Here is a 101,571-nt window from a genome sequence, read left to right as displayed (position 1 = left end):
GGCCGCCTGTTCCGGTTCGGCCTGCTGCTGCTCGGCGGCGGGCTGCTCCTTGGCCTTCCGCTTCTCAGGCTTGGCCGCCTGCTCGGGCTCGGCCTGCTGGGCGGCGGGCTGCTCCTTGGCCTTCGGCTTCTCAGGCTTGGCCGCCTGTTCCGGCTCGGCCTGCTGCTGCTCGGCGGCCGGTTGCTCCTCGGTCGTCGGCTTCTCAGGCTTGGCGGTCTCTTCCGGCTCAACCTGTTCGCCGGTCGCGGGCGCCTGTTCGGTCGTGGCTGCGCCTTCGGTCGGCTTTGATTTCCGGCCAGCCTGAACCTGCTTCACCTCCTCGATGTCTTTGAGCTCAGCTGGTTTGGCATCGGGATCGGCCTTGACTTCACCTTCAAAGACCGTGACCGTATTCTTTTCCAATTTGCCGGCCTGCTCGGGCGTCTCGGTCTCGCTGACCTCGACGACAGTCACCTGCTGGTTCGTCTCCTTCTCGATCACATCAACATCAATGACTTTGTTGATCACCACGTTGTTCTGGATCGTCACGTCGCCGGCCGGCTCGGCCGCCTCGACAATGCGCACAAACTCCGGCTGATCACGGATAACGACGACAGAAATGTCCTCAGCAAGGAATTCGCGGGTGGGGACCACGACCCAGTAAAAATCCGGCGTGGTGTCGAACGTCACCTCGATTGAAATCAAATCGGGATCGCGGCGCGGCGGCAGCGGAGCCCAGATCATGTGCTCCCTGTCACGCCGCCAGCTCACCCATGCTGGCGCCCAACGAGTCCCGGGAACCCAGTACCAGCCGATGTCGTCGGCATAGCCCCACCGGCCGTAATGGTAGGTCGCCCAGCCGAACGGCTCGTCGGACACCCAGAGCCACCCATACTGCTCGGTATAGACCCAGTGTCCAAGGGTATACGGACGCCAATCGTCAGGTACATCGACCGGGACGAAAACGGTCGCTCCGCGGTAGGAAACCCAATCACCATGGGAAGACAGGTCATCGTAGAATGTGCTGATCGAAATGGAAACGTCGGTGGCGGCCCTCGCCTCGGACACAAGCGACAATGGCGCAACCGGGTTGGGAATCTCGACGACGGTGAGCAGGCAGGCGGTTACACCGCCCAGCATCAGCCGTACAGCATTTTGCGCAAGGACGCGTTTCATCCTAGTCTTCCTCCGAAACAGATCGCCCTTCCTCTTGGAAACTCGCCGGCTGTCGGATTGTTCCACTTGCTAGCGATGCCCGCATCTGCTCACACACCGGCTCGTCATCACACGATGGTAGCCACCCCTATCAGCGCAAACAGCACACATGGGCGCATTGCTGCCTGGCAGCCTCGGGCCGAAAGCAGTCAGCCCGCGCTCTGGAATATAGCCACGAAAAACGGGCAAGCTGACATCTGCGCGGACAATACCTAGGTTGCACCGAAGCAGCGGGGTACCTGCACCCCTGCGCCCGCGCGACACGAACAGTATCCGGTTGTTCAAAACCGTTTCTGGGCCCCCGATTGAACCGGTGCGGATCGGCGCCACACCAAGAGGGCATCGACTCCGCCCTCAAGCAGCGATGGAACACCATGGTCCGCGGCTGACCTTCACGACCGAGCTTTTCTCGACGCGCTCCGCGTAGTCGAGATACTGCGCCCGGGAAAGCTTCTGACCGGGCTCCGGATTGACGGGCAGCCTGTAGAGATATTCGCGGCATTTGTTGAGGCCTTTTGCGTCGACGCCGGCGTTACCGCCAGAAGGTCTGCCGCCTGCCGCAGGGTAATCCATGCGCTAGCTCGGGTCCTCCAAGCGGTTTCTTTTGCGCCACTCCTCGTACTCCCCACAGGCGTCGTCATGCAGCGGATAGTAGCGTTGCAGCGGCCCGCCCTCCATGAGCTTCACTCGCGAGAACTCCTCCCAATCGTGATGCTTCTGTGATTCTTCGATTACCGTCGGGGCCATTGCGACAGGGAGCACCACCACCCCGTCGTCGTCGGCGACGATGATGTCACCGGGGATCACCGTGACACCGCCGCAGGCGATCGGAACGTTGACGGCATTGGGATAGATGCTGGTCTGCACATGATAATTTGGCGTCCAGCCGCGCAGCCATAGGGGCAGATCGAGCTTTTCAACATTGGGCCGGTCGCGCATGCATCCATCGATGACGATGCCCGCGCCGCCCCTGCCTTTGAAATACGTCGACATCATATCGCCGAAGACGCCCGAGCTCATGTCGCCGCGCGCGTCGACCACGACTACATCGCCCTCCTGTGCGTGATAAAGCACGTGCCGATGCAGCTGCGTCTCCGGATCGGCGTATTCTCCCTCGGTGAATAGGTCCGGCCGCTGTGGCATGAACTGCAGCGTCAGCGCCGGCCCGACGATCGACTTCCCGTGGTTCTGCGCCACCGGTCCGACCATGTGCGGATTGCGAAAACCCATGTGGCCAAGCGTGCCGGCAACCGTCGCGGCGCCGATCTCCCTTAGCGCGTCGATCAGGTGTTTTGGCGGCCGCGTGATGTCGGGAGCATGTGTCATCGTGGACTCCGGTTGAAAGAGAACTACCAGTTCGTAACAGAACCGTCGCGGCGCTTAAGGTGAGGTGCTTCCCAAAAACGAAAGCTCGCCGCCTGGATCGCCTCCTCGTTGACCTCGACGCCGAGCCCCGGCAGATCGCCGACCGGATAGTTGGTCCCGTCGAGCCGTGGTTGCACGGGGAAGAAGTCGGAATTGTCGAAGCCCAGCTTTGTTTCGGGTTCCCTGGTCTCGAGCCAGGCGAAGTTGGGTACCGCGGCGGCGAGATGCACGGTCGCGGCCGTGCACACCGGACCAAGGGGATTGTGCGGCATCAGATCCACATAGTGCGCCTCGCTCCAGCCAGCGACTTTCATCGCCTCGGTAAGCCCGCCGACATTGCAAACATCGAGCCGGTTGAACTGGTGGATGCCACGCTCGATGTAGGGCAGGAACTGCCACTTGCTGGCAAATTCCTCGCCGATGGCAAAGGGGATGTCGGTCATCGTACGCAGGGATTCGTAGGCCTCCGGTGCCTCGTCTCGTATCGGCTCTTCGACGAAATCAAGCACGCCGCGGCCGAGCTTGTTGCAGAAGCTCGCCGCCTCGGCCACCGACAGCCGATGATGATAATCGATGCCGAGGACGACGTCGTTGCCCAGCGCCTCGCGCGCCTTGTTAAGCATACTCGAGGTAGCGCCGATCGACTCGCGCGGCTCGAAGTTCTCCGTGCTGTTTTGCCCGGCGGGGAAGAAGCGGATCGCCTGCCAACCCTGTGCGTGTAGCTCGCGGGCTCGTTCGATGGCAACGTCGCCTTCGGCCTCGTCTCCGGTCGAAGCGAAGGTGGGGATGCGGTCGCGCTGCTTGCCGCCTAGCAGCTCGTAGACCGGCACTCCCAACGCCTTGCCCTTGATGTCGTGAAGGGCGATGTCGATGGCGGAAATCGCCGCCTGCAGAACTCGTCCGCCTTCGAAGTACTGGCTGCGATAGACCTCCTGCCAGATGCGGCCCATCTGCATCGGGTCGCGGCCGATGAGAAACTCGCGATAGTGCTCGACCGCGCCGGCCACCGCTTTCTCGCGACCACTCAAGCCGCTCTCACCCCAGCCGAAGATGCCTTGGTCGGTCTCGACCTTGACGAGCATCTGGTTGCGCGTTCCTACCCACACTGGATAGGGCTTGATCGCGGTGATCTTAAGCTTCGTAGTCATCCACGCCACGTTTCCAAACGCATCCGCCCTGTCTCAGTTGGCCTTGAGGGCCATTTCGGTTTGGCCGTCGAACAGATGCATCCGCTCCTGGTCGAACTCGAGCCAGATCTGTTCATCGGGCGCGACGGCAATGTTCGGCGGCACGCTGACGTTGACGATGGCGCCGGACAGGAACGCCTGCACGAAGGTGACGTCTCCGGTCGGCTCCACCGTGTAGGCCTTGGCCGGAATGGCACCGGGGACCGCGCTCTTGCGCAGCTTGATCGTCGAGTGACGCGCGCCGAGCACGACTTTCTTGGTCGTTGCCCTTGCGACCTTCTGGGCGTTGCGCGGCGAGAGCTCAAAGCTCCAGCCCTCCGCGCCCGTCAACACAGAGTTGCCGTTTGCCGTCGATGCCTCCAGCGGAATAAGGCTCATCGCCGGGCTGCCGATGAAGCTGGCGACGAACATGTTGACAGGATGGGCAAAGACCCGCGCCGGTGAATCGTATTGCTGCAGGTAGCCGCCGTTCATCACCGCCATCTTGTCGGCCATGGTTACGGCTTCGAGCTGGTCGTGCGTCACATAGATGATTGTCGCCTTGAGGTCTTGGTGGAAGCGCTTGATCTCCGACCGCATCTGCACGCGCAGTTTGGCGTCGAGGTTAGAGAGCGGCTCGTCCATGAGGAACACGGCGGGGTCGCGGACAAGCGCACGGCCCAGGGCCACCCGCTGCTGCTGCCCGCCCGAAAGTTCGCGTGGCTTGCGCTCGAGCAGGTGCGTCATGTCGAGCACTCGCGCCGCTTCCTTGACCTTCTTGTCGATCTCGTCCCTGGGCAGTTTGCGCATCTGCAGCGGGAACGCCAGGTTCTTGTAAACCGATTTCTGCGGATAGAGAGCGTAGTTCTGGAACACCATTGCGATGTCCCGGTCCTTGGGGTCGAGGTCATTGACCACCCGGTCCCCGATGACGATGTCGCCCGAAGTGATCGGGATCAGCCCCGCGACGAGATTGAGTGTGGTTGTCTTGCCGCAGCCTGAAGGGCCGACGAGCGCAACGAACTCGCCGTCATTGACCGTCAGCGAGACGTCGTTGACAGCTTTGAAGCTGCCATAAGTCTTGACGAGATCTTTGAGGACCACGTGGGCCATCGGCAACTCCCTAGTGCTTGACCGCGCCTTCTGTAAGGGCGCGTACGAAGTATCGTTGCAGGACGAGGAACAGCACCACGACGGGCACGCTCATCATTAAGCTGGCCGCCATCAGGCCCGGAAAGTCCGTCGTATTCTCTGAGAAGAAGCGCTGGATGCCGACCGGCAGTGTCAACTGGTCGTTCTTGGTGAGGAAGGTGTAGGCGTAGATGTACTCGTTCCACGCGCCGATGAACGAATAGATCGCGGTGGCGATGATCCCCGGCGCCGAGAGCGGCATCACAATCAAGATGAAGGCCTGGAACCGCGTTGCCCCATCGATGCGCGCCGCCTGCTCGAGCTGCACCGGAATGTTGTCGTAAAAGCCCTTGAGCAACCAGATCGCCAGCGGCAGGCCGAAGGTGAGATAGGTGAGAATCAGCGAGCCATGCGTGTTCATCAACCCGAGCAGGCGCATCAGGATGAACAGCGGCACGAGAAAGATCACCGCCGGGAACATGTTGCGCAGCAGCACGGCGAAGAACAGGAAGTTCCGGCCGGGGAAACTGAAGCGCGAAAACGCGTAGGCCGCAGGGACGGCGACGATCACCGAGAGGATTGTCGTGACGGTCGACACGAAAAGGCTGTTCCAGAAGAAGCGGAGGAAGTCCTGGCCGACGCTGTTCTGGGGATCGAGCAGCTTCTCGTAGCTGGCGAGGGTAGGTTCGTCCGGCCACCATTGCGGCGGGAATTGCATCGCCGCGAACCCGGACTTGATCGAGGTGATCAGCATCCAGATCATCGGCACCGCGGTGTAAAGCAGCATGAACACGAGGAAGATGCGCCCGGCCCACCGCCATCCGTCGACGCGCATGCGGCGACGGCTCAGGCCTCGAGGGGCTGTCTTGGCAGTCGTGCTCATGCGCTCCCCTCTTTCCGCTCGTTGCCGCTTAGCGCACGGACGTAGAAGTAGCCGAGCGTCATCAGGATGAGGAACAGGAGCACCGAATAGGCAGATGCCACGCCCCAGCGCTGTCGCCCGAAGGCAAGCTCATAAATGTGGGTGATCCAGATATGCGATGCGTTGGACGGCCCGCCGCCGGTCATGATCCAGGGGATGATGAAGGAATTGAAGTTGGCCACCGCGAGCAGCAGGATCGTCACCGTCGAGACGTTGCGCAAGTGCGGGAAGGTGACGTGCCAGAAGCGCTGCCAGGCGCTGGCGCCGTCGACCTGCGCGGCGCGCAGCAACTGCTCGGGCACGGTCTGCAGGCCGGCCATCATCATGATCATGGCAAACGGAAACTCGCGCCAGATATTGACGACGATCAGGGAAGGCAGCACCGTGCTGACGCTGTCGATAAAATTCGGCGGTCGGTCGGCCAATCCGAGGCCGACCAGCACCGCACCGATGATCCCGAAGTCCGAATGATAGATCCACTTCCAAATATAGGAGGCGGCGACCGCGCTGATGACCCAGGGAATGATCAGGATTGCGCGCAGGACACCGCGGCCGATAAAGGCGCGGTGGAGTGCCAGCGCGGTGGCAAACCCCAGGACAAAGGAGATCAAAGTGGATCCCAGTGTCCAGATCAGAGTGTTCCAGGTGACTTTCCAGAACACCTCACTGGTGAGGATGGCCGTGTAGTTGTCGAAGCCTATGAAGGTCTTGTCGCGAAGTTGTAGGCCAGGCGGCGTCTTAAAGAACGACAGCTCGATCGTGTAGTAGATCGGATAGGCGATGACGATGAGCATCACGGCGATCGCAGGGAGCACGTACGCGTAGTCAGCGCGATGATCCCATATTTTCCGTAGCACGCCGGACCTACCGGATTGCAATCTTCGGCGAGCCTCGGCCTTGCCGGTCACGATCGTCACTGTGGCGCGCCCTTATTTCTTCTGAACGAACCGGCTGCACTATCGGTGCAGCCGGTCAGGCTTGGACTAGAGTCCGCCCATCAGGTCTCTTACCTTCTTGGCCGCGTCGTCCGCTGCCTGGTCGACGGTCATCGCGCCGGTCAGGGCATTCTGCAGCATGTCCGGGACGATGATGTTCATGATCTCGGGGGCCTGCGGCAGCGCTGGAAACGGGATGCCATATGGTAGCATCGAGGTCGTCACATCGAGGAACTTGATGTTGTCTAGGCGTTCCTTCATCCATTTGGTCTTGAAGCCGTTAAGGTTGCCCGGGTTCGAGCCGGCGTAGGCCATCTTCAGCGACCATTCAGGGCTTGTCCACATGCAGATGATAGCCTTTGCAGCCGGCTCGTCGACCTTGCCGCCCTCGACATATTCAGGCTTCAGAATGTGAATGTTCGAGCCGCCGAACACGACTGCGCGCTTGCCGTCGGGGCCAGTGGGAATCAGGCCGTAGCGCATGTTGTCGATGACGGTCTGCGCCTTATCCTTGTCGGCGCCCGTCGCCTTCTTCTGCAGGTCGAGCATGACGTCGTAGTCGGAAGGATGCGAGATCATCATGCCGAGCTGGCCGGCGAGGAACAGGGGCTGGTTATCGGCCTGCTGGTTGGTGAGTGCCGAAACCGGAACCGACTTGTCGCGAACATACATGTCGTACGAGGCTTGCAGCGCGGCCTTGCTCTGAGGGCTATCGAGCTTGACCTGCTCATAGGTCGGGTTCGCGGTGGCTTCGTCGAAGACGCCGCCGCCATAGGCCCACAGCTGCGGCATGAAACGGTACGGCGTATTGCCGGCATTCTTGCGGGCCACGAGGCCGTAACCGGCAATGCCGAGCTTGTCGTGGATCTGCTTGGAATACTTGACGACGTCGTCCCAGGTTGCCGGAGCCTTGTCCGGATCGAGGCCCGCACGCTTGAAGATGTCGGCGTTCCAGATGAACGCCATCGTCTCGTTGTTGGTTGGAATGCCGTAGGTCACCCCCTCCCAGGTCACGGCCTTCATCGCGCCGGGCCAGAAATCCTCGGTGGAATACCCCACATCCTCGGGTTTGAGCGGCTGCAGATAGCCTTTTGAGGCGAACTCGGTACCACCCAGGATTTGCAGGCGGACCGCCATCGGCGCGGCATTGCCCAGGAGCGCCGTGCGGAACTTGTCAAGAAGGTCGTTATAGGTGAGGGCTTGTTCCTCGAGCTGGATGTTCGGATAGGTCTTGCGGAAGGTCTCGAAGAAATCTTTGTAGTACTGGCGCAAAAGGTCGGGGTCGCCCTCGAACACGCCCTGATACCAGAAAGTCAGTCGCCCCTTGTAGTCGAGGGGGGTGACCTTGGCGCAATCGGCCGCCGCGTCAAAATCCTGTGTGCCCGCAATGGAGCGCACATATTCCGGCGACCACTTGCTGAGGTCGACCGGCGGCGCTCCCAGCGCCGAAGTGGACATCAGCGATGCCATCAAAGCAGTGGCGACAGTGCCGCGCAGGACCGCACTGCCGAGCGTAATCCTCGTCATAGGTATCCTCCCTGTTCTGCATGCCGCCCTGCGCCGAGGCAAAGCGGTCTAGCTCGTTCGACCGCGGGACGCCTTTCTGTTCTATGTATCCCTTCGATCATTTTGTACGTTTTCAGATCGTGGATTGCCTGTCAACGCGTTGAATCGTACATTGTTTGCGGAAACCGTGTGTGATATCGGGCAGGGTATGTATTGATTAGGGGAGCCGGCCTTGGCCGAAATGAGCGATTTCAAAGCGATGCCACCTGTGGGCACTGATCCAATCGGGGCATCCAGCGAGGGCGCCTCGCTTTATGAACTCATCAGGGAAGACATCATTGAGGGACGGCTCGCCGCCAATGAACGGCTTGTGGTTACCGAGCTCGCCCGGCGTCACGGCACCTCGACCAACCCCGTGCGCGAGGCCCTGCAGCTCTTGCGCGGGGAGGGTTTTGTCATCTTTCTTCCCAACCGCGGGGCGCGCGTCCGACCCATAGATCAGGATTTTGTCCGGGATATCTATGAAATCGGTGTTTTGATTGAGCCGGCCCTGACGCGATGGTTTGTGAATATGGCGACCGGCGAGGACATCGCCGAACTCGAACGTCTCCAGGGCCTGATTGAAGAGAACAACTTCGCCGACACCTTCAGGCACAGTGAGCTTGATACCGCTTTCCACACCGTGATGTACCAGCGGCACTATAACCGCCATGCCGCCGAACTTTGGTGGAAGCATCGCGAAGTGCTGCGAGCCGTCAGCCGGCGTTTCAATTTCACGCTCGCGCGGCGTGCCGCGATCATTCGCGAGCACCGCGAACTCATCGCGCACGTAAAAGCGGGAGAAGCCGACAAGGCGGCCGAACTCGTTTCCCGCCATGTCGAGGGTTCCGGCCGGCATATTCTCGAACAGATGCGTGCGCGCAACGCCGCTCGGGCCGGATAGGAACGAAGGTCCAGTCTCGAACATCGTTAGCCTGGCCATTTCAGATAAAGGAATTGAGATGAAAATCACGAGCATTCGGCCGTGGCTGATCAAGTCCGATGCTTCTTATTGGGGAGAGTACCTGTTCGTCGAAGTGACGACCAACGAGGGGGTGAGTGGCTGGGGAGAGATCACCACCACTACAAAGCTCGCCAACCGCGCTCTCTGCACGATCCTGCGGCAGATCGGTGTCGCCGTGACAGGCGAGGATCCAGCGCGTATCGAGCACCTCTGGCACAAGATTTTTCGCAGCTTCACCTACATGGGCAGCCGCGGCGCCGCCGTCGAATGCGTGAGCGCCATCGATATAGCCCTCTGGGATATCCGGGGCAAAGTCCTCGGTAAGCCGATTTACGAGCTGCTGGGCGGACCAGTACGCGATGAAATCGCGCTCTACACCCATCCCAACCAGGCCAAATTCACCAGCAAGGAGGCTGTGGTCCGCGAAATTCTAGACATCGTCGAGTCCGGACACACCGCGCTCAAGTTCGATCCGTACCCCCAGCAGGGCCGCAGCGCCGATGGCCTGCCCCGCGAACAGCGGGACGGCTACCTCGATGGCAGCATGACCCGCAAGGACGAGCGCGAAGCCGCCGAACTCACGGCTCTGATCCGCGAAACGGCGGGGCCCGATGTAGACATTCTCATCGATGCGCATGGCCGCTTCGACGTTCCCACCGCCATTCGCCTCTGTCGGAGCCTCGAGGAAGCCGGCCAGATCGATTGGTTTGAGGAGCCCTGCCCGCCCGAGAGCCTCAACGCCCTCAAGCAGGTGCGTGAAAAGGTCAGTGCCGCCATCTCGTGGGGCGAGCGCGGCCACACGAAGTGGGATTTCGTGCCGGTACTCGAGAACAGGCTCGCTGACTACATCATGCCGGACGTCACCTGGACTGGCGGCATTACCGAACTCAAGAAGATTTCTGCCCTATGCGAAGCCTACTACGTCCCGGTCTCGCCACATGACGCCGCGGGACCGATCAACGTGGTTGCGGGAGCGCAGGTGATGATGACCGTTCCTAACTTCTACAAGCTCGAAACGTCGGGGTGGAACCTGGGCAAATACGATCACCTCATCGACAGACCACTCGACGTCTCGAACGGCAGCCTCAAGCTGACGTCGAAGCCTGGCCTCGGTATTGAGATGGACCGTGACTACCTGCAGGCCCACGAGATTGAGCTGGGCTAGCAACGCCTATGCCGGCCCGGCGTGCGGGCGACAAGCCCCATCCACCAGAACGAGGATAGGTCATGGCAAAGACGGGTGGCGCCGACGAGGCGCTCAATCGGGTGAACGCGAACTCTAAGCCATCCCAGCTTCGCATCACCGACATGCGGGTAGCCGAAATCATCGGCGCGCCGTTCACCTCAACCCTGCTCAAGATTTACACCAACCAGGGCATCGTCGGACTTGGCGAGGTGCGCGACGGCGCCAGCGCCACCTACGCGCTGATGCTGAAGAGCCGGCTGCTTGGCGAGAACCCCTGCAACATCGACCGCCTGTTCCGCCGGATCAAACAGTTCGGCGGACACGGCCGGCAAGGCGGCGGCGTCTCGGCGATCGAAATCGCGTTGTGGGATCTCGCCGGCAAGGCCTATGGCGTGCCCATCTACCAGATGCTCGGCGGCAGGTTTCGGGACAAGGTGCGCCTCTATTGCGATACCGACGCTACCGTGCCGAGCGGCACCGAGACCGGCAAGCGCCTCAAGCAGCGCATGGCGCTCGGCTTCACGTTCCTCAAGATGGATCTGGGCCTGATGCAGATCGCGGATGTACCCGGTGCGGTCGTGTCTCCTGCCGGCTCACTTGAAGGGTACCGCGTCCAGCCCGGCCGCGGCCCGGTCAAGACTCTTGAAGAGCGGCGCGACCGCAACGCCGCCTACGATTTGCACAACGTCCCCCACCCGTTTACCGGCCTCCATTTTTCCGATAAGGGCCTCGACCTGCTTGAGCAGTATATTGCCGAGGTTCGCGACGTTATCGGCATGGATATTCCGCTCGCCATCGACCACGTCGGCCACATCTCGCTGCAGAACGGTATTCGCCTCGCCAGGCGGATTGAAAAATACGTGCCAGCCTGGCTCGAGGATGTGATCCCATGGCAGTACACCGAGCAGTATCGACAACTGCAGGACGCCACCACGGTGCCGATCTGCACCGGCGAGGACATCTACCTCAAGGAGGGCTTCGAACCTTTGCTCAAGAGCGGCGGCCTATCCGTTATCCACCCAGACCTGCTCACCAGCGGGGGCATTCTCGAGACCAAGAAGATCGGCGACATGGCGCAGGACCACGGCGTCGCTATGGCGATCCATATGGCAGAAAGTCCAGTCGCCGCAATGGCCGCGGCACATGTCGCGACCGCGACCGAAAACTTCATGGCGCTCGAATACCACTCTGCCGATGTCGACTGGTGGGACGATATCGTCACCGGCGTTGCCAAGCCGCTCGTGAAAGACGGCTTTATCACTGTTCCCGACAAGCCGGGCCTGGGGATTGACGACGTCGTCGACGAGGTGATTTCGCAGCATCTGCAGCCGGATGTCAGCGGCATCTGGCAGGCCACGGATCACTGGGACAACGAGTATTCCTGGGATCGCACCTGGAGCTGAGGCGAAAGAACCGAAGATGAAGATCACCGATCTCCGCTGTGCCGTCATCGGTAAACATCCCATCGTTCGTGTCGTCACCGACGAGGGCCTCTATGGCCTGGGCGAGGTCGAGTACACCAAGCCCTACCTCAAGCCCTGGGTCCTGCATTTTCGCGAGGCGCTGATCGGCGAGGACCCGACCGACGTCGAGCGCGTGATGCTGAAGATCCGCCAACGCGGCTCTTTCAAGCCATATGGCGCGGCAGTAAGCGCTATCGAGCATGCGCTGTGGGACATTGCCGGCAAGGCCGCAGGCGTGCCGGCCTACAAACTGCTCGGCGGCAAGGTGCGCGACAAGGTGCGCGTCTACAACGGCTCGATCCGCCAGAAGCGCACGGGCGACCGGCCGGAGGATTACGCCGCTGACGTCAAATGGATGATGGAGCAGCCGCAGAACTTCTTCATGATCAAGCAAGGAATCTCGTTCCACTCAAACATGAAGGACACCATTGAGGGCTTCCATTACGGCGTGACGCAGAAGAAGGCCGGCTATCACGGTGCCATGGATCAAGGCGTGATCAGCGAGCGCGGTTTCAATCACATGCTCGACTGCGTGATCGCGATGAAGGAAGTGCTGGGCGACAAGGTCAGCCTGGCGCTCGACTGCGGCCCCGGCTGGATGCTGCCCGATGCAATTAAGTTTGGTCGCGCGGTCGAGAAGTACAATTTGATGTGGCTCGAGGATATGCTGACTGGCGACTATGTGCCGTGGGTCAATCCGCAGGCCTATCGGGAGCTGACCACCTCCACCTCGACGCCAATCCATACCGGCGAGCAGATCTATCTGCGGCACAATTTCAAGGAGCTGATCGAAACGCAGGCGGTCCGTATCATCGGTCCGGACCCGGCCGATGTCGGTGGCATCGCCGAGCTGAAATGGGTAGCCGAGCACGCCCATATGCACTCGATCCTGATGGCGCCGCACGGCACGGCGAACGGCCTGCTCGGTCTCGGCGCGTTGATCAATGTCTGCGCCACCTTGCCCGCCAACTACATCGCCTTCGAATACCCGAGCGCCTCCGATCCCTGGTGGGAGGACCTTGTGATCGGCCTGCCGTCGCAGATCGTGAAGGACAGCATGGTGGACCTGCTGGAAGCGCCGGGGCTGGGCCTCGATATCGACGCCGAAGCAGCCAGGAGGTATCTCAGGGAAGAGGACGCGGGCTTCTTCAATTGAACCATCCTTCTTGCTCCACCCTGCACCACGTGGACCTCTTCACGCAAATTGGCATCCGGAATGACCGTTTCGGGCCGGTAGCGGACTGACAGCTTCGGGTCTCGAATCTTCAAGAGCGGACCTTCAGGTCGGCACGAGCATCGTCGTGATCTGACCCGGAGCTGCCATTTGCCCCTCCTCAACGCGCGCCCTCTCTCACTGGCATCTGACGTTGCTATGGGCATAACGGCAAGGACGACTTAGCCTCCTGTTTGCGGTATGATGCTGACCAAACTTCCACCGCCTAGGGAGAAGGGCGTGGATATCGCGGCATGGCTGGCAAGCCTCGGACTGGGGGAATACGCCCCGGCCTTCCGCGACAATGACATCGATTTCGAGCTGCTGCCTAAGCTCACCACCGAGGACTTGACGGCCCTGGGCATTAGGTCCGTGGGGCATCGGCGCAAGCTGCTCAGCGCCATTTCGGCGCTCGCGGAGAATTCCTCAGCTCAGCCAGGGTCGACCCTGTCCACTCGTGAGGAGTTTGCGCAAGACGCCACCGACGACGACGTTGCAGCGCCACGAGCAGAGCGGCGGCAACTCACCGTCATGTTCGTCGACCTCGTCGGCTCGACCGCGCTGTCGCAGCGACTCGATCCTGAGGACATGCGCGAGGTGATCCTCAGCTACCAGCAGGCCGTGTCGCGCGAGATCGCGCGCTACGAGGGACGGGTCGCCAAGCTCATGGGCGACGGCGTGCTCGCCTATTTCGGCTGGCCGCGGGCGCATGAGGACGACGCCGAGCGCGCCGTGCGCGCGGGTCTCGCGGCCGCGACCGCGACCGGCCGACTGGGCGGCCCCGGCGGAGTGCCGCTCGCCGCGCGTGTCGGCATCGCCACCGGGCTGGTGGTCGTCGGGGACCTGGTCGGCGAAGGCGCGGCGCAAGAGGAAGCCGTAGTCGGGGACACGCCCAATCTTGCAGCCCGGCTGCAAGCCGTCGCCGAGCCGGATTCTATAGTGGTCGCGGAGGCTACGCAAAGGTTGGTCGCCGGACTGTTCACAGCGACCGATCTTGGTGAACGGGATCTCAAAGGCTTCACCGCTCCAGTGCGGTGCTGGCGCATCGTCGGCGAGACGGCGGCCGAGAGCCGCTTCGAAGCCCGGCACGCCGTGCTGACGCCTTTGGTCGGCCGGCACGAAGAGCTCGCCTTCCTAGCCGAACGGTGGCATCGCGCAACATCGGGACAAGGCCAGGTTCTCCTACTCACCGGCGAGGCTGGCATCGGCAAGTCTCGCCTGTTGGCCGCACTTGCCGCGCAGGTCGCCGCAGGGCCGCGTTCGGTACTGCGCTATTTCTGCTCGGCCCACTACACCAACAGCGCACTCCATCCGCTGATCTCGCATTTGGAAAGGGCGGCGGGCTTCGTGGGCGACGACAACGCCGACACGCGGTTCGACAAGCTCGCGACGCTGCTTACCGGGATCGGCGCGGAGGCTGGCGAGGCCCTACCATTGCTGGCAACGCTGCTCTCGATCGATGCAAGCGGGCGTTATCGTCCGCCGAAGTTGCCGGCGCCGGCGCTCAGGGCGCGCACGCTCGCAGCCTTGACGCGGCTGGTCGAGGCGTCGGCGACGAACGCTCCAGTGCTCGTACTCGTCGAGGACGCCCATTGGATCGACCCCACGACGGCCGAATGGCTGGAAGCGCTCGTTGAGCGGCTCTCGGACCTGCCGGTCCTGCTTGTGGTCACGGCGCGGCCGGAATTCGAGCCGCGCTGGAGGGCGCTGTCGTGTGTCGACACGCTGCAGCTGGGGCGGCTCGAACCATGCGATGGCACCGCGATCATGGAGCGGGTGGCGGGCGGCAAGAAGCTGCCGCGCGACATCGCGGACCGCATCCTTGCTAACACGGAGGGGGTGCCGCTGTTCGTCGAGGAGCTGACAAAGACCGTGCTCGATTCCGACCTATTGGTCGAGGCGGGCGATCGCTATTTGGCGATCGGGCCGCTGCCGGCGATCGCGATCCCGTCGACATTGCAGGACTCGCTGATGGCAAGACTCGACCGGCTGTCACCGGTGAAGGAGACGGCGCAGATCGCCGCCTGCATCGGCCGCGTTTTCCGGCACCGGCTGCTCGCCGCAGTGAGTGGCGCCGGCCGAGGCCGGCTCGACGATGCGCTCAGCCAGTTGGAACAGGCGGAGCTGCTGTTCCGCAGCGGCGCGGCGCCGGAGGCGACCTACACATTCAAGCACGCGCTGGTCTGCGACACGGCTTACCAGAGCCTGTTGAGAAGCCGGCGCCAGCAGATCCATGCGAAGATTGCCTCCGCGCTGGAAGCTGAGTTTGCCGACGTCGCCGAGACCGAACCTGAGACCGTGGCGCAGCACTATACGATCGGCGGACTGGTGGCTGAGGCCGCGTCGTGGTGGCTGAAAGCCGGGCAGCGGGCGATGACAAAGTCTGCCAACCGCGAAGCCGCGGCGCACTTCGGCAAAGGACTCGAGCTCGTTGTGACTTTGCCCGCTTCCGAGGCCCGTCTCAGAAAGGAGCTGTCACTCTGGACGGCAATGGGGTCGGCGCTCATCTCCACCAAGGGTTGGGGCGATCCCGAGGTCCTGCACTCTTTCTCGAAGGCACGGGAACTTGCCGAAAGGCTTGGCGATAAGACACAGCTGTTCGCCGCGGTCCGGGGCGAGAGCGCCTGCCGCACCATTTCGGGTCACCTGCGCGCCGCAAATGCGCTCGCCAACCAGTGCCTCACGCTCGGCATGGAACTCGCGCATGCTTCAGGCGATTCCGGCTACATGCTGGAAGCGCACCACCAGCTCTGGGGTGTCAACTTTTATCTCGGCAACTACAAGACCAGCGGGGTGCACGCCAGCCAGGGTATGGCCATCTACGACTACGAGAAGCATCGCCACCTAGCCTGGGGCTATACCGGGCATGATCCAGGCGTTTGCTGCCGGTCGTTCTCCGCACAGATGCTTTGCATTTGCGGCAAGCCGGATAGGGGGGTTCAGCAGTCAAGAGAAGCAGTCGCCCTCGCCGAGCGCGGTTCGCACCCTGTAAGCCTGGCCCAGGCGCAGATGGCGCTCAGCGTCGTCCATCTCATGCGACGGGAGCCGCATGACGGGCGACTCTGGGCCGAAAAGGCGATCGCCGTATGCACCGAGTTCGCCATGCCCCTGCTGCTTGGGCAGGCTCGCGTGTTCTTCGGCTGGGCGCTCGGTGGTTTGGGGCAGTTGGACGAGGGCATTCGCCAGATGCGCGACGGGATCGCGGCGATCGCCGCGACCGGCGCCGACATGGGGCTGGCTTACTACCTTTGCGCGCTCGCCCGCGCTTGCGGCGAGCGGGGCGAGGCAAGCGAAGGGCTTGCGCTGCTGGAGCAAGCGTTCGACACGCTCGCCAAGTCTGGCTCCAGCTACCAGCTGCCCGAACTGTTGAGCGCCAAAGGAGAGCTCCTATCGCGCCTGGACCAAGGCGACGATGCTATCGAAGGCTCGTTCCGGCAGTCGCTGGCCGCCGCCCGCGAACAAGGTGCGAGACTGGCCGAACTGAGGGCCGCGCTTCGGCTTGCCCGACTTTGGTCCGATCGCGGACGCGAGAGCGAGGCGCGAGACCTGCTCGCACCCGCATATGCGGCGTTCAACGAGGGTTTCGGCACTTCCGATCTGGTTGAGGCAAAGAGCCTGCTGCAGAAGTTTTCACATCATCCGGCGGCGCAGCCATAGGCAGCAACAACCAGGGAGGACAACCATGCTCAAACAAACGTGCTTTGGTCTGCTGGCCGGCGTAGTGCTAACGCTGGCCGGCACACCGGCTTCTGCCGCCGAGCTCACGATCTTCTGGGCAGAATGGGATCCTGCCAATTATCTGCAAGAACTCGTTACCGAATATGAGAGGCAGACGGGCGTCAAGGTAACAGTCGAAACAACGGCTTGGCCGGGCTTTCAGACCAAAGCCTTCGCCGAATTCAATGCCAGGGGCGATGCGTATGATATGGTCGTTGGCGACTCGCAGTGGCTCGGCGCCGGCTCGACTGGCGGCCACTATGTCGACCTCACCGACTTCTTCGCGAAGCACGATATCGCCGAGTTAATGGCTCCGGCCACGGTGAAGTTTTACTCCGAGTATCCTGGCGACAGCGGCAGATACTGGGCGGTCCCGCTCGAGGGCGACGCTATCGGTTGGGCCTATCGCAAAGACTGGTTCGAGGATCCGAAGGAAGTGGCCGACTTCCGAGCGAAGTACGGCTACGATCTCGCCGTGCCGAACACGTTCAAAGAGATGCGCGACATCGCTGAGTTCTTCTACCGGCCTGACCAGAAGAGATATGGCATCGCGATTTACACCGACAACTCATACGATGGGTTGGTCGGGGGCTTCGAAAGCGTGCTTTTCTCGTATGGCGGCGAGCTTGGCGACTATGCAACCTACGAGGTCGACGGCTTTATCAATTCCGACAGGGCCGTGGCCGCGCTCGAATTCTATCGGGAGCTGTACAAATTCACGCCTCCGGGCTGGGCCAACGCCAATTTCGGAGAGGAGAATCTGGCGATCACCGAAAGCTTGGCCGCGATGAGCATGAACTATTTCGCGTTCTTCCCATCGCTTACCAACGAGGCTAGCAATCGGAATGCCGCCAACACCGGCTTCTTCGCCAACCCGGCCGGCCCGCAAGGCGATCAGTTCGCCCCCCTAGGGGGGCAGGGCATCTCGATCATCTCTTATTCGCAAAAGCAAGACGAAGCCCTCAAATTCCTCGAGTGGTTCATCAAGGACGAAACCCAGAAGAGGTGGGCGGAGCTCGGCGGCTACACCTGCAGCGCGGCTGTGCTGAAGTCGGATGCATTTCAGAACGCCACGCCGTACAACAGGGCCTTCTATGAGACCATGTTCAAGGTGAAGGACTTCTGGGCGGTCCCGGAGTACGCCGAATTACTGCAGCAGTTTAACCAGCGAGTCTATCCGTACGTGACGGGCGACCAAGGCACGGCCAGGGAGACGCTTGATGCCCTCGCCGCGGACTGGAACGCGACTTTCAAGAAGTACGGGCGCCAGTAGTCGGTGTGGTTATGGATGGGACGCATCGCGTTTCACACCGACATCGTGGAGATGCCGAACGCCTGCTTTGCGAAGCAGAGCGGACTTTCTCGAGACGGCCGCATGACTTCGGCTTCTGGCGCGACGACGACCTCCCGCGTGGTCGCCCGCCATATCTACTTTCAGGAAGCGGCAAAGCTGATCTCAGCGTCCGAGATGCGGCGCATTACGGACCTTGGCGCTAGTTCCTGAGATCGGGTCAGCTATCTTCACTCTCCGCGCGCCATCTGTCACCGTGGCGTATCCGCTTGGCTGGGTGCCGTGGAGCTAGCGCTTCGTTGTCCGGGCGGTAAATGAGGGGCAGCTCTATGAACTATCACGATATCGACCTTAATCTGTTGCGAGTTTTCGATGTAATGATGCGTGAAAGAAGCGTAACGCGCGCAGCTATCGAATTAGGCAGAACACAATCGGCCGTAAGCCACTCCTTATCAAAGCTTCGATATCTTTTGCAGGACGAATTGTTCACGAGAGACGGAGGAGAGATGCGGCCAACGGCTCGGGCAGTGGAGTTGCTGTCAGATATTTCTGCTGCCCTGGCAACGATTCGCGCCTCGATCGACCGGCATCAGGTGTTCAATCCAGCAACGACGCGACGCAACTTCCGCGTTGGACTTACTGATTATCACGCCATGATTTTCATCCCTGGGCTCATTCGAGAGTTTTCGAGGCAAGCACCCGGTGCCACGCTGAATGTCATTCCCGCAAATGGGCCGGAAATCGGTTCATCGGTCTATTTGAGGCAAGTTGACTGTGCACTGACAGGAGCGGCTATACGCGACGATCCGAATCTCTTGAAGGTGGAACTTGGCCAGGATCGGCTATTTTGCGCGGTGTGGAGTGGAAGCAAGATCGCCAGGAACGCCATGACGCTGGAAACTTATTTGGCCAGTTCTCACCTTCAGATTTCCGCAGATGGTCTAGCAGAAGGGCTCGCGGACGCCGCCCTCAAGCAGCTTGGTCTACGGCGCAACGTCGTTGCTACCATCTCGAACTATCTAGTGCTTCCTTGGGCTTTGCGTGGCACTGAACTGATTACCCATTGCGGCGATGCCATTCTACAAATGCTGGATGAGAGAAGTGAGGTGAGCTTGGTCCCGCCGCCCCTTCCGATCTCGAATGTCAATGCGTGGCTCGTTGTTCACCGTCAGATGGCGAATGACCCGGGTACCAAGTGGCTCCGGGAAGTAATCGTCGGCATTTACGACGAGTCGCAGGCCAAGAAGCGCCGAAGACCGATCTTCGACCATCGGAATGCCGGATCAGCCGAAGAATAGCTGGTGAATGCGTTGTCGCCCATGGCGCAAAACGGATTATGAATGGGATTCATTTTACTAATGAGAACAATCGATTTGACGAATAGTTCAGCTTAGGAGCACATTTGGGGCAATAAAAACAGGGGAATGCCGAAATGAGATCAATTCTTAAGTGTTTGATTGCCGTTGCCATGGCGTGTACTGCTTCCTCGGCGTGGTCCGCGACCATCGACAATGTCAAGAAAAATGGAATGCTAACGTGTGGCACAAATTCAGCCACCGCTGGCTTCAGCCTTCCAAACAATGAAGGCAAATGGACCGGATTTGTGGTCGATTATTGCCGCGCTGTGGCGGCGGCCGTGCTTGGCGACGCGCAAAAAGTCAAGTTCATCCCGTTGACGCCAAAAGATCGCTTTACCGCCTTGCAGTCGGGAGAGATCGACATCCTGGCGCACAACGCAACCTGGACATCGTCCCGCGACACGTCACTGGGCATACTGTTTGCTGGCACATACTTCTATGACGGCCAGGGGTTTATGGTGCGCCAGGCGGACAACGTCACGTCAGCGAAGGGACTCGATGGTGCCTCGATTTGCGTCACCCAAGGCACTACAACCGAATTGAACCTTGCCGATTATTTTCGCTCGCAATCGATCAAATACACCACGGTTGGTTTCGCCGACGAGGAAGCTGTCGTGAAGGCATATGAGGAGGGACGTTGCGACGTCTTGTCCGCGGACACTTCCACCTTGAACGCGTCGCGATTGCGCATGGCGAAGCCGGGCGACAGCGTCGTGCTTCCCGAGTTGATCTCTAAGGAGCCGCTTGGCCCGGCGGTTCGGCAGGGTGACGATCAGTGGTTCAATGTGGCGAAGTGGACACTCTACGTCATGGTTGCGGCGGAAGAATTGGGGGTTACCTCGAAGAATATCGATGCAATGAAATCCTCGGACAATCCTAACATCCGTCGTCTGCTTGGAGTGGAAGGCGGCATCGGAAAAGACATCGGGCTGGGCGACAACTGGCCGGTTCAGGTGATCAAGCAGGTCGGCAACTACGGGGAAGTGTTTGATCGGAATGTCGGCAAGGACTCGCCGCTGAAAATGGAGCGTGGCATGAATGCACTCTGGAACAAAGGCGGCATTCAGTACGCTCCGCCGATTCGCTAGATGCAGCATGGTCGCATGGCGCTGGCGCACTGATCGCGAGCGCCGTTGCGCTCATCCCACTAGGAACAAGGCCATGTCCGATTTGTCGCTGCCTGCGCGGTCGCGTAGGAGCCTATCTTTGCACGATAAAAAAGTGCGAGGCATCTTCTACCAGGTCTTGCTCGCTGGTAGCTTGTTGGCCTTGGCCTTAGGCATTGGCATCCAGACCGCATCGAATATGCGGGCGCGGGGGATTCCGCTCTCATTCGATTTTTGGAACGAGTCTGCTGGCTTTGACATCAATCAGACGCTGATACCGTACGATACGCTTTCCACCTACGGTCAGGCCTTCTGGGTGGGCGTGGTCAACACCCTTTACGTGAGCTTTCTCGCAATCCTGTTGGCGACCTTGCTTGGCTTTGTCGTCGGGATTGCCCGGCTGTCACAGAACTGGGTCGTCTCGAAGGTCGCAACCTCGTATGTCGAGGTTGTACGCAACGTCCCGTTATTGCTGCAGTTGCTCTTCTGGTACAACGCCGTCCTCAAGCCGCTGCCCCCGCCGAAATCGTCGATCGCAATCCCCGGCGGCATTTACCTCAACAATCGCGGTCTCATCATTCCGGAGATCCAGTTGCATCCGGGGGCGGGGCTGGTGGGCCTGGCATTCGCGGCGGCTGTGTTCTGCTCTATTGCATTCTGGTTCTATGCGAAGCGTGTCCAGAGAGGTACTGGCAAGCAACTGCCGGTGTTTTTGGTCAGCCTCGCGGCGCTAGCAGGGTTTCCGCTGGTCATGTTTCTGGCGGCCGGCGAGCCGGTGTCGTTCATAACGCCGCACCTGCGAGGTTTCAATTTTCAAGGTGGGCACCAGCTCTATCCAGAGTTCGCCGCGCTTCTGATCGGTCTGTCGGTCTATACCGGATCTTACATCGCCGAGATTGTCCGAAGTGGAATCCAGGCAGTGCCAAAAGGCCAGACCGAGGCTGCGTATGCGCTCGGGCTTTCGCCAGGCAAGACACTTCGCCTGGTCATCGTTCCGCAGGCACTCCGTATCATCATACCGCCTCTAACAAGCCAGTACCTCAATTTGACCAAGAACTCGTCGCTCGCGGTGTTCATCGGATATCCCGACCTCGTTCAAATCTTTGCAGGGACGGTGCTCAACCAGACCGGGGCGGCGGTCCAAGTGATGGCGATCACGCTGTCCGTCTATCTCGCAATTTCCATTGTCACGTCGATGGCCATGAATGCCTTCAACCAACATTCTGCGATCGTCGAGAGGTGATGCATGAGCGATCAGTCTTTGCATACGCCAGTTGCAAACGTCGCGCTTATACCAGCGACGGCACCTCCGGCTGACGTGCGGCCGGGTCCAGTTACCTGGATCAAAGGGAATTTGTTCTCGACGCCTCTTTCAGGTGTGTTGACGATTTGCTTTGTCCTCCTTGCGGGCTGGCTGCTGCATCAGTTTCTGAGCTTTGCAATCTTCTACGCGGTCTGGAGCGGCGGCAGGGAGGCTTGCCGTGCGAACCCCGAAGGGGCTTGCTGGCCCTTCATCGCGGAGAAGTTCGACTATCTGCGATATGGCGCGTACCCGGTTTCCGAGCGATGGCGGGTGAATCTCACGCAGGCCGTTGGCGCCACGCTCATCGTTTGGCTCCTGTGGACGAAGGCTCCGCAGCGCAAAGTGGCGGCAGTTTTGTTTTTCATCGTCTACCCGGTTGCCGCGTTCGTTCTCTTGCGTGGCGCCGCATGGCTTAATTTGCCCGTCATCGATACGACTCTCTGGGGTGGTCTCCTGATCACTCTCCTCATGTCGATCGTTGGCATCGTTTTCTCGCTTCCGATCGGTGTCGTTCTGGCACTCGGACGCAGGTCGGAGCTCCCTATCATCAAGGCGGTTTGCGTCACATTCATCGAGGTCGTTCGGGGGGTGCCGTTTATCACGGTGCTGTTTATGGCTAACTTCATGATGCCGCTGTTCGTGCCGGACTACTTGACGCCTGATCGTCTCCTGCGCCCCCTCATCGCAATAGCGTTGTTCTCGTCAGCTTATATGGCCGAGGTTGTGCGGGCCGGCCTCCAGGCGATCCCGAAGGGTCAATACGAAGCGGCTGAGGCACTTGGGATCAGCTACCTCAACATGATGCGCTTGATCGTCCTCCCCCAGGCGTTGACCATCGTCATACCGAGCATCGTCTCTACCTTCATCGGTCTGTTCAAAGACACGACTCTGGTCGCGATCGTCGGCATCGCAGACTTCTTGAAGGCCGTCGAAACGGCGCGCGTCGATCCGAACTGGGCAGGGCCGACGATCTCCTCAACCGGCTACCTCTTTGCGGGACTGGTCTACTGGGGCTTTTGCTTCGGCATGTCCCGCTACTCGCAGGCGATGGAGCGCCAGCTGGCGCGCGGCCACAAACGTTAGGAACCGACAATGATGCCAGTAATCCCCGATCGGAGAGGGCGCCGCAGTTTCTGACGCAAATCCTGAATAACGACGGCCGCAGAAGCAAAGCGGCCGCAGCCGTTGCAACCATTTTCCAAGGTGTTTTAGCAAATGGCATGTGCAGACACGCCCAAATCGACGACTGCGCAAAGAAATGTCGCGCGAGTGGACTTCGACCAAATCCACGACCGCCAGCAATTCGGATCCGTCAAATGGGCCAATCAGTGGGATGAGTTCTCCCCCCGGGTCGAGGGCGAAGACCTGCTCTCCCTATGGACGGCGGATATGGATTTTCGTGCCCCGGAAGCTGTGATCGCGCGGCTGCGCGAAGCGGCGGACCATGGCATTTATGGTTACACCCGTCGCGACCCGCGCCACTACGAGATCGTGCAATCGTGGTTCGCGCGACGGCACAACTGGTCGCCGGTGTTGGAGACCCTGCTTCCTGCGCCAGCAATCATGCCGTCAGTAGCTGCAATACTCCGGACCTTCACGAAGTCCGGTGACGGCGTCATTGTGCAGTCGCCCGTGTACTCACCCTATTTCGAAGTGATTCAGGGAAATGGGCGAGTCCTGCTTACGAATCGGCTGAGACTTCAAAACAACCAATATGAGCTTGACCTTGAGGATTTCGAGAGACTGGCCGCCAGCGGCGCCAAGGCATTTCTACTCTGCAATCCTCACAATCCTGCCGGAAGGGCCTGGACGCAAGAAGAATTGGGGGCGCTGAACGATATTTGCGAGCGCTATGGGATTTTGGTTATATCCGACGACATTCACTGCGACATAAGGTTGTCAGATCGACCCCACATCGTCTTCTCCTGCATCTCAGACGATGCGGCGGAGAAGTCGTTCATCTGCACGGCTCCGACGAAGACCTTCAACCTAGCCGGGGTTCCTTCGGCAACGATTTCGGTAGCGAACAAAAAGCGTCGCAACGAGCTCCTTGTCGCAATGCAGGCGTCGTTCATGGTGAATGCGAACTTTTTCGGTCGCCTGGCATTGGAGGTCGCTTACAGCACGGGCGCACCATGGCTCGACCAACTCACGAGCTACATCGCCAGCAACATTGATCTCGTTTGCGAATTCGCTACTGAACACCTTCCCGGCATTACCCCTATAAGGCCCGACGCATCGTTTCTGGTGTGGTTGGATGCCCGCGCGCTCGATCTCAAAGTGGGCGGAATCCAGAAGTTCTTTGTCAATCGTGCCGGGGTTAATTTGTACGACGGCCGCGTATATGGGCCCGGTGGCGAAGGGTTCATTCGCCTCAACGTCGGCTGTCCGCGCTCGCTGTTACTTCAGGGGCTGGAACGCATGTCTGCGGCGCTGACAATAAGCTCTTGAACCGGGCGGCAGCCCGTGGGAATAGCAGGTTCTTGCTCGGGATCAGGTGCAACCCGTTTTACCGCGCCTCATGCGCCACCGTAGCGTCCGCTTTTGGCGCCATGACCTCGACCAGCGGTCGCCCGCGATGTCAGCTTTCAGGAACGGCGAAGCTGCTCTATACGACCGAGATTGGTCAATACTTCCGGTTCCTGAACGGGAACATTGCGCCAACAGCTGCCTCACCCGAGAGCTATAAATAGTCGCGGACAAACGTGCCCGCGCTGTGAAGAGCGCGCCAACCGGCACTCAATCCTGCATTCCAAACCGGCCAGGCGTGAATCATATGCGGCCAAATTTCGAGACGTACCTTGACGTCAGCCGCGCCAGCGGCTGCCGCGAGCCGAGTTGCGTCCGACAACAGCGTCTCGGCCGAACCGACTTGTATCAGCATTGGGGGAAATCCGCTCAGATCGGCGAACAACGGCGAGATCCGGGGATCGCGCCGGCCAACGACATGGGAGGCATAGGCGGTCGCCAATTCCTCCAAATACGCCCGGTGGATGATAGGGTCGATCGCGTCCTTAGTTGATAGTGTCGCGCCGGACATCGAAAGGTCCGTCCAGGGCGAAACCAGCCAAAGACATCGCGGCAACCGCTCCCCTGCCGCGCACAATATACTGACCAAGCACAGGGTGAGGTTGCCGCCCGCACTGTCTCCGGCAACCACGATGCGATCCGGCGCGATCCCTTGCCGGCTCAGAAAGCGCCATGCGGTGAGTGCGTCTTCATGTTGCGCAGGGAAAGGATGTTCCGGTGCGCGTCGATAGTCGATCGCGAGGGTGCGCATTCCCATTGCTCGACCTGCCTCGGTCACCATTCGACGATGACTTTTGAGAGAGCCGGAGCAGTAGCCACCACCGTGGAAAAGAGCAGAACCTTATCCCTGTCACTCTCAGGCGCTAGGGACCACTCGCCCTCGAGGCCATCGAAAACCACATCCTCGCATAGGATGTCGTCCGCAATCGGCCACACCGAACCAACCTCATCGAGCCGTGCCCGGCGTTCGTTCCAGCCCACCGGTCGTGGCTTTGACGTCAACAAGCTGCGGACGGCGTTGATCTCCGTCAGATCAAGGTGTTCATCCACATCGCTCATTTTGCATTCCTACCCCATCAAGCATAGAAAACCGCGGACAGCAGCAGCCACATGTCATCCATAAAACGCAATGCCAGCGCTGGGAGTTTTTCGTTACAATTGCGGCATGGCGAATACACGGGACGACAGCTCGCCCACAAACCCGCTCGTCATCTTTTAGCACTGACCCACCCCCCGCACATGGTCGAATATTCCATCTGTTATTTGGCCGCTTCGGGTTCGTTCTACGACCCCTTATCGGACCAAGATCATCCTCGTTACTGGCGCCTGCAGCGGGCTCGGGCGCAACACCGCACTCTCAGCATCGGACGCCGCGGCGGTGACGTGTTCTCACCTACCATAGCCGGAGCGAGGACGCTTGGGTCGTCGTCGCGGGGACTGGCAACGGGTTGCAGGGCGGGAGCGTCTGCTCCTTAGAGCGGACCTGCTGTCTCGGCCAGCGCATCTGCCTGGTAAACATCTGCCTCCGATGATGCATGAGACCAACAGGCGCACGGATCAAGCCGACGAATTCTCATTGAGCGGAACGGATAGGGCGCAAGCTTGCCTTGCATGGCGAGGACCCGCGGAGCGTCTGTCCTTTATGCGAACGACACCGGGTGGAAAGATATCATAGCTCGGGGCCAGCTTGTCGCAGTTCTTCCCGACGGCGGCAGACCAGACGAGGCACACGGTCTCGTCCTTCCGACTTAGCTCGGAAGAGTGCCAGATCGGCGGCATTGACAAAATCGCTGGAGTCTCGTTCTCGTTGGTCACCGTTGTTCCGACGCTGATGGTCACGCGGTCCTTGGCCGTGCTGTTCAAAGTCCCGCACGCCCTGCACGCGCCGCTCTGCGAGGTCCCCGGCCCTTACGGATCGCCGGCATCCCGGACAAACCGCTTGACGCCTCATAGCGGTGACGGAGCCTTAGGTGGCAGCTTCGCGGCGGGCCGAAACCAGCCCATACCGGGCACAGAGCTCGGTCACACTTCCGGGATCCATGTCGAGCTCGTACTTTCGGAGTAGCCCGGGCATCTTGGTTTGATCGGGCCACAGCGCCGCGAGCTCTCGGAAGTAGTTCTCGAATCCCGCAGGAGAGATCAGCTCGATGATCTCGCACGGCTCGTCACCAGCGTTCCAGAAGGTGTGCCACTGGTTGCGCGGCTTGAACACCCAGGTACCTGGTTCAGCGGTGACGACATCATCGCCAAGTAAAGCCGCGAGCCGGCCGGTGAGAACATAGGAATACTCGTCTTCCCGATGATGCCGATGAAGCGGCGCCGCCAGCGCATGAGGGGCAAGAGGGTGGTGAACCACTGAGAAGCGCTTGTCGCTCGCTGCGCCGTCAATTTTCCAGTGGATACCGAAACCGCCAATTGCGAAGGAGTCGCCGGCACTATGCGGGATAGTGATGGGGGCAGCCATGGCTCCCTCCTTGGCTGATGATCGGTGAACGTTTATGTTCACTCATCGATAAACTCGGATTCGGCTCTCGTCAAGATGGGTAATCACGTGCGTTCACCGAAAGTGCCACCTCGGCGCTACACCCTCCAGTCCCGGGCCGACAAACAGGCTGAAACCCACCGGGCACTCGCGCGCGCGGCATCCGAGTTGCACCATACCGTGGGGCCTTCGCGAACTACGATCAGCGCGATAGCCGAAAAGGCCGGGGTGCAGCGCCTCACGGTGTATCGCCACTTTCCCGACGAGGAGGCGATCTTCACCGCCTGCACCGCCTATTCGTTCGAGCTCGACCCCCCGCCGAGGCCAGATACATGGATCGGAATTGAGAACCCGCAGGAGCGCCATCGGACGGCGCTCAAGCAGCTCTACGGTTACTACCGCCGCAAGCGTCAACTCCTCGCCAACCTTTACCGCGACGCCGAGATGCCAGTGGTGGCTGCTGCGCTGGAGCGGAGGCGTACGCTTCTCCAGCGAGCAGCGGAGATACTGCATGCCGGCTGGAAGGTACGTCCAGCCCGGCTCCGATTCTTCAGCGCAACCCTCGCCCACACCCTCGAGTTCTCGACCTGGTTGTCGTTCGCCGAGGGACAAGGCCTGTCCGATGCTGAAGCCGTTGAGCTTGCCGTCAGTCTCGTGACATCATCAGCGCGCTGAATATTACGGTTCGTGCGCGTATCGGGCCGCCCCTGTTCGCGTCGTGATGACGGCGTAGCCGCGCCCGCTTCTGGGCTCATTTCCTATCTTTCGACCACTCAGGGTCGAAAGGCCCCTACCCTCCTTGAAGACGGTGGCTGAATGGGAGACGGGACACCGGAGATGCAGGCGCGTCGGCCAGGACCTTTCCACAAGCCTCATTGCACAGGGACCGCTCGCCATGAAGACCGGATCGGCAAGGTTGCCCGCGATCCCCTGCTTTCGGTCAAAGCTTTTTGGGACATCGGAGTGCGAGACGCGACGGCAATCTGGATCGTCCAGTATGTCGGTCGCGAGATCCGGGCGCTCGACTATTACGAGGCCGTACGTCAGCCGCTGGCAGCGCATTTGGAGTGGCTTCGCACCAAGGGTTACGGCGGCGCCGAATGTTTCCTACCGCAAGATGCTTCCCATGAAGACGCCGTCACCGCGATCCGATTCACCACATCCGCTCCGCCGGCTTCGACGTCACGACGGTGCCAAACCAGGGCAAAGGCGCGGCCCTGAAGCGTGTCGAGGCAGGCCGCCGGCTGTTCCCGGCCTTCTGGTTCAACAAAGCGACGTGTTCGCCGGGTTTGGACGCCTTGGGATGGTATAACGAGAAGTACGACGAGGCGCGCAACATTGGTCTCGGACCGGAGCATGACTGGTCGAGCCACGGCGCCGACGCATTCGGCCTGATCTGCGTGGCTTATGAGAAGCCGAGAAAGCAGCCAGTGTACGTGACGCCGGATCTGCGCTGGGTTGTGTGAGGCTAAACGAAGCGCTCGTGCCGGTGGGCTAGAGCTTCAGCTTTGCCCTTAATGCGTCGATGCGCTTGGAAGCCTCTGCCTTGCTGAGGTTCTCTTCAAAGCTTTCCTCATCCTCCGCCTGCTCACATAGGGTTTTCAGGTACGATGCTTGCGACGGGGTCATCGGATCCTCGCCGCTCACCCATTCATCGGGATCTTTGTCGACATTGGCCGAGGCATCAGTTTTGGCGCGCGGGTCTTCCATGGCAATCTCCTATCGTAGCAGGAGGAAATGCCTTTGATCTCTTTTTGTTCCTTGGCGGACTTGGCTTTTTGACCGTTGTGAGCACACTGCACCCTTCAAGCCAATGAATCACGGTGAGAGCCCGCCAAAGCTTGACCGCGCGTTCGTTCGTGCTGACCACGCAGTTGAACTGCATGGCGCGGAAACCTCGCGCAGCCGCATGCCCCAGAGAGTGCCTACACACCGGGTGGAAAGACATCATAGCTCGGTGTTCCGGGCTAATCCGTAATCCATCCGATGGACGCGTTGGGTCAGAAATCAGTAGACTTGATCGACCGTTTTGGGCAGAGCCTTGCTGCTGCAAAGGCAGGGCAGAGAAGAGTCAAGATAACGCATTGAGGTTCGGGCGCGGCTGGGAATAGCCGAGGCTCCAGTCACCTCAGGACGTCGAGAAGCGCCTTGGCCTCTTGGACGTCTGGTGTCTCAAAGCCCTCGCTGAACCAGGCATGCACGGGCGCGAGCAGATCGCTGGCCTCGGCGTGCTTGCCCTGATGGCGCCAGAGGCGAGCAAGATCGGTGGCAGCACGTAATTTCCAGGACTTCGCGGATTGACGCCGGGCGATTTGGATCGCGCGCTGGAACGCTGCGATCGCCTCGTCTGGTCTGCCGCCGTCGGGAAGAACTGCGACAAGCTGGCCTCGCAATCGATGCAGTTCAGCGTCCGGCCAACACTGCCCCGTCCGTTCGTCCGCCGCCAGAGCCTCGTCCAATGCGCCGAGCCCCCGTCGCACGTCTCCGGAGAGTGCGCAAGCCTCGCCAAGCAGGCCTAGAAAGAAGGGGCGCATCCACTCCGCGCCACTGCTCGTCCACTGCGCGAGCCCACTCTGGCTCGCTGCAACGCCGGCTGCTGCCTGGCCTTGGCGGGCAATGGCCCAGCCTTTGACCACCGTCGCACCTGCGGTCCACAGATCAAATTTCTGCTCCCGGGCCAACTCCAGTAATGCTTCCGAGTGTTCCGCGGCTGATCCCGCGGTGCGGCCATAAGCACTCGCCATCGCGCTGTACATCAGCGCAAATCCCAGCGTGTTCTTGTGGCCAACACGGTGCGCCAAGCTCAGTGCGTCGGCTTGCCGGCCAGCTGCCTGATCGGGATAGCCAAGTAGCCACAGCACCCAATTGAGGTGCGATAGCGCTGCAACTCCGAGATCCTGGCCGAAAGTAAAAGCAGTCGAGCCGTGCCGCTCTCGATCGTAAAGCTCAACGGCTTGCTCGAGGTGCTCGCGGGCGACAAGCAATTCGCCCATCATCTCGTTGGTTGCACCGCAAACCCGGTGCGCGACGCACAATCGCTCGGGATCGCGGTGCTGCTCGGCTAATGCTAGAGTCTGTTCGGCCAGCGCGTTTTGCTCGCGTAAAGCCATCCGGACGTATTGGACAGCCCAGTACCCATACAGCACGGGAAATTGTTGCTGGATGTCGCCAACGGCCTCAACCAAGTCCCGGGCACGGGCGAAAGCCGCGGCGGTCTCCGGCGCAGCGTAGCCGTAGCGGGCGATGCATGCCTGGCCGAGCATCGTCTGGAGATGTAGCTCGCGCTCTGCTTGAGCGCCGCTTTCGGGCAAGCTTCGCACGAGGTCGATGCTCTTGGTGAGATGGCCTATGGCCTCCGCAGCGGCCGAGCGCCGGAACGCGTGCTCGCCTGCCAGCTGCCAATATTTCGCGGCACGCCCTGCCAAACCCGCTTGGGTGAAGTGATGGGCGAGCAGTTTCGGGTTGGGTCTCGACCGCCTCCGACCACCGCTCTTCCAGCACTGTAGCAATGCGGGCATGCAGCTTCCGTTGTGTGCTACGCAAGAGGCTCGCGTAGGCGGCGTCTTGAATAAGCGCATGCTTGAACGAGTAAGTGGCTTCGGGCGGCGTGCCGCGGCGGAACGCGAGACCGCAACTTAAGAGTTCGTCCAATCCTTGCGCCAATGCCACGTCGGGAAGTCCCGCCACCGCGGCCAGCAGCTCATGGCCGAACTCTCGGCCGATTACCGCACCGGTCTGCGCAACCTGTTTTGCGACTGGCAGCCGATCCAGCCGCGCCATAAGGGAGCCCTGTAAGGTGCTGGGCACTGGAAGCGCAGAGTCAAGGACACCGGGCTGGCTGGCCCCCTCGAGCACGGCCTTGGTCAATTCTTCGATGAACAGAGGCACACCGTCGGTCTCCGCCACAATGCGCTCCAGCACCCCGATCGGCAGCGTCTGGCCGACGACCACCTGGCTTGCGAGCATCGCTGCCTGGCGATCGCTGAGACGGCTCAGCGCAATCAAGATCACGCCGGATTGGCCGACCCAAGGCGCTTGAAACTCTGGCCGGAAAGAGATTACCACCAGCGCCGGCAGCGAGGCTAAGCGCATGATCAACCTGTCAAACAACTCAAGCGAGCTTGGGTCGGCCCAATGGGCGTCCTCGAACAGCATCAGCAGGGGGGACCGGCGGGCCCTTTCGTCGAGAATCTGCTGCAAGGCTCTGAACGTCTGTTCCTTCTTGCGCTCCGGGGCTGAGCGCTAGTGGGTGGATACCGCTCTCCACCTGGCACGCCGAGCATCTCGGCAATGAGCGTCAGCTCTTCGGCGGTGGCGCCGAGGGGGAGTAGCAGGGCTTCCAGCTTGTCGAGCCGTACGTCCGCCGGCTCGCCGCGCACAAAGCCTGCCTCATTCCTCCACCGTGCGATGATAGGCTGCAATGCGCTGTTGTGGTGGTGCGGCGAGCAGAAGTACTTAAGTTTTAGATGCGCCTCCCCGGCCACGCGCTCCTCAAGCGCAGCCATCAGGCGGGACTTGCCGATGCCGGGCTCGCCGGAGATGAGCACCACCTGCCCTTCGCCGTCCTTTCCGTGCCGCCAGCGGCGCAGCAGCAGGTCGAGTTCGTCATCGCGCCCGACCAGCGGCGCGAGGGAGGCGGAGTGCATTGCCTCGAAGCGGCTCTGAACCGCAGCCTCGCCCAGCACTTGCCAGGCGCCCACGCGGCCAGACAGGCCCTTTAGATTGAGCGCGCCAAGTTCGCGGCACTCGAACAATCCGCCGATGCGCCGCCGTGTTTCTGCGTCAATCACTGCACAGCCGGGAGTAGCGCGCGATTGTAGTCGCGCGGCGATGTTTGGAGTCTCACCTATCACCGTCTGCTCTTGTGCAGCGCCGGCGCCCAGCAAGTCGCCCACTACGGCGAGGCCGGTGCGTATGCCGATGCGCGCGGCCAACCGTTCACCGGCTGGCGCGGCCTGGCCGACCGCCTGTAGTGCAGCCAAAGCGGCACGCACGGCACGCTCGGCATCAGTCTCGTCACCATGTGGCCAGCCGAAATAGACCAGTACCCCGTCACCCATGTACTTCGCGACGAAGCCGCCCAGGCGGCCAACAGCCTCCGCCACGCAGCGGTGGTAGCTCCCGATGACCTCACGCATGTCCTCTGGGTCGAGGCGGCTGGCGAGCGCCGTCGAGCCGACGAGGTCGACGAACATCACAGTGAGCTGCCGCCGCTCAGCCTCGAAAAACGGCAGGGCGGTCCCGGAGGCGGCCGTGGGTGCCACCGCAGGAGGGCTGGGCGCCGGAACTAAGCCAGCACGCAGGGCCGCGATGGCGGCGAGCAGCTTACGGCGGTGACCGATTGAGGTGACCCGCTCAGATCGTCGGCTGTGAGGTCGGCGACGACCTCAGCATCGATGTCGTCCTTGCGGAACGCTTGTTCGTACTGTCCCAGGCCGAGATCACGCAGCCATGCGCTGATGTCCATGGGCTCCCCCGGCTTCGTCGTTTCGGATCGCCAGGTTCTTCAGCCTACCGCAAAACGGCAGGGAATGCGCGCGGAAACCTCACGAGCCGACTGCGGCGAAGGGCAGCTTCTGGGCGTTATCCGGCGCGATCCCCCGCCGCTCATCATCAATGTTTCTTGGCAGGAACTCGCACTCGCCCATGCCGCCGCGTCCAGTGGCGATCGCGGCACCGTCCGCAGAGCCTGGCGGACGCCCTATTCCATTGCCGACCACTGTCAAAAAAGCCTGTTAACCAAATTTTTTAACCCGCCGATGCTTATTCGCGAGACTGAAGGGTGAGGTGATCATGTGTGATTCAAACATAACCGCGTTTCCGCTGCATCGGCGGCGAAAATTGGTTCAAGGTATCGCCCGGGTCCTGGAATCGAAGAACGGGGAGGACGCGAATGCCTTCTGGCGCAGTACCGCCAAGACAATTCTCATTCAACTGTCCGAATCAGGAATTGCACCGGGGCTGGCCAAACAGGAAGTTGGAGCGCTTCTTCACGCTGTCTTAGGCGATATAGCCACCCGCAGTGCTGCGAAACTTGCAGAATAGAATCGGCTCAGGACGCGGGATTGCTGCGTGGAGACAGGATGCGCCACATTCAAAGACTGCGATGGTGAAATTCTGGCTGAGGGAACGGAGCTGGCTTCTAAACTTCTCCATTCCCGCTGACCAGATTAGGCGGCATCTCACCCGCGGCATGGCCAAGGCGTCTTCGCCGACCGAAGCCGATAAGCCTAGCCCGCCTTCCGAAACGGCTGAGAGCGGCGAGAAAGGATGAGATCGAGTTCGGCTTCGTCCTCGATGCCGGCCTGGAACAATGATATTAGCTCAGATGCTGCGCCATGGGCCATGGTCGATGCCATGCTGCACTGGTTGGCTGTGCAATGCCGGATAAATACCCGTTGCAGCATTTCGAGGTCATTAGGGTAAATGGCGATGTCTGCTGGGTGACGCACAGGCATGCGGTATTCCTCGGAGAGCCAACGCCCTCATTCAGAAGCTCAGGGGTGGCTGCTGACTACGTTGTATCGCACCCTACGCCGTAGCCGTCATTTAACAATGATATACCGGCCGGGGTTGTACCGGCCGCGGCTACCAGCCTCGGAAGGGCCGCCGTCACTCGGGCGAGGACGTTCGCCATCCGTCTAGTCTGCAGGTCCGCGTGAGCGGTTTTCCGGCGCTGCTGCGCTAACATGGCGCCAGTCTATGCGCACAGCGCACATTCGCGAAGCAGGCGCGGCAGACGGACTTTGCGGTTGGAGATGCTCAGTTCAGCCTCGACGGCATCGGGCAGCGGCGATCTGAATGCACGATGATGCGCGTTCATGCAACCACCGCCATGCCTTCGCGTTTAGCCACCTTCAATCCTGGCGAGCGATAGAAATGACGGCGTTTATTCCGATTACAGTTTACCTGAATCACAAGCCGGTGGTGGTCGCGTCGATAGCCGACGCTAAGACAGCGCTTCAGCAACCGTGGCCAGTCATGGGCAAGCCATCCCGACTTGAAGCAATCCGAATGGTTGACGAATGCCTGGCCGGACACTGCAGCCAACACGCTGCGATCGCTGCCTTCCAGACGGCCGCAACTGAACAGGGGCTTCTTAAGCGAAAGCCTCCAAGCATAGGCCTGAAGAAATTTGACCGGGTTGCTGAAGACCTGATGTGAGGTCATGCCGCCCTCGCCATCTTGGACAGCTGACATGCCTCGCCCGCCATCCCCTGTGCCGACCGCTTGCGCGGCGTCCAGGCTCGGTAACACTCGGGCCAAGCGTCGCCTTGCCCTCAAGGTCCAACTTATAATCTTAGAGCGGTTCATCGTTTCACGGAAACGCCGAACCGCTCTATCTCTTTGTTTTTGCGCAATTCCGGACGGGAAACCGTTTAGCACTTTTCCTGGAATTGCCCTAAACGTTAACGCGAATAGCCTGAGCTTCCGTTTCGACCTCGCGCTTCAGCGCTGCCTCGTGCGTTTCTTGACGTAGGAGGGACATGCCTTTCAACCACCGCGGCCCTCAGCGGCTGCGCTACGCGCTCAAGCGAAACCGTGTGACGTCGATGGCCGCGGCCATCAACGTCTGCGTGTAGGTAGCTTGCGGATTGCTGAAGATCGCCTCGGTCGGCCCTTCCTCAACGATCTTACCCTGCTTCATGACGATGATGTAGTCGGCCATGGCGCGCACGACAGCGAGGTCGTGGCTTATGAACAGATACGACAGTTCATGGTCGGCCTGCAGTTCGCGCAGCAGTTCGACGATCTGCTTCTGGACGGAGCGGTCGAGTGCCGAGGTCGGCTCGTCGAGGACAACCACCTTGGGCTTGAGAATCATCGCCCGCGCGATGGCGATGCGTTGGCGCTGGCCGCCGGAGAATTCGTGCGGGTAGCGATTGCGCGCATTCGGATCAAGCCCGACCTCGCGCAAGGCCTCTACTGCGCGCAGATCGCGTTGCCTGCCCGACAGGGTCGGCTCATGCACCAGAAGTCCTTCGGTGACGACTTGGCCAACGGTCATGCGCGGCGACAACGAACCGAACGGGTCCTGGAAGACCAGCTGCAACTCACGCCGCAGCGGCCGCATGGCCCGGCGGTCGGCGGCGGAAATATCGCGATCGCCAAAGCGGATGAGGCCATCACTTGGCAGGAGCCGCAGCAAGGCTCGGCCGAGCGTCGATTTTCCCGAACCGGATTCGCCGACGATGCCGATGGTCTGATTTCGTTTCAGCCGGATCGAAATGTGATCGACTGCGCGCAGGATCAGCGGCTCTCCAGCAAGAAACCCGCCGCCGATCTTGAAGGTCACTTCGACATTCCTGCCTTCGAGCAGGACCGGCGCATTTGGCGGTGGCGGCGCCTTGGTTCCGGTCGGCTCGGCGGCCAGCAGCATCTTGGTATAGGCATGCTGCGGATTGACGAAGATCGCTTCCGCCTCGCCCTCCTCGACGACTTCGCCGTAGCGCATGACATAGACGCGGTCGGCAAAGCGCCGGACAATACCGAGGTCGTGGGTGATGAAGACGATCGCCATGCCGAGCTTGCGCTGCAGTTCGGCGAGCAGCATGAGGATCTGCGCCTGGATCGTCACGTCGAGCGCCGTCGTCGGTTCGTCTGCTATCAGTATGTCGGGATCGTTGGCCAGCGCCATGGCGATCATGACCCGCTGGCGCTGGCCACCCGACAATTCGTGCGGATAGGATTTCATCCGCCGCTCGGGATCGGGAATATGAACCAGCCGCAAGAGCTTGAGCGCCTCTTCGCGTGCTTGCGCCGCGCCAAGTCCGCGATGCCGGCGGATCGGTTCGATCAACTGATTGCCGATCGAATAGAGCGGATCGAGCGAGGTCATCGGCTCTTGGAAGATCATGCTGATCTTGCGGCCGCGGATCTGATTGAGCTCGGACTTGCTTAGGGTCAAAAGGTTGCGGCCGCGATAGTCGACGACGCCTGTCGCCTCGCCGTTCGAGGCCAGCAGGCTCATCGCCGCCATCATCGTCTGGCTCTTGCCGGAACCGGATTCACCGACCACGGCAACGGTTTCGCCTGCATTGACGTGGATGTTGATGCCTTTGACGGCTTCGACCGCGCCATCGAGCGTGCGAAAGCGGACCCGAAGGTCCTTGACGCTGAGGATCGTTTCGCAAGTGCCCATCTCAACGATCCCTGGGGTCGAGAGCATCGCGCAGGCCGTCGCCGACAAAATTCAGGGCGAACAGCGTCGAGACGAGGAAGAAGGCGGGGAACAAAAGCAGCCAATTGGCGGTGCCGATGTTCTTGGCGCCGGTCGAGATCAGCACGCCCCAACTGGTCATCGGTTCCTGCACGCCGAGCCCGAGGAAGGACAGGAAACTCTCCAGGATGATGACATGCGGCACCAGCAGCGTCATGTAGATGACCACCGGCCCAAGCAGGTTGGGAATGACGTGGCGGATCAGGATGCCGCGTTGCCCGACGCCCATCGCCTCCGCCGCCTGGACGTATTCCTGCCGCCGGATCGACAGCGCTTGGCCGCGCACGATTCGCGCCATGTCGAGCCACAGCACGGCGCCGACCGCCAGGAACATCAGCACGAAATTCCGGCCGAAGAACACCACCAGCATGATGACGAAGAAGATGAACGGCAGCGAGTAAAGCACATCGACAATGCGCATCATCACCTCGTCGACCTTGCCGCCGGCAAGGCCGGCCGTAGCACCGTAGAGCACGCCGATGACGCCCGCCACAACCCCGGCGAGTAGGCCGATGGCCAGCGAGATGCGCCCGGCCATCAGCGTTCGCGACAGCAGATCGCGGCCGGTATTGTCCGTGCCGAACAGGAAATATTGCTGCCTGATCGAAGCACTCATCACCGCTTCAAGGCCGTCAGGCGATTTACCCTCGATCTTTGTATCATCGAAGGCATCCGAACGGTCGAGGTAGCGGACATTGCGGTCGTCGATCGGCTTGGGCGATGTGACGGTGACGAAGATGCGGTTGCCTTCCTGCCGCCACTCCTTGATGTCGACACGCATGCGCTTGATCGCGTCATTGAGCGCGGTTTCTATCATGTCGGCCTTCGGATAGGCCGAGAAGCTCGGCGGCGTGCGCACATGGTCGGCGTAGATGGTGGTGTATCGATGCGGCAGCAAAGACGGCCCGAACACGCTGATTACGGCGATAAAGGCAAGATAATACAGGCTGAACATGGCGGCGCGATTGGCCTTGAGCCGCGCCCAGGCATCGCCCCATAGGGAGCGGCCGACGATGGCCGGACCGGTGGCTGCGATGTCAGTCATAGCGCACCCTCGGATCGACGAAGGCATACATGACGTCGACGATCAGGTTGAAGACGATGGTGAACAGCGCGATCACCACCACGGTGCCCATGACCAGTGTGTAGTCGCGGTTGAGCGCGGCATCGACGAAATAGCGGCCGATGCCGGGAATAGAAAAGATCGTCTCGACGATGATCGAACCGGTGAGGAGCGCCGCCGCCGCTGGGCCGGTAAAGGAGACGATCGGCAGTATGGCGCCGCGCAGCGCATGCTTGACGATGACAGACCAGTCCGACAGGCCGAGCGCGCGTGCGGTGCGGATGTGGTGAGAGCGCAACGATTCGATCATCGAGCCGCGCATCAGGCGAGCGACGATGGCGATCTGCGGCAAGGCGAGCGTCAGCACCGGCCCGACCTTGTTGAGCAAGGCGCCATCGCCCCAGCCGCCGATCGGCAGCAGCTTCCAGGTCAGGCCGAACACAAGCTGGATCACCGGAGCGATGACGAAGGTCGGGACGGTGCTGCCGGCGGCGGCCAGCGCGATCACCGAGTAGTCGGCAAGCCTGTTCTGGTTGAGCGCGGCAACAGTGCCGAGGAGGCCGCCGAGCAGCAGTGCCAGGATCAGGGCCGAGGCGCCGATCTGGATTGAAACGGGCAGGCCCCTGGCAAACAATTCGGTGACGGTGAAATCCGGCATGTTGTAGCTCGGACCGAAATTGCCGCGCAGCAGATTGCCGAGATAGTGGACATATTGCAGCCAGAGCGGGTCGTTGAGGCCGAACTGCGCTTCAAGATTGGCCTTGATCTCGGGGCTGAGGCCCCGCTCCTGATTGAACGGGCCGCCAGGCGCGACACGTATCAGGAAGAACGCCATGGTCACGATGACGAACAGCGTCGGGATGGCGGTCAGGAGCCGCCGGAATACGTATCGTAGCATCGGTTCCCCGCTTTGCTAGCAAACCGGAGCCGCCGCCCCTAACGCATGACCCGAACCGAAGGTTCGGAAAGGATCACGCGCAAATCAAGGCGTTACAGCGCCCTTTGCACGTCCCGGAGGACGCGCGGCGCTGTAAAGGAGCGGCAGTCCGGCCAAGGAGATCAGTCCTTGGAGATGAAGCGGGACGGATGCACGTCCATGACGTTATCCTCGAAGCCATGAAGCTTCGGAGAAACGATATCCTTGTAGCTATAGTAGAGAAGCGGGATGTTGCCGACCTCGTCGACGAGGATGCGCTCGGCCTCGGCGAGTTCTTTCATGCGCTGTTCGGGCTTGCCGCCGGCGGCGGCCGCCTCGTCCATGGCCTTCTCGAATTCCGGGCTGTTGTAGCCCGAATAGTTGTTGCCGCTTGCCTTGCGGGAGATGCCGAGGAAGGTTTCCGGATCCTTGTAATCGGCAATCCAGCCAGCACGCGCCACGTCGTAGTCGCCCTTCTGCTCAAGGAAGGAGTAGTGGGTCTTGGTGTCGGTGTTGAGCAGCGTGACTTCGACGCCGAGCGGCTTCAACTGCTCCTGGATGGCGACCGCAGTGTTCTTGTGGTTTTCCGACGTGTTGTAGCGGATTTCCATCTTCAGCGGTTTCTCGGGGGTATAGCCAAGCTTCTCGAGTACCTTCTTGGCCTCATCCTCGCGGTCGATCTGCGACATATCCGCGTATTTGGCCATTGCCGGCGTATAGCCCTCAATGCCTGGAGGCACCATCGAATAGCCGGGCAGCATCGAGTTCTGCCAGACCTTTTCGGCAAGGAAATCGCGGTCGACTGCCATGGAGATGGCGTTGCGCAGTTCGACGTTGTCCCACGGGGCCTTGTCGGTCTTGATCGCAAAATAGTAGGTGCCGAGGTAAGGCCCGACGCGAATCTGATCGCCAAACTTGGCCTTGAGGTCGGCGAGCTGCTCGGTCGGGAGGTCGTCGTAGCTGTCGAGTTCGCCGGCCTCAAAGCGCTTCATCGCCGACGAACGATCTTCGGTCGGGATGTAGTTGACGACGTCGAGCTTGACGGTCGCAGCGTCCCAGAATTTCGGATTCTTGACCAGTTTGATGTGGTCGTTGGGAACCCACTCCGCCAGCGTATAGGCGCCGTTGGAGACCAGATTGCCCGGCTTGATCCAATCGGCGCCGAGCTTTTCCATTGAGGCCTTGTTGACCGGATAGGCCGCCTGGTGGGTCAGCATTTCGAGGAAATAGGGCGTGGGCGCCTTCAGCGTCACTTCCAGCGTATTTGCGTCGATTGCCTTGACGCCCATCTCCTCGGGCTTGGCCTTCTTGGTGTTCACCTCCTCGGCATTCTTCACGGGATAGAGCATCGAAGCGTATTCGGCGCCGGTGGCCGGGTCTTCCAGCCGTTGGAAAGCGTAGACGAAGTCATCTGCCGTGACCGGAGCACCATCCGACCAGACGGCGCCCTTGCGCAGCTTGAAGGTGTATACGGTGCCGTCGTCCGATACTGTCCAGCTTTCGGCGGCGCCCGGGATGAGGTTCGCCTTTGCGTCCTGCATGGTCAGCCCCTGGAACAGGTCACGCAAAATATTTGCTTCGTAAATTGTCGAGGTCTTGTGCGGGTCGAGCGACTCCGATTCGGCGGCGGTGCCGCGGTTATAGACGACCTCGGCGAAGGCCGGCGTGTAGAACGTGCCGGCGGCCAAGGCCATGGTTGTGGCGAACACCGTCGCCTTCAGCATATTTTTCAGCATGGAGTTCTCCCTGTCGAGGCGGCCGTTCAGCTGCGCCTCTTGAGTGTTGACGCCCCGAAACCGATTAGATGGCCCTTTGAGCGCGCCGCCGGTTCCCTTTCCGGCAGCTGGTGGCCAAACAGTAACGTGGCGATTTTTTATTTCAACAGACTCGTTAGGTCACCCTAAGTAAGGCGCAGCGACAGGCCACTTCGTGACCGGCAGAACAGCGGCTTGCTTCGTTTCCCATTTCAAACCTTCGTTTCCGGCCAGAAACTCGTCGTCGATTCCACTTTGCCGAAATGTCTTAATGCGTCTTTAAACAACGATGGGTTATATTTTTCGTGAGCTTCGGTATGTCTCGATGGGCGAAGGACATGAACCGCGAAGAAAGTAAGACAATCTCTATAGAGCGTCATGAATCGCGCCGTGTAAGACTCAAATTACGCCAGTTTAGAGAGCAGTCCGGAACTTCCGCTGTTGAGTTCGCGCTGCTTTCGCCGATTTTTATCTTACTTTTGCTCGGAATGGTTGCATATGGTATCTATTTCGGGGCAAGCCACTCCGTGCAGCAAATTGCGGCGGACGCCGCCCGCACGGCGATTGCCGGGCTGAACGAAGGCGAGCGCCAGGCGCTGGTGACCAGTTTCGTCAACAACAATGCCGGCGGATATCCCTTCGTCAAATCCGACAAGCTGACCTATCAGGCAAAGGACAGCACGGCCGACGGAAAACAGTTCGTCGTGTCCATCCAATATGATGCCCGCAACCTGCCCGTCTGGAATTTGTTCCCGGCGCTGCCCATGCCTGGAACCACGATCTCACGCCAGTCGACAATCCGGGTTGGAGGCATCTGAATGTCGGAACCTTTGCCGAGGAGGATCGGCCGGGCCGCCCGCTCAATGCTTGGCGATCTGAAGGCGAACTTCACCGTCATGACGGCGCTGTGCGCACCGTTCGCGCTGGCGCTGGCCGGCTTCGCCATCGACGAAGGCTCGATCTACACGGAGCGCCGGGAAGCCCAGGCAATGACCGATCTGGCGGCAATCACTGCCGCCTCGAACATCACGAACATTGAGGCCGCGGTGGTGGCCACGCTCGGCGACAATGGAATGCCGGGTATCGTTGTTCAGAAGGCAGGACAGACGATCGCCCCTGCCCTCGGAAAAACCGTCGTGTCGGTCACCGCCGGCCGATACTCACCAGAGTCGTCGCTCGGCGTCGACAAGCGCTTCGAGGCCGGCAAGACGCCGTACAATGCCGTCTATGTCGCGCTGAAAAAGATTCCTGCCCGCTATTTCGCAAGTTCGCTTATTCCTACGCCGGTCATCGGCACCGAAGCCCTTGCCAGCGTCACGCCACAGGCGATGTTCTCGGTCGGGTCCAGGCTTCTCAGCGTCAATGGCGGCATCCTGAACTCGCTTCTCAGCGGCCTCCTGGGCACTAACATCTCGCTCAGCGTCATGGACTATAACGCCCTGATCTCGGCCGATGTGAATGTGCTTTCGTTCGTCGACGCTCTTGCCGTCCAGTTGCAACTGACAGGCGTCAGCTATTCAGACGTGCTGGCATCAAAAGCGACAGTGGGCCAGGTAGCCACGGCCCTGGCTAACGTTTCAACAGTTGGCAGCAGCAGCAAGCTCGTTCTGCAGACAATCGCGTCCAGAGCCACCAGCACGGTCAAAATCCCGCTCAATCGTCTTGTCGACCTTGGATCAATTGGCCAGTTGGGCCTCGGACAAAAGCCGGCTGGCCTTTCCGTCGATGCAAGCGTCATGGGCATGCTGGCCACCGCCGCTGCACTGGCCAACGGTTCGAACCAGGTCCAGGTCAATCTCGGGGCCACCATTCCGGGGCTTACCTCGACCACACTTGCCGTAGCCATCGGCGAACCGGCGCAATTCTCGCCATGGCTGACAATCGGCGAGAAGGGCGCCGTGGTGCGTACGGCGCAGACGAGGATCAAGCTGGTGGCATCCGTCGGCATCGGCAATTCGAATCTTGGTGGCGGTATCAGCCTGCTGGCCGTCAAACTGCCGCTGCATGTTGAGGTGGCCTCCGCCGAAGCCAGGCTGACCGACATCAGCTGCCCGACCGGGCACCCCGACAGTTTGAAGGTTACCATTGCCGCACGTCCGGGCCTTGCCTCGCTACACCTTGGCGCCAGCGATGCCGACAACAGCCCCTCCGCCTTCGCCGATTTCAGCAACCCACAGTCGTTTCAAAATGCCGAAATCGCGCAGGTCAGCGTGAAGCTTCTGTTTCTCACCCTGAGTCTGGTCGGCGTGAATGGTTCTGCGGCCGTTGAGATCGCCAACAACGATCCGACGATACTGACCTTCAACAGCACCGAAATCGCAAACAAGACGATAAAAACCGCTTCCACGAAAAACCTGACGCAATCTCTCACCACGTCGCTGGTCGGCAATTTGTCGCTTTCGGTCAGTGCGCTGGGCCTCGGGCTTGATGTAACCGCCCTTCTTGGAACGGTGAAGCCGGCAGTGGTGGCGCTGCTGAACGGCGTGACGGCGCCGGTCGACGAATTGGTTTACAACGTGCTTGCGGCACTGGGCGTGCGCGTCGGCGAGGCCGACGTCCGGGTCATGGGCGCGACTTGCGGGCGCTCCGTGCTCGTTCAATGACGACCAAGTAGAGAGATCAGCCGGCTCGTCCGAGAAAGCAGCTTAGCGGCGGCAGTGACAGAGCGCCGTTCTGGAAGGCCCCACCAACCCCAAGATCGATCGTCTCTGCGACATCGACGTCCTGCGGCAACCGCCAATTGGCTGGCTCATCGGCGAAATTAAAGACGCAAAGCAGCTTTTCGCCGCCGCCTTCGCGGATGAAGGCAAGGACATCGCGCTCGGCATCGAGGAACCGGATCGAGCCCCGAACCAGCGCCGCATGCTGCTTGCGCAAAGCAAGCATCATCCGGTAGCTGGCTAGAACCGACTTTTCCTCGCCGTTCTGGACATCGACCGCGCGGGCGCGATGGCTTTCCGGGATCGGGAGCCACGGCTCGCCTGTTGAAAACCCGGCATTGTCGGCGCCTTTCTCCCAGACCATCGGCGTGCGGCATCCATCCCTGCCCTTGAATCCCGGCCAGAAGCGGATGCCGTACGGATCGCGCAGATCCTCGAACGCCAATTCCGCCTCCTCCAGCCCGAGCTCCTCGCCCTGATAGAGGCAGATCGATCCACGCAGGCATGACAGCAGCGCGATCGAGAACTTCGCCGTCCTTTCCAGATCGCCGCCAGGCCTCGTCCAGCGTGTCACATGGCGAACGACATCGTGGTTGGAAAACGCCCAGCAGACCCAACCGTCCAAGACCGTACTCTCGAAAGCCTCGACACATCCGCGTACATGTGCTGCCGAGAATTGCGGACCGAGCAGGTCGAACGTGTAGCACATGTCGAGCTTGTCGCCGCCGCTGGTGTAGGCGGCGAGCGTCTGCAACGAACGGGTTTCGTCGCCGACCTCGCCGACGGCGGCGCGGCCCTCATATTCGTCGAGCAGCGCCCGAAACCGCTTGAGGAATGCGAGGTTTTCGGGCTGCGTTTTGTCAAACAGATGCTCCTGATAGAGGTAGGGATTGGTTTCGGTGTTGGTGCCGGCGACGCTCGACGCCAGGGGCGGGTTGCTGCGCAGCCAGCGGTCATGGACATAGTAGTTGACCGTATCGAGCCGAAAGCCGTCGACGCCGCGCTCCAGCCAAAACCGCACCGTTTCCAGCAAGGCGTCCTGAACCTCCGGATTGTGGAAATTGAGGTCCGGCTGGGAGGCGAGGAAATTATGCATGTAGTATTGTCTGCGGGTCGCGTCCCACTCCCAGGCGGGGCCGCCAAAGACCGACAGCCAGTTATTGGGCGCGGTGCCGTCAGGCCTCGGATTGGCCCAGACATACCAGTCCGCCCTAGGGTTATCGCGGCTCGCGCGGCTTTCGACGAACCATTCGTGCCGGTCGGACGAATGCGACAGGACCTGGTCGATAATGACTTTCAGGCCGAGACGGTGCGCCTCGGCGACCACCGTCTCGAAATCCTCTGATATGCCGAACATCGGGTCGACGGCTGTATAGTCGGATACGTCGTAGCCCATATCGGCCATCGGTGACTTGAAGAAGGGCGACAGCCAGACGGCGTCGACGCCAAGCGATGCGACATGAGCCAGCCTTGAGACAATGCCGCGCAGATCGCCACTGCCGTCCCCTGTCGTGTCCTGCAAGGAGCGCGGGTAGATCTGGTAGATGACGCAGCCGCGCCACCACTCGGCGTTGTCACTTGCCACCGCCGTTCTCCTTTATCTGAGCCTGCGCGGCTTTGTGTTCGATCATGAAAATCACCGTTCGCCCCGCCACCGGCCGTGAAATTCCGGCTGCGCCGTCCGGTGTTTCGATGGCTGGCTCCCAGCGAAATCCGTCGCGCTCCGGCAGCGTGAACATACACGCCCGGCGATCGCCATTGATGACCACGGCAAGGCGGCAATCATCGCCGCCGAGCATCATGATCAGGCGGTACCGCCCGAAATCGTGCCAGCCTGCCTCATCGAGCGGCATGCCGGTTTCAGTCAGCCAGACGACGTCCGGTATTTCTGACCCGGGCCGCGGCTCTCCGGTCAGCAAGCGCGTGTCGGAAAGCGCCGGCACGGAACGACGCATCGCGGCGAGCAAAACGGCGGATTGTTCCAACGCCTGGTCACGCCCGGTCCAGTCGAGCCAGGTGATCTCGTTGTCCTGCGCATAGGCATTGTTGTTGCCCTTCTGGGTGCGGCCGAATTCGTCGCCGGCGGTCAGCATGACCGTGCCGCGCGAGGCAAACAGTGTCGCGAGCAGCGCACACTGGTCATCGAAACGAGCCGTAACGATCCCCCGGTCGCCGGTCTCACCCTCGACGCCATTGTTCCAGGACAAGTTGTCGTCGTGGCCATCGCGGTTCTGCTCGCCATTGGCCTCATTGTGCTTGTGCTCGTAGGCAACAATGTCGGCCAGCGTCATGCCGTCATGCGCGGCGATGAAATTGACGCTGCGGCTTGTCTGGTGGCCTGGCTTGGCAAACACGTCGGACGAGCCGGCAAGCCGGGTCGCCAGCGCGCCGACCATGCCGCTATCGCCGCGCCAGAACCGGCGGATGTCGTCGCGATATTTGTCGTTCCATTCGAGGAAGGGCGGCGGAAAATTGCCAAGCTGATAGCCGTCCGGGCCGATATCCCAAGGCTCGGCGATCAGCACCCTGTCACTAAGGACCGGGTCGTTCCGAATAGCCATAAGCAACGGTGCCGCCGCGTCGAATACGCCATCGACCCGACCCAAAATGGGCGCCAGATCGAAGCGGAAACCGTCGACGCCAGCATGGCGGACAAAGTGACGAAGCGTGTCGAGGATCATTTCCCGGACGATCGGATGATCACAGGCGACCGTGTTGCCGGTGCCGGTGTCGTTAGCCAAGCTGCCGTCCGGCCAATGTCGGAAGTAGGCGCGGCTGTCGAGGCCGCGCAGCGACAGCGTCGGCCCAAGCCTGTCGCTTTCGCCGGTGTGGTTGAAGACGAGGTCGAGGATGACGCCGATGCCGGCCTCACGCAGCGTGGCGACGGTCTGCCGCAATTCCGCGAGACCGCCGGGCGCCAGGCGCGGATCGAGCGCCATGAAGGTCACGGGGTTGTAGCTCCAGGCATTACGCAGCCCGAGCGGCGGCAGATGCCGCTCATCGATCGATGCCGTCACCGGCATCAGTTCGACCGCCCCGACCCCGAGTTTTTTCAGGTGCTCGACGATGGCCGGATGGGCAAGAGCTGCAATCGTTCCGCGCTGGGGCTTCGGGATGTCCGGATGCAGCATTGTGAAGGCGCGCACCGGCACTTCGTAGATCAGGCCACCGGGCTGGAATAGCGGCGGCAAGGCAGGCACCGGTTGCGGCAGGGTGGCGGCAATCGCTTTCGGCAGCAGCGGCGCGGTATCGGTGCCCTCGCCCCGTCGTGCGGCGAGCCTGATGTCATAGACGTAAGGCCTGTCGATCTCGACGGCATATGGGTCGACCAGCAGCTTGTCGGGATCGAACCAGAGCCCTTTCTCGGGCGCATAGTCGCCATCGGCGCGAAACCCGTATCGGGTGCCGGCAGCGAGGCCGGCAACGAAAAGCGCGTGAACGCCCTCGCCTTCCGGCTGGAGTTCGAGCCGGTCGGTCTCCGTGTTACCCTGCTCATCAAAGATCGACACCCAGAGCCGGCTGGCTGCAGACGACCATGCGGCAAAGCGAATGCCTTCGCGGGTAACGGTGGCGCCGAGTGAGGTCACGCACACTCGCAGCAGCAGGTTGGCTCCCCCTTCTTCCCTTGTGGGAGAAGGTGTCGCCAAAGGCGACGGATGAGGGGTGCTCCAGCTAGGCACCGACAGCACTCCGTCCAACACCCCTCATCCGGCTCGGCGCTACGCGCCAATCCACCTTCTCCCACAAGGGGAGAAGGAAAGGCGCGCCGCGCCAGCTTCACGTAATCACGCTCGGCTTGGCGCGGCCGGTATGGCTGCGAATCCCGGCAATATCATCGGCTGCCGCAATCAGGTCGGCAAGCGCCTCCTGCGTGTCGAGATCATGCCTGGACTTGTCCGGCTCGTAGCGCTCGATATAGACGCGCAGCGTCGCGCCCGAGGTGCCGGTGCCGGAAAGACGGAAGACGACGCGCGATCCGCCTTCGAACAGCACCCTGATGCCCTGGTTCTTGGCTATCGAGCCGTCGACCGGGTCGTGGTAGGCGAAATCATCGGCGCTGGCGATCTTCATGCCACGCACGCTGGTGCCGGGCAGTGATGCGAGTTTCGCCCGCAACTCGTCGACCAGCGCGTTGGCGCGGTCGGTCTCGACCTCCTCATAGTCGTGGCGCGAGTAGTAATTGCGGCCATAGGCGGCCCAGTGCTCAGTGACGATCTGCTTGGCGCTTTCGCCGCGGGCAGCAAGGATATTGAGCCACAAAAGCACGGCCCACAGCCCGTCCTTTTCGCGCACATGGTTGGAGCCGGTTCCGGCACTTTCTTCGCCGCAGATCGTTGCCATGTCGGCATCGAGCAGATTGCCGAAGAATTTCCAGCCGGTCGGCGTTTCATAGATACCGATGCCGAGCTTCTCGGCGACGCGGTCGGCTGCACCGCTGGTCGGCATCGAACGCGCAATGCCTTTCAGGCCGGCCTTGTAGCCCGGTGCCAGATGGGCGTTGGCGGCAAGCATGGCCACCGAGTCCGACGGCGTAACGAAAATGCCCTTACCGATGATCAGGTTGCGGTCGCCGTCGCCGTCAGAAGCAGCTCCGAAATCCGGCGCATCCGGTCCCATCATCTCGTCATAGAGGTGTTTGGCATGCACCAGGTTGGGGTCTGGGTGGTGGCCGCCGAAATCCGGCAGGGGGATGAAGTTGCGGGCGGTACCGTTCGGCGCGCCGAGCCGGTTTTCCAGGATCTCTTTGGCATAGGGACCGGTCACGGCATGCATGGCGTCGAAGCGCATGCGGAAGCCTGACTTGAACAGCGCACGCAAGGCATCGAAATCGAACAGGCTTTCCATCAGCTCGGCATAGTCGGCGACCGGGTCGATCACCTCGACCGTCATGCCGCCCGCCTCGACGGTGCCGATCGTGTCGAGGTCGACCGTGCCGATGTCGGCGATCTTGAAGCTGGAGATTACCTTGGTCTTGGCGAAGATCGCGTCGGTCAGCTTTTCCGGCGCCGGGCCGCCATTGCCGGCGTTGTATTTGATGCCGAAATCCTCGTGCGGGCCGCCCGGATTGTGGCTGGCCGACAGAATGATGCCGCCGAAGGCCTTGTATTTGCGGATGACATGCGAAGCGGCCGGCGTTGACAATATACCGCCCTGCCCGACCATCACCTTGCCGAAGCCGTTTGCCGCCGCCATGGCGATGGCCGTCTGGATGACCTCGCGGTTGTAGAAGCGGCCGTCGCCGCCGATCACCAGGGTCTTTCCCTTGAAACCATCCAGCGCATCGAAGATCGACTGGATGAAGTTCTCGGCATAGTGCTCCTGCTGGAACACCGGCACCTTCTTGCGCAGCCCGGACGTGCCGGGCTTTTGGTCGGAGTAGGGTTTGGTGGCGACGGTTCGTATCATGATGCGTCAGACAGCCCTTTTCGAAAGCAGCAAGCGATAGAGTTGAAGGTATTTTTCTGCGCTTTTATCCCACGACACATCCGCCTTCATGCCTTGCCGCTGCATCGACGTCCAGACCATGGGGTTGGCGTGTGCCTCGACCAGTCGGCGGATGGCGTGCAGCAAGGCGCCGGCATCGGCGGGTGCGAACTGGAAGCCGGTCGCCACACCTGCCGATATCGCCGCTTCATTGGCGTCGATGACGGTGTCGGCAAGGCCGCCGGTGCGGGCGACGAGCGGCACGCAGCCATAGCGCAAGCCGTAAAGCTGCGTCAGCCCGCAAGGCTCGAAGCGCGACGGGATTATGATCGCGTCACAGCCGCCCTGCATGGTGTGGGAAAGCGCCTCGTCATAACCGACGACGACGCCGATGCGACCGCGATGGCGAGCGGCGGCGGCCAGGAGGGCACCTTCGAGGCCGGCGTCGCCAGACCCCAGGATCGCCAAACGCGCGCCCCTGGCAACGATTCCGTCGACGGCCGCTGCCAGTATGTCCATTCCCTTCTGCCAGGTGAGCCGGCTGATGACGCAGACGATCGGGCTGTCGTCGCGGTCAAGGTTGAAACGATCCTCGACGGCGGTCCGGTTGGGGTGCCGCGCCTTCAATGTCTTCGCCGTGTAGTTGGAGACTAAATGCTTGTCGGTCTCAGGGTTCCATATCTCGGTGTCGATGCCGTTGACGATGCCATAGAGATCGACGGAGCGCATGTTGAGGAGGCCATCGAGCCCCATGCCGAATTCCGGCGAGCGGATCTCCTGCGCATAGGTCGGACTGACTGTGGTGATCGCCCAGGCGGCCTGCAGGCCAGCCTTGAGGAAACCGACGCCACCATAATACTCGACGCCGTCGAGCGCCATGGCCGCCGCGGGCAAGCCAAGCTCGCCAAAGATGCCGGCGCCGAACTGACCCTGGAAAGCCAGGTTATGGACGGTTATCATCGACGGCGTGCCGACCGCCTTGCCGTAGCGCATATAGGCCAGCGTCATCGCCGATTGCCAGTCATGGGCATGGACGATATCCGGCTGGTAGCCCGAGATGGCGCCGCCGGCGATGTCGCCGCCAACCTGGCTCAAGGCCGCGAAACGCCGCCAATTGTCCGGCCAGTCGGCGCCGGTGGCGTTGCCATAGGGACCGCCGGGACGATCGAACAGATGCGGCGCGTCGAGCACGAACAGGTCGAGCCCGGCAATCTGGGCGGCATGGACCGACGCCTTGCCGCCTTGCAGCAGCGGATATTGGTGAACGGGCTTTTTCCTTTTGAAGGCATCCATCACCTGGGGATAGCCGGGAACAAGCGTGCGCATCGTCACGCCCTTGCCGGCGAGCGCGATGGGTAATGCGCCGGTCACGTCGGCAAGCCCGCCAGTCTTGATCAGAGGAAATATTTCGGGCGTGACCGACAGAACCTGCATTCATTACAATCCCAGTTTGTCGATCATGACCTGCGTGACGAGGCAGATGCCCTTTTCGGAAACGCGGAAGCGCTTGGCGTCGAGAACGGGATCCTCGCCGACCACCAGCCCCTCCGGTATCCTCACGCCATGGTCGATCACCACGCGCTTCAATCTTGCGTTCCGGCCGACCTGGCAGTCTGGCAGCATGACGACTTCCTCGAGCGTCGAATAGGAGTTGATGCGCGCGCCGGTGAAGATCAGGCTTCGCTTCAGCGAAGCACCAGAGACGATGCAATCACCTGATACGAGCGACGACACAGCCGAGCCGCGGCGGCCATCCTCGTCATGCACGAACTTTGCCGGCGGCTTCAGCTCCGCATAGGTCCAGATCGGCCAGTCGCGGTCGTAGAGGTCGAGCTCCGGCGTGATGTCGGTGAGGTCGATATTGGCTTCCCAATAGGCGTCGACCGTCCCAACATCGCGCCAGTAGGCTTCGTTCTCGGCCGTCGAGCGCACGCAGGATTTGGCGAAGCGATGGGCGATCGCCTTCCCGTGCTCGACGACATAGGGGATGATGTCCTTGCCGAAGTCGCGGCTTGAGCCGGGCTCGGCCGCGTCGCGGCGCAGTTGCTCCATCAGGAACTTGGTCTTGAACACGTAGATGCCCATTGAAGCCAGGGCAAAATCCGGTTTGTCTGGAATGCCGGGCGGATCGGCCGGTTTCTCGATGAAGGAGATGATGGTGTCCTTGGCATCGACATGCATGACGCCGAAGCCGGTCGCCTCCATGCGTGGCACTTCGAGGCAGCCGACGGTGACGTCGGCGCCGGCGTCGACATGCTGGCGAAGCATCAGCTCGTAGTCCATCTTGTAGACGTGGTCGCCGGCCAGGATGACCATGTATTCGGGCCCGTAGGCCTCGATGATGTCGATGTTCTGGTAGACGGCGTCGGCCGTGCCCTCATACCATTGCGTTTCCGACACGCGCTGGCTGGCCGGCAGGATATCGAAGCTTTCGTTGCGCTCGGGCCGCAGGAAGTTCCAGCCGCGCTGCAGGTGGCGGATCAGCGAGTGTGCCTTGTACTGAGTGGCGACGCCGAGGCGGCGAATACCGGAATTGAGCGCATTGGAGAGCGCAAAATCGATGATGCGCGTCTTGCCGCCGAAATAGACTGCGGGCTTGGCGCGCCGGTCGGTCAATTCCTTGAGGCGGCTGCCACGGCCGCCGGCCAGAACATAGGCCATGGCATCGCGCGCCAGCGGCTGGGTCCGTTTTATCTCTGCCATTTTATCCTCCCAAGTTACGCGAGACATCGCTTAGTCCGGAGCAAATTCGAGCATGATCGTCGACAGTGGCGGCAACAGGATCGTCGCCGAGATGCCTCCTCCTTCCGCCCGAGCCTCGACGGCACCGCCATTGCCCTTGCCGGAACCGCCATAGTCGGTGGCGTCCGTGTTGATGATTTCGCGCCATCTTCCAGCCGTCGGCAACGGCACGCGATAATCGTCACGGGGCACCGGTGTAAAATTGGAGATGACGGCAACCGGGTTTCCGCCCGGCGCGCTGCGCAGCCAGGCAAAGACAGAGTTCGCGCTATCGTCGACGATCAGCCAGGAAAAGCCTTCCGGCTCGCAATCGCGAGCATGCAATGCCGGGCGTGAGCGGTAGAGATAGTTGAGATCGCGCACGGTCTGCCAGACGCCGCGATGGGCCTGGAAATCGAGCAGGTTCCAGTCGAGCGCGCGCGCCTCGCTCCACTCGCGGCGCTGGGCGAATTCCTGCCCCATGAACAACAGCTTTTTGCCGGGGTAACCCCACATGAAGGCGTAGTATGCGCGCAGCGTCGCGAATTTCTGCCAGTCGTCGCCGGCCATCTTGCCGAGCAGCGTCCCTTTGCCGTGCACGACCTCGTCATGGGAGAGCGGCAGCACGAAATTCTCGCTGAAGGCGTAGACCAGTCCGAAGGTGATGTCGCTGTGATGATGCTTGCGAAAAATTGGCTCCTTGGAGAAATACTCCAGCGTGTCGTGCATGAATCCCATGTTCCACTTGAAGCCAAAACCCAGCCCGCCCTCATGCACCGGCTGCGAAACTCTTGGCCATGAGGTCGATTCCTCGGCAATCGTCATCACGCCAGGATGATGGCCGTAGACCTCCTTGTTCATCCTCTGGAGGAAGCTGACCGCCTCAAGGTTCTCGCGCCCACCCTTTTCGTTGGGAATCCATTCGCCGGCCTTGCGCGAATAGTCGAGGTAGAGCATCGAGGCGACGGCATCGACCCGCAAACCATCGACGTGGTACTTCTCGGCCCAAAACAGCGCATTGTTGACGAGGAACGAGACGACCTCGCGCCGGCCGAAATTGTAGATCGCGGTGTTCCAGTCGGGATGGAAGCCCTTGCGCGGGTCGGCATGCTCATAGAGCGCGGTGCCGTCGAAATTGGCCAGGCCATGCGCGTCCACCGGAAAATGTGCCGGCACCCAGTCGAGGATGACGCCGAGGCCGGCGCGGTGGGCGCCGTCGACGAACCGGGCAAAACCGTCCGGATCGCCGAAGCGGGCCGACGGCGCGTAGAGGCCGGTCGTCTGGTAACCCCAGGACGGATCATAGGGATGTTCGGAGATCGGCATGAATTCGATGTGGGTGAAACCCGTGTCTACGACGTATGGGATCAGCCGGCCGGCAAGTTCGTCCCATGACAGGAAGCTGCCGTCGTCGTGAAGCTGCCAGGAGCCGGCATGGACCTCATAGATCGACACCGCCTCGCGCCTGGGATCGGCGTTGCGCCAGAAATTGCGATGCGCCTCGTCACCCCATTGATGCGCCGGCGGAAGCGCCGTCACCGAAGCCGTGGCCGGGCGCAGTTCGGACTTGAAAGCGAACGGATCGGCCTTCAGCGGCAGCCTCACGCCATCGGGCCCGATGATCTCGTATTTGTAGGGCCGGCCGGCGCCGATGTCGGGAATGAACAACTCCCAGATGCCGGTGTCGCGGCGGACGCGCATCGTATGCCGGCGGCCATCCCATTCATTGAAGTCGCCGACCACCGAGACGCGCCTTGCATTGGGCGCCCAGACGGCGAAATGCACGCCGGATGCACCCTCGTGATCGATGAGATGCGCACCAAGCTTGTCGAACAGCCTGAGGTGCGAACCTTCGGCGATGTAATAGTCGTCCAGCGGACCGAGCACCGGACCGAACGAATAGGGATCGGTCAGCCACCAGTCACCACCGGCATTGCGCGCGTGATAGCGCAGCGGCTGACGCTTTCTGAGCGACAGGCGGCCCTCGAAGAAGCCGCCTTCGTCGCGCCTGGAGAGTTCGCCGGCTTTCTTGCCGGTCAGCGTATAGGCAGTGACGAACTCGGCATGAGGGACGAAGCAGCGGGCGACAAAGCTGTTGTCAACCTCGTGCACACCGAGGACAGCGAAAGGGTCACTATGCGTGCCGGCGACAATTGCCGCGACATCACCGGCTGAAGCCAGTCCATCCGGCCCGCTTGTCGCAGCGGTCGCGCGTGGCTTCCTCATCAGGCAGTGACCCTCCCCGGCACCCGGACCACGTTGTTAGTGGCCTCATGCAATCATATCAGACCGGCACGTTCCAGATTTCTTTCGCATATTGGCGGATCGTACGGTCGGACGAGAACCAGCCGACGCGGGCAACATTGCGGATTGCCTTGGCGTACCAATCCGGGCTGTTGCGCCAGACGGCGTCAACTTCGCGCTGGGTGGCGGCGTAGGCATCGAAATCGGCGGCGACCATGAACCAGTCGCTCTGATAGAGGCCGTTCATCAGGTCGCGATAGCGTTCCGGATCGTCAGGCGAAAAGACGCCCGACGAAACGGCAGCCACGGCCTGCGCCAGTTCGGAAGAGGCTCCGATCACCGATCGCGGATCGTAGCCGTTGCTGCGTCGCTCGGCGACCTCTTCGGTGGTCAGGCCGAAAATGAAGATGTTGTCGTCGCCGACGCATTCCTTGATCTCGACATTGGCGCCGTCAAGCGTGCCGATGGTCAGCGCACCGTTCAGCGCGAACTTCATGTTGCCGGTGCCGGAGGCTTCCATGCCGGCGGTCGATATCTGCTCTGAAAGATCGGCGGCCGGCATCATGATCTCGGCCAGGCTGACATTGTAGTTCGGCACGAACACCACTTTGAGCAAGCCGCGAACGGCCGGGTCGCGGTTGATGACCTTGGCGACGTCGTTGGCGAGTTTGATGATCAGCTTGGCGTTGTGATAGCTGGGCGCTGCCTTGCCGCCAAAGAACTTGACGCGTGGCATCCAGTTGCGCTCCGGATGGGAGCGGATCTGGTCGTAGAGGGCGACTGTTTCAAGGATATTCAGGAGCTGGCGCTTGTATTCGTGGATGCGCTTGATCTGGATGTCGAACAGCGCCGAGGGATCGACCTTGATGCCGAGGCGGTCGGCGACGAGATTGGCAAGCTTGGCCTTGTTCGCCCGCTTGACTGCCGCGAACTTGTCGCGGAAGGGGGCGTCGTCGGCAAAACCATCGAGCTCCTTGATTGCGTCTATATCGTCGAGGAAGCGGTCGCCGATCGCCTCGCGGGTGAGCGCGGTGAGACCGGGATTGCACTGGATCAGCCAGCGCCGCGGCGTGATGCCGTTGGTCTTGTTGTTGATGCGGTCGGGGTAGAGCCTATGGAGCTCGGCAAACACCGTTTCCTTCATCAGCTCGGTGTGAAGGGCAGAGACGCCGTTGATCGAGTGCGAGCCGACAAAGGCCAGATTGCCCATGCGCACCCGGCGCTCGCCATTCTCCTGTATCAGCGAGATCTGGCTGATCTGCTCGTCAGAAAACTGGTCGGAGGCGCGCGCCTCCAGCAGCACTTCGGCGTTGATGGCGTAGACGATCTGCATATGGCGCGGCAACAGCCGCTCGAACAGCGGCACCGGCCAGCTTTCGAGCGCTTCGGGAAGCAGCGTGTGGTTGGTGTAGCCGAAAGTACGCTTGGTGATACTCCAGGCCTGATCGAAATCCATGCCGTGGACGTCCATCAACAGGCGCATCAGCTCGGCCACCGCGATGGCCGGATGGGTGTCGTTCAGATGGATCGCCGCCTTGTCGGGCAGCGACTGCAGGTCGCCATACTGGCTGAGATGACGCTGGATAATGTCCTGCAACGATGCGCTGGAAAAGAAATACTCTTGCCTAAGCCGCAGCTCCTGACCGGCCTTGTGGGAATCAGCAGGGTAAAGGACGCGCGACAAGGCATCGGCCTTGTTGCTTTCGGCGAGCGCACCGATGTGGTCGCCGGCGTTGAACTTGTCGAGCAGGATCGGATCGATCGGCATGCTGGACCAGAGCCGCAGCGTGTTGACGCGGTTGGCCCGCCAGCCAACCACCGGCGTATCGTAGGCAACCGCCAGAACATGTTCGATCGGCTTCCAGACGTGGCGCTCAAGCCTGCCGTCCTTCGATGTGATCGATTCGACCGAGCCGCCGAAACCGACCTCGAAAGAACGTTCGCGCCGCTCGAACTCCCAAGGGTTGCCGTGATCGAGCCAGGTCTCGGGCAGCTCAACCTGCCAGCCGCCATGGATTTCCTGCCGAAACATGCCATTGGCGTAGCGAATGCCATAGCCATGCGCGGGAATGTCGACGGTTGCCATGCTTTCCATGAAGCAGGCGGCGAGCCGGCCAAGACCGCCATTGCCAAGCGCTGCATCTGGCTCGAGGGCCGCGATGAGGTCGAGGTCGACGCCGAGAGACCGCAGCGCTTCGCGCATATTATCCATCAGGCCAAGATTGGAGAAGGCGTCGCGCATCAGGCGGCCGATGAGGAATTCCAGTGACAAGTAATAGACGCGCTTTTCCTGATGGGCGTAGGCCTCTTGCGTCGCCTGCATCCAATGATCGACGATATGGTCGCGCACGACCTTGATCGAGGCGGTGAGCCAGTCGTATTGCGTCGCGACGCTGGTACCCTTGCCGAGCCTGTATTTGAGGGCCTTCAAGACTTCATCGGCAAGCGCCTTGGGATCGGAGTTTTCGAGAATGGGAGCTTTGGATGTCATCGCGCGCGTCATGCTGCCTCTCGTGCGGTTGCCATGATCATACCGGCTTTCACCATTCCTCCCAGCCTATGCTAGCGCATATTGTTGTGCGTTCAATCGAGTTAGATTGCCGCGGGGAAGCTTACCTGCGGCAACCTAGCAACTTAAAGCGCGTCGCGTTTGGGGGGCCTCTGCGACGCGCCTTAAGTTCTTACTTATGTGCATGTCGTTGTCCCAAAACCGCTGCGCTCGGTTCGCGCCCGAGGGCATGCTTTTGGGCGACATGCATCAGGCCGCCAGCGCCGCCTCCGGCGGAAGCTTCGCTCCGGTCATGAAGGCGACGGCGTCGGACATCGTATATTGCTTGGGATCGATGACACAGAGGCGACGGCCCAGCCGATGGATGTGAATGCGGTCGGCCACCTCGAAGACATGCGGCATGTTGTGCGAGATCAGCACGATCGGCAGGCCGCGCTTCTTCACGTCGAGGATCAGTTCGAGCACGCGGCGGCTCTCCTTGACGCCTAACGCCGCCGTCGGCTCATCCATGATGACCATCTTCGAGCCGAAGGCGGCGGCGCGCGCCACCGCCACGCCCTGGCGTTGGCCGCCCGACAGCGTTTCCACGGCCTGGCTGATGTTCTGGATGGTCATCAGGCCAAGTTCGGTGAGCTTGTCGCGGGCGCGCTTTTCCATTGCCGGGCGGTCGAGCATGCGCAGCCAGTCGCCCAGAAAACCCGGTTTGCGGATCTCGCGACCGAGGAACATATTGTCGGCGATCGACAGCGCCGGCGACAGCGCCAGGTTCTGGTAGACGGTTTCGATGCCGGCTTCACGGGCCTCGATGGGCGACTTGAAGAGCACCTGCTTGCGGTCTAACTCGATGATCCCCTCGTCCGGAATCACGGCGCCCGAGATCGCCTTGATCAGCGTCGACTTGCCGGCGCCGTTGTCGCCGATCACCGCCAGGATTTCTCCCGGATAGAGATCGAAGTCGCAGCTGTTCAGTGCGGTAACGCGGCCGTAGCGCTTGACGAGGCCACGCGCGGTGAGGATGGGCTCCTGGGTCATGGTTACACCGAAACCTTTCTGATCCACTGGTCGATCGCCACGGCGCCGATGATCAGCACACCGGTGAGCAGCACTTTCCATTGCGGATCGGCGCCCAGCATGTTGAGGCCCATCGAGACGACGCCGACGATCATCGCACCGAACAATGTGCCTAGAATCGAGCCGCGTCCGCCGAAGAGGGAAATACCGCCAATCACCGTCGCAGTGATCGCCTGCAAATTGTAGTCGGTGACGGCGGCAGACGGCGAGATCGAACCGTTGCGACCGATGGAGACCCAGGCAGCGAAAGCGGCGATCAGCCCGGCAAGTGTGTAGACCGAGATCAGCACCTTCTTGGTCTGGATGCCCGACAGCTTGGCCGCCTCCGGATCGTCGCCGACGGCGTAGACATGGCGGCCCCATGCCGTGTGATTGAGCACGTACCACAGGATCAGCACCAGCACGACCATGGCAATCACGCCGAACGTCAGCACCGCCGTGCCGATCTTGAAGTTCAGGCCAAACAAATGCAGCAGCGGCGCCTGGACATCGACGTCGGCATCGCGGATCGTCTCATTGGCCGAATAAATGAAGTTGGTGGCCATGACGATGTTCCAGGTGCCGAGCGTGACGATGAAGGGCGGCAGCTTCATGTACGCGACCAGCAGCCCGTTGAGCAGCCCGCAGGCCCCGCCGGCGGCAAGCCCAATCACCACGGCAAGCAAGGTCGGCAGACCATAGGTGACCGCGCAATTGCCCATGATCACGGCCGAAATCACCATGATCACGCCGATTGACAGGTCGATGCCGGCTGTAAGGATGACCAGCGTCTGCGCGGCTCCTAGAATACCAACGATGGCGATCTGCTGCAGGATCAGCGTCAGCGTGTAGGACGAAAAAAACCGTCCTCCGATCGTGACGCCGAAGACAGCGATCGACAGAACCAGCACGATCAGCGGAACCGCAGCCGGAGTGGAATGCAGGAAGTGCTGGATGCGCTTGACAATCGACGTGCCGTGCTCGTCGAAAGCAGCGACGCTTGTCTCGCTGTTCGAGAGAGCCTTTTCGAATTCCTGAACCTGAGCCATGTTTCCTCCCATGCGGCTTCAGCCACGCGCCGACGCCCGTCCACTGTTTCCGATCTGCCGCCGGAATTATTCGCGCTCGCGATAGCGCATCGTCCACCCGAAGCGGCCGGGGATCAAGTCCCCGGCCGATCGGTTCTGTTGCCTGTCAGACCGGCATCAGCCCCAGCACTTGGCGAGGCCTTCCTTGGTGTCGATGGACTTCACGCCCTCAGCGGGCTTGTCGGTCACGAGGTTGACGCCGGTGTCGAAGAAATCCTTGCCTTCGGTCGGCTTGGGCTTCGTCCCGTCCTTGGCGAAAGCGGCAATCGCTTCGATGCCGAGTGCCGCCATCTGCAGCGGATATTGCTGTGAGGTCGCACCGATCACGCCCTCGGCGACCGACTTCACGCCGGGGCAGCCGCCATCAACCGACACGATCAGCACATTGCCTTCGAGACCCACGGCCTTGAGCGCCTGGTAGGCGCCGACGGCTGCCGGCTCGTTGATGGTGTGGATCACGTTGATGCCAGGGTCCTTCTGGAGAAGGTTCTCCATCGCCTTGCGGCCGCCTTCTTCGTTGCCGTTGGTGACGTCGTGGCCGACGATACGCGGATCGTCCTCGTCGCCGATCTTGTTGGGGTCTTTCACGTCGATGCCGTAGCCCATCATGAAGCCTTGATCGCGCAAGACGTCGACCGTCGGCTGCGAGGGCGTCAGGTCGAGGAAGCCGATCTTGGCATCCTTCGCCTTGTCGCCGAGCGTCGCGGCGGCCCACGCGCCGATCAGCTTGCCGGCCTCCAGATTGTCCGTCGCAAAGGTCGCGTCGGCAGCGTCGAGCGGATCAAGCGGCGTGTCGAGCGCGATCACGAGCAGACCGGCGTCACGCGCCTTCTTCACCGCCGGGACAATGCCCTTGGTGTCCGACGCGGTGATCAGGATGCCCTTGGCGCCGTCGGCGATACAGCTTTCGATCGCCGCCACCTGGCTCTCGCTGTCGCCGTCGATCTTGCCGGCGTAAGCCTTAAGATCGACGCCGAGTTCTTTGGCTTTCGCGGTCGCACCTTCCTTCATCTTGACGAAGAACGGGTTGGTGTCGGTCTTGGTGATCAGGCAGGCGCCGACATCGGCGGCGGACGCAGCCGAGGTGAACGCCATCAGACCCAGTCCGGCCGCGGCGAACACGGTGGACTTCAATAGTGCTGTCTTGGTCACGATTTTCCTCCCAGTGGAACCATTTCGGATGCCGGCCAACCGGCACCTGCACAAAGCATCCAGCGACTTCTCCCAGCGTGGACGCCTGCCCCAACAGAATACCAGACCGAGGTCTCTGTCAATAATTAAATCACTCTTATTTATTATTGACAGCGCTGCGTCGTTCACCCATTCTGGCCCAAAAGCGTTGAGGGAAACGACGGGAGGAACAGGGGTGGAGACCGGCACTACAAGGCACGGTTCGCCCGAGGCAGCCGAAAGCCGCATTCACCGCGGCACCAACCAGAGCGGCATGCGGGACCACAATGAGCGGCTGGTGCTGTCGCTGGTGCGTCAGCACGGCAGCCTGGCCAAGTCCGACATTGCGCGCATGACCGGACTTTCCGCCCAGACGGTTTCGGTCATCATGCGTGAGCTCGAGGATGACAACCTCCTTGTCCGTCAGGCGCCGTTGCGCGGCAAGATCGGCCAACCTTCCATTCCGATGGCGCTCAATCCCGATGGTGCCTATTTCATCGGCTTGAAGATCGGCCGTCGCAGCGCCGAACTCGTGCTGATCGATTTTCTCGGCAACGTGCGCTCGATGCTGCAGCATTCCTACCGCTATCCGGCACCGCGCGAGACGGTCGAATTCGTCACCTCCGGCATGAAGACGATGCGCGGCGATCTCACCTCGGCGCAGGACAAGCGCATTGCCGGACTTGGCATCGCCATGCCGTTCGAATTGTGGAACTGGGCCGATACGGCAGGTGCGCCGCGCGACGTCATGGACGAATGGCGCCACCGCGACATCCGCGCCGACATCCAGGCGCAGTGCGAATTCCCGGTCTACCTGCAGAATGACGCCACCTCGGCTTGCGGCGCCGAACTGGTGTTCGGCCGGGCGGGTGCGGCGCGCGACTTCGTCTATTTCTATATTGGTGCCTTCGCCGGCGGCGGCATCGTGCTGAACGGTCACCTTTTCGGCGGGCCGACCGGCAATGCCGGCGCGCTGGGTTCGATGCCGGTGCCCGGACCGGACGGCAAGCCGGCCCAATTGATCGACGTGGCGTCGATTGCCATGCTGGAAAAGGCGCTTAACGCACGCGGTATCGAGGCCTCGCACCTGTGGACGTCACCGGAGGATTGGGGCGAGATCGGCGTCGAGCTCGACGACTGGATCGCCTGCGCTTCGCAGGCGCTCGCCTATGCCATTGTGGCGGCGTCATCGGTTATCGATTTCGAGGCAGCGGTGATCGACGGATGGATGCCGAAGGCCGTGCGGCGCCGGCTCGTCGATGCCGTTGTCGAAGCTATCGGCAAGATCGATGGTGAAGGCCTGAAGCTTCCGGCCATTCGCGAGGGGACTGTCGGCATTCATGCACGTGCCCTGGGCGGCGCCAGCCTGCCGCTTTCCGAGCGCTTCCTTATCGGCTCGACTATGATTTCCAGGAGTGCCTGAGCGTGCTGATCGGAATCCCGGTGCTGCTCGGTCCGGAGCTTCTGGCGACGCTGCGTGCCATGGGTCATGGCGACGAGATCGCCCTTGTAGACGGAAACTACCCGGCGAAAGAGCAGGCACACCGGCTCATCCGCGCCGACGGTCATCATCTTGTTCCGATGCTCGACGCCGTCCTCAGCGTGTTGCCTGTCGATGACGCAGTGCCGGAGGCGCTGTTTCGCGCGTCGGTCCAAGGTAATCCCCTGCTTGCCGATCCCGTTCATCACGAGATGGAGGCGATCTGCGCCAAGCGTGCTCCGGGCCGCAAGGTGGTTGCGCTTGCCGGCGCCGACTTCTATCAACGGGTTAGGTCCGCGCACGCGATCGTCGCGACAAGCGAGCCGCGGCTCTACGCCAACATCATCATCCGCAAGGGTGTGATCTATCCGCCGGAGACCAGGAAACCATGATCCTCTGTTGCGGCGAAGCCCTGATCGACATGCTGCCACGCACCACGACGGAGGGCGAGCCGGCCTTTGCCCCCTATGTCGGCGGCGCGGTGTTCAATACCGCTATTGCGCTCGGCCGGCTGGGAGCACCCGCCGGTTTCTTTTCCGGCCTGTCGTCGGATCTGTTCGGCGGCCAGTTCAGGGACGCGCTCGGGGCAAGCAAGGTCAGTTCCACCTATGCGCACACATCGCCCCGGCCGACCACGCTTGCTTTCGTGCGGCTGGACAACGGCCAGGCGACCTACACGTTCTACGATGAAAACACAGCCGGACGCATGCTGACCATCGACGATCTGCCGAAACTCGGCAGCGAGATCGAAGCCATGCTGTTTGGCGCCATCAGCCTGATCTCGGAGCCGGCCGGATCAGCCTACGAGGAATTCATGCGGCGCGAGCACAGCCACCGCGCCATGATGCTCGACCCCAACATTCGGCCGAATTTCATATCGGACAAGGCCAAGCATCTCAGGCGCATCCGCTCGATGATGGCGATGGCCGACATCGTGAAGCTGTCGGACGAGGACCTCAACTGGTTCGGCGAAGCCGGCTCGCACGAGGACGTCGTGCGCAACTGGCTGGATCGCGGCCCGACGCTGATCGTCGTGACCCATGGCAGCGAAGGCGCCGTCGGCTACACCAGGGATCACAAGGTCACGGTCGTGCCTGACAAGGTCGAGGTGGTCGATACTGTCGGCGCCGGCGACACGTTCAACGCCGGCATCCTGGCCTCGCTGCACGAGCAAGGCCTGCTGTCGAAGGAGGCGATCGCCAATCTGGCGGAAGACGCCATCCACAAGGCGCTGGCGCTTGGCGCCAAGGCTGCGGCGGTAACCGTGTCGCGGGCCGGTGCCAATCCGCCCTGGCGGCATGAAATCGACTGACCGGATCGGATCATTCAGAAGGCATTGCGCCGATCGATCACTTTATGTTTCGCCTCACCGGATAGGATGCGATGCAAAGGTCAGACCTTGCCCGACGAAGCCCGGATTTCCGGCGTCTGACAAAGACACACCGGCAATCGCGGGTAACAGGCTGCGACACTTGAGCAATTCGCGGTTTTGCCCATGCGGCTTTCTCGGCCGCGCCAAGTCTGATACCAGCGGCCCGTTATCTGGCTAGTACCGTTTGAGGCCGACATGCAGTTCATCGATCTAGGCGCGCAGCGCGAACGAATCCGCGACAGGCTGAAAGTAGCGATCGACCGCGTCGTCGACGAGGGGCGCTATATTCTCGGCCCCCAAGTCACCGAATTCGAAAACAAGCTTGCCGCCTATATCGGCACCAAGCATGTGGTAGCCTGCGCCAACGGCACTGACGCACTGCTGCTGCCGCTGTTTGCGGCCGGCATCGGCCCAGGTGACGCGGTGTTCGTGCCGAGCTTCACCTTCGCCGCCACGGCGGAAGTGGTGGCGCTGGCCAAGGCTGAGCCGGTTTTCGTCGATGTCGATCCCCAGACCTACAACATCGACATCGCCAGTCTCGAGGCGGCCATCGCCATGATCAAGGCGGAAGGCCGGCTGAAGCCAAGGGCGATCATTCCCGTCGACCTGTTCGGGCTCGCTGCTGACTACGAGGCGATCATGGCGATCGCCAACCGCGAAGGGCTGATGGTGATCGAAGATGCCGCACAGGCGATCGGCGGCTCGATCGACGGCAAAATGTGCGGTTCGTTCGGCGCGGTCGGCTCGACCAGCTTCTACCCGGCAAAACCGCTCGGCTGCTATGGCGACGGCGGCGCGATGTTCACCAATGACGATGCGCTGGCCGAGCAACTTCGCTCGTTCGCCTTCCACGGCAAGGGCGAAACCCAATATGACAATGTCCGCGTCGGAATCAATTCGCGGCTCGATACGCTGCAGGCGGCGATCCTGATCGAGAAGCTGACCATTCTCGAAGACGAGATGGCTGCCAGGCAGGCGGTCGCCAATCGGTATGCCGAAGGCCTCGGTGACATCGTCAAGACGGCGCGCAACCTGGAAGGTGGCCGTTCGGCCTGGGCGCAATATGCCATCGAGACGCCGAAGCGCGACGGGCTGAAGGCGCATCTCGGGGACAAGGGCATCCCGTCGGTCATCTATTACGTGAAGCCCTTGCACAGCCAGATCGCCTACCGCGACTATCCGCGCACGCCGACGGGTCTAACCGTTTCGGAGGAGCTGCCGAGGCGCATCCTCTGCCTGCCCATGCACCCCTATCTGGGCGAGGCCGACCAGGACCGTATCATCGAGACGATCCGCAACTATATCGGCTCGAATTCGGCGCAAATCGCCGCCGCGTAGACGGTCGTTAGACAGGTCTGGACACCGCAGGCTTGCCGCTGGCGATGAAATACGGATTGGCGAAGTCCTCGTCATCGCTCTGGTTGCGCTTGCCGTAGGCCAGCGGCTGACCATCGAGTGTGCGCGTTATACCGCCTGCCGCGCGCAGCACCGCATCGCCGGCCGCGGTGTCCCATTCCATGGTGCGGCCGAAGCGCGGATAGACGTCGGCCTCGGCGCCGGCGACAAGACAGAATTTCAGCGACGAGCCGACCGACACGATCTCGGCAGCACCCACGGTGCGAATATAGGCTTCGGTCTCCGGCGTATTATGGGACCGGCTGGCGACGACGGTCAGTGGCGCCACACCCGTTCTGGCCGAAATCGGCCGACGGCCGATGATCTGGTAGTCGCCATTGACTTCGATTGCTTCCGCCCTGCCCGGCCGGCCGGAAAAGAAGCGTCGCGTGCATGGCGCAAAGACCACACCGATATCCGGCACGCCGTGGCGAACGAGCGCGATGTTGACGGTGAAGTCGGTCCTGCGGTTGACGAATTCCTTGGTGCCGTCGAGCGGATCCACCAGGAAGAAGGCGTCGTCGAGGTCGGGCGGCACGATGCCGGTCGATGCCTCTTCCTCAGCCACACAAGGGATGTCGGGGAAAGCCGCGCGCAGCCCAGCGAGAATGATCTTTTCGCTCTCGCGATCGGCCTCGGTCACCGGCGAGCTGTCTGATTTCTGGTCGACCGCGCAGCCGGCATCGAAGACGCGCATCACCTCTCGCCCCGCCGCCAAGGCGATGCGCTCGAAAACGCCGAGCATCGCTTCGTCAGATGCCGCCGCCGCTATCATATTGGTTTTCGGCAATGTCACGCTCGTTCAGCCAGAGTTCCAGGGCCTCTACCATCTCCTCGGCAGACTTGCCGAGTGTCTTGAGATGGATTTCGGGGTTTTCCGGGGCTTCATACGGTGAATCGACGCCGGTGAAATTCTTGATTTCGCCATTCAACGCCCGCGCATAGAGGCCCTTCGGATCGCGTCTGGCGCATTCCTCAAAGGGTGTGTCGACAAACACCTCGACGAATTCACCGGTGGCCATCAACTCCCTGGCCATGCGCCGCTCGGCCCTGAATGGCGAAATGAAGGAAACAATGACGATCAGCCCGGCATCGGCCATCAGCCGCGCCACTTCCGCAACGCGGCGAATGTTTTCGACGCGGTCGGCGTCGGTGAAGCCAAGATCGCGATTGAGGCCGTGGCGGACATTATCGCCATCCAGGATGTAGGTATGCCGGCCGGTGGCGAACAGCTTCTTCTCAAAAAGATTGGCGATGGTCGACTTGCCCGAGCCCGAGAGCCCGGTGAACCAGAACACGGCGGGCCGCTGGTTCTTCAGATCGGCACGGCCGTGCTTGCCGACATCGAGCGATTGCCAGTGGATGTTTTCGGCGCGGCGCAGCGAATGCAGGATCATGCCGGCCCCGACCGTGGCGTTGGTGATGCGGTCGATCAGGATGAAGGCGCCGGTCGTTCGGTTCTCGGCGAAAGTATCGAAGGCGATCGGCGCCCGAGTCGAGATGTTGCAAATTCCGACTTCGTTCATTTCGAGCGACTTGGCCGCCTCATGGGCAAAGTCGTTGACGTTGACGCGGTACTTCAGGTCGGTGACGGTGGCACTGGTCTGATCGGTCTCGGTCCGCAGGATGTAGGAGCGGCCCGGCAGCAGCGCATGCTCATCGAACCAGACGATGTTGGCGGCGAACTGGTCGGCGACCTGCGGCCGCGCCGCCGGCGACACCAGCATATTGCCGCGCGAGACCTCGACCTCGTCGTCGAGAACAAGAGTGGTGGCCTGGCCGGCGACCGCTTGGCTCAGGTCGCCGCCATGCGAGACGATGCGCCTTACATGAGCGGACTTGCCGGATTTGGCGACAACGACCTCGTCGCCTGTTGAGACGGAACCGGACGCAATCGTGCCGGCGAAACCGCGAAAATCGAGATTGGGGCGGTTCACATACTGCACTGGAAAACGGAACGGCAGTTCGACAACGGCGTCATCGACCGACACGGTTTCCAGATGTTCGATCAGCGTCGGGCCGGAATACCATTCTGTCTTGTCCGAGCGGCTGGAGACGTTGTCGCCATAACGGGCAGACATCGGGATGGGCACGATCGTCTCGAAGCCGAGCTGATGCGAAAATTGCCGGTAGTCTTCGATGATGCGTTCGAACACGGCCTTGTCGAAGCCGACGAGATCGATCTTGTTGACGGCGAGCACGATGTGCCGGATGCCCAGCAGCGACGCGATGATCGAGTGGCGCCTTGTCTGGCGCAGCACGCCCTGCCGGGCGTCGATCAGCACGATGGCCAGATCGGCGGTCGACGCGCCCGTCGCCATGTTGCGCGTGTATTGTTCGTGGCCGGGTGTGTCGGCAACGATGAATTTGCGTTTCGGCGTGGCGAAAAAGCGATAGGCGACATCGATGGTGATGCCCTGCTCGCGCTCGGCCTCTAGGCCATCGACCAGCAGCGCGAAATCGACGTCGTCGCCCGTCGTCCCGTGCTTGCGCGAATCACGCTCGAGCGCGGAAAGCTGGTCCTCGAAAATCTGCTTGGTATCCGAAAGCAGGCGTCCGATCAGCGTCGACTTGCCGTCGTCGACCGAACCGCAGGTCAGGAAGCGCAGCAGCGACTTTCGTTCCTGCACCGCCAGATAGTCACGAATGCCGTCGGTGGGGGCGAGGCTCTCGGCCATGATGTGGCGCATGCTCAGAAATACCCCTCGCGCTTCTTCTTTTCCATCGAACCGGCTTCATCACGGTCGATCAGGCGGCCCTGCCGTTCGGAGGTGCGCGCCGTCAGCATTTCGCCGACAATGGCCTCCAGCGTATCGGCGTCGGACTCGATCGCGCCGGTCAGCGGATAGCAGCCGAGCGTGCGGAACCGCACCAGCCGGTTCTCCACTGTTTCGCCCGGGCGCAATTCCATACGGTCGTCATCCCTCAGAATGAGCATGCCGTCGCGTTCGACGACCGGCCGCTCCTTGGCGAAATAGAGCGGTACGATCGGGATGTCTTCCTGGAGAATATACTGCCAGATATCGAGTTCGGTCCAGTTCGACAACGGAAACACCCGGATCGATTCACCGGTCGCGATGCGGGTGTTGAATATCTTCCACATCTCCGGCCGCTGGTTCTTTGGGTCCCAGACGTGCTGGGCATTGCGGAAGGAGAAGATCCGCTCCTTGGCGCGCGATTTCTCCTCGTCGCGCCGGGCACCGCCAAAGGCTGCATCGAAGCCGTATTTGTCGAGCGCCTGCCGCAGCGCCACGGTCTTCATCACATGCGTATGGGTGTTCGAGCCATGGTCGAAGGGATTGATGTTGTCGCGCACACCATCCTCGTTAACGTGGACAAGGAGATCGAAACCGAGCTTTTGCGCCATCTGATCGCGAAAGGCGATCATCTCGCGGAATTTCCAGGTCGTGTCGACGTGGAGAAAGGGAAAGGGCGGCTTGGCCGGATAAAACGCCTTCATCGCAAGATGCATCAGAACCGAGGAATCCTTGCCGACGGAATAGAGCATGACCGGCTTGGCGAAGGCCGCCGCTACCTCGCGAAAGATATGGATGGATTCAGCCTCGAGCCGCTGAAGGTGCGTAAGCGCGATGTTCATGGACTGTAAGCGTTCTCTCGTGCCAATCCAGACCTTGCATCGATGCATCAGGCGCAATTTTCAGCGGCCCGGTTCAAGCTTCACTTCTGGACGATCTCATTTTCGTGCAGGCGTTCTAGCAGATCGCCATGGTTTATAACAATGCGGGACAGGCTTGCCTTGGAGTGGTTCGGGAATGAATTTTCCACGCTGGGGCGAGAACCCGGAAATTCCTGCTCGCTGATGGGCTTGGTGGCCCAAGAAAAATATTCCTGGACGGGCCGAGATCAGCGCCAACTCGGCTACACTTCCTGCGGTTACGAGTGGTGGCCTGCGGGTTACGAGTGGTGGATTGAGCAGCACTGTCGATTTTGATGGCAGTCCGGCCCTGCCGCGCTCGAAGTCCATGATCAGTCGCTATACCGGTCCCTAGAATTTGGGAGAGCGACCCGTCGGTCGCGAACGGCAGCTCGCAGAGCCGTCGCCAAGAGGCGCTACGACGAAGTTCCGATGGGAACAAACAACTTGTCACCGTTATGGTCGATCTCGATCAATTCGTTCTTCTGGGCCAAACGGTCTGCAAATCCTTTGTGGAAGATAATGGCGTTCATATAGGCAAACGTCATTGCAAGCGCTTCGGTCCGCAATGGATAATCGACGAGTGAATGGATGAGAAGGAAAGATACCGAGAGGAAAGCTGCCTTTTGAAGTGGATCTCGGCGAATTCTGACAAGCCCCGCAAGAAGTAATATGAAATAAAACATCATCAGTAGAATTGCAATAACCCCACCCTCGAAGGCTATTTCAAGGTAATCGTTGTGGGCATGATTAACATATTGCTTGAAAATCATCCCTTCCTTTTCATATATCTGATAGGCCTTCTGAAAATTCCCAAATCCAACGCCAGTAGCCAAATTCTCCTTTATTCCCTCAATAGTGGTGCGCGCAAATTCTCCTCGCCCAAAAGCCGGATCAACCACTTCGGCATGGATCCTAGTCCACGCGCCTATCGTGTAGACCGAAAGTCCTATGAAAACTGCAAGGATGCTGAGTCCGCTCACCCTCGAACGTGCTGAAAGAAAGACAACCGATAGTACGGTAATCGCCAACCCAATCAGAACACCAGCACGCGAACCGGCAGCCAAAAGGAGCAGCAAAAGCGAGACCAGTCCGAGCGATCCTGACAGGAGATGTCCACGGAACAGACCGTAATAAACGACGAAGGGGATGGAAACAAAAAGCAAGGCCGCAAAATGATTCTGGTTGGCAAAAAGCCCGGCGTTGATCGTAAACGGCAACAATCCCTCTATGGCGATGTCGTCAGAGAGCGAATATTGAATCGCTCCCGCTAACCCATTGCAGATAACGCCCATAAAAAAGAAAGGCAGAAGCCCTTGAACCTGCTCGGTGCGCAAGCGCAATACGCTCAAGAAAAACGCGGCTGACGCCACCAGATACAACAGACATTCGATCGTCCGTCCGACTCCGACGCTGACGAAGCGAAATCCGCTCTGTCCCGCCAGCCATGGATCTCCGAGCAACAGCTCCGGCCGCAACCCGTTGAGTATGGCCGCAGGCAACGGAACGATTTGTAAAATCACCAACGCCACAGCGAAGATAAGCAGCCACAGAATTGTATACGGGATTCTTTGGCCAGAGGTCTGTGAAAAGACAGCCGCCGCCGTGATGATTGCCGCGACCTCAATCAGCGTATCCGTATAGAGGCCGCTTGCAGTCCCCCCGCCGATCAGCAGCGATATAAACAGAACCGATCCAAGGAGATATTTATCCCATTCCGATGGCCGGTCGCTCAAGATGAAAGTCTCTCGATGCTCAATTTGTGCATTACCAACGTACCGACGTAGCGAAATCGCCAGCTCTCAGCAATGGCGGCCGTCTCCAGCCGTAACAATTGCATGGGGCACCCAGCCGGTCCAACCGAAAAATCCTGACTCAGTGCCTGACGATTGTATGTACCCTCGGGAATATTGAACCGCGCTATTTCCCCAGATGGACCCAAGCACCTGATCGACCAGAATAATTCCTTTGGAAGTTTCAGGTTCCTTGCAGAGGCATTAAGAGAAATCTTGTACGAACCTGGAGGGAGTTCAATATACTGCTGAAGAGAAGCGTTCTTGACGGGCGTGTTCAGGAAGCGAATCGTCGCACCACCCTCACCTGCGACCGCATCCTGAGATGTTACAAAGGTAACTTCCAAACCTGACTGCTCGCCGACTTGCCAATCGAAAGGTTTACCACTGGGTACCGGTTCAAAGGTACTGTTGAAAATGTATCCGCCCAACTTCCGTTCCTGATCAGACAGGCTGAAAAGAAACAACCGATACGCCTGTTCAAATTTCTTCTGACGAATATGTTCGTGGATCACCCGGGACAATTCGCTCGAGTTTGGCGGCGCGCTTGAGCCCGTCAAATCGAGCAGCAGCCGATTTGCGAAATCGAGCCCCTCGGGGGTTTTGCCAAGCGCGACGAACAGACTTGCTCTCCAAGGTGCCTCCGCCTTGATGGCTGCCAGAACGGCCTGGTATCCGTCGGGGCTTGACAGGATTGTCGGCAGGCCCTCGGCGATAGCCGGAAATCGATCTGGCCATCGCCGCAGCAATATATCGATCTCGCCGACAGCCTTCGACAGATCGCCGGTCTCGATCGAGTGGCCAATGGACCTCTGGAGCGCGTGGATTTCGGTCTTGGATAACTTTCGAGCTTGATCGAAGAAGTCATAGGCTTCTTCTTTTTTGCCCTGTCGGTATTTGATCTCGCCAATCAGGCTGTAGAGACGCGCATCTGCCACGTCAAAGCGAAGCGCGCCTTCGGCCTTGGCGAGCAATGCATCGAAATCGGGAGTGTTGCTTGTATCGTTCAGGTCGGCGGTTATTCCGCCTATCACGGCATTGACGTTCAACGGATCCAGCGCGAGGGAAACGGCCGGCGTTTCAGTTTCAAGAAACCGACTTAGCCCGATCGACGAAGCCGCCAACACTAGAGCGGATGCGACGAACCAAACGCCTGAACGCCGGAGATTTCGCGAAAGCGGGCTGGTCTGCTCCATCATCGACTTTGCCCTCAAGTTTCGGGGTACTCGTGCCGTAATCGTAATACTGGTAATTCATATACTTATAGGCGTAATTGTAATCGAACTTGTTCACCGCAAACTTCGACATCGCGGCTCCCACCACGTTCGCGCCGGCAGCTCGCAGACGCTTCAACGCCGTCTTCGCCGACTTGCGTGTGACCTGATTGGTCGAAATGACCATCAATGTGCCCTCCGCAAGCCGGCTGAGGATGGGTGCATCTGAAAGGCCGACGACCGGCGGGGCATCAATTATGACAAGATCAAAGCGCTTGCCGAGATTGGTAACGATCAGTGCCATCTTCGGCGAAGAGAGCAGGTCAGCAGGGTTGGGCGGGATCGTTCCGGAGGTCAGGACGGTCACGTTAGGATATTTCGTCGCCCTGAAAATGCTCGCCAGATCCTCCTTGCGGACGGTGTTCGTCAGGAGATTGCTCAGTCCGATTGTGTTGTCGAGACCAAACAGCCTATGAAGATTCGGCTTTCGAAGATCGCCGTCAACGATGAGAACCCTCGCACCGAGCGCTGCAAAGTCCTGCGCGAGCTTGAACGAGGTGGTCGACTTGCCTTCCGACGGCTCCGAACTCGTGACCAGCAGCGATCGCGGCGCACCTTCGGCGCCGGAGAACTGCAACGAGGTTCGAAGCGAACGGTAGGCTTCGGACAATCCTGATTTCTGGTCGGTAATACTGGCTATGAGTTCCCGATCATCGACTAGCGGCAAGATGCCGAGCATCGCCAATCCCAACTCCTTCTCGATCTGCTCAGGATTGGTAAAGGTGTTGTTCAACAACTCGATGATGTAAATAATTGATGCGCTCAGAGCCAAGAAAAGAGCCAAGGCGACCGCAAGATTGATGCTCAGGCGCGGAGAATAAGGATTATTAGGCTGTGTCGCGAAATCGACGATTGCCGCGCTTTGTGTCTTGAGTTCAGAGCTGACGCCGACCTCGTTCAGCTTCGCAATAAGATTATCATACTGCGACCTATTCGAATCAACCTCGCGCTTCAGGATCGTGTATTTAATGTTTTTATCGTTGAAGATAACCTGCTGCTTCTCCATCTCGGCAAGTTTTGACTTGAGGTCGGCCTCCTTGTTCTGAGCCTCCTGGTATTTCTGCCGCAACGAATCGGTTATAGTCAAAACGCCATTGTTATAAAGCCGTTGCAGCTCCTTGATCTGCGCCTGAAGCTGCTGCATTTCTGGAAAGCCAGGCTTCAATATGCCTAATTTCTGCTGATACTGGCTAGTCAAATCAGCCAGTTTATCGGTGATCTTCTGCAGGCCTTCGCTTTCCAAGACCGGGCCAAGACTCGCCCCGCGACCTTTGTCTATCTGGTCCACCATCCGTCCGGCATCGAGACGTTCCTGGATTGCTGTCGCAAGCGCGGTGTTCAGGGCCTCGATATTCGATCCAATCAGCGATTTGTCGTCGCCGGTGATCGTAATGCCAACATCCTTTGCATAAGCGACCAGATCCTCTTCGGACTTCTGAAGCTTTTGCTTTACCTGCAGAACCTGTTCCTGGATGAACTGCCGTGCCAGGTCGGATGTCTCGCTGGTCTGATCGAGGCGTTGATCGATAAAGCTTTGTGCGACCTGATTGGCTATGTCACTTGCATATTTCGGGTTCTGGTCGGCAAACGCAATCGACAGCAGGCTTGTGTTGGTGACAAGAGTGACCGTGAGGTCTTTCATAACGCGACCGATCGCGATCTTCTCACGTTCCTCCGGGGTTTTCTCTTCTATGGAAGGCGATTTTGAAATTCCGAACGCCCGATAGAAAATATTGCTAAGCGAGAAGTTCGGAGTCGGAAACAGAAAATCCGGCTTTTCGCTGAGGCCCAGTTGGAACACCACTCGTTGCGCCAATGCACGGCTTTTGAGCTTTTCACGGGCAGTTTGAAAGGCCCGCAGGTCGCTGCTTTCAGAAACCACCTCAATGTCCTGGAAGACCTTGGCCGAAGGGACCAACACTTCCAACTGCGTTGTCGCCAGATATTTTGGCGTCTGCATCATGGTAACAACGATGCCGGCAACCAGCCCGGCTGCCGCCATCATGACGATCAGCCACCGATACTGGACAACGTAAAACAGCAGCCTGAGCGGATTGAAGCCCTCGTCCTGCTCCGAATAATCGCGGCCATACGAGCTATAGTTTTGCGCACCGTCATAATACAGGTCGGGAGACAAGGCTTGGCCATGTCCTGGGCCTGCAATTTGATGCTGTCTGTTACGATCGAGCATAGTGCGAAGTAATCCTAGGTTTGTCTGGATCCTGAATTCTGACGGGCCATGGTTATATTCCCGGGATCACCGCAATTCGGGCTGCACTCGAGGCGACGCCGAGGGCGTCCTTGAGATTGTTCAGCGCAATTTTCGATTTCGAGGCGAAGACGACAATCTTGTCGCCACCATAGATGCGTGGATTGCGGCTCTTGCCGGCACGAATCTGCTCCACATTGTAATTTGCGACCAAAGTGTTTGGGCCGATATTACGATAGACAAAGACTTTTCCCGCATCACCAACGGAATTGAACCCGCCAGCAAGGGCGATCGCATCGATGAGAGAAGAATTGCTCGACACCGGAAAGATACCGGCCTTGGTGACTTCGCCGTCGACGGTAACGCGCTGTCCGATAGATTCCTTGACATAGACCGATACATCCGGCGACTGCAGATAGTTGGCGCCGTAGGCCGTTTCGATTTCCTGCTCCAGCTGGCGGACGGTCTTTCCTGCCGCGGTGACGGTCCCGATAAGTGGAAGCGAAATCTGCCCGCCGGCGTCGACTTGGACGGTTCTGTTCAGATTGTCGACCTGGAACACATTCACATCGAGCACGTCGTTCGGAGACAAAGGCTGCTCGCTGCCGTTCTGCGTATTTTGCGGTGCAGGCAGGTCCTTTACGACCTGCAGAGCACCGCCGCCCGAAAGCGACGCCGACGATGACGTCAGTTGCAGCGCATCGACCGAAGTCGGCGAAGACGATGTCGTCGACGAGGTGCTGGTGCAGGCAGACATTGCGAGTGAACCGAGCAAGACACATATCGTGCCCGTATAGCTTTTTGCGAAATGAAAAACGCCCATCACGCGGTCCCGCCCTTCAACAAACGACCCAATCCTGCAAAGCGACCAACGTTGCCGGGGCCTGGCTTCTTCGAGCGTGCCTTTCCAACCGGCTCGAGAGGCCGGTTCGCCAATATTTCGCCTGGACGTTTCAACACCATATTGCGGGCCTCATCTTCCCCACACCGCTTCGCGGCAACGGCGACTGCCTGCGAAAGCCCAGGCGGCCGACGGGTGGCGCCATGGGTGTCCGATGCGATAATATCTACCCTGCCCTCGTCAATCAGCTTTTCCGAATAGTAAAGCGCCGTGCGCCCAAAAGCACCAACAATCGAGTCTGCGGTAAGCTGAACAAGGCAGCCGATTGCATTCAACCTCTCGACAACGTCGTAATTTGCCTTGATCCAGGTTAACCGCTCAGGATGGGTGAGAATCGGAATGAACCCGGCGTTTATGAGGCGCAGAGCAAGATCCTCCAGTCTTGGGGGTAAAACGTGATGCGGCGGCTCGAAGAGAAAATAACGAGATCTGTTCAAGGTCGGCACGCTACCTAGCGCCAATTGCTCCGGAAGATCCGGCGCTACATGCACGTCGGCGCCAACGTAAAGAGCAAGCGGTATTGCCGCGCGGCGTAGCGCCTGCTCCAAACCTTGAACTGCTCGGGCAATGTTTGCCGATCCGTTTTCGTACATGCCTGGCACGATATGCGGCGTACACGCCATATGCGTCGTTCCATCTGCCACCGCCAGCCGCGCCATTTCCAGCGATTCAGCAAGACTGGGCGAGCCGTCATCAAGACCGGGCAAGATGTGGGAATGCAGGTCGATCATTGGCGTTTGTGGCCGCACTGAAGCAACGTGACGACTTCTCCCCGAAAATAGGCAAATGCGCCACCCGCACGATAGCGAATGACGCATCTATCAAGCTCATGCAATGCGGTAGATGCCAGATCCAAGCTATTCGCCGACAGCGCTGTCGTCATTCTGCAAGCTGATAACCAGCGCTGCCGCGCCAGCTGTCACAGCGCCGCCCAGCGGCGCGAGACGAACTCGCCCAGCACGAAGCGCATTCAGCTTCAACTCAAGCCATAGAGCGGTATGGTTGACGAATTCCATCAATATCCCGACTCCAACCGACGCGCCAAGGCTACGGCACAGAGGCGCCGGCAATACAATACAGCAGAGGCAGTCACATGCCTCTGCTGTATTATCTTAACTCAGCCTAACGGCTGACGCCGTCGCCATCATCCTGCGTTGCGGCAAGAATACCGGCCGCACCAGCCATGCCCCCAAAAATATAGAGCGGGGTGTTGGACCGGTTGCCGCCCGGGGGAATCTGACCCGTATGCTCAGAGCTAACGGCGGCAGCCGTCTGCTCGGAGCCGACAACTTTCAGGCAGATATTGTTCTCGACACGAGAAATGTCGAGGCTTGAGTTCGCAGGCACGTCCAGGTTGCAGCCACCGACATTGACGGAAGCCGATCCCCTGGCACCGACCACTACGCGACTGCCAAAATCCAGAGCATTTCCCGCCTTGGCCGGGCCATAGCCAGCGGCTTGCGAAACCATTACGTCGCCATTGGCGTGCCCGATGGAACCAATCGAATTCGCCGCTGCCTGATAGGGTGTCGTACAGGTGCATGACGTGTCCTGAGCGAAAGACGAAACCGGGCCGAAGCCGATCGAGGCCACAAATCCGGCCAACGCAATTTTTACAGTAAGGTTCATTCGTTTCGATCCTTTTTTCCCGCCGTACCTCGGCCCCGCCCAAGCACTAAGGTATTGAGTAAGCGCGTAACAGCTTTCTGCTTTGATTCCAACCTGTTTCGCATTTGCGAAATGACTTTTTGGTTTCCGGTGTGTTTCATTGGACACACTCACTTGGCAGATTGAATCTTCCGTTTTCGCGCCGCCCCCGCTGGAAATTGTAAGAAAGGCAAGTTTATTTCGCGGCATTTGGCCGCCATCGCGCGGATGCTTGGTACAGGGGTTGTGGCCAACTCTGTTTTACGTGGGGCGTTATCGCACATTCTGTCTTTCGTTTTATGACAGGCAGTTGGCGAGCCGTGAGCTACGAACCTGATAGGCAAGATTTGTAGGTCGAACCGGCCTGTGCGGGCTGTCCGCACAAGATGCCATTCTCGGCAAGTTTCGCCGCTAAATCCATGCCATCGGACGTGAGGCACTGCACAACGATGGCGTCACCAAACTTTGAGGCGACATTGCCGTCGCAAGGTGTCCCCGTGCCGACCGGCTTGCAGGTCAGAGCGAGCCCTTGGTAATCCCGGCGCACTGCCTCCGTTACCATGGCACGCATGGATCCTGGCTTGGTAAACGCCACGCCGCACAGCACAATCTTGCGGCCGGCGACGCGAAGATCATCGACTGCCTGGACGGAAAGCTTGCCCGCAAACGGCTCAAGTGCCGCTTGCCGCTTTGGGGGTTGCGGACGAACAGGCGTCCCTTTTTCCACGATAATGACAAAGAAGCCAACCGCAAACGCCAAGGCAAGAAATGCAAGCAAGCCTATATTCTTGAGCGACAATATCCTACTCCGCCATGGCCAAGTACGCATCTCTATCGCTAACGGAAACGCCCGCGCAACCACACCGTTTGTTTGGTCGCATCGATAGCGGCTGATAGGCCCGACATCTGGTCAAAAAACCGATGTTTGGCTCGAAAGACAACAGACCGGTTTCAATCGAAGAGACTTCCTATTCTGCCAACCCGCTCTATCGAGATTTGCCGATGGTGCCGTCGAGATACTGGGTCAGCGCACAGACCAGATGGTAAAAGATACTTGCCGGCACATCGGTCGCCAGCGAGCGGCCACGTTCGTCGATCCGGTCTATCCACAGGCCAAGCGGTGCCGGGTCGATGTGCCAACGGAACAGGCGACCGACACGCGCTTCGATCTCGGGCTTGAGGTCAGGTCCGCCTGAACCGTCCAGCGCAATCGCCGCCTTGATCGCTTCCGCCTGTGGCCAACTGCGTGAGACACGGTCGAGCGGCAGACCTTGCCGCGAGACGGCACCATAGGCAAGGCCAGTGGCGCGATTGAGGCCGTTGGCGATGGCCGAGGCATAGAGCTTTCTGGCAAAGCCGGTCAGTTCACTCTGGCCGCTGCGCCCGGCAAAGTCGACCAGCAGCGAGGCCCATTCGAAATGGTGGCCGGGTTCCGTCCATGTACCCTTCTCGCCCTCCGCCGGCCTCCACTCGGCATCGAAATATTCGCCCAGCGTCCAGCTTTCCGGATCGAAGAAGTGGCTGCGAAACAGATCGACGATGCGCGCGGCGCGGCGAAGATAGGCGAGTTCGCCGGTCGCCTGATGCCAGGCCAGAAAAGCCTCGAGCAAATGCATATGCGGGTTGGAACGCCGGTCGCCCGCGCCGCTCGACGTTTCGAGAAAGCCGGTCATGCGATGATCCTCGAGATGCGCGTCGAGAAACGAAAACGTTTCTTCGGCAAGCCGTAATGCATCAGGATTGCCGACCATATGGGCATGCGCCAGCGCCAGGAGCACGCAGGAATGATCATAGGCATCCTCGGCGGCGTCGGCGACCGTGCCGTTGACATTGAGCGTGCGCACCCAGCCGCCATTGTCGGTGCGGCCGTTTCTGGCCATGAATTCGAGGCCGTGGCTGATCAACCGGTCGGCAGGCCCGTCCCAGCCGCGCGCCTTGGCGACAGCGAAGGCGTAGACTTGCCTGGCCATGGTGCGCATGCGCTTGGGCTTCATCAGCGGTATGGCGTCAAAGCCGAGCGCCTCGTGGAAACCGCCATGGCGCTCATCGACCCCGACCGTGGACCACAGCGGCACCGTCTCTTCAAACAGCCAGTGGTGCACACGGCGGCGCCAGGCGCCGCTTTCGATCACGCGGTCGGCGGCGGGCGTGAACCTGGTTTCCAGCCGACCGCTCTTTTCGAGCTGCTCGACGATCTTCTTGACGTTCTGGCTGCGGCTGACGGGGGCGACGAAGGTGGCATCGGCGGTCGAGACGACGGCAACGTCCTTCAAGCCGATGGCCGAGAGCAAGCGACTGTCGCTGCGGATGTAGGAGTTCTCGCAGTCGATGGCGACGACGTCGCCGACGATGACATTGCCGTCATTGTCGGACGGGCCGACATCGAGCAACGACTGCCAGGAACCGAGATCGTTCCAGCGGAAGCCGGCCGGCACCATGGCGATGTGGCTGGCGCGCTCCATGATCGCATAGTCGATCGACGTCGAGGGAATGGCGGCGTAGAGCTCCAGAGGCATATACAGACCGGAAAGATCTGATGTCGCGGCCTGGTAGGCAATTTCGGTGGCCTGCCATATCTCGGGCTCGAAAGCCGTGAAGGCGTCGCGCATGGCGCTGGCGCGAAACAGGAAGATGCCGGTGTTCCAGTAGAAATTACCTGCAGCCAGGTAATTCTGCGCGGTCGCGAGGTCCGGTTTCTCGACAAAACGCGAGACATCGCAGATGCCATCCCTCTCGCCGGCGATCTCGATATAGCCGTAACCGGTCTCGGGGTGGCCAGGCTTGATGCCGAATACCACCAGCCGGCCCGCACGCGCCGCGCCGGTGCCGTTTTCCACGCTCTGCCAGAATTGTCGTGCAGTCGTGATCTCATGATCGGACGGCACCACCAGCACCAGGCTGTCGCCATATTCGGACAAGGTGCGCAGGGTCGCCAAGGCAACGGCGGCGGCAGTGTTGCGACCGGTCGGCTCGAACAAGGGGCCGCCACCGGAAAGGTCGAGGCCAGCGAGGTCGGCGTGGACGCGGTCGGCGTGCCGCTCCGAGGCAATCAGGAAAATCGGCGTTTCGCCATCCGGCCGCGCCCTTAGCCGGCGCAACGTCTTGGCCAGCATCGAGCCATCACCCGAAAAATCGTGGAACTGCTTGGGATTGTCCTCGCGCGACAGCGGCCACAGCCGTGAGCCAACGCCGCCGCTCATGACAAAACTGACGATCCGCTCGGTCATTGGGTGACACCTCTGACATTTTCAAACAAAGCAAGGAGCGCTGCCGCGTAGTCTCGGCGGCGCATTTGTTGCCGACTTTGCAGCACGGCGACACTGTCGCGGGCTAAGCGTGGGCGCTGCCCGGCTTCCAGGAGTCGCTGCGCCAGCGCTTCTGCACTATCGGGTGCGAAGAAGAGCGATTCCGGCGCCTGCTCGCGATGCAGTGGAATGTCGGACAGCAGCATCGGCGTGCCCAGCGACTTCGCTTCCTCGACTGTGGTTGACCACCCCTCGAAGTGCGAAGGGTTCAGGAGATAGTCTGCGGCACCGATCAGGGCGACGACATCGTCATAGGGAATCAATCCGAGGTGTCGAAAATGGCTTCCGAGCCGGTGCGTTTCCGCAAGCTCCATCAGGCGCTTGAACAATGTCGGGTCGCGCGGATCGGTGGTGCGTCCCGTGAGGATTATCGGCGGCAAGGAGTCCAGCGCCCCGATTTGGTCTATATGCTTCAACGCCTCTACGACCAGCCTGTGGTTCTTGTGGACCCAGAACTGGTTGGGGAGGAAGAAGAAACGCTCGGGCACCCCATGCGCCTGGCGCGCCTCATCGGCACGCGCCAGGATGGCGGCTGGATCGAGATCGATAGCGAAACGCACGACAGCGGTCTTGTTGCGCGAGGCCGGATAGAATTTTTTGCAGTCCGCCAGCGCGTCCCCACTCGAGAGCATTATGGTGCGATTTCCGGACGTCTGCAGGCGATAGCCGACATCCCTGCGCCACCAGGCGCTACGCGGAAAGAGGTGCGGCAGACGACGGTGCTGGAAATCCGGGATCCAGGAAACGACCGGCACTGGAAACCGGTTGCCGAACCACTGGGCGACTTCAAACACGACATCGATGCCTTGCTCAGCGACAAGATCCGCGAAGGCACGGTCACTTCCGCCAGCAAGTGCGATCAGCCCTCGCCGGCCGAGCCCGGCGCCCGTGACCCGGTCATCAACAATAGCAGGCGCAGCCAACATATGATCGAAGGACGCGCCAATGCTTGAATGCTGCTCAGGTGCAAGAAACAGTTTCGCCTGCACCTTACCACGCAACTCAGAGCCTATGACGCTCAGCATGTTGCGTAGATAGGACTCGCCGCCTGACCAAGTTCTGCGGCCGATGAGAGTGAAGCCGACGGTAATCAAGGCGCGGAGCGTCGCAGATGACCGACCGGCTCGGCGAGAATTTCAGCGCGATACCAATCCACATAGCCGGCGATGCCCCTGCTGAGCGGCACCTGCAACTGAAGCCCCTCCGGGACGCCGGAGGGATCCGAGATCAGATTGACAGGGTCGCCCCGCCGGGATTCTCCAGAGAACGAGAGGCGATGGTTCCCTCCCCAGGCCTCCAAAACCATGCTGGAAATCGTGCTGACGGACGCAGGAGCGCCCGCACCGCCATTATAGACGGCGAAGCGCGGTTCGCCGGCGGGCAAAATGCGATGGATCAACCGCACGACATCCGAGACATGGTGCCAATCCCTCATTTCCCTACCCGTGCCGCCAAGCACAATGTCGGTTTCGCCTGCCGCGAGCCTTCCGCAGAGATCCCAGAGCAATTGCTTGCGCAACCCTTCGCCATAGACCGAAAAGAGGCGAGCCACCGAGACTGGCTGGCCGTATGCGGCACAATAAGACCGGCCAAGCTCCTCGACCATGCGTTTGTGATAGCCATAGGGAGAATAGGGATCGAGCGCCGCGTCGACCCTGATCGAACCCGCATGGCCGCCGCCATAGACGGCCGCAGAGGATGCAAGAACGACAGGTGCATCGGGTGCGCGTCGGCGCAAGAAATCGAGGACACGAGCCGCAGAGACAACGCTTTGTTCAAAGTCCTTCAGGGGATCGGCAATCGACTGGCCGACCGTCGCGCCACCCGCCAAATGATACACGGCCGATGGGCGACCATGTGCTGCCAGAGCCGCATCCATTGTTTCCACGGCTATTGCTCCGGAAAAAAATACGCCGCCGGTCGCCAACGCAAAACCCGGTGCTTCTTTTCGACCGAAGCCGATGACATGGCAGCCCTTTTGACCAAGAAAACGAGCGAGGTGCAGGCCGATGAAACCGCCGGCCCCGGTCACCCAGACAGGCTTAGCCTCTTTTGATTGCGTCAAGAAATCAGTCCTTCCCGCGCTTGTGGCAAAGGAAAGAGACCAAGCGCCCAGGCCGGCGATCAAGCGAGGCGGCGACCCTGGCGACGGCACCAAAGGGCACAGGCGAAAGGGCCAGGCGAACAACCGGGGAAAACGGACCAAAGATTTTGGCGAGCCTGTCGCGAATCTCCGATGGTGTCATTGGGTCATAATTCACGACGGACTGGAACGAGATCAATTCGCGATCGATCGTCAGCCCGGCCCCCTGGATTGCAGCGCGGTAGCCCGCCAGCGTAAAGGCGTTCTCTCCACCGTAGAGATGATGAAGCGGGTGGGCGCGCAGGAAAGGCTCGAGTTGCTGCGGCCCGGAGACCACGTGGTCACGCAACGACAGCACCGTCGCGCCTTCGCGAGAGAGACGCGCCATTTCGCGGCAGAAGGCCGGAAGGTCATGGGCATGATGGAGCACCTGCCGTGCGACAACCAAATCATAGCCTGCGGCGGACAACGGGATCGCCTCCCCAAACGCTTCGACCACATCGATGGGCGTGCCTGTGCTTTCGGCAAGCGCCCGGATCGCAGCGGCACCGACGAGTGCGCTCGGATCGGGCTCTACAGCGGTTACAGACCACCCCTCGCGCGCCAAGGCATAGGAGAGAATGCCGTTGCCGGCGCCAAGATCGAGAGCACGGCCCACCTTGCGCGGGATCATACTGCGAACCGCGTCGAACTCCGCGCTTTGGTGATAGCGCTGCGCGGCCACGACTGGATCGTCGAAATAGGCGGCGCGGGCGAGTTCTTTCATCGAAGGCTCGCTCATGCACCAGCGGACGGCGTCTTCCCAAGTCATGGCCGCTTCAGGCATTGAGAGAAACCATATGCTGGATCAACCGCGCCGGATTTCCGGCGACAACTGCGTAAGGCGGCACCTTCTTTGTCACAACGATCTCGACCTTCTCGTCAGATTTGTAGATGCGCCCACAACAGCGCCGCAAGGCTCAGCTTGACGCGTGCGACAGCGCGTTCGGTCATAGGCTTGGATGCTTCGCCCGTCCACCGCTCCAGGCGGACAATTTCCGGCGTCGATCACGCTTTGGTCAGGAGGTTGTTCCAGGCGTCCAGCTAAGCTACCGTTTCCAGACTCGTCAAGTTCAGGTCACGAGAATTAGAACCGCGCGAATTTCGTCCGCGTAAAACTCACCCCGTTGACGGCCCGGAGCATCATGTTTTTCAAGACAGTATTCTGCGCGTTATGCCTTGTAGCCGGCTCATGGCCGGCGACGGCGCAAACGCGCACCCCATTCAGGCTTTTCGAGGCTATGAACTTCGCCGGCGGGCCCGATTTCCGCTCGTTCGGTTTCGAGCATCTCACGATCGTAGACCCTCATGTTCTAGGACATGACGTTCCAGACGCCGGCCAAGTGCAGAAAGCTCTGGCACGGCCGAGGAGCAACGAATACCTCAATATCGACATTGAAAGCTGGCCCTTGGAGGGGCCGGATCAAGCATCGTCAATCGCGAAATACCAGAAGACGCTCAGCGCATTCAGAAAGGCAGACCCGAGCGTCAAGCTTGGCCTTTATGCTGTCTTGCCGATCAGGGACCATTGGAGAGCGATCGGCCATCAGGGCGCAGTTGAACTGGACGATTGGAAGCAGCAAAACACCAAGATCGCCTCCTCCCTCGTCCCTTATGTCGATGCGCTATTCCCCTCCCTGTATACGTTTTACGGCGACAAGGACGCTTGGGTGGCCTATGCGCAAGCCAATATCGGGGAAGCACGAAGGATTTCACAAGGAAAGCCAGTCTACTGCTTTCTATGGCCGCAGTTTCACAAGACTTTTGCTTTTCTGCCGGGCGACCTCTGGTATGCCCAACTCGACACTTGCAGGAGGCTGGCTGACGGAATCGTTATATGGGGCACCATCGGCAGCAATTCGCCCTATCGGCCAGCGAAATGGGACGAAAAAGCGGAGTGGTGGCAGGCCACTTTGAGTTTCCTTCGGGAGCTGAGAAAGATCCCATAGACTAATCGATCGTCAGCTATACCAATTCGAGAAACCGCTCAAACTGGCGTCTTTTGCTGTATTCTTCGCGAATTGCGCGGTTCCCCGCCCGGCCGATCTCGTCCCAGGTTCCGCCATCCAATTGCTGTTCGATTCTATCCAATGCGTCCTGCGGTTGCTCGTAGACGACCATGGTTTCCCCGTCGCGCATCGGTGCGGGATAATTGCCGGAATCGGATATCAGCAGAGCGCCAGCGCCCATCGTCTCAAAACAGCGCATGTTGCCACGGTCCGGACCCGCCATATCGATCGACGCGTTGACCACGACTTTGGCTCTTCCGAGTTCGGCATACATAGCGCGACCGAATACAGGAGGCGCGCTGACACTGCGGATAGTGCGCGGCCGGCGCACCGCGCGCAGGGGACCGAACCAGCCAAGCGGCGTCTCGGCGAGTGGCGTATAACGCGACAGGTCGAGATGGAAGACGACGCGTCGGCGGCTGGATAGACTTGCGACAGCTTCCAAAATCTGCCTGCGGCGCTGGTGATGACGACTGTAGCCCCCGAAAAAAAGGACATCGATGTCCCTGTTCCGGTTCGCGGCAACAGCATCGAGTTCCGGATCGTGAGCAGGAAAGAAGTGGGCGGTCCTGGCGCCCTGCTCTTCCCAAAGCCTTCGCATCGACTGGAAATTGCAAACGACGAGATCATAACCGGAAAAATCGATTCTGCCTGGCGCAGCACGCCAAGCAATCTTTCGCTTCACATGCCCCGGCAGCCGTCGCAGGAAAGAGGCGTCGTAACGAAATGGATCAAGGTTGTAGAAGATGTCCGTCTTATGATGCTCGATCTGGGCAAGAAGGATATCGGCCAGCGATGCATCTTCGCCCAGCCCATTTTCGAGGGCCCATGCCCGCTGCAGCGATTCGTCGTCTCCGTTCGTAAAAAAGGCTTCAGGGCTGCCGGCGTGCATCGGCAGCAGGATATGCGCCGCGCCGTAGCGATCGTTCAAAAACACTTCTTTCTGCGGCTCGAACCCACGAACCCCCGCCACCAGTCCGGCGAGTCTGGCCCGGTAGCTCGGCGAGATCCCGGAATTTTGAAAAATGCGCATGGTTGGTTCCCGTTGGAATTTAATCTCGGAGTCCTGGAGCGCTGATAGCGGTCCGTGTTGGCCGACCAGCGGCGTCCCGCGGGCACGGCGCGAGTGCCTGCAGCCAATAAGGCGAAGTTCGACCACATCGAGGACGAAACCAACGCTGGTACCGATCGAAATAGAACTTCAATTCACTGCCAGCCTACTGATCGGTTACGGGACACTCAACTTTAACAGGCCCGCCCCCTAGTAAGCCTTAATTTCTGGATTGCGGTTTTTTGCAAGAAATCCCTGGTATCCATACCAAAACGATATTGTCAGAGCGGAGGTGACCCAGAAGAGCGAATTTCCCCATAGGCTGCCGCTTGCCAGGCCGGCGATCGCTTCCCTGATAAACAGCACCGCAGCCAGCACCGCAGCGAGCGGGAATTTGCCGGACCGAATGATACCGACCGTCGATCTGAGTGCCAACACTATGTGAGCCGCAAACGGCAATGATCCCAGCGCCCCCACCGCCATCAGGGATTCAAGATAGATGTTGTGAGGATAGAAATTGAACCGCATCTCGACAGCGTAACGCCCGAACACCGGGCTTTCTAGAAACTGCCTCCAGGCTCCAGCGAACAATTGACTGCGTATCATCGTCGATTGATCGGTATCCACGTTGATCGTCTGAAGTCTCGCAATGACAACGTCGATGAGTTCCACGCCGCTGGTCGCCAAAATTGCCATGGCGACAACCAATGCTCCCAACACAGCGAACACTCTTTTCGAGCCTTTAAGCAACAGTATGTAGACCAGTAGTGCCCCCGCGCCAGCAATGTATGCACCGCGAGACCTGGAAAATACAACAACCAACAATAGCATCGGACCAAGTATCGCTGATTGGATCGTCAGTTTTTTTGTCTTTCCCAAGACAAGGAAAAAGTATATCAAAAATGCGAATGCCGTGTGCCCCATTGCTATCGGGTTGATTTTGTCGAGAGATATCCTTTCGCCTTGGCTTACGAACAGCATATCTCTATTTAGATAAAGTCCAAATAGAAAAATAATGCAAAGAGTGTTCATAGCGAGAATCATGTCGGTATTTTTAATCGCCCTATCCATCGATGCCAGAAGGAGCGTGGTGCCGACACTAGTCACCAAGAAAATACTAAATACCATCATAGGACCAGAAGCTATGTTTATCGAAGAGAAGTAAACATTCTCAACTAGTCTACACAGATACAGTACGAAAAATATTTTCAACGGAATAAGCGCGGCCGTTGAGGATCGCACCTTTGCCGGAAGAAGTACATACGAGCCAACAGTTATCAGAACAATGGCTAACCTTACCAAAATTGACCAGGTACTACCTTCTGGATCAAACCAGTTTATTAAACCCGCGAAAGAATATATACCACAAATCGCGAGAGCGAACGCTGTCGCAGGAGAAAGCAAAATGCGCCGGTCAACGTAAGGCGCAAATCGATGACCAATCCCTCCTCGAGTGGAATCGGCGTCGTAGCGAACGTTGGTCCTCTGCGTCATGAGACTAGTCCACTTCAAGAAGCCGGAATACATCCTCCCACATCTGCCGTACACCGTCCTTAATTCGCGCGCCGGGCGCTGCTAGCCGATGTGAGAGCACGGCACGCTGGTCCTCATCAATGAGGGAGTGAAGACCGGCTTCGAGATATTCCTCGCCAGCCGACACATCGACCAGCAGGTTCTCGCAGCCATAGTCCTCGAACAGAGCCCGGTATTTATGGCTCCAGCCCGTGCCAATCACGGGCACGCCCTGAGACAAGGCGCTGATCAGGGCGTGGTAGCGGCTGCCAACCAGCCCGCTGCACCTACCGATCAGCCCTTTCGCCTCGAGAGGATCCCCTGCCACCCATATCTGAAGGGGCTCGGAAAGCTGTGCGTTGACCTGCTCGGCCAGCACCCGATCCCCGGCGCCCTCATGAATCAGGAAGAAGGCAGTCATTCCGGCCGACTGAAACTTGCTCGCCGCACGTCGTAGAAAGCCCGTATAATTGTCGCTTACGTCACTGCTGGTCTTGTCCACCATCCGCGCGTTCGGCACGATCGCCACCAGTTTCTCGCCTCGCGGGGGATTGGCGGGCGGAATAGCTGCCAGCAGATTGGTGAAGTCCGGCGCAAGCCGGATCGAAGCACGGTCGCCTACGGCGCCGATCAGATTTTCCATCGAGTATTTATCGCGCGCGAAAATCAGGTCCGCATGGTCGGCAACGACATTGATTGCGCGGCGAATGCGATCCGTGCCAAACGGACCAAGTGCCTGAGGCAACAGGATGAGGTGCTTGCCCGCGCGCTTCCATGCGACGGCTCGGCGGGCCAGGTCCTCCGTATGCTGCGCCCCCCACTGGTCCGAATAGGCTAGACCGGCGGCGTCGAGGATAACATCCACCTCCGATTCCGTTACGAATCCGAAACGGTGACGCAGCTTGCCCGGGACGACCTGGACGATCTTGCCGAGATCAACGCTGCGGCGGACGAGCTCGGCCCTGTGCCAAAGACCGTACCGCGCCCGAAATTCATATGGGCTGGTCGCATCGGGCGCCATCGCAACCCGAGCAGCGGGGTACCGCGCCTTCACGTTCTGTGAAGCTGCGATGAGCATCATTGCCGCCCCCTTGTTCTCGAAGCCGGCTTTTCTGATTTCGAATGTCAGTGTCATAGCGCCTGAAGCAATACGTCCGCCCCTTTTTTCTGAGAGTATGGTATGTGACCATCCTGATCGGCGTAGCCCACTGCAATGAACATGATCACCCGCTCATGGGCCTTCAATCCGACGGCTGCCTGGAGGGCCTTTTCATTTTCCTCGACATCGGGCCAGTTGATGGCGCAGGTCGACAGGCCCAGTGTCTGGAAAGCGAGCATCAGCTGAGCCGAGGCAAGCGACGCGTCGATATAGACTAGGTGCCTGTCGCGTTCATGGACATAGTAGGAAAGGTCTCCCACAACCAGAATCAGACATGGGATGTTTTTCGAAAAACCGCCTGTCCCGCCGGCGAGGGAGGCAATGCGGGCTGCCTTTTCCGGATCCCGGAACAGCAAGAACGAATAGGGTTGGCGGTTGCAGGCGGAGGAAGCGAGAGAGGCGGCCGAGACGGCCTTCTCGACAAGATCCTGTGGAACGGGCGTGGGAGAATACCATCGGACCGAACGCCGTTCTGAAAACAATGCATAGAGCTGATCGAAGCTGATGTCGCTGTTCGCACGGCTGGAGCTCGGATACGGCACGAAGCTTGGTGTCGGCGCCTGGCCGGACCATGCCAGGAAACGCGCCTTTGCCTTCTTGATCCTCGGTGTTTCGGAAACCACCGAGAAATAAGTCGTCAGCACGTCCGCCGCCCATTTCAACTCATCCCGGTCCAGCGACGCTCCAGCCGCGCCGCGCAGGAACAGAGATACCGTGGCCTCGATGTAGTCCTCGGCAAACACTGCCCTTCTTGGGCGCATGATCAGCCCCTTCTCAAGGCGATGAATGTTGCGGCGCAGTTGCGACGAACTCCTCTGGATGGCGATGTCGCTGTTCAGATTGGCAACGATCCCGGACAGGACGGCGCGATGCTCCCGATAGAAACGACTGCTGAAGAAAGTGAAATAGACCGACGCAAGGAACCCGCTGCGACTTGCAGGCCTGATCAGTCCGGCGCGCAGGCGGCCGAGCAGGACCAGGAAAAGCGCCTTGACCGCCTGGCGGGGAGAGCGCCTTGCGAACCTCTGGAAACGTGCCGCCTTGTCGATGAACTCAGTCATCTTCAGCCATTCCTCAGTTTTCGGAGAAGTACCGTTAGTTTTTGGATGCCGCGCCAGGGTTGGAACAGCGATCTGGTCATCATGTAGAAGATCGGCTTTGTGGCGGGGGAAAGGAGCAGGGCGAAGTAGGATGCGGCCGCGTAGGAGATGAGCGTCGCAACAGCTGCTCCCATGCCGCCAAATTGGGGAATGAGCACGAGGTTCAACCCGATGTTGAGCAGCGCCCCGGCGCCCTGGGTGACCATGGAGAACTTGGCCATGTTCTTGATGATCATCCAGCGACTAAACCCTTGGCGCAGGAATATGAACGGCAACGACAATACATGGACCAGAAAGATCGGAACGGCGGGGGAATAGGATGGACCCATGGCGAGATTGATTGCCAGAGGGCCTAGAGCCAACAGTCCGACCAGCACAATCAGCGCCGAGGCCGCGAGGATGTCGAACACATCCTGCAAGCGTTCCGCGAATGCCTCGGGGTCGCCGGCATTGATCTGCACAAGCCTGGGAAATGCCGTTCCGGCTATCGCCGCCGGAATGAAATAAAGTGACTCGGAGAGGAGCGATGCGATCGAATATATGCCGACCGTTTCGGGGCCTTGCATGGCCCGCAGCATCACTTGATCTATCTTGAGATAGATCACGGCGAATATAGACCCGACGAAGATCATCACGCTCTCGCCAAGCATGGCCTTGGCCCGCTTTCGCGAGAAGGACCAGGTGCCTGGCGCCGGGCCTCCGTGCCGCAGGAACATCACGATCAGCAGTACGGCCCCGACCGCGATGCCCAACGTCTGCCCCACTCCCACGGCGACCACTCCCGCCCCGGCGAGCACGGCGCCCACCTTGAACGCTCCTCCCGCCACTACGCCGACGAAGTTGGAAACCACGGCATAACGCGCCTCGACGCGCGAGCGGAACCAATTGCTCAGCACGGCGCTGACCGGCTGAATCGCAACGGCAAGGCTTGCCAGGACGAACAGCCAACGTTCCGCGGGAAGATTGCCAGGCATCAGCAGCCCGAACATCAGGAGCCCCAAGGCGGCCAGACCAAAACCGGCGCTCTTCATGACGAACGCAATGCCGAGCGTCTCGGATTGCATCCGGGGCTCGTCGAGCAGTTCGCGGATCAGGAGTCCGTCCAACCCCATATGGCCAATGACGCCGAACAGGGCGACCATGGACATGACATAGGCGTACATTCCAAAATCTTCGGGTCCCAGATATCGCGCAACGACGACTGTGACCAGAACTCCCATGACCCGGCCAACGACGGTGTCGGCCATCATCCACGCGCTGTTGAGGAAATAAATCTTCATTGAATCGAACCGGCATGCGCGGTTGCCAAGGACCGTATAAGCATCCAGGGCACGCCGCCGGACGGGCAATCCGGCGGGGTATCGGAGGTGAGGACGCTTCCCGCTGCGATCGCGGAGTGCGCGCCGATCCTCACCCTTCCAGGGTGGTCACATCGTGGCGCATGAGTCATCTTTGATCGCTACTCAACAATGATTCATACAGGTCGATATAGAGACGGGCGATAGCCTCTGGTGAGTATCTGTCGATCACGGCGGCGCGTGCGCTCACTCCAAAATTCCTTAATGACGGAACTGGCAGGGCCCGTGCTGTCTCAATAGCGGCCACTACTGCATCGGCGTCACCGTGCTTTACCAACCATCCGGTCTGCCCGTGGCTGATGATCTCCTCGGCGGGCGTTTTAAAGAGCCCGATGACAGGAGTTCCGCATGCCATCGCCTCGACCGTGACCTTGCCGAATGATTCCTGAAGTGAGGGCATCACGAACACATCGGCCGCCGAATATAGCTGGTTAAGAGTGACTTCATCGCGGATGAGGCCAAAACCTGTGCAGTTTTCAGGCACCGGATCGGCCAGTTCTGCAAGTCCCTTGCCAAACAAGCACCAGTGAACGTTTTTGTTATCTCGGTAAACATTCAGCAGATGACGCATGATATCTGCGCCTTTGCGTGGATCAGCCAGATTCAAGGCACCGGAGGCGATTACGAATGTGTTTGCTGGGAGTCCCAATGCGCTACGCGCCTGCGCCTTGTTCATCGCGCGAAGCTGGCTCATTTGCACACTGTTGGGGATGACATGTATAGCGCGCCCGCACAGAACCGTACTCTTTCGGGCCTGCTCGGCGATCGTGTTGCTGATCGCGACGAATACCGATTGCGGCCCGTAGTGCTCGGCCTTGAATGCAATATCGTCGGATGTGATCCTCTCGTCCTTTCCACCCAGGAGAGGGCATTGGCCGCACCCGCAGGCATATTTCTCGCACGAACCAGAGAAATGACAGCCGCCGGTGAACGGCCACATGTCGCGAAGCGTCCAGACCACCGGACGTTTTTCGCGCTTAATCGCACGCCAGAATGCTGGCCCAAGGGTGGGCGCGTGGGCCCACTGGACATGGATAACGTCAGCTTTCCGATATTCCGGCGTATTGTGAAGGCGGAGGCCGTGAGAGATGGGATGAAAATTCGGCGGGATCACGCCGAATTGCCGCGTCAAATGCCACATGTAGACACGGTTCTTAACGCCGACAGGCAGACGTTGCAGCAAGGGAACTCTTCTGGCGAACAAGTCCTCTGGGAGGTCCCGCTCAACCCTCCCTAGGACGCGTGAATGGATTCCTGCGTCCAATAAGGCTTCGTGCACGGCGCGGATTCCTCGACCCGCACCAGTATTGAGCGCGCAGCCAACAATCTGAACGACGTTCATGGTGTTAGAACAATCCGTGCGGCAACCGTTCCGTTCGTTGTTTGGATCGTCGGAAAGCTCCTGATTGGAGCTGGGCTCACTCTCGAACCAGCCGGCCCATTGTTCAAAGTCTCAGGCCTGGCTTGGACGAAAATACAATGCATCAATCTGTGTTAGTCGCTGCGTCTGCGGGTTTCTATACCCTTGCCAGACATCCCACAATTCGAACCCACTGCCGCCAATGAGTTGATGCACCTCCAGCGCGGTCGCCTGCCCTGTATAGAGCTCGACCAGCGACAGTTCGGTTAGGACGCCTCGCAGTTGCGGCAGGACGGCGGAAGCACCTGCGAGAACAGCCGCTTCAGCGCCCTGCACGTCAAGTTTCAGGAATGCTCGCTTGCCAGCGAGGCCGATCGTGTTCGCGAGGGCATCAAGCCGCTCTGTCTTGACCTCGATCCGCTTGGCGACGGCCACGCGGGGAGTATGTTCCACGAACGACTCACGTGGCTCGTGCAACGAACTGCTCGTCGACGCTTCCGTAACATGGAACGTCGCCGACCCACTAGTGTCGCTTAGCGCAACAGCTGGCCCTACCGTCCAGCGCTGGTCGAATGAGTTTGCTGTGCGCATGAGTTCGGAATGCGCATCTGGGAGCGGTTCGAACGAAATCATCGAGCCTTGAAACCCCGCCGCAAACAGCATCGTGCCGAACTGGCCTTTGTTGGCACCAACGTCGATTACGAGATCGATTTCGTGCATGTGAAGAAAATGCACAAGACGCAAATCATCGCGCGAATTAATGCCATTCAGGCGCACGTCGAACCCGAACCGCCGCCCCACGTCACGCAATGATATCTTCGCCTTGGGACCCAAGAATTGTAACATGATCAGCCTTTATCTCGATCCTCAGAACTTACATGGCAGGCAGCCAAATACCCGGCTCAGCGGCGTTGACGCATATGCGCCCGCGGGTCAAAGGGCCGCTCGGATTTTCTGCACAAAATCGGCCCGCCAGCCGCCGACGATTTCGCCCAGCCGCCCGGGCTTGTCGGATCGATTGGCTGCTGCGGCTGCGATATTCGCTGCAGCGTCACGCGTATCGCCGTAAACCAGACACACCGGTGCAACTGCACCTTCTTGCGCATATTTCTCGAGATACGCGCCCTTGCGGATGATCGGACGTGTGCCCAGTTGTACGCTTCGTCCGAATATGCCGGAGGCCTGGTCGTAGTCCGGCTCGTAACAGCACCAGGCGAAATCGCAGGTTTTGTACAAGCTCAGAAGTTCGTCGTCCGACACGAACCGGTCGACCACCATTCCTCCGGCAGAAATCAGGCGAGCGCAGTCGTCGCCACAGGCCGGGTCGACGCGCCCGACAGCCACCACAAAAACATCTTTCGCGAGATCTGGGTGGTCGGAGACGATGTAAGCCAAGAATTCGAAGCCCTTCGACTTTCTCACGCTGCCCAGGAAACACAAAATGGCGCGCCCGCCGGCTGCGGTCAGCACGTCGCGTGACAGTTGGCTAGTTTCGATAAGCGCCGCGCCGTCGTGCATGTCCCACATCTGAGGGTCGTGTACCCACCCGTGCGCGACCTGAGCAAATCGGCGATCAAATTTGAACGGCAGAATCGTAAAGAGCGACAGGTGAGGCAAATGCCGCAAGCACCGGAAAGCCCATCTCTTGAGGCGATAAACGAGCCTTCCGCTCTCGAAGCATTTGGACGGCCTGAGAAAGAGCCCAACCGTCCGCCGTCCAATCAGCGATCTTGCCAACGCAACTGCTATAAAACCAGCGTAATCATCGTCGATGGTGGCGAACAGGAGGTGGCGGGCCCGAACCAGGTCAAGCCACAGCCGAGGTCCAATGCGTCCCATTGCCGGTTCGAGGTCAAATAGGCCGGCAAAGAGATCCTGGTAGAATTGGCGGTGACCACCGGGCGCAGACACGTGAACGTAGTTGCGCTTCACCTCTGGGCCGACCTCCGAAGCATGGATATCACTTACCGAAGCCACTATTCAGCGTACTCCATGCCGGCTTTGCTTCGCGGTTCCGGCACTGTTGATGCCGAAAAACTGCCCCAGCTTGCGCATTGGCTTCGCAACAAGCGCGTAGTCGATTGGACCGGAGCGCAGCCATTGGCGCCGCGACCGCAGGGCCTCAAAATTGTGCCCGATATAGGAGCCGAGGCTCCGTGTGCTGGCCCCGCCAACCATCATATCTACCAACACATGGTTGGTGGTAGCGGACCCGAATCCATGAAGCTCAACCGCTCTCAGCATCCAATCGTAATCCGATGCCACTTTGAGACTGAGGTCGAACGTGCCGACCGTCTCCGCCACCTTCCGCCTGACGTAAAATGTTGGATGGGCCGGCATCCAACCAGTCCGGAAACCCTTGGCGGGTCTGGGGGCGGCACGCCAACGCCGGATGACCCGCTTGTTGAAATGATTTTCAACAAAATCCAAATCGCCGTGCACGATGTCGGCCTGTTCAAGTTCTGCCGAAATTCGCGTCAGCACAGTATGGTCATGGAAACAATCGTCGGAATTCAGCACGCCAACTGCGTCTCCAGTATAGAGGCGCAGCCCCTTATTGAGTGCATCATACATTCCACGATCGGGCTCGCTGACCAACTGAATTTGGTCCTGCGGATAGGACCGGACGATTGTCAGCGTTTCGTCCGATGACCCGCCATCGACGACCACCAACTCTTTGTCCTGATGATCCTGGGCAAAGAAGCTATCGACCGTATGCCTGATTGTTGCGGCCGAGTTCCAGCAGACCGTCAAAACCGAGATTCTCATGTCAACTCGGTCCAACGTTCCTTACTGTGCCGCAACGCGAATGCGATCCTCGTCCAAGCGCCGGTGCTCTGATTCCCGTCTTACCGTTTCGAGATCGGACTGGACCATTTCCTGGACCATTGTAGCTAGGGAGGTTGTTGCCTTCCACCCGAGAACGCGCTCCGCTTTCGAGGGGTCGCCGATCAGAAGCTCCACTTCGGTCGGCCTGAAGTACCGAGGATCCACCTCGACCAGAACAGCGCCGGATCTTGCATCGATGCCTTTTTCGTCGATGCCGGAACCGACCCATTGGATCTCGGTCCCAACTTCGCTGAATGCCAGCTCGACAAAACGGCGGACCGAGTTTTTCACTCCGGTTGCTAGGACATAATCGTCGGGCACGTCCTGCTGAAGGATCCTCCACATGCCCTCGACATAGTCGCGGGCATGACCCCAATCTCGCTCGGCAGACAGATTGCCGAGGTAGAGTTTGTCCTGAAGGCCCAGGCTGATCGCGGCCGCTGCGCGCGTGATCTTACGCGTCACAAATGTCTCGCCGCGCATCGGACTCTCGTGATTGAACAGGATGCCGTTGGAAGCGTGAATGCCATAGGCTTCGCGGTAATTTACCGCAATCCAGTAGGCATAGATCTTTGCTGCCGCATAAGGCGATCGCGGATAGAAGGGCGTCGTTTCCTTCTGCGGAATCTCCTGCACCTTCCCGTAGAGTTCGGATGTCGATGCCTGATAGAAACGCGTCTTTTTTGTCAGGCCGAGCAGCCGGATGGCCTCGAGAAGGCGTAGCGTGCCTATCGCGTCTGCATTCGCCGTATATTCGGCGGTCTCGAAGCTCACCTGAACATGCGATTGTGCTGCGAGATTGTAGATCTCGTCTGGCTGCACTTCCTGGACGATGCGGATGAGGTTCGTGGCATCAGTCATGTCGCCATAATGCAGCGACAGCCTTACGTCCTTCTCATGCGGATCCTGGTAGAGATTATCGATGCGACCGGTGTTGAATGACGACGAACGCCGCTTGATGCCGTGGACGTGATAGCCCTTTGCCAGCAGAAGTTCCGCCAGATAGGCGCCATCCTGGCCAGTGATACCGGTTATGAGTGCGATCTTCCTGGTCATGGTGCTTCTCCGGCGATTTCTGGAACGCGATTGTGAGTGTCTGCCAAGCGAATAATATGATCCTCCCGCAATCAGTAAGCCTCTTCGGCTCTACCGAGCACCAAATCCTGTCAGCATGGTTCGGATCGTACGAAACACAATCAGCACGTCGAGCCAAGGCGAAAAATTCTTGATGTAGTAGAAGTCGTAGTGAAGTTTTTCCAGAACGTCGTCCACCGCCGCAACATGGCCCTGATTGACTTGCGCCCATCCGGTAATGCCAGGCCGGACGATGTGCCGATATCGATAGAATGGCAGCTCAGCCTCGTACCATTTCGACAGCACGAGTGCCTCCGGCCGCGGTCCGATCCAGCTCATTTCGCCGCGCAAAATGTTGATCGCTTGCGGCAACTCATCGATCCTGGATTTTCTCAAGAACTGTCCTAAGCGAGTGATCCGCGTATCGCCGGCCTTTGTGATGGCCTCGTCCTTTTCATCGCCAGCAACGGCGCTGAGCTTCATCGTCCGAAATTTGTAGACCTCGTAAATATTTCCTCGGTATCCCATTCTTTTTTGCTTAAACAAGGCTGGGCCAGCTGAGTCGAGCTTTACTGCTATCGCCACAAATAAGAGCAGCGGAGAGAAGACGACAAGGATAAACAGCGCCGAAAACCAATCAATAGCCTGCTTTATTTTCAAATAAGCCTGGTTTGGATTCAAGGATCCCAGCGTATTTTCGGAGAGATGTTCTATTTCCACTCGACCTGTGAGCGACTCGCTGATTTGTTTGACGTGGTAGACTGGCGTTCCCGAGAGCGCGCGGTCGGCGATATACCGTTCCCATTCATCCGAAAGGTCGGCTCGAAGATCGGCCACCACACCGCTCGCATATTCGACAATCGTCTCGGGCGAATGGATCCGGTGCCAACTGACGCCTGGTATGCTTTCCAGCCTATCGACATCCCCGCCTGGAATTACTGCCAACCGGTATGGGTCGAGCCGTCGCGTGGCCAAACTCAGCCCAAAATACCACAATGTCGACTGAAAAAAACTCGCGGCGGCCTGGAACCGGCTATAGTCGAACCTGAAGAAAAAGATGGTGACGAACACGAGGCCATAGGTCAGGGCGAAGGTGGGTAAGATGTAACCAGCCGCCGCCACACCCGGAAAATTGCCGATGCGCTTGTAAAGTAAATAACCCGCCGCATGAGCGATGAATGCCGCGACAATTGTAACCTGCATATTTGATTGCAAGATTACTTGTTGGTCGAACGACATGCGGACCAGCGCGGGGACCAAGATCGCGAAGGTCAGCCCACCAAGCAACTGAAAGCGCATCCGAAGCAGAAGATGCCTTTGATTAGGAAGGGTGATGGTGGTGGTGTTCAAGTTCGTGAGGTCGCTCTCTGGGTCCGCCGATAAATAAGCCAGGAACTCTCAGATGTTCAACGCAAACCGCTGAGATTGATTGTCAGGCTCCGTATTCCACTCGCGCGATAGGCAGCCTGACAAACCCAGATCTGGCCCAACGCGTGAATGAACACCAAGCTGCGGCAACGCCATTCGCTCTACCGGCATGCTTCGGCTCCAACAATGGCTACCGCACTCCCGGGTGAAACCCGAGAGCCGACTTTGCAACAGTTGGTACCGCATCCGAACGTCGATTGCGGTTATGCGATCGCGATGAGTTCCCTTGAGTCCATGTCAACAGGGATCTCGCCATTCATGATGGCAACCAGGACTCGGGCCCTTCCGGCTGGATCGAGCCGGTCAAGGCGACCGATCATCTCCGCGAAAGGACCTGAAAGAATCCGAACCGATGCGCCCGCAGCGAGGCCTCCGCTGAAATCAAGCAGGCCGTCCCGGCCAGTCAGAGCTATGAACCGCTCCACCAACCCCGACGGGACTGGCAGTGGCCGTTCGCCCTGCATGATGAGTGAGCGCACGCCGAACGTTCCATTGACCGAGCGCCACCGCTGCAGCGCGACATCGAGGGCGATGAACATATAACCTGGAAAATATGCCGCCGGTCGAGTCTCGATGCGCCGGGCATGACGTGTGGTCTTCTCGCGGCGAGGCGTAAACGGGTGAAACCCCTGCATCCGGAGATGCCGTTCGGCGACGTCTTCTTTTCCCGGAAATACGCTGGCGGCATACCAGCGTGCTGCGGTGCCGGCTGCGGGCCGTCGCAACGATTTAACAGCCTTACTCGTTGTTTCTTCCAGGCTAATCACGCGTCTCTTTCGGCGGTTTTCGGCATGGTCAATGTCAAGGGTTACGACAGCGTGAAGGTACCAGCAAGCAGCTATCTCGCGAGAATCAAGGCGATTGGTCTAAAAAAGTCCCGCGAATGATCCATTAACCTTAGCCGTGACCTAGGAGATGATCGAGCCGCTTTCTTTTTTGCTATGCGCGAATCGATTTCCAGCAGTTACGTCGATGTGTAGCTGCTTCGTTACGCTGGCTCGCGACGAATCGCTGGCTGTTCTGGTCCTTAATCGGTCGATTTGACCATTGTGTGACGGTATCGTTAGCAAAGTGTTGCGAAGCAGATGCCGACCAATTGGCGCCGGCTTGCGTTGGCGAGAAGTTTCGACAGCCCTCGCTGAAACAGGGACCATTCCACGCAATCACATCCCTGTGGTTGCCGATCAGTGCCGTGTCCGATCCATCGACTGGAATTCAGGAGCGCTTCAGCAGCGACCAGACGGCTGGCACAAGGCTCGCCGCCAGGCCGACCTTGATCAGGTCGCCGACGATGAAGGGCACGACGCCGAACTGCCATGACTTTTCCGGGCCGATGAGTAGCGCCAGCCAGGCAAAACCCATCGCCATCATGACGATTTCGGCAACCAGAATCGCGTTGAAGAGCTTGATCGGATGGCGATCCCAACCGCGATCAGCGGCCCAACCGACGATCGCCGCCATGACGACGAAGCCAGCAAGATAGCCGCCGGTCGAGCCGAGCATGTAAGCGACGCCGATGCCCTTTTCCGGCGTGCCCTGGAAGACCGGAAGACCCATGGCGCCCTCCGCCATGTAGAGAAGCAGCGTGGCGACGCCGAGGCGCATGCCGAATGCTGCGGCGATCAGAAAGACGGCTAAGGTCTGCATCGAGATGTCGACCGGCCCGAGCAAAACTCTGGTCTTGGCCGACAAGGTCAGCACCAGCGTTCCAACGATCGACAGCAAAAGCTGCATCGCCAGGCGGGCCGCGCCCTTTTCAGGCAGAGCGAGAGAAACAAGCGGACGCATCGTCGTTGCAATTGCCATGGTCTTCCTCATATCGGACTGCCGCAGATCGCGGCCTTGCGTTTTCCTATATTGGCTTCCGTGTTATGCGGCAATCGGTTTTGCCGTCTCTAGAACAGGGCTGAACGACATTCGCCATGGCGCTGAAATTCGACACAGACTTCGACCCGTCCTACGGCCAGGGCGCGACCGTTGCGCCCAACGTGCTTCGGATTACCGCGAAAAATCCCAGCCCGTTCACCTTTCACGGCACCAACAGCTACATCGTCGGACGCAAGACGCTGGCGGTGATCGATCCGGGGCCAGATGACGATGCGCATCTCAAGACACTGCTCGAGGTGATCGGAGACAGGTCGGTCAGCCACATATTCGTCAGCCACACGCATCGCGACCATTCTCCGCTGGCAGCGCGGCTGAAGCAACACACCGGGGCAATTGTCCTGGCCGAAGGCCCACATCGGCCGGCCAGGCCGCTGCGCATAGGCGAGGTCAATCCGCTCGACGCCAGCGCCGACACCGCCTTTTATCCGGATATCGCGCTTCCCGACGATACGATGGTCACGGGCGACGGTTGGGCGATCAGAACGGTACTGACGCCGGGTCACGCTGCCAATCACGCGGCTTTTGCGCTGGAAGGAACCGGTATCCTGTTCTCGGCCGATCACGTCATGGGTTGGTCGACCTCTATCGTTGCGCCGCCGGACGGCGCCATGGCCGACTATATGGCCTCGCTGGATCGGCTGATCGAGCGCGACGACCGCCTGCTGCTGCCCGGCCATGGCGGGCCGGTGACCGCGCCGCGCAGTTTCATGCGCGAGTTGAAGACGCATCGCAGGATGCGCGAACAAGCGATTCTCGAACGGATCAGAAGCGGCGACCGGACGATCAAGGACATGGTCCGGGCGATCTATCGCGATACCGATCCGAGCCTTCATGGCGCTGCCGGGTTGTCCGTGCTTGCCCATCTGGAGGATCTGGTGGCTCGCGGCCTGGTGAGCACCGACGGCGACCCGGCGATCGACGGCATTTTTAAGCTGGCTGGCTAAGATCCCGCCACGAACTCGCACTAAAGCGCGTCGCATTTGACCGGCTCACGCGACGCGCTTTAGGTTGTTGTTTTATGCATGTCGTTATCGCAAAACCGCTGCACACTTTTGCGCGACATGCATTAGGCTCCTGAAAGCTCAGAACCGGCTGGAACGCTCTACTGGTTGAGGCGACTTCAAGCCCTGACAGGAGCATTCCGGATTGGCCGGAAGTCGCGCGGCGGTCTCCAACGCGACCCGCGAGGCTGTCATGGAGAGATTGGGCAGCACGTCCTCCTGCAGCAATTTCTGGCGATTGCGGTCCATATAGTCGTTGAAGCCCGCCGTCACGAACGCGCACGGCACGAAACACGCGCCAATCTCGCGCGACAAGGTTGCCTCAGGGGCGATGGAATGGTTGAGCACATCCGCCCCCATGCCCCGATACGCCAAGGCTTCGGCTGGCGTTGTCAGTCGTGGCCCATAACAATGGGCAGCCACCAACTGCTGTTCGATGCCATGAACGCGGCATTCGGCTGGCCAATGGCGGCGGGCCGTTTCGACCAGAACCGCCGCACATCTGGGACATACGATCTGCTTGCCCGAACAGTCGAAGCTCTGGCGGTCAGGAAGCAGTGAAAACGGGGTCTGCGTCAGTTCGATGATATCGGCGTTCACCACCATGTCGCCGGGCTGGATCGCCTTGTTGACGGCGCCAACGGTCGAGCAGGCGAGAACTTGCCGTACACCCGCTTTCATCAATACCCAGAACGCGCGGCGATGGCAGGAATGGTCGATATGGTCGCGGGGATTGCCGTGCGAATACATGCACAGCGCCCGCTTCGCTCTCCCTTCGGCTGTGATCGAGGCATCGAACTCAAGCAGCTTCCAGTTGTCGGTACGACCGAAAGGCGTCTCAAAACTCATGTCGCGCCGCAACGTGCGCACGCCATCGAATTCGACATCTTCCGGGAAGGCAAGTCCCCAGTTTGCCGACCCGGTGATGATGGCCATCCCTACCTGAGGTATATCAGTTGATTGATCCGCCGGAGCACCGGCTGCGTGATGATTTGCAGGCATGCTTCCAATCTCGTTCAGGATTTTTGGCGAAGGGCCACGATCAGGACGACGACCACAACAATAACGGTCCACAATGTCGAGATCGCTGCAATGGTCGGATCGATCTGATCGCGCAGCGACAGGAACATGAGCTTCGGCATCGTGCTGTTGCGGCCACTTGCAAGGAAGATCGAAATCACAGACTCGTCGAGCGACGTCAGGAAGGCCATCAATGTCGCCGACAACAAGCTGATCTGAAGTTGCGGAACGATTATTCCGCCAATAGCTCTGGCCCAGTTCGCACCGAGGCTACGCGCCGCCTGAACCTGGTTCCAGTCAAAGCGAGCCAGGGCGGGCAACAACACAATGCACGCCACCGGAACGGCCAGCACCACATGTCCGACCAGCACACCGAACAACGTTCCGACTAGACGTTGTGCCGCCAGCACGAAAAAGAGGCCGATCGCAAGCAGGATTCCTGGGGTGATCGAGGGGGTGAGCAGGACGCTCTGGATGGTCGCAGCGGTCTTCCCGCCCAGCCGATTCATTGAAATGCAGGAGAGCAGCGCAAAAGGCACCGCGATCAGCGCCGTCAATGTCCCAAGGGTCAGGCTCGTCCTCAGTGCAGCCATCCACGTTGCCGAGCCGAAGAAGTTCTCGTACCAGCGCAACGAGTAGGCGTGCGGCGGAAACTCGAGAAGATTCGACGCCGAAAACGAAAGCGGCACCACCACGAGCGTCGGCAACATCAGAAATGCCATGACAAGAGCGGCAAAGCTCCAGAGCACAATGCGGGCGAGCCTGTTTTGCGGATAGGCTTCAAGCATGGGCGGAGGCTTCCACCGTGTTCTGAGCCAGCAGGCGGCGTGCCGCCAGCAGCATCACACCGATCAGCGCCATGAGAACGAGGAGCAGAATGCCAAGGACGCTCGCCGACCCCCAATCCTGAAAGGTCGATAGCGTACGCTCGATCCGGGTAGAGAGAGGATTTACCTTGCCGCCGCCAAGCACTGCCGGCGTGATGAAAAAACCTATGGAATAGATGAGGACGATGATCGAACCCGAGAAGATGCCGCCGGCCGAAAGTGGCATTATGACGGTGCGGATGACCTGCCCGAGTGTGGCTCCCATGCTCGCTGCCGCGCGAATGAGGTTTGGGTCGATATCGCGCATCGCGGCATAAACCGGCAGCAGAAAAAGCGGCAGCATGTAGTGAACCATGCCGATCAGCGTTCCGGTGAAGTTATAGACCAGCGGCAAAGGCTCCGCTGTCAGGCCCGAACCGGTCAAAGCCGCGTTGATCAGGCCATCACGCCGCAAGAGCACGAGCCAGCCATAGGTGCGCACCAGGATAGCGGTCCACAATGGCAGCATGACGAAGGCCATCAGTACGTTGGCCACCCTTGGTCTGGCGCTGGCCAAAGCGAGTGCCAGCGGGGTGCCTAGAAGAATGCAGATCGCCAGCGTACCGAGGGACAGTTCAAGGGTTGTGACGAGCGCCGACCATGTCAGTCCGCTCGAAAGTACCTTCGCGTAGTTGCCGACAGTGTACTCACCCCCTGTGGTCAGGAAAGATTGCCGGATGATCCAAAGGATGGGCAGTATCGCCGCCAGTCCAACGATGAACAGCGCCGGGAGCGAAAGCGAAAGAAAAAACCGCCGCTCGCGGCGCGCATCCGCCACGAGCGCTGGATCCGGAGTGACGGTCACGCCATCGCTCCCGGTATCGCGTGAACCTTCGCCGCTGGTGCATATGCGGTCATCCGCTGACCGGCGGCAAGCTTGGCGCAGCCGCTGGCCAGCGCTGCCGGAATGCAGACAAGAACCTCTTGCCCACCGTCGAGCGCCAGCGTCAAAAGCCAGTTCTCGCCGCGGAACGCTTTGGCGCGCAGTATTCCTTCGAGAGCCACTCCGTCTTCCCCGACGAGCTTCGCATCAAGATGGAAGCTTTCGGCGCGAATCATCAGAGTTTCGCGTGACGCTTCGGCGCCGTCGATCCTGCGCACCGAGCCTGGCGCCACAATGTTAGCCTCGCCCATGAACTCGGCGACGAAGCGGGTCGATGGACGATCATAGATCCGCTGCGGCGTATCGATCTGCTGGATGCGGCCGGAGTTCATCACCGCAATCCGGTCAGACATAATCAGCGCTTCGCGCTGATCGTGGGTCACGTAGATTGTGGTGATCGCCAGATCATCGTGCAGGCGCCGGATCTCATACTGCATGGTTTCGCGCAGATTCTTGTCAAGCGCCGACAGCGGCTCGTCCATCAGCATCACGCGCGGTTCGAAGACGATTGCCCGCGCCAATGCCACCCGTTGGCGCTGGCCGCCGGACAGTGCGGCAACATTGCGCTCCGCCAGACCATCCAGCTTCACGCGGGCCAAGGCGGCAAGCGCCCGCTGACGCGCCTCCGCTCTGGGCGTCTTGCGCAGCGCCAGCGGATACGCGACATTCGCCAGGACATTCATGTAGGGAAACAAAGCGTAATTCTGGAACACTATGCCGATGTCCCGTTTGTTGGGCGCCAGGCGAGTGATGTCCCGATCGCCCAACAAGAGTTTACCGGAATCCGGCCGGACAAAACCGGCCAGAGCCATCAGTAACGTGGTCTTGCCCGATCCCGATGGCCCGAGCAGCGTGAGGAATTCGCCAGCTTGAATGTCGAGCGAAACATCATCCAGTGCGACGTAGGACCCGTAAGCCCTGCTGACGCTGTCGATGGTGATCGGGAGCGACTTCATCATCTGCTCCAGCCTTGCAGCTGAGACTCAGCGGCTCATCATCTCATCGAAGGCTTTTTGGGCAGCCTCGCCGTTCTTGACCCACCATTCTGAATTCGAAAACACCGAAGTGCCGGCATTTTCGGGCGCGGTCGCAAGCGCCTTCAGGCGATCCTCGGGAATGAGGCCACCCTCATATGCCGCAGGATTGACCGGGCCATAGGCAATGAAATCGGTCAGCTTCGCAACTCGCGCGG

At 60.0% G+C, this 101,571-nt stretch carries 86 protein-coding genes and 2 pseudogenes (1 of these 88 running past the window's edge); 25 read left to right on the top strand and 63 right to left on the bottom strand.

Annotated features, from left to right (window positions below):
* The 8 genes from CIT31_RS09670 to CIT31_RS09635 all read right to left on the bottom strand — a co-directional run.
* Window positions 1-1,119: DUF6600 domain-containing protein (locus CIT31_RS09670; protein ID WP_342586914.1), on the bottom strand; the 1,119-nt coding region annotated here is incomplete at its 3' end.
* A 429-nt stretch (window positions 1,120-1,548) separates the two neighbouring features.
* Entirely contained in the window at window positions 1,549-1,767 is a 219-nt protein-coding gene (locus CIT31_RS09665) for a hypothetical protein (protein ID WP_206073348.1), read from the bottom strand.
* 3 nt (window positions 1,768-1,770) lie between these two features.
* Complete coding sequence (locus tag CIT31_RS09660; RefSeq protein ID WP_095518401.1) at window positions 1,771-2,520, bottom strand: ribonuclease activity regulator RraA; 750 nt, start codon at window positions 2,518-2,520, stop codon at window positions 1,771-1,773.
* A 23-nt stretch (window positions 2,521-2,543) separates the two neighbouring features.
* Window positions 2,544-3,707, bottom strand: coding sequence for a mandelate racemase/muconate lactonizing enzyme family protein (locus CIT31_RS09655; protein ID WP_095518400.1), 1,164 nt, complete (start codon window positions 3,705-3,707; stop codon window positions 2,544-2,546).
* Between the two features lie 33 nt (window positions 3,708-3,740).
* Complete coding sequence (locus CIT31_RS09650) at window positions 3,741-4,838, bottom strand: ABC transporter ATP-binding protein (RefSeq protein WP_095518399.1); 1,098 nt, start codon at window positions 4,836-4,838, stop codon at window positions 3,741-3,743.
* A gap of 10 nt (window positions 4,839-4,848) precedes the next feature.
* Entirely contained in the window at window positions 4,849-5,739 is an 891-nt protein-coding gene (locus tag CIT31_RS09645) for a carbohydrate ABC transporter permease (protein WP_095518398.1), read from the bottom strand.
* On the bottom strand, window positions 5,736-6,695 hold the full coding sequence (locus tag CIT31_RS09640) for a carbohydrate ABC transporter permease (RefSeq protein ID WP_095518397.1): 960 nt from the start codon (window positions 6,693-6,695) through the stop codon (window positions 5,736-5,738). The genes CIT31_RS09645 and CIT31_RS09640 overlap by 4 nt, the downstream gene beginning before the upstream one ends.
* Window positions 6,696-6,761: 66 nt before the next feature.
* Entirely contained in the window at window positions 6,762-8,240 is a 1,479-nt protein-coding gene (locus tag CIT31_RS09635; RefSeq protein ID WP_095518396.1) for an ABC transporter substrate-binding protein, read from the bottom strand.
* A gap of 211 nt (window positions 8,241-8,451) precedes the next feature.
* Here CIT31_RS09635 and CIT31_RS09630 point away from each other — a divergent pair, with 211 nt between their 5' ends.
* The 12 genes from CIT31_RS09630 (at window position 8,452) to CIT31_RS09575 (ending at window position 24,310) form a co-directional block, all read left to right on the top strand.
* The gene (locus CIT31_RS09630; protein WP_095518395.1) at window positions 8,452-9,162 is read left to right on the top strand and encodes a GntR family transcriptional regulator; all 711 of its coding nucleotides are present in this window, start codon (window positions 8,452-8,454) and stop codon (window positions 9,160-9,162) included.
* 58 nt (window positions 9,163-9,220) lie between these two features.
* Complete coding sequence (locus tag CIT31_RS09625; protein WP_095518394.1) at window positions 9,221-10,387, top strand: mandelate racemase/muconate lactonizing enzyme family protein; 1,167 nt, start codon at window positions 9,221-9,223, stop codon at window positions 10,385-10,387.
* A gap of 62 nt (window positions 10,388-10,449) precedes the next feature.
* On the top strand, window positions 10,450-11,811 hold the full coding sequence (locus CIT31_RS09620; protein WP_095518393.1) for a mandelate racemase/muconate lactonizing enzyme family protein: 1,362 nt from the start codon (window positions 10,450-10,452) through the stop codon (window positions 11,809-11,811).
* Window positions 11,812-11,827: 16 nt separating this feature from the next.
* Window positions 11,828-13,027, top strand: coding sequence for a mandelate racemase/muconate lactonizing enzyme family protein (locus tag CIT31_RS09615; protein ID WP_095518392.1), 1,200 nt, complete (start codon window positions 11,828-11,830; stop codon window positions 13,025-13,027).
* Window positions 13,028-13,324: 297 nt separating this feature from the next.
* Complete coding sequence (locus CIT31_RS09610; RefSeq protein WP_245316157.1) at window positions 13,325-16,741, top strand: AAA family ATPase; 3,417 nt, start codon at window positions 13,325-13,327, stop codon at window positions 16,739-16,741.
* 25 nt (window positions 16,742-16,766) lie between these two features.
* Entirely contained in the window at window positions 16,767-18,074 is a 1,308-nt protein-coding gene (locus tag CIT31_RS09605; protein WP_095518391.1) for an ABC transporter substrate-binding protein, read from the top strand.
* 15 nt (window positions 18,075-18,089) lie between these two features.
* Window positions 18,090-18,305, top strand: a complete 216-nt coding sequence (locus CIT31_RS09600) for a hypothetical protein (protein WP_133116129.1) — start codon at window positions 18,090-18,092, stop codon at window positions 18,303-18,305.
* 116 nt (window positions 18,306-18,421) lie between these two features.
* Window positions 18,422-19,390 (top strand): LysR family transcriptional regulator, encoded by a 969-nt coding sequence (locus CIT31_RS09595; protein WP_245316156.1) that lies wholly within the window; start codon window positions 18,422-18,424, stop codon window positions 19,388-19,390.
* A gap of 134 nt (window positions 19,391-19,524) precedes the next feature.
* Window positions 19,525-20,538, top strand: a complete 1,014-nt coding sequence (locus CIT31_RS09590; protein ID WP_095518388.1) for an amino acid ABC transporter substrate-binding protein — start codon at window positions 19,525-19,527, stop codon at window positions 20,536-20,538.
* 118 nt (window positions 20,539-20,656) lie between these two features.
* The gene (locus CIT31_RS09585) at window positions 20,657-21,799 is read left to right on the top strand and encodes an amino acid ABC transporter permease (RefSeq protein ID WP_342586913.1); all 1,143 of its coding nucleotides are present in this window, start codon (window positions 20,657-20,659) and stop codon (window positions 21,797-21,799) included.
* Between the two features lie 3 nt (window positions 21,800-21,802).
* Window positions 21,803-22,942: an amino acid ABC transporter permease gene (locus CIT31_RS09580; RefSeq protein ID WP_095518386.1), complete on the top strand. Its 1,140-nt coding sequence runs from the start codon at window positions 21,803-21,805 to the stop codon at window positions 22,940-22,942.
* A gap of 186 nt (window positions 22,943-23,128) precedes the next feature.
* The gene (locus CIT31_RS09575) at window positions 23,129-24,310 is read left to right on the top strand and encodes a MalY/PatB family protein (RefSeq protein WP_165778390.1); all 1,182 of its coding nucleotides are present in this window, start codon (window positions 23,129-23,131) and stop codon (window positions 24,308-24,310) included.
* Between the two features lie 232 nt (window positions 24,311-24,542).
* Here CIT31_RS09575 and CIT31_RS09570 read toward each other — a convergent pair.
* Together CIT31_RS09570 and CIT31_RS09565 are read right to left on the bottom strand one after the other, a co-directional pair.
* A pseudogene (locus tag CIT31_RS09570) lies at window positions 24,543-25,447 on the bottom strand (alpha/beta hydrolase).
* A 907-nt stretch (window positions 25,448-26,354) separates the two neighbouring features.
* The gene (locus CIT31_RS09565; RefSeq protein WP_095518384.1) at window positions 26,355-26,852 is read right to left on the bottom strand and encodes a cupin domain-containing protein; all 498 of its coding nucleotides are present in this window, start codon (window positions 26,850-26,852) and stop codon (window positions 26,355-26,357) included.
* A gap of 24 nt (window positions 26,853-26,876) precedes the next feature.
* Here CIT31_RS09565 and CIT31_RS09560 point away from each other — a divergent pair, with 24 nt between their 5' ends.
* Both CIT31_RS09560 and CIT31_RS34615 read left to right on the top strand, forming a co-directional pair.
* Window positions 26,877-27,545: a TetR/AcrR family transcriptional regulator gene (locus tag CIT31_RS09560; RefSeq protein WP_133116128.1), complete on the top strand. Its 669-nt coding sequence runs from the start codon at window positions 26,877-26,879 to the stop codon at window positions 27,543-27,545.
* Window positions 27,546-28,060: 515 nt separating this feature from the next.
* A complete protein-coding gene (locus CIT31_RS34615; protein WP_206073347.1) occupies window positions 28,061-28,336 on the top strand; it encodes a hypothetical protein in 276 nt (91 codons plus the stop codon).
* 28 nt (window positions 28,337-28,364) lie between these two features.
* On the opposite strand, the gene CIT31_RS09550 is transcribed toward CIT31_RS34615, so the two are convergent.
* From CIT31_RS09550 to CIT31_RS09525, 5 genes and pseudogenes are all read right to left on the bottom strand, one after another.
* Window positions 28,365-28,580 (bottom strand): DUF3072 domain-containing protein, encoded by a 216-nt coding sequence (locus CIT31_RS09550; protein WP_095518382.1) that lies wholly within the window; start codon window positions 28,578-28,580, stop codon window positions 28,365-28,367.
* Window positions 28,581-28,695: 115 nt separating this feature from the next.
* Window positions 28,696-28,794: pseudogene (locus CIT31_RS34610) on the bottom strand (GNAT family N-acetyltransferase); the annotation flags it as partial.
* Window positions 28,795-28,993: 199 nt separating this feature from the next.
* Window positions 28,994-30,388, bottom strand: coding sequence for an ATP-binding protein (locus CIT31_RS09540; RefSeq protein WP_133116127.1), 1,395 nt, complete (start codon window positions 30,386-30,388; stop codon window positions 28,994-28,996).
* Window positions 30,389-31,024: 636 nt separating this feature from the next.
* Window positions 31,025-32,065 carry an adenylate/guanylate cyclase domain-containing protein gene (locus CIT31_RS09530; protein WP_133116126.1) on the bottom strand — a complete coding sequence of 347 codons (1,041 nt, stop codon included), beginning with the start codon at window positions 32,063-32,065 and terminating at the stop codon, window positions 31,025-31,027.
* Window positions 32,066-32,157: 92 nt separating this feature from the next.
* The gene (locus CIT31_RS09525; RefSeq protein WP_095518378.1) at window positions 32,158-32,337 is read right to left on the bottom strand and encodes an SAM domain-containing protein; all 180 of its coding nucleotides are present in this window, start codon (window positions 32,335-32,337) and stop codon (window positions 32,158-32,160) included.
* On the opposite strand from CIT31_RS09525, the gene CIT31_RS09520 reads away from it, so the two are divergent.
* Both CIT31_RS09520 and CIT31_RS09515 read left to right on the top strand, forming a co-directional pair.
* A complete protein-coding gene (locus CIT31_RS09520) occupies window positions 32,330-32,656 on the top strand; it encodes a hypothetical protein (RefSeq protein ID WP_133116125.1) in 327 nt (108 codons plus the stop codon). The genes CIT31_RS09525 and CIT31_RS09520 overlap by 8 nt on opposite strands.
* 7 nt (window positions 32,657-32,663) lie before the next feature.
* The gene (locus CIT31_RS09515; RefSeq protein WP_095518430.1) at window positions 32,664-32,915 is read left to right on the top strand and encodes a DUF6074 family protein; all 252 of its coding nucleotides are present in this window, start codon (window positions 32,664-32,666) and stop codon (window positions 32,913-32,915) included.
* Between the two features lie 185 nt (window positions 32,916-33,100).
* On the opposite strand, the gene CIT31_RS09510 is transcribed toward CIT31_RS09515, so the two are convergent.
* Window positions 33,101-33,328 (bottom strand): hypothetical protein, encoded by a 228-nt coding sequence (locus CIT31_RS09510; RefSeq protein WP_095518376.1) that lies wholly within the window; start codon window positions 33,326-33,328, stop codon window positions 33,101-33,103.
* Between the two features lie 343 nt (window positions 33,329-33,671).
* Between CIT31_RS09510 and CIT31_RS36005 the strand changes: the two genes are divergently transcribed.
* Complete coding sequence (locus CIT31_RS36005; RefSeq protein WP_095518375.1) at window positions 33,672-34,034, top strand: DUF982 domain-containing protein; 363 nt, start codon at window positions 33,672-33,674, stop codon at window positions 34,032-34,034.
* A 358-nt stretch (window positions 34,035-34,392) separates the two neighbouring features.
* Here CIT31_RS36005 and CIT31_RS09500 read toward each other — a convergent pair whose 3' ends face one another.
* From CIT31_RS09500 to CIT31_RS09485, 4 genes are all read right to left on the bottom strand, one after another.
* Complete coding sequence (locus CIT31_RS09500; RefSeq protein WP_095518374.1) at window positions 34,393-36,012, bottom strand: ABC transporter ATP-binding protein; 1,620 nt, start codon at window positions 36,010-36,012, stop codon at window positions 34,393-34,395.
* A 1-nt stretch (window position 36,013) separates the two neighbouring features.
* Window positions 36,014-37,135, bottom strand: a complete 1,122-nt coding sequence (locus CIT31_RS09495) for an ABC transporter permease (protein WP_095518373.1) — start codon at window positions 37,133-37,135, stop codon at window positions 36,014-36,016.
* Window positions 37,128-38,051 (bottom strand): ABC transporter permease subunit, encoded by a 924-nt coding sequence (locus CIT31_RS09490; protein ID WP_095518372.1) that lies wholly within the window; start codon window positions 38,049-38,051, stop codon window positions 37,128-37,130. Before CIT31_RS09490 ends, CIT31_RS09495 begins: the two co-directional genes overlap by 8 nt.
* 161 nt (window positions 38,052-38,212) lie before the next feature.
* The gene (locus CIT31_RS09485; protein WP_095518371.1) at window positions 38,213-39,805 is read right to left on the bottom strand and encodes a peptide ABC transporter substrate-binding protein; all 1,593 of its coding nucleotides are present in this window, start codon (window positions 39,803-39,805) and stop codon (window positions 38,213-38,215) included.
* Between the two features lie 356 nt (window positions 39,806-40,161).
* Here CIT31_RS09485 and CIT31_RS09480 point away from each other — a divergent pair, with 356 nt between their 5' ends.
* Both CIT31_RS09480 and CIT31_RS09475 read left to right on the top strand, forming a co-directional pair.
* A complete protein-coding gene (locus CIT31_RS09480; RefSeq protein ID WP_095518370.1) occupies window positions 40,162-40,641 on the top strand; it encodes a TadE/TadG family type IV pilus assembly protein in 480 nt (159 codons plus the stop codon).
* Window positions 40,642-42,426, top strand: coding sequence for a pilus assembly protein TadG-related protein (locus CIT31_RS09475; protein ID WP_245316154.1), 1,785 nt, complete (start codon window positions 40,642-40,644; stop codon window positions 42,424-42,426). It begins immediately after the preceding gene.
* Between the two features lie 16 nt (window positions 42,427-42,442).
* Here the strand turns inward: CIT31_RS09475 and bglA are convergent, their stop codons facing one another.
* From bglA to CIT31_RS09425, 10 genes are all read right to left on the bottom strand, one after another.
* A complete protein-coding gene (bglA, locus tag CIT31_RS09470; protein WP_095518369.1) occupies window positions 42,443-44,068 on the bottom strand; it encodes a beta-galactosidase BglA in 1,626 nt (541 codons plus the stop codon).
* Window positions 44,058-46,070, bottom strand: coding sequence for a glycogen debranching protein GlgX (gene glgX, locus CIT31_RS09465; RefSeq protein ID WP_095518368.1), 2,013 nt, complete (start codon window positions 46,068-46,070; stop codon window positions 44,058-44,060). Before glgX ends, bglA begins: the two co-directional genes overlap by 11 nt.
* Before the next feature lie 190 nt (window positions 46,071-46,260).
* Complete coding sequence (locus CIT31_RS09460; protein WP_095518367.1) at window positions 46,261-47,889, bottom strand: alpha-D-glucose phosphate-specific phosphoglucomutase; 1,629 nt, start codon at window positions 47,887-47,889, stop codon at window positions 46,261-46,263.
* 6 nt (window positions 47,890-47,895) lie between these two features.
* A complete protein-coding gene (gene glgA / locus CIT31_RS09455; protein WP_095518366.1) occupies window positions 47,896-49,341 on the bottom strand; it encodes a glycogen synthase GlgA in 1,446 nt (481 codons plus the stop codon).
* A gap of 3 nt (window positions 49,342-49,344) precedes the next feature.
* On the bottom strand, window positions 49,345-50,610 hold the full coding sequence (gene glgC, locus CIT31_RS09450; protein WP_095518365.1) for a glucose-1-phosphate adenylyltransferase: 1,266 nt from the start codon (window positions 50,608-50,610) through the stop codon (window positions 49,345-49,347).
* Window positions 50,611-50,640: 30 nt separating this feature from the next.
* Entirely contained in the window at window positions 50,641-52,854 is a 2,214-nt protein-coding gene (gene glgB, locus CIT31_RS09445; RefSeq protein ID WP_095518364.1) for a 1,4-alpha-glucan branching protein GlgB, read from the bottom strand.
* Between the two features lie 58 nt (window positions 52,855-52,912).
* Window positions 52,913-55,375, bottom strand: a complete 2,463-nt coding sequence (locus tag CIT31_RS09440; protein WP_095518363.1) for a glycogen/starch/alpha-glucan phosphorylase — start codon at window positions 55,373-55,375, stop codon at window positions 52,913-52,915.
* Between the two features lie 255 nt (window positions 55,376-55,630).
* A complete protein-coding gene (locus CIT31_RS09435) occupies window positions 55,631-56,413 on the bottom strand; it encodes an ATP-binding cassette domain-containing protein (protein WP_095518362.1) in 783 nt (260 codons plus the stop codon).
* A gap of 2 nt (window positions 56,414-56,415) precedes the next feature.
* Window positions 56,416-57,480: an ABC transporter permease gene (locus CIT31_RS09430; protein WP_029355789.1), complete on the bottom strand. Its 1,065-nt coding sequence runs from the start codon at window positions 57,478-57,480 to the stop codon at window positions 56,416-56,418.
* 156 nt (window positions 57,481-57,636) lie between these two features.
* Window positions 57,637-58,614, bottom strand: a complete 978-nt coding sequence (locus tag CIT31_RS09425) for a sugar ABC transporter substrate-binding protein (RefSeq protein WP_240992868.1) — start codon at window positions 58,612-58,614, stop codon at window positions 57,637-57,639.
* 271 nt (window positions 58,615-58,885) lie between these two features.
* On the opposite strand from CIT31_RS09425, the gene CIT31_RS09420 reads away from it, so the two are divergent.
* From CIT31_RS09420 to CIT31_RS09405, 4 genes are all read left to right on the top strand, one after another.
* On the top strand, window positions 58,886-60,112 hold the full coding sequence (locus CIT31_RS09420; RefSeq protein WP_095518361.1) for an ROK family transcriptional regulator: 1,227 nt from the start codon (window positions 58,886-58,888) through the stop codon (window positions 60,110-60,112).
* Window positions 60,113-60,114: 2 nt separating this feature from the next.
* Window positions 60,115-60,561: an RbsD/FucU family protein gene (locus CIT31_RS09415; protein ID WP_095518360.1), complete on the top strand. Its 447-nt coding sequence runs from the start codon at window positions 60,115-60,117 to the stop codon at window positions 60,559-60,561.
* Window positions 60,558-61,481, top strand: a complete 924-nt coding sequence (locus CIT31_RS09410) for a carbohydrate kinase family protein (RefSeq protein ID WP_095518359.1) — start codon at window positions 60,558-60,560, stop codon at window positions 61,479-61,481. The genes CIT31_RS09415 and CIT31_RS09410 overlap by 4 nt, the downstream gene beginning before the upstream one ends.
* 255 nt (window positions 61,482-61,736) lie before the next feature.
* Window positions 61,737-62,879, top strand: coding sequence for a DegT/DnrJ/EryC1/StrS family aminotransferase (locus CIT31_RS09405; protein ID WP_095518358.1), 1,143 nt, complete (start codon window positions 61,737-61,739; stop codon window positions 62,877-62,879).
* A 7-nt stretch (window positions 62,880-62,886) separates the two neighbouring features.
* On the opposite strand, the gene cysQ is transcribed toward CIT31_RS09405, so the two are convergent.
* The 15 genes from cysQ to CIT31_RS09335 all read right to left on the bottom strand — a co-directional run bounded on the left by cysQ (window position 62,887) and on the right by CIT31_RS09335 (window position 80,527).
* On the bottom strand, window positions 62,887-63,681 hold the full coding sequence (cysQ, locus tag CIT31_RS09400) for a 3'(2'),5'-bisphosphate nucleotidase CysQ (protein ID WP_165778394.1): 795 nt from the start codon (window positions 63,679-63,681) through the stop codon (window positions 62,887-62,889).
* Between the two features lie 7 nt (window positions 63,682-63,688).
* Window positions 63,689-65,626, bottom strand: coding sequence for a sulfate adenylyltransferase subunit CysN (cysN, locus tag CIT31_RS09395; protein ID WP_165778389.1), 1,938 nt, complete (start codon window positions 65,624-65,626; stop codon window positions 63,689-63,691).
* Between the two features lie 2 nt (window positions 65,627-65,628).
* Window positions 65,629-66,534 (bottom strand): sulfate adenylyltransferase subunit CysD, encoded by a 906-nt coding sequence (gene cysD / locus CIT31_RS09390; protein WP_065006279.1) that lies wholly within the window; start codon window positions 66,532-66,534, stop codon window positions 65,629-65,631.
* A 473-nt stretch (window positions 66,535-67,007) separates the two neighbouring features.
* Entirely contained in the window at window positions 67,008-68,327 is a 1,320-nt protein-coding gene (locus tag CIT31_RS09385; RefSeq protein ID WP_095518355.1) for an O-antigen ligase family protein, read from the bottom strand.
* A complete protein-coding gene (locus CIT31_RS09380) occupies window positions 68,324-69,583 on the bottom strand; it encodes a tetratricopeptide repeat protein (protein WP_095518354.1) in 1,260 nt (419 codons plus the stop codon). The genes CIT31_RS09385 and CIT31_RS09380 overlap by 4 nt, the downstream gene beginning before the upstream one ends.
* Entirely contained in the window at window positions 69,471-71,849 is a 2,379-nt protein-coding gene (locus tag CIT31_RS09375; protein WP_095518353.1) for a GumC family protein, read from the bottom strand. Before CIT31_RS09375 ends, CIT31_RS09380 begins: the two co-directional genes overlap by 113 nt.
* A gap of 52 nt (window positions 71,850-71,901) precedes the next feature.
* A complete protein-coding gene (locus tag CIT31_RS09370; protein WP_280950322.1) occupies window positions 71,902-72,624 on the bottom strand; it encodes a polysaccharide biosynthesis/export family protein in 723 nt (240 codons plus the stop codon).
* A 65-nt stretch (window positions 72,625-72,689) separates the two neighbouring features.
* Window positions 72,690-73,499, bottom strand: coding sequence for a tyrosine-protein phosphatase (locus CIT31_RS09365; RefSeq protein WP_095518351.1), 810 nt, complete (start codon window positions 73,497-73,499; stop codon window positions 72,690-72,692).
* A 126-nt stretch (window positions 73,500-73,625) separates the two neighbouring features.
* The gene (locus CIT31_RS34135; protein WP_165778388.1) at window positions 73,626-73,787 is read right to left on the bottom strand and encodes a hypothetical protein; all 162 of its coding nucleotides are present in this window, start codon (window positions 73,785-73,787) and stop codon (window positions 73,626-73,628) included.
* 103 nt (window positions 73,788-73,890) lie between these two features.
* A complete protein-coding gene (locus tag CIT31_RS09360) occupies window positions 73,891-74,625 on the bottom strand; it encodes a hypothetical protein (RefSeq protein ID WP_245316152.1) in 735 nt (244 codons plus the stop codon).
* A gap of 115 nt (window positions 74,626-74,740) precedes the next feature.
* The gene (locus CIT31_RS09355; RefSeq protein WP_095518349.1) at window positions 74,741-75,214 is read right to left on the bottom strand and encodes a hypothetical protein; all 474 of its coding nucleotides are present in this window, start codon (window positions 75,212-75,214) and stop codon (window positions 74,741-74,743) included.
* Window positions 75,215-75,401: 187 nt separating this feature from the next.
* Window positions 75,402-77,642 carry an AGE family epimerase/isomerase gene (locus tag CIT31_RS09350; RefSeq protein WP_095518348.1) on the bottom strand — a complete coding sequence of 747 codons (2,241 nt, stop codon included), beginning with the start codon at window positions 77,640-77,642 and terminating at the stop codon, window positions 75,402-75,404.
* Window positions 77,639-78,814, bottom strand: a complete 1,176-nt coding sequence (locus tag CIT31_RS09345; protein WP_095518347.1) for a glycosyltransferase family 4 protein — start codon at window positions 78,812-78,814, stop codon at window positions 77,639-77,641. The genes CIT31_RS09350 and CIT31_RS09345 overlap by 4 nt, the downstream gene beginning before the upstream one ends.
* Window positions 78,811-79,785 (bottom strand): NAD-dependent epimerase/dehydratase family protein, encoded by a 975-nt coding sequence (locus tag CIT31_RS09340; RefSeq protein WP_164759838.1) that lies wholly within the window; start codon window positions 79,783-79,785, stop codon window positions 78,811-78,813. Before CIT31_RS09340 ends, CIT31_RS09345 begins: the two co-directional genes overlap by 4 nt.
* 4 nt (window positions 79,786-79,789) lie before the next feature.
* Window positions 79,790-80,527: a class I SAM-dependent methyltransferase gene (locus CIT31_RS09335; protein ID WP_245316151.1), complete on the bottom strand. Its 738-nt coding sequence runs from the start codon at window positions 80,525-80,527 to the stop codon at window positions 79,790-79,792.
* Between the two features lie 460 nt (window positions 80,528-80,987).
* Here CIT31_RS09335 and CIT31_RS09330 point away from each other — a divergent pair, with 460 nt between their 5' ends.
* Window positions 80,988-81,791 carry a hypothetical protein gene (locus CIT31_RS09330; protein ID WP_133116124.1) on the top strand — a complete coding sequence of 268 codons (804 nt, stop codon included), beginning with the start codon at window positions 80,988-80,990 and terminating at the stop codon, window positions 81,789-81,791.
* Between the two features lie 16 nt (window positions 81,792-81,807).
* On the opposite strand, the gene CIT31_RS09325 is transcribed toward CIT31_RS09330, so the two are convergent.
* The 13 genes from CIT31_RS09325 to CIT31_RS09265 form a co-directional block, all read right to left on the bottom strand.
* Window positions 81,808-82,884, bottom strand: coding sequence for a glycosyltransferase family protein (locus CIT31_RS09325; protein WP_095518343.1), 1,077 nt, complete (start codon window positions 82,882-82,884; stop codon window positions 81,808-81,810).
* A 228-nt stretch (window positions 82,885-83,112) separates the two neighbouring features.
* Complete coding sequence (locus CIT31_RS09320; RefSeq protein WP_206073346.1) at window positions 83,113-84,033, bottom strand: O-antigen ligase family protein; 921 nt, start codon at window positions 84,031-84,033, stop codon at window positions 83,113-83,115.
* 367 nt (window positions 84,034-84,400) lie between these two features.
* Window positions 84,401-85,549: a polysaccharide pyruvyl transferase family protein gene (locus tag CIT31_RS09315; RefSeq protein ID WP_095518341.1), complete on the bottom strand. Its 1,149-nt coding sequence runs from the start codon at window positions 85,547-85,549 to the stop codon at window positions 84,401-84,403.
* Window positions 85,546-86,634: a nitroreductase family protein gene (locus tag CIT31_RS09310; protein ID WP_095518340.1), complete on the bottom strand. Its 1,089-nt coding sequence runs from the start codon at window positions 86,632-86,634 to the stop codon at window positions 85,546-85,548. Before CIT31_RS09310 ends, CIT31_RS09315 begins: the two co-directional genes overlap by 4 nt.
* 2 nt (window positions 86,635-86,636) lie before the next feature.
* On the bottom strand, window positions 86,637-87,953 hold the full coding sequence (locus tag CIT31_RS09305) for a flippase (protein WP_095518339.1): 1,317 nt from the start codon (window positions 87,951-87,953) through the stop codon (window positions 86,637-86,639).
* 166 nt (window positions 87,954-88,119) lie between these two features.
* Window positions 88,120-89,373, bottom strand: coding sequence for a glycosyltransferase (locus CIT31_RS09300; protein WP_095518338.1), 1,254 nt, complete (start codon window positions 89,371-89,373; stop codon window positions 88,120-88,122).
* Between the two features lie 111 nt (window positions 89,374-89,484).
* The gene (locus CIT31_RS09295; RefSeq protein WP_245316160.1) at window positions 89,485-90,192 is read right to left on the bottom strand and encodes an FkbM family methyltransferase; all 708 of its coding nucleotides are present in this window, start codon (window positions 90,190-90,192) and stop codon (window positions 89,485-89,487) included.
* A 132-nt stretch (window positions 90,193-90,324) separates the two neighbouring features.
* On the bottom strand, window positions 90,325-91,323 hold the full coding sequence (locus tag CIT31_RS33790; RefSeq protein WP_133116123.1) for a hypothetical protein: 999 nt from the start codon (window positions 91,321-91,323) through the stop codon (window positions 90,325-90,327).
* Between the two features lie 48 nt (window positions 91,324-91,371).
* Complete coding sequence (locus CIT31_RS09285; protein ID WP_095518335.1) at window positions 91,372-92,160, bottom strand: glycosyltransferase family 2 protein; 789 nt, start codon at window positions 92,158-92,160, stop codon at window positions 91,372-91,374.
* 21 nt (window positions 92,161-92,181) lie between these two features.
* A complete protein-coding gene (gene gmd, locus CIT31_RS09280) occupies window positions 92,182-93,276 on the bottom strand; it encodes a GDP-mannose 4,6-dehydratase (RefSeq protein WP_029355725.1) in 1,095 nt (364 codons plus the stop codon).
* A gap of 90 nt (window positions 93,277-93,366) precedes the next feature.
* A complete protein-coding gene (locus CIT31_RS09275; RefSeq protein WP_245316150.1) occupies window positions 93,367-94,644 on the bottom strand; it encodes a sugar transferase in 1,278 nt (425 codons plus the stop codon).
* 281 nt (window positions 94,645-94,925) lie between these two features.
* Window positions 94,926-95,489, bottom strand: coding sequence for a transcription termination/antitermination protein NusG (gene nusG, locus CIT31_RS09270; RefSeq protein ID WP_165778385.1), 564 nt, complete (start codon window positions 95,487-95,489; stop codon window positions 94,926-94,928).
* 448 nt (window positions 95,490-95,937) lie between these two features.
* Complete coding sequence (locus tag CIT31_RS09265; protein WP_095518428.1) at window positions 95,938-96,528, bottom strand: biotin transporter BioY; 591 nt, start codon at window positions 96,526-96,528, stop codon at window positions 95,938-95,940.
* Between the two features lie 116 nt (window positions 96,529-96,644).
* Here CIT31_RS09265 and CIT31_RS09260 point away from each other — a divergent pair, with 116 nt between their 5' ends.
* The gene (locus tag CIT31_RS09260; protein ID WP_095518332.1) at window positions 96,645-97,553 is read left to right on the top strand and encodes an MBL fold metallo-hydrolase; all 909 of its coding nucleotides are present in this window, start codon (window positions 96,645-96,647) and stop codon (window positions 97,551-97,553) included.
* 138 nt (window positions 97,554-97,691) lie between these two features.
* On the opposite strand, the gene CIT31_RS09255 is transcribed toward CIT31_RS09260, so the two are convergent.
* The 5 genes in view from CIT31_RS09255 to CIT31_RS09235 are tightly spaced (at most 27 nt apart) and all read right to left on the bottom strand, a layout consistent with a single transcriptional unit that may run on beyond the window.
* Window positions 97,692-98,612, bottom strand: a complete 921-nt coding sequence (locus CIT31_RS09255) for a phosphorylase family protein (protein ID WP_095518331.1) — start codon at window positions 98,610-98,612, stop codon at window positions 97,692-97,694.
* 14 nt (window positions 98,613-98,626) lie between these two features.
* Window positions 98,627-99,418, bottom strand: coding sequence for an ABC transporter permease (locus tag CIT31_RS09250; RefSeq protein WP_095518330.1), 792 nt, complete (start codon window positions 99,416-99,418; stop codon window positions 98,627-98,629).
* Window positions 99,411-100,301, bottom strand: coding sequence for an ABC transporter permease (locus tag CIT31_RS09245; protein WP_095518329.1), 891 nt, complete (start codon window positions 100,299-100,301; stop codon window positions 99,411-99,413). The genes CIT31_RS09250 and CIT31_RS09245 overlap by 8 nt, the downstream gene beginning before the upstream one ends.
* Complete coding sequence (locus tag CIT31_RS09240; protein ID WP_095518427.1) at window positions 100,298-101,335, bottom strand: ABC transporter ATP-binding protein; 1,038 nt, start codon at window positions 101,333-101,335, stop codon at window positions 100,298-100,300. Before CIT31_RS09240 ends, CIT31_RS09245 begins: the two co-directional genes overlap by 4 nt.
* Window positions 101,336-101,362: 27 nt before the next feature.
* Window positions 101,363-101,571 carry the end of an ABC transporter substrate-binding protein gene (locus tag CIT31_RS09235; RefSeq protein ID WP_095518328.1) on the bottom strand. The gene runs 832 nt beyond the window's last position, so 209 of the gene's 1,041 nt are visible here — the last part of the coding sequence; its start codon lies off the right edge, out of view; the stop codon is at window positions 101,363-101,365.

Origin of the sequence: Mesorhizobium wenxiniae (assembly GCF_002284535.1) — a bacterium.
GTDB lineage: Bacteria > Pseudomonadota > Alphaproteobacteria > Rhizobiales > Rhizobiaceae > Mesorhizobium > Mesorhizobium wenxiniae.
Note: the sequence above shows the minus strand (reverse complement) of the source record. Positions and strands in the feature narration are given on the sequence as shown.

Coding starts and splice junctions, on each gene's coding strand:
- CIT31_RS09665 (WP_206073348.1), bottom strand. CDS start 1,767: ATGGATTACCCTGCGGCAGGCGGCAGACCTTCTGGCGGTAACGCCGGC.
- CIT31_RS09660 (WP_095518401.1), bottom strand. CDS start 2,520: ATGACACATGCTCCCGACATCACGCGGCCGCCAAAACACCTGATCGAC.
- CIT31_RS09655 (WP_095518400.1), bottom strand. CDS start 3,707: ATGACTACGAAGCTTAAGATCACCGCGATCAAGCCCTATCCAGTGTGG.
- CIT31_RS09650 (WP_095518399.1), bottom strand. CDS start 4,838: ATGGCCCACGTGGTCCTCAAAGATCTCGTCAAGACTTATGGCAGCTTC.
- CIT31_RS09645 (WP_095518398.1), bottom strand. CDS start 5,739: ATGAGCACGACTGCCAAGACAGCCCCTCGAGGCCTGAGCCGTCGCCGC.
- CIT31_RS09635 (WP_095518396.1), bottom strand. CDS start 8,240: ATGACGAGGATTACGCTCGGCAGTGCGGTCCTGCGCGGCACTGTCGCC.
- CIT31_RS09625 (WP_095518394.1), top strand. CDS start 9,221: ATGAAAATCACGAGCATTCGGCCGTGGCTGATCAAGTCCGATGCTTCT.
- CIT31_RS09620 (WP_095518393.1), top strand. CDS start 10,450: ATGGCAAAGACGGGTGGCGCCGACGAGGCGCTCAATCGGGTGAACGCG.
- CIT31_RS09615 (WP_095518392.1), top strand. CDS start 11,828: ATGAAGATCACCGATCTCCGCTGTGCCGTCATCGGTAAACATCCCATC.
- CIT31_RS09605 (WP_095518391.1), top strand. CDS start 16,767: ATGCTCAAACAAACGTGCTTTGGTCTGCTGGCCGGCGTAGTGCTAACG.
- CIT31_RS09600 (WP_133116129.1), top strand. CDS start 18,090: ATGGGACGCATCGCGTTTCACACCGACATCGTGGAGATGCCGAACGCC.
- CIT31_RS09595 (WP_245316156.1), top strand. CDS start 18,422: ATGAACTATCACGATATCGACCTTAATCTGTTGCGAGTTTTCGATGTA.
- CIT31_RS09590 (WP_095518388.1), top strand. CDS start 19,525: ATGAGATCAATTCTTAAGTGTTTGATTGCCGTTGCCATGGCGTGTACT.
- CIT31_RS09580 (WP_095518386.1), top strand. CDS start 21,803: ATGAGCGATCAGTCTTTGCATACGCCAGTTGCAAACGTCGCGCTTATA.
- CIT31_RS09565 (WP_095518384.1), bottom strand. CDS start 26,852: ATGGCTGCCCCCATCACTATCCCGCATAGTGCCGGCGACTCCTTCGCA.
- CIT31_RS09550 (WP_095518382.1), bottom strand. CDS start 28,580: ATGGAAGACCCGCGCGCCAAAACTGATGCCTCGGCCAATGTCGACAAA.
- CIT31_RS09540 (WP_133116127.1), bottom strand. CDS start 30,388: ATGCCCGCATTGCTACAGTGCTGGAAGAGCGGTGGTCGGAGGCGGTCG.
- CIT31_RS09530 (WP_133116126.1), bottom strand. CDS start 32,065: ATGTTCGTCGACCTCGTCGGCTCGACGGCGCTCGCCAGCCGCCTCGAC.
- CIT31_RS09520 (WP_133116125.1), top strand. CDS start 32,330: ATGTCCATGGGCTCCCCCGGCTTCGTCGTTTCGGATCGCCAGGTTCTT.
- CIT31_RS09525 (WP_095518378.1), bottom strand. CDS start 32,337: ATGGACATCAGCGCATGGCTGCGTGATCTCGGCCTGGGACAGTACGAA.
- CIT31_RS09515 (WP_095518430.1), top strand. CDS start 32,664: ATGTGTGATTCAAACATAACCGCGTTTCCGCTGCATCGGCGGCGAAAA.
- CIT31_RS09510 (WP_095518376.1), bottom strand. CDS start 33,328: ATGCCTGTGCGTCACCCAGCAGACATCGCCATTTACCCTAATGACCTC.
- CIT31_RS36005 (WP_095518375.1), top strand. CDS start 33,672: ATGCACGATGATGCGCGTTCATGCAACCACCGCCATGCCTTCGCGTTT.
- CIT31_RS09500 (WP_095518374.1), bottom strand. CDS start 36,012: ATGGGCACTTGCGAAACGATCCTCAGCGTCAAGGACCTTCGGGTCCGC.
- CIT31_RS09495 (WP_095518373.1), bottom strand. CDS start 37,135: ATGACTGACATCGCAGCCACCGGTCCGGCCATCGTCGGCCGCTCCCTA.
- CIT31_RS09490 (WP_095518372.1), bottom strand. CDS start 38,051: ATGCTACGATACGTATTCCGGCGGCTCCTGACCGCCATCCCGACGCTG.
- CIT31_RS09485 (WP_095518371.1), bottom strand. CDS start 39,805: ATGCTGAAAAATATGCTGAAGGCGACGGTGTTCGCCACAACCATGGCC.
- CIT31_RS09480 (WP_095518370.1), top strand. CDS start 40,162: ATGAACCGCGAAGAAAGTAAGACAATCTCTATAGAGCGTCATGAATCG.
- CIT31_RS09475 (WP_245316154.1), top strand. CDS start 40,642: ATGTCGGAACCTTTGCCGAGGAGGATCGGCCGGGCCGCCCGCTCAATG.
- CIT31_RS09460 (WP_095518367.1), bottom strand. CDS start 47,889: ATGATACGAACCGTCGCCACCAAACCCTACTCCGACCAAAAGCCCGGC.
- glgA (WP_095518366.1), bottom strand. CDS start 49,341: ATGCAGGTTCTGTCGGTCACGCCCGAAATATTTCCTCTGATCAAGACT.
- glgC (WP_095518365.1), bottom strand. CDS start 50,610: ATGGCAGAGATAAAACGGACCCAGCCGCTGGCGCGCGATGCCATGGCC.
- glgB (WP_095518364.1), bottom strand. CDS start 52,854: ATGAGGAAGCCACGCGCGACCGCTGCGACAAGCGGGCCGGATGGACTG.
- CIT31_RS09440 (WP_095518363.1), bottom strand. CDS start 55,375: ATGACGCGCGCGATGACATCCAAAGCTCCCATTCTCGAAAACTCCGAT.
- CIT31_RS09435 (WP_095518362.1), bottom strand. CDS start 56,413: ATGACCCAGGAGCCCATCCTCACCGCGCGTGGCCTCGTCAAGCGCTAC.
- CIT31_RS09430 (WP_029355789.1), bottom strand. CDS start 57,480: ATGGCTCAGGTTCAGGAATTCGAAAAGGCTCTCTCGAACAGCGAGACA.
- CIT31_RS09425 (WP_240992868.1), bottom strand. CDS start 58,614: ATGGCGTTCACCTCGGCTGCGTCCGCCGCCGATGTCGGCGCCTGCCTG.
- CIT31_RS09410 (WP_095518359.1), top strand. CDS start 60,558: ATGATCCTCTGTTGCGGCGAAGCCCTGATCGACATGCTGCCACGCACC.
- CIT31_RS09405 (WP_095518358.1), top strand. CDS start 61,737: ATGCAGTTCATCGATCTAGGCGCGCAGCGCGAACGAATCCGCGACAGG.
- cysQ (WP_165778394.1), bottom strand. CDS start 63,681: ATGCTCGGCGTTTTCGAGCGCATCGCCTTGGCGGCGGGGCGAGAGGTG.
- cysN (WP_165778389.1), bottom strand. CDS start 65,626: ATGCGCCACATCATGGCCGAGAGCCTCGCCCCCACCGACGGCATTCGT.
- cysD (WP_065006279.1), bottom strand. CDS start 66,534: ATGAACATCGCGCTTACGCACCTTCAGCGGCTCGAGGCTGAATCCATC.
- CIT31_RS09380 (WP_095518354.1), bottom strand. CDS start 69,583: ATGATGGAGCAGACCAGCCCGCTTTCGCGAAATCTCCGGCGTTCAGGC.
- CIT31_RS09375 (WP_095518353.1), bottom strand. CDS start 71,849: ATGCTCGATCGTAACAGACAGCATCAAATTGCAGGCCCAGGACATGGC.
- CIT31_RS09370 (WP_280950322.1), bottom strand. CDS start 72,624: ATGTCTGCCTGCACCAGCACCTCGTCGACGACATCGTCTTCGCCGACT.
- CIT31_RS09365 (WP_095518351.1), bottom strand. CDS start 73,499: ATGATCGACCTGCATTCCCACATCTTGCCCGGTCTTGATGACGGCTCG.
- CIT31_RS09360 (WP_245316152.1), bottom strand. CDS start 74,625: ATGCCGCGAAATAAACTTGCCTTTCTTACAATTTCCAGCGGGGGCGGC.
- CIT31_RS09350 (WP_095518348.1), bottom strand. CDS start 77,642: ATGACCGAGCGGATCGTCAGTTTTGTCATGAGCGGCGGCGTTGGCTCA.
- CIT31_RS09330 (WP_133116124.1), top strand. CDS start 80,988: ATGTTTTTCAAGACAGTATTCTGCGCGTTATGCCTTGTAGCCGGCTCA.
- CIT31_RS09325 (WP_095518343.1), bottom strand. CDS start 82,884: ATGCGCATTTTTCAAAATTCCGGGATCTCGCCGAGCTACCGGGCCAGA.
- CIT31_RS09320 (WP_206073346.1), bottom strand. CDS start 84,033: ATGATGGTATTTAGTATTTTCTTGGTGACTAGTGTCGGCACCACGCTC.
- CIT31_RS09315 (WP_095518341.1), bottom strand. CDS start 85,549: ATGACACTGACATTCGAAATCAGAAAAGCCGGCTTCGAGAACAAGGGG.
- CIT31_RS09310 (WP_095518340.1), bottom strand. CDS start 86,634: ATGACTGAGTTCATCGACAAGGCGGCACGTTTCCAGAGGTTCGCAAGG.
- CIT31_RS09305 (WP_095518339.1), bottom strand. CDS start 87,953: ATGAAGATTTATTTCCTCAACAGCGCGTGGATGATGGCCGACACCGTC.
- CIT31_RS09300 (WP_095518338.1), bottom strand. CDS start 89,373: ATGAACGTCGTTCAGATTGTTGGCTGCGCGCTCAATACTGGTGCGGGT.
- CIT31_RS09285 (WP_095518335.1), bottom strand. CDS start 92,160: ATGAGAATCTCGGTTTTGACGGTCTGCTGGAACTCGGCCGCAACAATC.
- gmd (WP_029355725.1), bottom strand. CDS start 93,276: ATGACCAGGAAGATCGCACTCATAACCGGTATCACTGGCCAGGATGGC.
- CIT31_RS09265 (WP_095518428.1), bottom strand. CDS start 96,528: ATGGCAATTGCAACGACGATGCGTCCGCTTGTTTCTCTCGCTCTGCCT.
- CIT31_RS09260 (WP_095518332.1), top strand. CDS start 96,645: ATGGCGCTGAAATTCGACACAGACTTCGACCCGTCCTACGGCCAGGGC.
- CIT31_RS09255 (WP_095518331.1), bottom strand. CDS start 98,612: ATGCCTGCAAATCATCACGCAGCCGGTGCTCCGGCGGATCAATCAACT.
- CIT31_RS09250 (WP_095518330.1), bottom strand. CDS start 99,418: ATGCTTGAAGCCTATCCGCAAAACAGGCTCGCCCGCATTGTGCTCTGG.
- CIT31_RS09240 (WP_095518427.1), bottom strand. CDS start 101,335: ATGAAGTCGCTCCCGATCACCATCGACAGCGTCAGCAGGGCTTACGGG.